Source organism: Streptomyces sp. NPDC004284, from assembly GCF_042874035.1.
In the GTDB taxonomy this organism is placed as follows: Bacteria; Actinomycetota; Actinomycetes; order Streptomycetales; family Streptomycetaceae; genus Streptomyces.
On the sequence record NZ_JBIAMJ010000003.1, the window covers coordinates 1 to 115,101 of the forward strand.

At 72.3% G+C, this 115,101-nt stretch carries 94 protein-coding genes, 1 tRNA gene, 1 rRNA gene, 1 other RNA gene and 3 pseudogenes (1 of these 100 only partly in view); 65 read left to right on the forward strand and 35 right to left on the reverse strand.

What is annotated here, in order from left to right; genetic code table 11:
* The first annotated feature begins 141 nt into the window (after positions 1-141).
* Positions 142-258 (forward strand): 5S ribosomal RNA (rrf, locus tag ACFYUS_RS09645).
* A gap of 92 nt (positions 259-350) precedes the next feature.
* Here rrf and ACFYUS_RS09650 read toward each other — a convergent pair.
* From ACFYUS_RS09650 to ACFYUS_RS09670, 5 genes are read right to left on the reverse strand one after another with little or no spacing between them, the layout of a single operon-like run.
* Complete coding sequence (locus ACFYUS_RS09650) at positions 351-1,661, reverse strand: DUF58 domain-containing protein (RefSeq protein WP_388847801.1); 1,311 nt, start codon at positions 1,659-1,661, stop codon at positions 351-353.
* A 12-nt stretch (positions 1,662-1,673) separates the two neighbouring features.
* Positions 1,674-2,657 carry an AAA family ATPase gene (locus tag ACFYUS_RS09655; protein WP_388847803.1) on the reverse strand — a complete coding sequence of 328 codons (984 nt, stop codon included), beginning with the start codon at positions 2,655-2,657 and terminating at the stop codon, positions 1,674-1,676.
* Complete coding sequence (locus ACFYUS_RS09660; protein ID WP_388847805.1) at positions 2,654-3,868, reverse strand: DUF4350 domain-containing protein; 1,215 nt, start codon at positions 3,866-3,868, stop codon at positions 2,654-2,656. Before ACFYUS_RS09660 ends, ACFYUS_RS09655 begins: the two co-directional genes overlap by 4 nt.
* The gene (locus ACFYUS_RS09665) at positions 3,865-4,557 is read right to left on the reverse strand and encodes a DUF4129 domain-containing protein (RefSeq protein ID WP_388847807.1); all 693 of its coding nucleotides are present in this window, start codon (positions 4,555-4,557) and stop codon (positions 3,865-3,867) included. Before ACFYUS_RS09665 ends, ACFYUS_RS09660 begins: the two co-directional genes overlap by 4 nt.
* A 4-nt stretch (positions 4,558-4,561) precedes the next feature.
* Positions 4,562-5,776, reverse strand: coding sequence for a glycerophosphoryl diester phosphodiesterase membrane domain-containing protein (locus tag ACFYUS_RS09670; protein WP_388847809.1), 1,215 nt, complete (start codon positions 5,774-5,776; stop codon positions 4,562-4,564).
* Positions 5,777-6,107: 331 nt separating this feature from the next.
* Here ACFYUS_RS09670 and mtrA point away from each other — a divergent pair, with 331 nt between their 5' ends.
* The 6 genes from mtrA to ACFYUS_RS09700 all read left to right on the forward strand — a co-directional run bounded on the left by mtrA (position 6,108) and on the right by ACFYUS_RS09700 (position 13,533).
* Positions 6,108-6,785, forward strand: coding sequence for a two-component system response regulator MtrA (gene mtrA, locus ACFYUS_RS09675; RefSeq protein WP_388847811.1), 678 nt, complete (start codon positions 6,108-6,110; stop codon positions 6,783-6,785).
* 1 nt (position 6,786) lies between these two features.
* On the forward strand, positions 6,787-8,766 hold the full coding sequence (gene mtrB, locus ACFYUS_RS09680) for an MtrAB system histidine kinase MtrB (protein ID WP_388847814.1): 1,980 nt from the start codon (positions 6,787-6,789) through the stop codon (positions 8,764-8,766).
* Positions 8,756-10,627: an LpqB family beta-propeller domain-containing protein gene (locus ACFYUS_RS09685; protein ID WP_388847816.1), complete on the forward strand. Its 1,872-nt coding sequence runs from the start codon at positions 8,756-8,758 to the stop codon at positions 10,625-10,627. Before mtrB ends, ACFYUS_RS09685 begins: the two co-directional genes overlap by 11 nt.
* 160 nt (positions 10,628-10,787) lie before the next feature.
* Positions 10,788-11,591 (forward strand): ComF family protein, encoded by an 804-nt coding sequence (locus tag ACFYUS_RS09690; protein ID WP_388847818.1) that lies wholly within the window; start codon positions 10,788-10,790, stop codon positions 11,589-11,591.
* 292 nt (positions 11,592-11,883) lie between these two features.
* Complete coding sequence (gene hpf / locus ACFYUS_RS09695; protein ID WP_388847820.1) at positions 11,884-12,564, forward strand: ribosome hibernation-promoting factor, HPF/YfiA family; 681 nt, start codon at positions 11,884-11,886, stop codon at positions 12,562-12,564.
* Between the two features lie 210 nt (positions 12,565-12,774).
* Positions 12,775-13,533, forward strand: coding sequence for a response regulator (locus tag ACFYUS_RS09700; protein WP_388847822.1), 759 nt, complete (start codon positions 12,775-12,777; stop codon positions 13,531-13,533).
* 126 nt (positions 13,534-13,659) lie between these two features.
* On the opposite strand, the gene ACFYUS_RS09705 is transcribed toward ACFYUS_RS09700, so the two are convergent.
* Together ACFYUS_RS09705 and ACFYUS_RS09710 are read right to left on the reverse strand one after the other, a co-directional pair.
* Positions 13,660-14,841, reverse strand: a complete 1,182-nt coding sequence (locus tag ACFYUS_RS09705; protein WP_388847824.1) for a winged helix-turn-helix domain-containing protein — start codon at positions 14,839-14,841, stop codon at positions 13,660-13,662.
* Positions 14,842-14,879: 38 nt separating this feature from the next.
* Positions 14,880-15,452 (reverse strand): GNAT family N-acetyltransferase, encoded by a 573-nt coding sequence (locus ACFYUS_RS09710; protein ID WP_388847826.1) that lies wholly within the window; start codon positions 15,450-15,452, stop codon positions 14,880-14,882.
* Positions 15,453-15,691: 239 nt separating this feature from the next.
* Here ACFYUS_RS09710 and secA point away from each other — a divergent pair, with 239 nt between their 5' ends.
* Positions 15,692-18,502: a preprotein translocase subunit SecA gene (gene secA / locus ACFYUS_RS09715; RefSeq protein WP_388847828.1), complete on the forward strand. Its 2,811-nt coding sequence runs from the start codon at positions 15,692-15,694 to the stop codon at positions 18,500-18,502.
* Between the two features lie 61 nt (positions 18,503-18,563).
* Here secA and ACFYUS_RS09720 read toward each other — a convergent pair whose 3' ends face one another.
* Entirely contained in the window at positions 18,564-19,076 is a 513-nt protein-coding gene (locus ACFYUS_RS09720) for an Rv3235 family protein (protein WP_388847830.1), read from the reverse strand.
* A gap of 276 nt (positions 19,077-19,352) precedes the next feature.
* On the opposite strand from ACFYUS_RS09720, the gene ACFYUS_RS09725 reads away from it, so the two are divergent.
* Entirely contained in the window at positions 19,353-19,859 is a 507-nt protein-coding gene (locus tag ACFYUS_RS09725) for a DUF6912 family protein (protein WP_388847832.1), read from the forward strand.
* Positions 19,860-19,880: 21 nt separating this feature from the next.
* Positions 19,881-20,537, forward strand: coding sequence for an HAD family hydrolase (locus tag ACFYUS_RS09730; RefSeq protein ID WP_388847834.1), 657 nt, complete (start codon positions 19,881-19,883; stop codon positions 20,535-20,537).
* Between the two features lie 88 nt (positions 20,538-20,625).
* Here the strand turns inward: ACFYUS_RS09730 and ACFYUS_RS09735 are convergent, their stop codons facing one another.
* Positions 20,626-21,180: a DJ-1/PfpI family protein gene (locus ACFYUS_RS09735; RefSeq protein ID WP_388847836.1), complete on the reverse strand. Its 555-nt coding sequence runs from the start codon at positions 21,178-21,180 to the stop codon at positions 20,626-20,628.
* A 430-nt stretch (positions 21,181-21,610) separates the two neighbouring features.
* Here ACFYUS_RS09735 and ACFYUS_RS09740 point away from each other — a divergent pair, with 430 nt between their 5' ends.
* On the forward strand, positions 21,611-26,578 hold the full coding sequence (locus ACFYUS_RS09740; RefSeq protein WP_388847838.1) for an NAD-glutamate dehydrogenase: 4,968 nt from the start codon (positions 21,611-21,613) through the stop codon (positions 26,576-26,578).
* A 57-nt stretch (positions 26,579-26,635) separates the two neighbouring features.
* On the opposite strand, the gene ACFYUS_RS09745 is transcribed toward ACFYUS_RS09740, so the two are convergent.
* Genes ACFYUS_RS09745 through ACFYUS_RS09755 form a run of 3 tightly spaced genes read right to left on the reverse strand, consistent with a single transcriptional unit; the run spans position 26,636 to position 29,716 of the window.
* Positions 26,636-27,985, reverse strand: coding sequence for a glycosyltransferase family 87 protein (locus ACFYUS_RS09745; RefSeq protein ID WP_388847840.1), 1,350 nt, complete (start codon positions 27,983-27,985; stop codon positions 26,636-26,638).
* 11 nt (positions 27,986-27,996) lie between these two features.
* Positions 27,997-28,806, reverse strand: a complete 810-nt coding sequence (locus ACFYUS_RS09750) for an ABC transporter ATP-binding protein (RefSeq protein WP_388847842.1) — start codon at positions 28,804-28,806, stop codon at positions 27,997-27,999.
* Entirely contained in the window at positions 28,799-29,716 is a 918-nt protein-coding gene (locus ACFYUS_RS09755) for an ABC transporter permease (RefSeq protein WP_388847844.1), read from the reverse strand. Before ACFYUS_RS09755 ends, ACFYUS_RS09750 begins: the two co-directional genes overlap by 8 nt.
* Positions 29,717-29,875: 159 nt before the next feature.
* On the opposite strand from ACFYUS_RS09755, the gene ACFYUS_RS09760 reads away from it, so the two are divergent.
* Complete coding sequence (locus tag ACFYUS_RS09760) at positions 29,876-30,475, forward strand: TetR/AcrR family transcriptional regulator (protein ID WP_388847846.1); 600 nt, start codon at positions 29,876-29,878, stop codon at positions 30,473-30,475.
* Positions 30,476-30,481: 6 nt separating this feature from the next.
* Here the strand turns inward: ACFYUS_RS09760 and ACFYUS_RS09765 are convergent, their stop codons facing one another.
* The 4 genes from ACFYUS_RS09765 to ACFYUS_RS09780 all read right to left on the reverse strand — a co-directional run bounded on the left by ACFYUS_RS09765 (position 30,482) and on the right by ACFYUS_RS09780 (position 38,166).
* The gene (locus tag ACFYUS_RS09765) at positions 30,482-31,333 is read right to left on the reverse strand and encodes a carbohydrate ABC transporter permease (RefSeq protein WP_388847848.1); all 852 of its coding nucleotides are present in this window, start codon (positions 31,331-31,333) and stop codon (positions 30,482-30,484) included.
* The gene (locus ACFYUS_RS09770; protein ID WP_388847850.1) at positions 31,330-32,694 is read right to left on the reverse strand and encodes a carbohydrate ABC transporter permease; all 1,365 of its coding nucleotides are present in this window, start codon (positions 32,692-32,694) and stop codon (positions 31,330-31,332) included. The genes ACFYUS_RS09765 and ACFYUS_RS09770 overlap by 4 nt, the downstream gene beginning before the upstream one ends.
* 7 nt (positions 32,695-32,701) lie before the next feature.
* The gene (locus ACFYUS_RS09775) at positions 32,702-34,039 is read right to left on the reverse strand and encodes an ABC transporter substrate-binding protein (protein WP_388847852.1); all 1,338 of its coding nucleotides are present in this window, start codon (positions 34,037-34,039) and stop codon (positions 32,702-32,704) included.
* A gap of 131 nt (positions 34,040-34,170) precedes the next feature.
* The gene (locus ACFYUS_RS09780) at positions 34,171-38,166 is read right to left on the reverse strand and encodes an FHA domain-containing protein (RefSeq protein WP_388847854.1); all 3,996 of its coding nucleotides are present in this window, start codon (positions 38,164-38,166) and stop codon (positions 34,171-34,173) included.
* Between the two features lie 496 nt (positions 38,167-38,662).
* Here ACFYUS_RS09780 and ACFYUS_RS09785 point away from each other — a divergent pair, with 496 nt between their 5' ends.
* The 3 genes from ACFYUS_RS09785 (at position 38,663) to prfB (ending at position 43,068) form a co-directional block, all read left to right on the forward strand.
* A complete protein-coding gene (locus ACFYUS_RS09785; RefSeq protein ID WP_388847856.1) occupies positions 38,663-40,408 on the forward strand; it encodes a serine/threonine-protein kinase in 1,746 nt (581 codons plus the stop codon).
* Between the two features lie 107 nt (positions 40,409-40,515).
* The gene (locus ACFYUS_RS09790; RefSeq protein WP_388847858.1) at positions 40,516-41,754 is read left to right on the forward strand and encodes a serine/threonine-protein kinase; all 1,239 of its coding nucleotides are present in this window, start codon (positions 40,516-40,518) and stop codon (positions 41,752-41,754) included.
* Between the two features lie 210 nt (positions 41,755-41,964).
* Complete coding sequence (gene prfB / locus ACFYUS_RS09795; protein WP_388847861.1) at positions 41,965-43,068, forward strand: peptide chain release factor 2; 1,104 nt, start codon at positions 41,965-41,967, stop codon at positions 43,066-43,068.
* A gap of 233 nt (positions 43,069-43,301) precedes the next feature.
* Here prfB and ACFYUS_RS09800 read toward each other — a convergent pair whose 3' ends face one another.
* Entirely contained in the window at positions 43,302-44,132 is an 831-nt protein-coding gene (locus ACFYUS_RS09800) for a hypothetical protein (protein WP_388847864.1), read from the reverse strand.
* A 121-nt stretch (positions 44,133-44,253) separates the two neighbouring features.
* Between ACFYUS_RS09800 and ACFYUS_RS09805 the strand changes: the two genes are divergently transcribed.
* A complete protein-coding gene (locus tag ACFYUS_RS09805; RefSeq protein ID WP_123452838.1) occupies positions 44,254-44,451 on the forward strand; it encodes an LPXTG cell wall anchor domain-containing protein in 198 nt (65 codons plus the stop codon).
* A gap of 89 nt (positions 44,452-44,540) precedes the next feature.
* Here ACFYUS_RS09805 and ACFYUS_RS09810 read toward each other — a convergent pair whose 3' ends face one another.
* Positions 44,541-44,723, reverse strand: a complete 183-nt coding sequence (locus tag ACFYUS_RS09810; protein WP_388847867.1) for a hypothetical protein — start codon at positions 44,721-44,723, stop codon at positions 44,541-44,543.
* Between the two features lie 235 nt (positions 44,724-44,958).
* On the opposite strand from ACFYUS_RS09810, the gene ftsE reads away from it, so the two are divergent.
* From ftsE to ACFYUS_RS09840, 6 genes are all read left to right on the forward strand, one after another.
* On the forward strand, positions 44,959-45,648 hold the full coding sequence (gene ftsE / locus ACFYUS_RS09815; RefSeq protein ID WP_030692056.1) for a cell division ATP-binding protein FtsE: 690 nt from the start codon (positions 44,959-44,961) through the stop codon (positions 45,646-45,648).
* Between the two features lie 21 nt (positions 45,649-45,669).
* Complete coding sequence (ftsX, locus tag ACFYUS_RS09820; RefSeq protein ID WP_388847870.1) at positions 45,670-46,587, forward strand: permease-like cell division protein FtsX; 918 nt, start codon at positions 45,670-45,672, stop codon at positions 46,585-46,587.
* A 78-nt stretch (positions 46,588-46,665) separates the two neighbouring features.
* Positions 46,666-47,841 carry a S41 family peptidase gene (locus tag ACFYUS_RS09825; RefSeq protein WP_388847873.1) on the forward strand — a complete coding sequence of 392 codons (1,176 nt, stop codon included), beginning with the start codon at positions 46,666-46,668 and terminating at the stop codon, positions 47,839-47,841.
* Between the two features lie 18 nt (positions 47,842-47,859).
* Positions 47,860-48,399 carry an SsrA-binding protein SmpB gene (gene smpB, locus ACFYUS_RS09830; RefSeq protein WP_388847876.1) on the forward strand — a complete coding sequence of 180 codons (540 nt, stop codon included), beginning with the start codon at positions 47,860-47,862 and terminating at the stop codon, positions 48,397-48,399.
* Positions 48,400-48,489: 90 nt separating this feature from the next.
* Positions 48,490-48,883, forward strand: a transfer-messenger RNA (tmRNA) gene (gene ssrA / locus ACFYUS_RS09835).
* A gap of 150 nt (positions 48,884-49,033) precedes the next feature.
* Complete coding sequence (locus tag ACFYUS_RS09840) at positions 49,034-50,116, forward strand: hypothetical protein (RefSeq protein ID WP_388847879.1); 1,083 nt, start codon at positions 49,034-49,036, stop codon at positions 50,114-50,116.
* On the opposite strand, the gene ACFYUS_RS09845 is transcribed toward ACFYUS_RS09840, so the two are convergent.
* Positions 50,113-51,381, reverse strand: a complete 1,269-nt coding sequence (locus tag ACFYUS_RS09845; RefSeq protein ID WP_388847882.1) for an MFS transporter — start codon at positions 51,379-51,381, stop codon at positions 50,113-50,115. The genes ACFYUS_RS09840 and ACFYUS_RS09845 overlap by 4 nt on opposite strands.
* Positions 51,382-51,464: 83 nt before the next feature.
* Here ACFYUS_RS09845 and ACFYUS_RS09850 point away from each other — a divergent pair, with 83 nt between their 5' ends.
* The 6 genes from ACFYUS_RS09850 to ACFYUS_RS09875 all read left to right on the forward strand — a co-directional run bounded on the left by ACFYUS_RS09850 (position 51,465) and on the right by ACFYUS_RS09875 (position 60,054).
* Positions 51,465-52,415 (forward strand): LysR family transcriptional regulator, encoded by a 951-nt coding sequence (locus tag ACFYUS_RS09850; RefSeq protein ID WP_388847885.1) that lies wholly within the window; start codon positions 51,465-51,467, stop codon positions 52,413-52,415.
* 180 nt (positions 52,416-52,595) lie between these two features.
* Positions 52,596-53,951: a nitrate/nitrite transporter gene (locus ACFYUS_RS09855; RefSeq protein ID WP_388847888.1), complete on the forward strand. Its 1,356-nt coding sequence runs from the start codon at positions 52,596-52,598 to the stop codon at positions 53,949-53,951.
* Positions 53,952-54,047: 96 nt separating this feature from the next.
* Positions 54,048-55,196 (forward strand): uroporphyrinogen-III synthase, encoded by a 1,149-nt coding sequence (locus tag ACFYUS_RS09860; RefSeq protein WP_388847891.1) that lies wholly within the window; start codon positions 54,048-54,050, stop codon positions 55,194-55,196.
* Positions 55,197-55,292: 96 nt separating this feature from the next.
* The gene (locus tag ACFYUS_RS09865; protein WP_388847894.1) at positions 55,293-57,620 is read left to right on the forward strand and encodes a HelD family protein; all 2,328 of its coding nucleotides are present in this window, start codon (positions 55,293-55,295) and stop codon (positions 57,618-57,620) included.
* Positions 57,621-58,029: 409 nt separating this feature from the next.
* On the forward strand, positions 58,030-59,460 hold the full coding sequence (locus tag ACFYUS_RS09870; RefSeq protein WP_388847897.1) for an NAD-dependent malic enzyme: 1,431 nt from the start codon (positions 58,030-58,032) through the stop codon (positions 59,458-59,460).
* A 312-nt stretch (positions 59,461-59,772) separates the two neighbouring features.
* Positions 59,773-60,054, forward strand: a complete 282-nt coding sequence (locus tag ACFYUS_RS09875) for an HU family DNA-binding protein (RefSeq protein ID WP_015033921.1) — start codon at positions 59,773-59,775, stop codon at positions 60,052-60,054.
* A 302-nt stretch (positions 60,055-60,356) separates the two neighbouring features.
* On the opposite strand, the gene murA is transcribed toward ACFYUS_RS09875, so the two are convergent.
* The gene (murA, locus tag ACFYUS_RS09880) at positions 60,357-61,697 is read right to left on the reverse strand and encodes a UDP-N-acetylglucosamine 1-carboxyvinyltransferase (RefSeq protein WP_388847900.1); all 1,341 of its coding nucleotides are present in this window, start codon (positions 61,695-61,697) and stop codon (positions 60,357-60,359) included.
* Between the two features lie 278 nt (positions 61,698-61,975).
* Here murA and ACFYUS_RS09885 point away from each other — a divergent pair, with 278 nt between their 5' ends.
* The 15 genes and pseudogenes from ACFYUS_RS09885 to ACFYUS_RS09955 all read left to right on the forward strand — a co-directional run bounded on the left by ACFYUS_RS09885 (position 61,976) and on the right by ACFYUS_RS09955 (position 77,329).
* Complete coding sequence (locus ACFYUS_RS09885) at positions 61,976-62,536, forward strand: YqgE/AlgH family protein (RefSeq protein ID WP_369144515.1); 561 nt, start codon at positions 61,976-61,978, stop codon at positions 62,534-62,536.
* A gap of 30 nt (positions 62,537-62,566) precedes the next feature.
* A complete protein-coding gene (locus tag ACFYUS_RS09890) occupies positions 62,567-62,854 on the forward strand; it encodes a DUF3039 domain-containing protein (RefSeq protein ID WP_015033918.1) in 288 nt (95 codons plus the stop codon).
* A 233-nt stretch (positions 62,855-63,087) separates the two neighbouring features.
* Positions 63,088-63,384, forward strand: a complete 297-nt coding sequence (locus ACFYUS_RS09895) for a hypothetical protein (RefSeq protein ID WP_388849198.1) — start codon at positions 63,088-63,090, stop codon at positions 63,382-63,384.
* A 2-nt stretch (positions 63,385-63,386) separates the two neighbouring features.
* Positions 63,387-63,506, forward strand: a pseudogene (locus ACFYUS_RS09900) (RNA-guided endonuclease TnpB family protein); the annotation flags it as partial.
* Between the two features lie 336 nt (positions 63,507-63,842).
* A pseudogene (locus ACFYUS_RS09905) lies at positions 63,843-64,573 on the forward strand (carbohydrate ABC transporter permease).
* Positions 64,574-64,577: 4 nt separating this feature from the next.
* Entirely contained in the window at positions 64,578-66,212 is a 1,635-nt protein-coding gene (locus tag ACFYUS_RS09910; protein WP_388847904.1) for a beta-N-acetylhexosaminidase, read from the forward strand.
* Between the two features lie 225 nt (positions 66,213-66,437).
* The gene (locus ACFYUS_RS09915; protein ID WP_388847907.1) at positions 66,438-67,313 is read left to right on the forward strand and encodes an FAD binding domain-containing protein; all 876 of its coding nucleotides are present in this window, start codon (positions 66,438-66,440) and stop codon (positions 67,311-67,313) included.
* Positions 67,310-68,719 carry a (2Fe-2S)-binding protein gene (locus ACFYUS_RS09920; RefSeq protein WP_388847910.1) on the forward strand — a complete coding sequence of 470 codons (1,410 nt, stop codon included), beginning with the start codon at positions 67,310-67,312 and terminating at the stop codon, positions 68,717-68,719. Before ACFYUS_RS09915 ends, ACFYUS_RS09920 begins: the two co-directional genes overlap by 4 nt.
* Positions 68,716-71,037: a xanthine dehydrogenase family protein molybdopterin-binding subunit gene (locus tag ACFYUS_RS09925; protein ID WP_388847913.1), complete on the forward strand. Its 2,322-nt coding sequence runs from the start codon at positions 68,716-68,718 to the stop codon at positions 71,035-71,037. Before ACFYUS_RS09920 ends, ACFYUS_RS09925 begins: the two co-directional genes overlap by 4 nt.
* A 120-nt stretch (positions 71,038-71,157) precedes the next feature.
* On the forward strand, positions 71,158-71,637 hold the full coding sequence (locus ACFYUS_RS09930) for a hypothetical protein (protein ID WP_388847916.1): 480 nt from the start codon (positions 71,158-71,160) through the stop codon (positions 71,635-71,637).
* 44 nt (positions 71,638-71,681) lie between these two features.
* Positions 71,682-73,217: a WXG100 family type VII secretion target gene (locus ACFYUS_RS09935; protein ID WP_388847918.1), complete on the forward strand. Its 1,536-nt coding sequence runs from the start codon at positions 71,682-71,684 to the stop codon at positions 73,215-73,217.
* Positions 73,218-73,294: 77 nt separating this feature from the next.
* Positions 73,295-74,461: a type VII secretion-associated serine protease mycosin gene (mycP, locus tag ACFYUS_RS09940; RefSeq protein WP_388849130.1), complete on the forward strand. Its 1,167-nt coding sequence runs from the start codon at positions 73,295-73,297 to the stop codon at positions 74,459-74,461.
* A 107-nt stretch (positions 74,462-74,568) separates the two neighbouring features.
* Entirely contained in the window at positions 74,569-76,335 is a 1,767-nt protein-coding gene (locus tag ACFYUS_RS09945; protein ID WP_388849133.1) for a S8 family serine peptidase, read from the forward strand.
* Positions 76,336-76,340: 5 nt separating this feature from the next.
* Positions 76,341-77,000, forward strand: coding sequence for a hypothetical protein (locus ACFYUS_RS09950; RefSeq protein ID WP_388847921.1), 660 nt, complete (start codon positions 76,341-76,343; stop codon positions 76,998-77,000).
* A gap of 11 nt (positions 77,001-77,011) precedes the next feature.
* Positions 77,012-77,329, forward strand: a complete 318-nt coding sequence (locus tag ACFYUS_RS09955) for a hypothetical protein (RefSeq protein WP_388847924.1) — start codon at positions 77,012-77,014, stop codon at positions 77,327-77,329.
* A gap of 258 nt (positions 77,330-77,587) precedes the next feature.
* On the opposite strand, the gene ACFYUS_RS09960 is transcribed toward ACFYUS_RS09955, so the two are convergent.
* From ACFYUS_RS09960 to ACFYUS_RS09970, 3 genes are read right to left on the reverse strand one after another with little or no spacing between them, the layout of a single operon-like run.
* A complete protein-coding gene (locus ACFYUS_RS09960; protein WP_388847927.1) occupies positions 77,588-79,681 on the reverse strand; it encodes a protein kinase in 2,094 nt (697 codons plus the stop codon).
* A gap of 55 nt (positions 79,682-79,736) precedes the next feature.
* Complete coding sequence (locus ACFYUS_RS09965) at positions 79,737-81,932, reverse strand: protein kinase (RefSeq protein WP_388847930.1); 2,196 nt, start codon at positions 81,930-81,932, stop codon at positions 79,737-79,739.
* A gap of 4 nt (positions 81,933-81,936) precedes the next feature.
* Positions 81,937-82,887: a serine/threonine protein kinase gene (locus ACFYUS_RS09970; protein ID WP_388847933.1), complete on the reverse strand. Its 951-nt coding sequence runs from the start codon at positions 82,885-82,887 to the stop codon at positions 81,937-81,939.
* 278 nt (positions 82,888-83,165) lie between these two features.
* Here ACFYUS_RS09970 and ACFYUS_RS09975 point away from each other — a divergent pair, with 278 nt between their 5' ends.
* From ACFYUS_RS09975 to ACFYUS_RS09990, 4 genes are all read left to right on the forward strand, one after another.
* Entirely contained in the window at positions 83,166-83,591 is a 426-nt protein-coding gene (locus tag ACFYUS_RS09975) for a hypothetical protein (protein ID WP_388847936.1), read from the forward strand.
* Between the two features lie 14 nt (positions 83,592-83,605).
* On the forward strand, positions 83,606-85,939 hold the full coding sequence (locus tag ACFYUS_RS09980; RefSeq protein ID WP_388847939.1) for a hypothetical protein: 2,334 nt from the start codon (positions 83,606-83,608) through the stop codon (positions 85,937-85,939).
* A 235-nt stretch (positions 85,940-86,174) separates the two neighbouring features.
* On the forward strand, positions 86,175-86,654 hold the full coding sequence (locus ACFYUS_RS09985; RefSeq protein WP_388847942.1) for a hypothetical protein: 480 nt from the start codon (positions 86,175-86,177) through the stop codon (positions 86,652-86,654).
* 137 nt (positions 86,655-86,791) lie between these two features.
* Complete coding sequence (locus ACFYUS_RS09990; protein ID WP_388847945.1) at positions 86,792-87,316, forward strand: hypothetical protein; 525 nt, start codon at positions 86,792-86,794, stop codon at positions 87,314-87,316.
* 24 nt (positions 87,317-87,340) lie between these two features.
* On the opposite strand, the gene ACFYUS_RS09995 is transcribed toward ACFYUS_RS09990, so the two are convergent.
* Both ACFYUS_RS09995 and ACFYUS_RS10000 read right to left on the reverse strand, forming a co-directional pair.
* Positions 87,341-87,727, reverse strand: a complete 387-nt coding sequence (locus ACFYUS_RS09995; protein WP_388847948.1) for a hypothetical protein — start codon at positions 87,725-87,727, stop codon at positions 87,341-87,343.
* Positions 87,728-87,784: 57 nt separating this feature from the next.
* Positions 87,785-87,859 (reverse strand) — tRNA-Cys (locus tag ACFYUS_RS10000).
* A 180-nt stretch (positions 87,860-88,039) separates the two neighbouring features.
* Here ACFYUS_RS10000 and ACFYUS_RS10005 point away from each other — a divergent pair.
* The 5 genes from ACFYUS_RS10005 (at position 88,040) to ACFYUS_RS10025 (ending at position 93,342) form a co-directional block, all read left to right on the forward strand.
* On the forward strand, positions 88,040-89,509 hold the full coding sequence (locus ACFYUS_RS10005) for an MFS transporter (RefSeq protein ID WP_388847951.1): 1,470 nt from the start codon (positions 88,040-88,042) through the stop codon (positions 89,507-89,509).
* A 289-nt stretch (positions 89,510-89,798) separates the two neighbouring features.
* On the forward strand, positions 89,799-89,987 hold the full coding sequence (locus ACFYUS_RS10010; RefSeq protein WP_388847954.1) for a hypothetical protein: 189 nt from the start codon (positions 89,799-89,801) through the stop codon (positions 89,985-89,987).
* Positions 89,984-90,370, forward strand: coding sequence for a type II toxin-antitoxin system death-on-curing family toxin (locus ACFYUS_RS10015; protein ID WP_388847957.1), 387 nt, complete (start codon positions 89,984-89,986; stop codon positions 90,368-90,370). The genes ACFYUS_RS10010 and ACFYUS_RS10015 overlap by 4 nt, the downstream gene beginning before the upstream one ends.
* A gap of 121 nt (positions 90,371-90,491) precedes the next feature.
* Entirely contained in the window at positions 90,492-92,288 is a 1,797-nt protein-coding gene (locus ACFYUS_RS10020) for a DEAD/DEAH box helicase (protein WP_388849137.1), read from the forward strand.
* Positions 92,289-92,700: 412 nt separating this feature from the next.
* Complete coding sequence (locus tag ACFYUS_RS10025; protein WP_053648453.1) at positions 92,701-93,342, forward strand: IclR family transcriptional regulator; 642 nt, start codon at positions 92,701-92,703, stop codon at positions 93,340-93,342.
* A 75-nt stretch (positions 93,343-93,417) separates the two neighbouring features.
* On the opposite strand, the gene ACFYUS_RS10030 is transcribed toward ACFYUS_RS10025, so the two are convergent.
* Positions 93,418-94,386 (reverse strand): ArsR/SmtB family transcription factor, encoded by a 969-nt coding sequence (locus ACFYUS_RS10030; RefSeq protein ID WP_388847960.1) that lies wholly within the window; start codon positions 94,384-94,386, stop codon positions 93,418-93,420.
* Between the two features lie 79 nt (positions 94,387-94,465).
* Between ACFYUS_RS10030 and ACFYUS_RS10035 the strand changes: the two genes are divergently transcribed.
* Positions 94,466-95,593 carry an alpha/beta hydrolase family protein gene (locus ACFYUS_RS10035; protein WP_388847963.1) on the forward strand — a complete coding sequence of 376 codons (1,128 nt, stop codon included), beginning with the start codon at positions 94,466-94,468 and terminating at the stop codon, positions 95,591-95,593.
* Positions 95,594-95,602: 9 nt separating this feature from the next.
* Complete coding sequence (locus ACFYUS_RS10040) at positions 95,603-96,397, forward strand: S16 family serine protease (RefSeq protein ID WP_388847966.1); 795 nt, start codon at positions 95,603-95,605, stop codon at positions 96,395-96,397.
* Here ACFYUS_RS10040 and ACFYUS_RS10045 read toward each other — a convergent pair.
* The 4 genes from ACFYUS_RS10045 to ACFYUS_RS10060 form a co-directional block, all read right to left on the reverse strand.
* Entirely contained in the window at positions 96,330-97,634 is a 1,305-nt protein-coding gene (locus ACFYUS_RS10045) for an MFS transporter (protein ID WP_388847969.1), read from the reverse strand. The two genes, ACFYUS_RS10040 and ACFYUS_RS10045, sit on opposite strands and share 68 nt — an antisense overlap.
* A gap of 56 nt (positions 97,635-97,690) precedes the next feature.
* On the reverse strand, positions 97,691-97,879 hold the full coding sequence (locus tag ACFYUS_RS10050; RefSeq protein ID WP_388847972.1) for a hypothetical protein: 189 nt from the start codon (positions 97,877-97,879) through the stop codon (positions 97,691-97,693).
* A 42-nt stretch (positions 97,880-97,921) separates the two neighbouring features.
* Entirely contained in the window at positions 97,922-98,548 is a 627-nt protein-coding gene (locus ACFYUS_RS10055; protein ID WP_388847975.1) for an ArsR/SmtB family transcription factor, read from the reverse strand.
* A gap of 119 nt (positions 98,549-98,667) precedes the next feature.
* Entirely contained in the window at positions 98,668-99,135 is a 468-nt protein-coding gene (locus ACFYUS_RS10060) for an Lrp/AsnC family transcriptional regulator (RefSeq protein WP_366036653.1), read from the reverse strand.
* A 121-nt stretch (positions 99,136-99,256) separates the two neighbouring features.
* Here ACFYUS_RS10060 and hppD point away from each other — a divergent pair, with 121 nt between their 5' ends.
* Positions 99,257-100,402, forward strand: coding sequence for a 4-hydroxyphenylpyruvate dioxygenase (gene hppD / locus ACFYUS_RS10065; protein ID WP_388847978.1), 1,146 nt, complete (start codon positions 99,257-99,259; stop codon positions 100,400-100,402).
* An 86-nt stretch (positions 100,403-100,488) separates the two neighbouring features.
* Here hppD and ACFYUS_RS10070 read toward each other — a convergent pair whose 3' ends face one another.
* Complete coding sequence (locus ACFYUS_RS10070; RefSeq protein ID WP_388847981.1) at positions 100,489-101,913, reverse strand: tetratricopeptide repeat protein; 1,425 nt, start codon at positions 101,911-101,913, stop codon at positions 100,489-100,491.
* 98 nt (positions 101,914-102,011) lie between these two features.
* Between ACFYUS_RS10070 and ACFYUS_RS10075 the strand changes: the two genes are divergently transcribed.
* Positions 102,012-103,394: an FAD-binding oxidoreductase gene (locus ACFYUS_RS10075; RefSeq protein WP_388847984.1), complete on the forward strand. Its 1,383-nt coding sequence runs from the start codon at positions 102,012-102,014 to the stop codon at positions 103,392-103,394.
* Between the two features lie 23 nt (positions 103,395-103,417).
* On the opposite strand, the gene ACFYUS_RS10080 is transcribed toward ACFYUS_RS10075, so the two are convergent.
* Complete coding sequence (locus ACFYUS_RS10080; protein ID WP_388847987.1) at positions 103,418-103,909, reverse strand: SsgA family sporulation/cell division regulator; 492 nt, start codon at positions 103,907-103,909, stop codon at positions 103,418-103,420.
* Positions 103,910-104,219: 310 nt separating this feature from the next.
* Here ACFYUS_RS10080 and ACFYUS_RS10085 point away from each other — a divergent pair.
* The 3 genes and pseudogenes from ACFYUS_RS10085 to ACFYUS_RS10095 form a co-directional block, all read left to right on the forward strand.
* Positions 104,220-104,339: pseudogene (locus ACFYUS_RS10085) on the forward strand (DUF2510 domain-containing protein); the annotation flags it as partial.
* Positions 104,340-104,513: 174 nt separating this feature from the next.
* On the forward strand, positions 104,514-105,677 hold the full coding sequence (locus ACFYUS_RS10090) for an RDD family protein (RefSeq protein ID WP_388849140.1): 1,164 nt from the start codon (positions 104,514-104,516) through the stop codon (positions 105,675-105,677).
* A gap of 76 nt (positions 105,678-105,753) precedes the next feature.
* Entirely contained in the window at positions 105,754-106,509 is a 756-nt protein-coding gene (locus ACFYUS_RS10095) for an RDD family protein (protein ID WP_388847990.1), read from the forward strand.
* Between the two features lie 26 nt (positions 106,510-106,535).
* On the opposite strand, the gene ACFYUS_RS10100 is transcribed toward ACFYUS_RS10095, so the two are convergent.
* The gene (locus tag ACFYUS_RS10100) at positions 106,536-106,796 is read right to left on the reverse strand and encodes a hypothetical protein (RefSeq protein ID WP_388847993.1); all 261 of its coding nucleotides are present in this window, start codon (positions 106,794-106,796) and stop codon (positions 106,536-106,538) included.
* A 325-nt stretch (positions 106,797-107,121) separates the two neighbouring features.
* On the opposite strand from ACFYUS_RS10100, the gene ACFYUS_RS10105 reads away from it, so the two are divergent.
* Together ACFYUS_RS10105 and ACFYUS_RS10110 are read left to right on the forward strand one after the other, a co-directional pair.
* On the forward strand, positions 107,122-109,533 hold the full coding sequence (locus ACFYUS_RS10105; protein ID WP_388847996.1) for an immune inhibitor A domain-containing protein: 2,412 nt from the start codon (positions 107,122-107,124) through the stop codon (positions 109,531-109,533).
* Positions 109,534-109,655: 122 nt separating this feature from the next.
* The gene (locus ACFYUS_RS10110) at positions 109,656-109,967 is read left to right on the forward strand and encodes a hypothetical protein (protein WP_388847999.1); all 312 of its coding nucleotides are present in this window, start codon (positions 109,656-109,658) and stop codon (positions 109,965-109,967) included.
* A 3-nt stretch (positions 109,968-109,970) separates the two neighbouring features.
* Here ACFYUS_RS10110 and ACFYUS_RS10115 read toward each other — a convergent pair whose 3' ends face one another.
* A complete protein-coding gene (locus tag ACFYUS_RS10115) occupies positions 109,971-110,570 on the reverse strand; it encodes a nicotinamidase (RefSeq protein WP_388848002.1) in 600 nt (199 codons plus the stop codon).
* An 87-nt stretch (positions 110,571-110,657) separates the two neighbouring features.
* On the reverse strand, positions 110,658-111,986 hold the full coding sequence (locus ACFYUS_RS10120) for a nicotinate phosphoribosyltransferase (protein WP_388848005.1): 1,329 nt from the start codon (positions 111,984-111,986) through the stop codon (positions 110,658-110,660).
* A 101-nt stretch (positions 111,987-112,087) separates the two neighbouring features.
* On the opposite strand from ACFYUS_RS10120, the gene clpS reads away from it, so the two are divergent.
* The 4 genes from clpS to ACFYUS_RS10140 all read left to right on the forward strand — a co-directional run.
* Positions 112,088-112,393, forward strand: a complete 306-nt coding sequence (gene clpS / locus ACFYUS_RS10125) for an ATP-dependent Clp protease adapter ClpS (protein ID WP_041129438.1) — start codon at positions 112,088-112,090, stop codon at positions 112,391-112,393.
* Positions 112,393-112,977, forward strand: a complete 585-nt coding sequence (locus ACFYUS_RS10130) for a DUF2017 domain-containing protein (RefSeq protein WP_388848008.1) — start codon at positions 112,393-112,395, stop codon at positions 112,975-112,977. Before clpS ends, ACFYUS_RS10130 begins: the two co-directional genes overlap by 1 nt.
* Before the next feature lie 310 nt (positions 112,978-113,287).
* On the forward strand, positions 113,288-114,724 hold the full coding sequence (locus ACFYUS_RS10135; protein ID WP_388848011.1) for an amino acid permease: 1,437 nt from the start codon (positions 113,288-113,290) through the stop codon (positions 114,722-114,724).
* Between the two features lie 76 nt (positions 114,725-114,800).
* Positions 114,801-115,101: the 5' portion of a Mov34/MPN/PAD-1 family protein gene (locus ACFYUS_RS10140; RefSeq protein WP_388848014.1), read on the forward strand. It continues 128 nt past the right edge of the window; the window shows 301 of its 429 coding nt (coding positions 1-301); the start codon lies at positions 114,801-114,803; its stop codon lies off the right edge, out of view.

The following is a 115,101-nucleotide window of genomic DNA, read 5'->3' on the forward strand; positions in this document are numbered from 1 at the left end:
AAGCCCCGTAAGGGGTGGAGCTGACCGGTACTAATAGGCCGAGGGCTTGTCCTCAGTTGCTCGCGTCCACTGTGTTAGTTCTGAAGCAACGAACACGCCCCCCCTTGTCGGGTGGTGCGGCGGTTCGTAACTTCATAGAGTTTCGGTGGTCATAGCGTTAGGGAAACGCCCGGTTACATTCCGAACCCGGAAGCTAAGCCTTTCAGCGCCGATGGTACTGCAGGGGGGACCCTGTGGGAGAGTAGGACGCCGCCGAACAATCATTGTGGGAAAGCCCCGCACCTTCTGGTGCGGGGCTTTTCTGCGTTTACGGTACGGATCCCCTTTCGTTCGGAGGGGTCCGCCGGTGCTCAGAGGCGGCCGGCTGCTTTCAGGGCGAGGTAGGCGTCCGCCAGGGCGGGGGCGAGGGTGTCGGGGGTGGCGTCGACGACCGTGACGCCGTGGCGCTGGAGCTGGTCCGCGGTGCGGGCGCGCTGGGACTGGGTCTGGGTGGCGGCGGCTGCCTCGTAGACGCCCTCGATCGTGCCGCGGGCCGTGGCCATGCGGGCGACGTGGGGATCGGCCACGGAGGCCACCAGGACCGTGTGGCGCTGGGCGAGCTGCGGGAGGACCGGGAGGAGGCCCTCCTCGATCGGGGCGGCGTCGAGGCCGGTCAGGAGGACGATCAGCGAGCGGCGGGGAGCGCGGGCGAGAGCGGTCGCGGCCAGGCCGCGGGCGTCGGTCTCCACCAGCTCGGGTTCCAGTGGGGCGAGGGCGTTGACCACGGCCGGCAGGACGTCGCCGGCGGAACGGCCCTGGACCTGTGCGCGGAGGCGGCGGTCGTAGGCCAGGAGGTCCACGCGGTCGCCGGCGCGGGAGGCGAGCGCGGTGAGGAGGAGAGCCGCGTCCATGGAGGCGTCCAGGCGGGGCACGTCGCCGACGCGGCCGGCCGAGGTGCGGCCGGTGTCGAGGACGATCAGGATGTGGCGGTCGCGCTCGGGGCGCCAGGTGCGGACCGCGACGGTGCTCTGGCGGGCCGTGGCCCGCCAGTCGATCGAGCGGGTGTCGTCGCCGGGTACGTACTCGCGGAGGCTGTCGAACTCCGTGCCCTCGCCGCGGGTGAGCACGCTGGTGCGGCCGTCGAGCTCGCGGAGCCGGGCCAGGCGCGACGGCAGGTGCTTGCGGCTGGTGAAGGGCGGCAGGACACGGACGGTCCAGGGGACCTCGTGGTGGCCCTGGCGGGCCGCGAGGCCGAGGGGACCGAACGAGCGGACCGTGATCCGCGCGGCGCTGCGGTCGCCGCGTCGGGTCGGACGCAGGCGCGTGGTCAGGCGGCGGCGCTCGCCGGCGGGGACGGTCAGCCGGTGGCGCGAGGAGTCCTGCTCGGTGCCGGGGAGCCAGCTGCTGGGCGGCCAGGCGTCGCGGAGCTGGGCGCGCAGACGGCGGCGGGACGGGTTCGTGACGGTGAGCTGGACCTCCGCCGCGTCACCGAGTCGAACGGATGTATCACCACTTCGGGTGAATTGGAGCGTTCGTACTGGTGCCGCCATGGCGTAGTCGCACAGAATTGCGAGGGAGAGGGGCGCGTTCACCGCCAGCATCCCCGCCCAGCTGGGGGCGAGGATGCCGACGGGGAGCGATCCGAGGGCGGCGAGCAGCGCGGTTCGTCCGGTGAGGGCCATGGGGCGCCGTTCTCAGCGGGGTACGGGGACGTGGGCGAGGATCGAGTTGATGACGGAGTCGGGGGTGACCCCCTCCATCTCGGCCTCGGGCCGCAGGTGGATGCGATGACGCAGGGTGGGGAGCGCGAGGGCCTTCACATCGTCCGGGGTGACGTAGTCCCGGCCGGTGAGCCAGGCCCAGGCGCGGGCGGTGGAGAGCAGGGCGGTGGCGCCTCGGGGGGAGACCCCGAGCGTGAGCGAGGGGGATTCACGCGTGGCACGACAGATATCGACGACATAGCCGGCGATCTCGGCGGAGACCGAGACCTTGGCGACGGCGGCCCGGGCCGCTTCGAGCTCGGCGGGGCCCGCGACGGGGCGGACGCCGGCGGCCTTCAGGTCGCGGGGGTCGAAGCCCTCGGCGTGACGGGTGAGGACATGGATCTCGTCGGCGCGTGAGGGCAGAGGGACCGTCAGCTTGAGGAGGAACCGGTCCAGTTGGGCTTCGGGGAGCGGGTAGGTGCCCTCGTACTCGACGGGGTTCTGGGTCGCGGCGACAAGGAACGGCTCCGGGAGGAGACGCGGGACTCCGTCGACCGTGACCTGGCGCTCTTCCATCGCCTCCAGGAGGGAGGACTGGGTCTTCGGGGGCGTGCGGTTGATCTCGTCGGCGAGCAGCAGGTTGGTGAAGACCGGGCCGGGCTGGAAGGAGAACTCGGAGGTCCGGGTGTCGTAGACCAGGGAGCCGGTGACGTCGCTCGGCATCAGGTCGGGGGTGAACTGGACGCGCTTGGTGTCGAGTTCGAGGGCGGCGGCCAGTGAGCGGACCAGGAGGGTCTTGGCGACTCCGGGGACGCCTTCGAGGAGGACGTGGCCCCGGCAGAGCAGGGCGACGACGAGACCGGTGACGGCGGGGTCCTGGCCGACCACGGCCTTCGCGATCTCGGTGCGCAGGGCCTCCAGGGAGGCGCGGGCGCTGTCCGATTCCGTGATGGTCTCGGGGGTCGGGGCGCTCATGAGGTGCGTACCTCTCTTTCGAGGGCGTCGAGTTGGTCCGCCAGGCGGATGAGGGTGGCGTCGTCGGCGGGAGCCGGGCCGAAGAGGAGGTCTCTGGGGTCCGCGGTGGTCTCGGGGAGACGTGCGGAGAGCGCGGGGAGGAGGCGGTCGGGGGAGTGGGCTTCCTGGACGGGGACGCCGAGCAGCGGGGCGATCCGGGTGCGGGTCGCGGTGCGCAGGACGGAGGCGGCGCGGTCGCGGGCGTTCGCCTTGCGGTACAGGCGGGCGCGGCCCTCGGTGGCCTCGGAGGCGCGGAGGGCGACGGGGAGGCGCTCGGTGATCAGGGGGCCGAGGCGGCGGCCGCGCCAGAGGGCGGCGAGCACGGCTGCGAGGGCGAGTTGGAGGGTGCCCCACAGCCAGCCGGAGGGGATGAGGGCGAGGAAGTTGCCCGTGGTGTCGTCGGCGGGGGTGTCGGCGGTGCCCGAGGTGTCGGAGAGGGAGGGGAGGTACCAGACGAGATGGGGCTGGGAGCCGAGGAGTTGCAGGGCCAGCGAGGCGTTGCCCCGTTGGTCGAGGCGGGAGTTGTAGAGGATGTCCGGCGAGCCGAGGAGGACGGTGTCCGTCGTGCCGGTTCCCGCGCCGGTGCCGGGGAGGAGGAGCAGGGTCGGGAGGCCGTCGGCGCGGTAGCAGGCTTCGGCGGTGGTGCCGGGGGAGGTCTCGTAGCGTTCGCCGCCGAGGTCGGCGCTGCCGGCTCGGGTGGCGGCCTCCAGGGTGCAGGAGGGGGCACGTTCCCTCACGGGGATGCTCGGGGCGCTGGTGACTCCCGGGGCCAGGGTGGAGAGGGAGGCGTGGCCGGCGCCGATGAGGACCGTGCGGCCGGTGGAGTTCTCCATGGCCGTGCGGAGTGTGGCCTGCTGGGTGTCCGTCAGCAGGTCGGGGGTGGTGACCAGGAGGGTGGTTCCGGTGTCCGTGGCCGTGGTGGCCTCGGCGAGGGTGGTGGCGAGGGTGACGGTGACGCCGCGGGCCTTGAGGAGTTCGGCGACGGCGCGGCTGCCGTGCGGGTCGGCGGAGCGCGGGTCGAGGGCGCCGTGGGCGTCGGTGGACCGGACCGTCGCGAGGACGAGGCCGCCGATCAGGACCAGGGCGAGGACGAGGGCCGCGCCGCGGGTGCGGGTCCACACCTGGCGGGCGGTGGGGGCGGTCGAGGTGGTGCCGGTGGCCGGGCGGCTCATGCGGGCGTCCCCGTGGAGGCGGTGTCGAGGGTGGGGCGGGTCCGCTCCAGAGCGGTGTCCAGGTCCTCTACGCGGCGGTACGCCGGTTCGTCGGCGGTGCGGCCGCCGTATGTGACGTCGTCGAAGGTGCGGGCCGCGAGGCGCAGGGCGTCCGCGTGGGAGGGGAGGGAGCGGCCGGCTTCGGCGGCGGCCTCGTCGGCGGTGCGGCCGGGGCGGGGTTCGAGGAGGGTGCGCTCTTCGAGGGAGCGGACGATGGCCCGCATCCGTTCCTGGACGGCCTCGTTCCAGCGGCCGGCGGAGGCGTGGCGGGCGGCGGCCGTGCGGTGGTCGCGGGCGGTGCGGGGGCCGTCCGCGAAGAGGGAGTCGCCGGTGGTGCCGGGCGACCGGTGCGGGGTGCCGAGGCGCCACCAGAGGGCGGCGGCGAGAGCGGCCACGACCAGGGCGATGACGACGAGGCCGAGGACGCCGCCCGGGGTGGCCCCCGACGCGGTGCCGAAGAGGTCGCCGAGCCACTCCCAGAAGCGGTCGAGGCCGCGCTGGAGGAGGTTCGGGTCGTTCTCGTGGTACCTCGGATCGGACAGCTCCCGCTCCGCCGCCTCGCGGGCGGGGACGCGGGAGATGTCCACCGGTACGTCGCCGTCGGCGCGCAGTCGTGCGAGTGCCGCGACCGTTCCCCCCGTGACCGTCACCGCATCAGCCGCCGACGGCGTCGGTGCCCGGGGTGGGGCCGTAGCCGGGGAGGCCCGCGGCCCGGGCCAGTTCGAGGTCCAGGGCTTCGCGGCGGATGCGCTGGTCCACGTAGAGGAGGACGATCACGCCGGCCGAGATCGGGTAGGTGATCGCGCTGGTGATCACTCCGCCGATGCCCGTGACGATCAGGAACGGCCAGCCGAAGGTGGTGGACGTGCCGGCGAGCAGGCCGGAGAAGCCGTCGCTGTCGACCACGAAGCCGATGATCATGAACGGGATCTCGATGATCATGGCGAAGAGGGAGAGCAGCAGCTGGGTCAGGACGGTGATGCCGAAGATCCGCCACCACGAGCCCCGCACCAGCTTCGCCGAGCGCTTCAGCGACTGGACGACGCCCTGGCGCTCCAGCATCAGGGCGGGGGACGAGAGGCTGAAGCGGATCAGCAGCCAGACGACCGCCACGAGGGCGCCGAGACTACCGATCAGGGTGAGGGCCACGCCCGCGCCGCCGCCGATCAGGAGCCCGGGGAGCAGACCGACGGTCACGACGGCGACGGCCCCCGCCGTGATCAGCAGGGTGAGGCCGAGCAGCTTGAGCAGGCGCGGGCGGGCCTCCTGCCAGGCGGAGCCCAGCGAGACCGGGCGGCCGAGGACCGCGCGGCTGATGACGACGGTCAGCAGGGCGGCGCTCACGAGCGAGGCCATGATCGTCACGAGGAGGGCCGGGCCCAGGCCGATGAAGGAGGACTGGAGCGAGTCGAGGGTCTGTTCCAGCTGCTCGGCGGGAGTGGCGTCCGGGTGGATCTCCGGGGTCGTCGGCACGAGGTACCGCTGGGCCAGGATGTTGCCGATCTGGGAGATCACCGCGACCGTGACCGAGATGGCGAGGACCGTGCGCCAGTAGGCGCGGAGGGTCTTCACCGCGCCGTCGAGGATCTCGCCCATGCCCATCGGGCGCAGCGGGATGACTCCGGGCTGGGCGGCCGGAGGCCTGCCCCAGCTGACGTTCGGCGGCGGGGGTCCCCAGTTCTGGCCGGGGCCGGGGGGCGGCGTCCGGTCGGTGGGCGGGGACCACTGGCCGGCGGGCGGCTGGTCCTTGGACCACTGGGCGGCGGAGCCGTTCGCGTCGGCCGGGGCCGGGGACGCGGGGACCCCCGAGCCGTCCTGGCCGTCGGAGGGGGCGGATCCGGGCGAGGTCCAGCCCGGAGTGTCGTTCACGGTCGTCCACCTCGGATGAATGGTCGCGGTGCCGGATCGGCGAACCGGCTCGGTCACGGCGGCCGACACCTGACACGGCGGCGGGCCGGGTGCCATCGTGCCACGCGGGGCCCGCCCGTGGGCCTGAGCCCGGATCTCCTTCGTACCTTTGTCCGGACCTTCAATGTGCGAGCGGCAGGCGGCACACTGTGCGGATGCCCGAGCAGGTCGCGCGAAACCGTGCGCCGCCGGGCCGAGCGGGCCGTTCTCCTCGGGAGCGCGGCCCGGGCAGGGGGAGGGGCTGTGGGACAGGTCACGGCAGGTAACGATTGGCTAATGGGATGATGTCGATATGAAGGGACGCGTTCTTGTCGTCGACGACGACACCGCACTGGCCGAGATGCTCGGCATCGTGCTGCGGGGTGAAGGGTTCGAGCCGTCGTTCGTCGCGGACGGAGACAAGGCGCTGGCCGCCTTCAGAGAGGCCAAGCCCGACCTGGTGCTGCTGGACCTGATGCTGCCCGGGAGGGACGGCATCGAGGTGTGCCGGCTCATCCGGGCCGAGTCCGGTGTGCCCATCGTCATGCTCACGGCCAAGAGCGACACCGTCGACGTGGTCGTGGGTCTGGAGTCCGGCGCCGACGACTACATCGTGAAGCCGTTCAAGCCGAAGGAGCTCGTCGCCCGTATCCGGGCGCGGCTGCGGAGGACCGAGGAGCCGGCTCCCGAGCAGCTCACGATCGGCGACCTGGTCATCGACGTGGCCGGGCACTCCGTGAAGCGCGAGGGCCAGTCCATCGCGCTGACCCCGCTGGAGTTCGACCTGCTCGTCGCGCTGGCGCGCAAGCCGTGGCAGGTCTTCACCCGCGAGGTCCTGCTCGAGCAGGTCTGGGGCTACCGGCACGCGGCCGACACCCGGCTGGTGAACGTGCACGTCCAGCGACTGCGCTCGAAGGTCGAGAAGGACCCCGAGCGCCCGGAGATCGTGGTGACCGTCCGCGGTGTCGGTTACAAGGCGGGACCGAGCTGACATGAGTGGAGGCGGTGCTGCTCCGAAGCCCGGGGATCCGGGAGTCCGTACGGGGCGGACTGCCGGACCGGGGCGGGGGGGCTCGCGATTCGGCCGTCTGCTCCGCAGCAGAGCGGTCCTGCGGCTCTTCGCGCGCTGGGTCCGCCGGCCGCTGCTGCCCACCGTGCGGCTGTGGCGGCGGAACATCCAGCTGAGGATCGTCGCGGGCACCCTGCTCATGTCCCTCGGAGTGGTGCTGCTGCTCGGCATCGTCGTCATCGGGCAGGTCCGCAACGGCCTGCTCGAGGCCAAGGAGAAGGCCGCCCAGAGCCAGGCCGCCGGGGGGTTCTCCGCCGCCCAGGACCGGGCGGCGACCACCCCCTCGGCGCCCGGACAGCAGGACGGCGGACGCACCGGCGCCTCCGTGAACTGGCGCTCCACGCTGGTCGAGCAGCTCGCCAGCGGCGGCCAGAGCGCCTTCAACGTGGTCGCGCTCTCCCTCGACACCGGGGACACCGCGAGCCGCGGCGCCCGCGCCTCCGGCGAGGTCGACCCGACCACGAGCATCCCCGCGGACCTGCGGCACTGGGTCGCCCAGGGGACGGGCACCCTCCAGAAGTTCACGCGCATCCACTACACCAGCGGCAAGGCGTCCGAGCCGGGCCTGGTGATCGGCAAGCGGCTGAACGACGCCGACGGCGACCAGTACGAGCTGTACTACCTCTTCCCGCTGACCCAGGAGGAGGACTCCCTCACCCTGGTCAAGGGCACCCTGGCGACCGCCGGGCTCTTCGTCGTCGTCCTGCTCGGCGCCATCGCCTGGCTCATGGTGCGCCAGGTCGTCACGCCCGTGCGGATGGCCGCCGGGATCGCCGAGCGGCTCTCCGCGGGCCGCCTCCAGGAACGGATGAAGGTCACCGGCGAGGACGACATCGCCCGGCTCGGCGAGGCCTTCAACAAGATGGCCTCCAACCTCCAGCTGAAGATCCAGCAGCTGGAGGAGCTGTCGCGGCTGCAGCGGCGGTTCGTCTCCGACGTCTCGCACGAGCTGCGCACCCCGCTGACCACGGTCCGGATGGCCGCCGACGTCATCCACGAGGCCCGCGTCGACTTCGACCCGATCACCGCCCGCTCCGCCGAGCTCCTCGGCGACCAGCTCGACCGTTTCGAGTCGCTGCTCTCCGACCTCCTGGAGATCAGCCGCTTCGACGCGGGCGCGGCCGCCCTGGAGGCCGAGCCGATAGACCTGCGCCAGGTCGTGCGCCGGGTCATCGGCGGCGCCGAACCCCTCGCCGAGCGCAAGGGCACCCGGATCGTGGTCGTCGGCGACCAGCAGCCCGTGGTGGCCGAGGCGGACGCCCGCCGGGTCGAGCGGGTGCTGCGCAACCTCGTCGTCAACGCCGTCGAGCACGGCGAGGGCCGGGACGTCGTCGTGAAGCTCGCCGCCGCAGGCGGGGCCGTCGCCGTCGCCGTCCGCGACTACGGCGTCGGACTCAAGCCGGGCGAGGCCACCCGGGTCTTCAACCGCTTCTGGCGCGCCGACCCGGCACGCGCGCGTACGACCGGCGGTACCGGCCTCGGCCTGTCCATCGCCGTCGAGGACGCGCGGCTGCACGGCGGCTGGCTCCAGGCCTGGGGCGAGCCCGGCGGCGGTTCGCAGTTCCGGCTCACCCTGCCGCGCACCGCGGACGAGCCGCTGCGGGGCTCCCCGATCCCGCTGGAGCCCGAGGACTCCCGCCGCAACCGCGAGCAGGCCGCCGCCGGGCGCGCCCAGGAGAACGCCCGCCTCGCGGCGGTGCCGGCGCAGCCCGCCGGGGACCGGCCGGCGCTCCCCGTACCGCCGAGGCTGCCCGCGCCCCCGCGGGCGACCGTCGACCCGACGGCGCTGCCCGGCAGCGGCGCCCGGGTCGTGGCGCGAGCGGCGACGGACGGCGACGGCGGGGCGGGCACGGCCGGTGCGAACGGGAACCTGGAGCGGGAGGACGGAACACGTGGGCGCTGACTCCCGAGCGGAGCACGCGGGGCGGGGACGGAGCACACGCGCGGTGGTCCTCGCCGCGTGCGGCGGGATCCTGATCACCGGATGCGCGACGATGCCCGACAGCGGGGACGTGTCGGCGGTGAAGGGAGCGGGCACCGGCGACTCGCAGGTGCGGGTCTACGCCGTCGCCCCCCGCGAGAACGCGGACCCGGACGAGATCGTCGACGGCTTCCTCGAAGCCATGACCAGTGACGACCCCGGCTTCGCCACCGCCCGCAAGTACCTCACGAAGAAGGCCGCGCAGAACTGGAAGCCGGAGCAGAGCATCACCGTGCTCTCCACCGCCCCCAACCGCGAGCAGGCCGACCGCAACGCCGACCCCGACAACCAGGGGCGCGCCTTCCCGCTCTCCGGCCGGAAGATCGCGACCGTGGACGCCCGCCACGCCTACCAGCCGAACAGCCCCGCCGACTACCTGCAGTCGATCCACGTCGTGCAGCAGCCGGCGGCGAACGGCAAGGGCAAGGAGTGGCGCATCGACAGCCTTCCGCCCGGGCTGATCCTCGGTGAGGCCGACTTCCTCCGCAACTACCGGTCGGTCAACAAGTACTACTTCGCCTCCGGGGAGGACTGGGTCGTCGCGGATCCCGTCTACATCCGGCAGCGGCAGGACCCCGTCACCCGGATGGATCCGGTGACGCAGACGGTCAGGGCGCTGCTCGAAGGCCCGACGAACTGGCTGAAGCCCGCCGTCGACTCGCAGTTCCCCTCCGGTACGGAGCTGAAGAGCGGCGTCACCACCCTGGCCACGGACGACCAGTCCACGCTGCGGGTGCCGCTCAACGGCAAGGCGGACCGGGCCAGTGGTGAGGCGTGCCGGCGGATGGCGGCGCAGTTGCTGTTCACGCTGCGCGACCTGACCTCCGTCAACGTCGAGCAGGTCGAGCTCCTCGGGTCGAGGGAGCAGTCGCTGTGCCGACTGGGCCGGGGGCAGGCGGCCGAGTTCGCGGCGGTGCGGGACACCGACCGCGAGGAGCACCCGTACTTCGTCGACGAGCACGGCAAGCTGATGACGCTCCTGGTCGGCGGCAAGGAGGCCAGTGAGCCGCTGGAGGTGCCCGGGCCGTTCGGCAAGGGCACGGTGCCGCTCCGCTCGGTCGCCGTCGACCGGGGCGAGACCCGGGCCGCCGGGGTCGGGCAGGCCGGCCGCGAGCTGCTCGTCTCCTCCATCACCACCGAACAGGACGCGCCGCCGCCGGTCCTGACCAGCAAGGCCGCCCGGCCCGACGACCGGCTGTCCGCGCCCAGCTGGGACGGCAGGGACGACCTGTGGGTCGCCGACCGCGACCCCGCCGCACCCCAGCTGTGGATGATCCCGGACGGCACCGGTCACCCCGTCAAGGTCCATACGCCACCAGGGCTGGGGGACGACAGCCGCATCGAGTCCCTCCGGGTCTCCGCCGACGGGGTGAGGATCGCCCTGGTGGTCACGCGGGGCGAGCACACCACCCTGCAGATCGGCCGGATCCAGCGGCAGACGACGGACGGGGAACCGGTCGTCTCCGTCCTGGACCTCCAGTCCGCCGCTGCCCGGATGGAGTCGGTCACGGCCGTCTCCTGGGCGGGGCCGAGCCGGCTCGTCGTGGTCGGCAAGGAGGCCGGCGGCGTCCAGCAGATCCGCTACCTCCAGACCGACGGCTCGACCTCGACGACCTCGGTGCTCCCCGGTCTGAACGGGGTCACCTCGGTGGCCGCGCCGCACACGGACAAGTCGCCTGTGGTGGCCCACTCCGGCGACGACGGCATCGTCCGGCTGGCACCACCCGGGACGAACTGGCAGCCGATGGCCAAGAAGGGCTTCTCGCCGGTCTACCCCGGCTAGGGCCGGTCGATCCCCGGCCAGGCCCGTCCGGTGGATCGGGGCCGGACGGGCGCCGGGGCGCCATCGGGCCTCGGCGCGCCGGCGTACCTGACGTACTTCGGGGGCCGGCGGGTTTTCCACAGGGGTGGCCGGGAGGCGTCCGGGGGCGCACAGTGGAGCCATGCGGGGGTGGTGGCGCGAGATCGCCGGGCTGGTGCTGCCGGTCGCCTGCGGGGGCTGCGGCAGACCGCGGACGGAGTTGTGCCCGGCCTGCGCGGACGCGCTCGCCGGGACGGGACCGCGCAGGGTGCGGCCCGCGCCCGAGCCCGCCGGGCTGCCCGCCGTCCATGCCGTCGCGCCCTATGCCGACGCCGTACGGGAACTGCTCCTCGCCCACAAGGAACGCGGGGCGCTCACGCTCGCCGGGCCCCTGGGCGGTGCCCTCGCCGGGGCCGTGGCGGCCGCTGCCGGGCCCTGGGCGGGGCCCGCGGACGGACCGCTGCTCCTCGTACCGGTGCCGTCCTCGCGGCGGTCCGTACGGGCGCGTGGCCATGATCCGACGCGGCGGATCGCGCTGGCCGCGGCGGCCCGGCTGCGGCGCGCGGGAAGGCCGGCGCGGGTCGTGCCCGTGCTGCGGCAGCGGCGGTACGTGGCCGACCAGGCGGGCCTCGGGGCGCGTGGACGCCTCGCGAACCTGGCCGGGGCGCTGGAGGTCGTGCCGGGCGGTGCGCGGCTGCTGACGGCGGGACGGGTGGTTCTCGTGGACGACCTGATGACCACGGGCGCCTCGCTCGCGGAGGCGGCGCGCGCCCTCGGAGCCGTACACCTTCCGTTCATTCCTGGAATACCGCACGGCTTACCGGCCGGTTCGACGCAGCACGAAATCGAACAGCTGGCGGCGGCTGTGATCGCATCCTCTCCCGCCTCGTTCGAAATAAACCGGAACTCGCTGGAAACTTCGATCGTTGCAGGTGGTGAGAGGTGAAAGCACCCGTACGGAGGTATGTCGCGGTAGCGGGTGCCGACACCCGTCCGAAGGGGCTATGTTCGGTTGTGAGGAATGGCGAATGCCATCGCCTCGCCGAATACATGGTTGCGCCTACAGGACAGGAGTTCAGGGCGAATTAACCTCTTGTCGATGGGGTGGAGATCTTGTCGACTGGGGAGGAGGAGGGCGAGTCGCCAAGTCCGAGCTCCGGTGACCACCGGAGCTGGTGCAAAGGGAGATGCCCTGCGGCCAAGGAGCCGATCAGGGCGATCCGGGAACGGAGTTCTGCGTGGACATCGTCGTCAAGGGCCGCAAGACCGAGGTGCCCGAGCGGTTCCGCAAGCACGTGGCCGAGAAGCTGAACCTGGAGAAGATCCAGAAGCTCGACGGCAAGGTGATCAGCCTCGACGTCGAGGTGTCCAAGGAGACCAACCCGCGGCAGGCCGACCGGTCCGACCGCGTGGAGATCACCGTCCATTCCCGAGGCCCGGTGATCCGGGCGGAAGCTGCGGCCGGCGACCCGTACGCAGCGCTCGACCTCGCCCACGGCAAGCTCGAGGCGCGACTGCGCAAGCAGCACGACAAGCGGTACACCCGCCGTGGCAACGGCCGGCTGTCCGCGGCGGAGGTGGGGGACGTGGTGCCCGGCGCCGCCCAGCTCAACGGAGATGGCCAACTGGCCGCCGACGAGACCGACAAGGTGCCCACCACGATGATGGGTTCCATCGAGGTCCAGGGCGAAGGCCCCCTCGTGGTCCGCGAGAAGAACCACCGGGCCGCACCCATGACGCTCGATCAGGCGCTCTACGAGATGGAGCTGGTCGGGCACGACTTCTACCTCTTCGTCGACTACGAAACCAAGCAGCCGAGCGTCGTCTACCGGCGACACGCCTACGACTACGGCGTCATCCACCTGGAGAGCGACCCGCTCGCCGAGGGCGGCGGCGCCGGCGGTGCGCTCGGCGGCTGACCGCCGCCCCCGTACCGCCTCCGAACTGAGGTGTCCCTCTCGGTGCCCCTGGAGCGCACTGCGCGCCCCCAGGGGCACCCCCGTGCGTCCGCGGATCACCCCGTCACCGCCCGGGCATGAAATCATGGCGTGCACGCCAACCGGTGCTGAGTGAGTACGGGTTGGAGGACCGGAAACGAATTCAGGCCACGGCCTTCAGGGGGAGGAACGATGGCGGACAGCTTCGGGCCGGTGCTCAGCGGGCGCGAGCACGGTGCCGCGGTCCCGGAGGGATCGGAATCGGAATCGGACGGCGGCGCATTCCGCAAGGAGCCGATCCGGGTCCTCGTCGTGGACGACCACGCCCTCTTCCGCCGCGGACTGGAGATCGTCCTCGCCCAGGAGGAGGACATCCAGGTCGTCGGCGAGGCCGGTGACGGCGCGGAGGCCGTCGACAAGGCCGCCGACCTGCTGCCCGACATCGTCCTGATGGACGTACGGATGCCCCGGCGCGGCGGCATCGAGGCGTGCACCTCCATCAAGGAGGTGGCCCCCAGCGCGAAGATCATCATGCTGACGATCAGCGACGAGGAGGCCGACCTCTACGAAGCGATCAAGGCGGGGGCCACCGGCTACCTCCTCAAGGAGATCTCCACCGACGAGGTCGCCACCGCGATCCGCGCCGTCGCGGACGGGCAGTCGCAGATCAGCCCGTCGATGGCGTCGAAGCTGCTCACCGAGTTCAAGTCGATGATCCAGCGCACCGACGAGCGCCGGCTCGTGCCCGCGCCCCGGCTGACCGACCGCGAGCTGGAGGTCCTCAAGCTCGTCGCGACCGGGATGAACAACCGGGACATCGCCAAGGAGCTGTTCATCTCCGAGAACACGGTGAAGAACCACGTCCGGAACATCCTGGAGAAGCTGCAGCTGCACTCCCGGATGGAAGCCGTGGTGTACGCGATGCGGGAGAAGATCCTCGAAATCCGCTGACGCCCCTGCCGGGGGTCCGGGGGTCGTCCCCCGGGGGATGCAGTGCGATGCGGGAGAAGATCCTCGAAATACGGTGAGCCGGTGAGCCGGTGAGTCGCTGAGCCGGTGGGCCGACGGGCCGGGGCGTCAGCGGCGGTCGTGGCTGTGGGTCAGTGCCGCCGTGAGCGGTCCGCGCAGTTCCTCCGGGTCCACGCGCTCCAGGCGCACGTCCGTGCAGCCCACCCAGGTCGCCGCCTCGACGAGGGCCCGCGCGATCGGTTCCACCGCCTTCGGGCCGTCGAGCGACACCTGCTTGGCCACCAGCGTCGCGCCCTCCCGCGCCGGGTCCACCCGGCCCACCAGGCGGCCTCCGGAGAGGACCGGCATCGCGAAGTAGCCGTGGACCCGCTTCTGCTTCGGCACGTACGCCTCCAGGCGGTGCGTGAAGCCGAAGATCCGCTCCGTGCGCGCCCGCTCCCAGACCAGCGAGTCGAAGGGCGAGAGCAGCGTCGTGCGGTGCCGGCCGCGCGGCTCCGTCGCCAGCGCCGCCGGGTCCGCCCAGGCCGGCTTCCCCCAGCCCGCCACCGTCACCGGCACCAGGCCCGCGGCCTCCACCACCGCGTCGAACTGCTCGCCCTTGATCCGGTGGTAGTCGGCGATGTCCGCGCGCGTGCCCACGCCGAGCGCCTCGCCGGCCTGGCGCACCAGGCGCCGCACGCACTCGGTGTCGTCCAGGTCGTCATGGAGCAGCGCCTGCGGGATCGCCCGCTCGGCCAGGTCGTACACCCGCTTCCAGCCGCGCCGCTCCGTCACGACGACCTCGCCGTACATCAGGGCCCGCTCGACGGCGACCTTGCTGTCCGACCAGTCCCACCACTCGCCCTTGTTCTTCGCGCCGCCCAGCTCCGTCGCCGTCAGCGGGCCCTGGTCCCGCAGCTGGTCGATCACCTTGTCGTACGCCCCGGCCGACAGCTCGTGGCCCCAGTGCGGGCGGTCGCGGTAGGCGCGCCGGCGGAAGGCGAAGTGCGGCCACTCCTCGACGGGCAGGACGCAGGCGGCGTGCGACCAGTACTCGAAGGCGTGGGCCCCGGTCCAGTACGCCTCCTCCACCGCCGGGCGGCCCACGGCCCCCAGGCGCGCGTACGGAATGAGCTCGTGCGAGCGGGCCAGGACGGAGATGGTGTCCAGCTGGACCTGGCCGAGCGACCGGAGGACCCCGCGCACCCCGGCCCTGCGGTCCGGCGCGCCCAGGAACCCCTGGGCACGCAGGGCGATCCTGCGGGCTTCGTCGGCGGACAGTTCGGCGGCGGGGCGCGGCGCAGTCGTCATGGACCGCACCCTAGGCCCCGGCACTGACAGGGCACTCCTCAGTGGGGTGCCGGGAGGTACGGCAGGGGGCTCGGCAGGCCGAAGTCGGAGGGGAGCAGGGCGCCGACCCAGGCGTCCCGGAGCGTGCCCTTGTTCGCGAGCCCGGCGCGCTGGACGCCCTCGACGACGAAGCCGGCCCGCTCGGCCACCGTGCGCGAGCCGGCGTTGCCGACCTCGGCGCGCCAGATCAGGCGGGTGCAGCCGAGCCCGGTGAAGGCCCAGTGGGCGAGCGCCCGGACGATCTCCGTCATGTAGCCGGAGCCGCGATGCTCCTTCGCCATCCAGTAGCCGATCTCCCAGACGCCCGGGCCGCGGCTCATCAGACTGGCGGCGGCGAGCAGCGGGCCGCCCTCCACGGGTTCGGCGGCGAAGGTGTACTCGGTGTCCTCCCGCCAGCCGTCCGGGACCAGCCGGTGCACGAAGAACTCGGCATCCTCACGCCGGTAGGGGTCCGGGACGGTCGTCCAGCGGCGGATGTCGGGGTCCTGGCAGACGGCGTGCACCCTGTCGAGGTCCTCGGGGACGAAGCTCCGCAGCCGCAGGCGGTCGGTGGTGAGGATGATGGGATCCATGCCGGGATTGTGCTGACCACGCGCACCGGAAGCGAACACTTTTCGGATGGGGCGGCACCTTCCGCCCACCTCGTGCGTTCTCCATACGGGCGGACGTACGGCTCCGGTACTGCGGGCCTCCCTGCGCAAGGGCTGTCTCGCTTACGATGGCCGTTGCGGTGGGGACCACCTGCCGTGCCCGCGCTCGCGTCCATCACAAGACCCAGTGCCAGGCCCGACCGGCAAGGAGACCAGCCTCAGTGTCCGTCTTCAACAAGCTCATGCGTGCAGGCGAAGGCAAGATCCTGCGCAAACTGCACCGCATCGCGGACCAGGTCAACTCCATCGAAGAGGACTTCGTCAACCTCTCCGACGCCGACCTGCGGGCGCTCACCGAGGAGTACAAGCAGCGGTACGCCGACGGCGAGAGCCTCGACGACCTGATGCCGGAGGCCTTCGCGACCGTCCGCGAGGCCGCCAAGCGTGTCCTCGGCCAGCGCCACTACGACGTCCAGCTGATGGGCGGCGCCGCCCTGCACCTCGGCCACGTCGCGGAGATGAAGACCGGTGAGGGCAAGACCCTCGTCGGCACCCTCCCGGCGTACCTCAACGCGCTCTCCGGCAAGGGCGTGCACCTGATCACGGTCAACGACTACCTGGCCGAGCGCGACTCCGAGATGATGGGCCGCGTCCACAAGTTCCTCGGCCTGACCGTCGGCTGCATCCTGGCCAACATGACGCCGGCCCAGCGCCGTGAGCAGTACGCCTGCGACATCACGTACGGCACGAACAACGAGTTCGGCTTCGACTACCTCCGCGACAACATGGCGTGGTCCCAGGACGAGCTCGTCCAGCGCGGCCACAACTACGCCTGTGTCGACGAGGTCGACTCCATCCTCGTCGACGAGGCCCGTACGCCGCTGATCATCTCCGGCCCGGCCGACCAGGCGACGAAGTGGTACGGCGACTTCGCCAAGCTCGTCACCCGGCTGAGCAAGGGCGAGCCCGGCAACCCGCTCAAGGGCATCGAGGAGACCGGCGACTACGAGGTCGACGAGAAGAAGCGCACCGTCGCCATCCACGAGGCGGGCGTCGCCAAGGTCGAGGACTGGCTGGGCATCGACAACCTCTACGAGTCGGTGAACACCCCGCTCGTCGGCTACCTGAACAACGCCATCAAGGCGAAGGAACTGTTCAAGAAGGACAAGGACTACGTCGTCATGGACGGCGAAGTCATGATCGTCGACGAGCACACCGGCCGTATCCTCGCCGGCCGCCGCTACAACGAGGGCATGCACCAGGCGATCGAGGCGAAGGAGGGGGTGCCGATCAAGGACGAGAACCAGACCCTCGCCACGATCACCCTCCAGAACTTCTTCCGCCTCTACGACAAGCTCTCCGGCATGACCGGTACGGCCATGACCGAGGCCGCCGAGTTCCACCAGATCTACAAGCTCGGCGTCGTCCCGATCCCGACGAACCGGCCGATGCAGCGCAAGGACCAGTCCGACCTGATCTACCGGACCGAGGTCGCCAAGTTCGCCGCCGTCGTCGACGACATCGCGGAGAAGCACGAGAAGGGCCAGCCGGTCCTCGTCGGCACGACCTCCGTCGAGAAGTCCGAGTACCTCTCGCAGCAGCTCGCCAAGCGCGGCATCCCGCACGAGGTCCTCAACGCCAAGCACCACGAGCGCGAGGCCACGATCGTCGCCCAGGCCGGCCGCCGCGGCGCCGTCACCGTCGCCACGAACATGGCCGGCCGCGGTACGGACATCAAGCTCGGCGGCAACCCGGACGACCTCGCCGAGGCCGAGCTGCGCCAGGCGGGCCTGGACCCGGTCGAGCACGTCGAGGAGTGGGCCGCGGCCCTGCCCGGCGCCCTGGAGCGCGCCGAGAAGGCCGTGAAGGCGGAGTTCGAGGAGGTCAAGGACCTCGGCGGTCTGTACGTCCTCGGCACCGAGCGCCACGAGTCGCGCCGCATCGACAACCAGCTGCGCGGTCGTTCCGGCCGTCAGGGCGACCCGGGCGAGTCCCGCTTCTACCTCTCGCTCGGCGACGACCTGATGCGTCTGTTCAAGGCGCAGATGGTCGAGCGCGTGATGGCCATGGCCAACGTGCCGGACGACGTGCCGATCGAGAACAAGATGGTCACCCGTGCCATCGCCTCCGCCCAGTCGCAGGTCGAGACCCAGAACTTCGAGACCCGTAAGAACGTCCTGAAGTACGACGAGGTCCTCAACCGGCAGCGCGAGGTCATCTACGGCGAGCGCCGCCGCGTCCTGGAGGGCGAGGACCTGCACGAGCAGGTGCAGCACTTCATGGACGACACGATCGACGACTACATCCGCCAGGAGACCGCCGAGGGCTTCGCGGAGGAGTGGGACCTCGACCGCCTGTGGAACGCGTTCAAGCAGCTCTACCCGGTGAAGGTCACCGTGGAGGAGCTGGAGGACGCGGCCGGTGACCGGGCGGGCATCACCGCCGAGTTCATCGCCGAGTCCATCAAGGACGACATCCACGAGCAGTACGAGACGCGCGAGAAGCAGCTCGGCGCGGACATCATGCGCGAGCTGGAGCGGCGCGTGGTCCTCTCCGTGCTCGACCGCAAGTGGCGCGAGCACCTCTACGAGATGGACTACCTCCAGGAGGGCATCGGCCTGCGCGCCATGGCGCAGAAGGACCCGCTGGTCGAGTACCAGCGCGAGGGCTTCGACATGTTCACCGCCATGATGGAGGGCATCAAGGAGGAGTCCGTCGGCTACCTGTTCAACCTGGAGGTCCAGGTCGAGCAGCAGGTCGAGGAGGTCCCGGTGCAGGCGAGCGCGCCGTCGCTCGACAAGGAGGACGCCGTTCCGGCGGCCGCCGGGCGGCCGGAGATCCGCGCCAAGGGGCTCGACGCCCCGCAGCGTCCGGACCGGCTGCACTTCTCCGCGCCGACCGTGGACGGGGACGGCGGTGTCGTCGAGGGCGACTTCGGCTCCGACGACCTCGACTCCGGCGACGGGCTGACCCGCGCGGAGCGGCGCAAGGCGCAGAAGAACGCGGGCGGCGGGCGTCGCCGCAAGAAGTGACGTCCTGAGCTTCTGAGGACGTGAAGGGGCCGGTCGCCCGGGAGGGCGGCCGGCCCCTTCGTCATGGGTGGCGGGCGGCCGAGCCGAGGCCGTCCAGCTCCACGGCGGCGCAGCGCCAGCGCTGGTCCTCGCCGCGCTCCAGACGGAACGCCATGGCCCGCACGCGGGCGCCCGTCGCGATGGTCGCGAAGGCCTCGACGGCTGATTGCGGGGTGTGCACCTGGATCGCGCAGCCGCGCAGGACCGGGCGGGGGCCGAAGGAACGCAGGGGCGTCTCCGGGGCGAGCCGGACGAGCTGCTCGTACGCCTCGCCGACGGTGTGGCCGAGCATCCAGTGGACGGGCCGCTCCCCGCTGAGCACGGCGAGCAGGCGCTCGGCGAAGACGGTGTGCGGGGGAAGCGTGCGGGTGCGGCCGTCCTGGGCCGGCGTACGGGGGCGGGTGCCGGCGGGGCCGTGGGGCCGGGCTCCGGCGGAGCCCCGCGGGCGCGTGCCGGCGGGGCCTCCCGGGGCCGTGCGGGGGCGGGGACGGGGTCGGGGGAGCGGGGAGGGCGTGGTGGTGAGCGTGGCGTTCATGGCGGACCCCTGTCGTTGCGTAACCGGGTGGTACCAGTCGGTAACTTTCCTTGGGGGATCTTGTACGGGGGGACTCGGAGGCCCCGCAAGGAGCTCGCCGCGGCGGGAGGTTCCCGAAAACGGATCACCTATCAGGGTGACGCGGACGGAAATCGGTTCTCCGGCGGCTCGACGGGCGGCCTTCCGCGGTGGACGGACGGCGAGTCCGGCCCGCCACCCCGAAGGGGGACTCCGCACGTATCCTGAGGGCCTCTCCGTCTACGAAAGCGGCCTGCCATGCGCGTCTACGTCCCCCTGACCCTCCCCGGTCTCGCACAGGCGCACAAGGCGGGCGAGCTGGGCCCCGGCCCGCTGACCGCCTACGCCGTCACCCCCGCGCTGCGCGAGTGGTACGTCTCCGACGACATCGAGGAACTGGAGTACGCGGCGCTCAACCGGGCCGCGTCCGCCTCCCTGCGGCTCCTCGCCGGCGACCCCGAGGCGCCCCGGCGCCGGATCGTCGTCGCCGTCGACGTGGCCGACAAGGACGCGACCGTCGACCCCGACGGCGGGCTCACCGTCGCCTCCATCGGCGAGGTCCGCATCGCCGGAGCCGTACCGCTGGCCAAGGCCGCGGCCGTGCACGCCGACGCGGACGACGCCGAGACGGACGTCGCGGCGGCGGCGGACGCGCTCGGCGCGGCGGACCAGGGCGACGACGACGCCCAGTTCGTGGTGGACGGGGCCGAGGACCACGAGCTGCTGTGGTTCGGCGTGCAGGAGATCTCCTCCCTGCTCGGCTGAGCCGGCGGGTACCGTCTTTCCATGGGGAAGCACGGAAAACACCTGGTCTGGGACTGGAACGGCACACTGCTCGACGACATCGGCGCGGTGATCGGCGCGACGAACGCGGCCTTCACCGAGCTCGGGCTCGCAACGATCACGCTCGAGCAGTACCGCGAGCTGTACACGGTGCCGGTGCCGAAGTTCTACGAGCGGCTCATGGGGCGGCTGCCCACGGACGAGGAGTGGACCGTCATGGACGGGGCCTTCCACCGGCACTACTGGGAGCGGGCCGAGTCGTGCGTGCTCACCGCCGGGGCGGCGGAGCTGCTCGCCGCGCGGCAGGAGTCCGGGTTCACGCAGTCGCTGCTGTCGCTCGCGTCGCACGCCGACCTGATACCGCTCGTGCGGCGGTACGGGATCGCCGAGCGGTTCGTCCGCATGGACGGGCGCGCGGACGCGTCGACGGACGGGAAGTCCGGGCACATGGTGCGGCACCTGGCCGCGCTCGCCGTCTCGGCCGAGCGGGTCGTCGTCATCGGCGACGCCGCCGATGACGCGATCGCGGCGGCGCACGTGGGCGCGCGGGCGGTGCTGTACACCGGCGGGTCGCACAGCCGGGCGTCGCTGGAGCGGGTGGGGGTGCCCGTGGTGGACTCCCTGGAAGAGGCCGTGGCCGTCGCGGAGGAGCTGGCCTAGGGCGCGCCCGCGGGCGGCGTCCGGCAGGTGGTGGGCAGGCGGGGTGGCAACGGACCACCGGAGCGCCTGCCCGTCACCGCGTCGGGAGCTAGCCCTTCGCGCGCAGGACGTTCAGGAACTCGCGCATCCAGGTGGGGTGGTCCGGCCAGGCGCGGGAGGAGACGAGGAGGCCGTCGACGACGGCGGCGCTGTCCTGGAAGGTCGCGCCGGCGGACTGCATGTCGAGCTCCAGGGCCGGATAGGCCGTGACGCGGCGGCCTTCGAGGCTGCCGATCGCCGCCGTCAGGAGCGGGCCGTGGCAGATCTGGGCCACCGGCTTGTCGGCGTCGAAGAAGGCCTTGAGGATCTTGCGGAGCTCAGGGTCGTTGCGCAGGTACTCCGGCGCGCGGCCGCCGGGGATCACCACCGCCAGGTACGCCCCCGGGTCGACCTCGGAGAAGGCGAGGTCGGCGGGCCAGGTGTAGCCCGGCTTCTCCGTGTACGTGTCGTAGCCCGGCTCGAAGTCGTGGACGACGAAGCGGAGCGTCTTGCGGGTCGGGGCCGCGATGTCGACCTCGTAGCCCTCCTCCAGGAGCCGCTGATAGGGGTACATCACCTCCAGCGACTCCGCCGCGTCCCCGGTCACGATCAGGATCTTCGCCATGACTCTCCCAGATCACAGATGGTCGGTCTGCCGTGCTGTGACCATGCTTGCGCACCGGCCCCCTCCGGCGGGGTGGTTTGCCAGGACGACACGTGTCGCTGTCCATATCGTCAAACTTCCCTCGCTCTTTTGTACGCATACGGCTCATGACGGTTCGGGGGTCGGGGGCGATAGGCTTTTGCCGTGATCAGCGCGATACGCCAGGGGGGCAGGGAAGCCCCCGGCTGCCGCCCGGCACGCGACAGCGGCCGGGCCGACCGTGCGTTCGCCGATCGTCTCCGTCCGGGTGTGCCGCCTTCCGTGGCCGATAACGACCCGGGCATCTCCCATCCGGGCATAACGTCGACTTCGACCGGAATCACCGCGTCGTGGCGTTGTGCCCTTTCTTCCACCGACGTCACGCAACGGCGCGCGACAGGAGTCAGAGGACATGCAGACCAAGCTGGACGAAGCAAAGGCCGAGCTGCTCGAGAGGGCCGCCCGGGTAGCTGAGCACAGCCCGGTCGGGGGGCGACTTCCGACGGGCCCGGAGGGTGCGGGGGAGCGCCCGGACCGGGACACCGTGCTCGCCTACCTCCAGCGCTACTACCTGCACACCGCGCCCGAGGACCTCGCCGACCGCGACCCGGTCGACGTCTTCGGCGCCGCGCTCTCTCACTACCGGCTCGCGGAGAACCGCCCGCAGGGCACCGCGAACGTGCGCGTCCACACCCCGACGGTGGAGGAGAACGGCTGGACCAGCAGCCACTCCGTCGTCGAGGTCGTCACCGACGACATGCCCTTCCTCGTCGACTCGGTCACCAACGAGCTGTCCCGTCAGGGCCGCGGCATCCACGTCGTGATCCACCCGCAGGTCCTCGTCCGCCGCGACGTCGCCGGAAAGCTCATCGAGGTCCTGTCGACGCAGGTCCAGGGCGAGCTGCCGCACGACGTGCTCAACGAGTCCTGGATCCACGTCGAGATCGACCGCGAGACCGACAAGGCCGACCTCAAGCAGATCACCGCCGACCTGCTGCGCGTCCTGTCCGACGTCCGCGAGACGGTCGAGGACTGGGACAAGATGCGCGATGCCGCCCTGCGCATCGCCGAGGGCCTCCCGGCCGAGCCCACCGCCTCCGACCTGCGTCCGACCGAGGTGGAGGAGGCCCGCGAGCTGCTGCGCTGGCTCGCCGACGACCACTTCACCTTCCTCGGCTACCGCGAGTACGAGCTCGTCAACGGCGACGCCCTGACCGCCGTGCCCGGCACCGGCCTCGGCATCCTGCGCTCCGACCCGCAGCACGGCGCCGACGACGAGGGCCACCACGCCCACCCCGTCTCGCCCTCCTTCAGCCGGCTGCCCGCCGACGCCCGCGCCAAGGCGCGCGAGCACAAGCTGCTGATCCTGACGAAGGCCAACAGCCGGGCGACCGTGCACCGCCCCTCGTACCTCGACTACGTCGGCGTGAAGAAGTTCGACGCCGAGGGCAACGTCATCGGCGAGCGCCGCTTCCTCGGCCTCTTCTCGTCCGCCGCCTACACCGAGTCCGTCCGCCGGGTCCCCGTCATCAAGCGCAAGGTCCAGGAGGTCCTGGACGGCGCCGGCTTCACGCCGAACAGCCACGACGGCCGCGACCTGCTCCAGATCCTGGAGACCTACCCGCGCGACGAGCTCTTCCAGACCCCGGTCGACCAGCTGCAGTCCATCGTCACCAGCGTCCTGTACCTCCAGGAGCGGCGCCGGCTGCGGCTCTACCTGCGCCAGGACGAGTACGGCCGCTACTACTCGGCCCTCGTCTACCTGCCGCGCGACCGCTACACGACCCGCGTCCGGCTGCGGCTCATCGACATCCTGAAGGAGGAGCTCGACGGCACCAGCGTCGACTTCACCGCCTGGAACACCGAGTCGATCCTCTCCCGGCTGCACTTCGTCGTCCGCGTCAAGCCCGGCACCGAGCTGGCGAAGCTCACCGACGCCGACGTCGACCGCATCGAGAACCGGCTCGTCGAGGCCACCCGCTCCTGGGCCGACGGCTTCGGCGAGGCGCTCAACGCCGAGCTGGGCGAGGAGCGCGCCGCCGAGCTGCTCCGCCGCTACGGCAACGCCTTCCCCGAGGGCTACAAGGCCGACCACTCGCCGCGCGCCGCCGTCGCCGACCTGTGCCACCTGGAGGCCCTCGCCGACAGCGGCAAGGACTTCGCGCTCTCCCTGTACGAGCCCGTCGCCTCCGGCGTCGGCGAGCGCCGCTTCAAGATCTACAAGACGGGCGACCCGATCTCCCTCTCGGCCGTCCTGCCGGTCCTCAACCGGCTCGGCGTCGAGGTGACCGACGAGCGTCCGTACGAGCTGCGCTGCGCCGACCGCACCCACGTCTGGATCTACGACTTCGGCCTGCGGATGCCGGCCGCCACCGGGAACGGCGGCGACTACATCGGCGACGACGCCCGCGAGCGCTTCCAGGAGGCCTTCGCCGCCACCTGGACCGGCCAGGCCGAGAACGACAACTTCAACTCGCTCGTCCTCTCCGCCGGGCTCAACTGGCGCGAGGCGATGGTGCTGCGCGCCTACGCCAAGTACCTGCGCCAGGCCGGGGCGACGTTCAGCCAGGACTACATGGAGGACACCCTCCGCGACAACGTCCACACCACCCGGCTGCTCGTCAACCTCTTCGAGGCCCGCATGGCCCCGGAGCGGCAGCGCGCCGGCACCGAGCTGATCGACGCGCTCCTGGAGGAGCTGGACGCCGCCCTCGACCAGGTCGCGAGCCTGGACGAGGACCGGATCCTGCGGTCCTTCCTCACCGTCATCAAGGCCACGCTGCGGACCAACTTCTTCCAGAAGTCGGCGGACGGCGAGCCGCACTCCTACGTGTCGATGAAGTTCGACCCGCAGGCCATCCCGGACCTGCCGGCCCCGCGCCCGGCCTTCGAGATCTGGGTGTACTCCCCGCGCGTCGAGGGCGTCCACCTGCGCTTCGGCAAGGTCGCCCGAGGCGGTCTGCGCTGGTCCGACCGCCGTGAGGACTTCCGTACGGAGATCCTCGGCCTGGTCAAGGCGCAGATGGTGAAGAACACCGTCATCGTGCCGGTCGGCGCCAAGGGCGGCTTCGTCGCCAAGCAGCTCCCGGACCCGTCCGTGGACCGCGACGCCTGGCTGGCCGAGGGCATCGCCTCGTACAAGACCTTCATCTCGGCGCTCCTCGACATCACCGACAACCTGGTCGCGGGCGAGGTCGTGCCGCCGGTCGACGTGGTCCGCCACGACGAGGACGACACGTACCTCGTGGTCGCCGCCGACAAGGGCACCGCGACCTTCTCCGACATCGCCAACGGCGTCGCGGAGTCGTACGGCTTCTGGCTCGGCGACGCCTTCGCCTCCGGCGGCTCCGCCGGCTACGACCACAAGGGCATGGGCATCACCGCCCGCGGCGCCTGGGAGTCCGTCAAGCGGCACTTCCGCGAGCTGGGCCACGACACCCAGACCGAGGACTTCACCGTCGTCGGCGTCGGCGACATGTCCGGCGACGTCTTCGGCAACGGCATGCTGCTCTCCGAGCACATCCGTCTGGTCGCCGCCTTCGACCACCGCCACATCTTCATCGACCCGACCCCGGACGCGGCCGTCTCCTACGCCGAGCGCCGCCGCCTCTTCGACCTGCCCCGCTCCTCCTGGGCCGACTACGACGGCTCGCTGCTGTCCGCGGGCGGTGGCATCCACCCCCGCAGCGCCAAGTCGATCCCGGTCAACGCGCAGATGCGGGCCGCCCTCGGCATCGAGGACGGCGTCACCAAGCTGACCCCGGCCGAGCTGATGAAGGCGATCCTCCAGTCGCCCGTCGACCTGCTGTGGAACGGCGGCATCGGCACGTACGTGAAGTCCTCGGCCGAGTCCAACGCCGACGTCGGCGACAAGGCCAACGACGCCATCCGCGTCGACGGCCAGGACGTCCGCGCCCAGGTCATCGGCGAGGGCGGCAACCTCGGCGCGACCCAGCTGGGCCGCATCGAGTTCGCCCGCAGCGGCGGCCCCGAGGGCCAGGGCGGCAAGGTCAACACCGACGCCATCGACAACAGCGCCGGCGTCGACACCTCCGACCACGAGGTCAACATCAAGATCCTGCTCAACGGGCTCGTCGCCGAGGGCGACATGACCGTCAAGCAGCGCAACAAGATCCTCGCCGAGATGACGGACGAGGTCGGCGCGCTCGTCCTGCGCAACAACTACGCGCAGAACACCGCCCTGGCCAACGCCGTCGCCCAGTCGCCGTCCCTGCTCCACGCCCACCAGCGGTTCATGCGCCGCCTGGGCCGCGACGGGGCCCTCGACCGCTCCCTGGAGTTCCTGCCCAACGACCGGCAGATCCGCGAGCTCCTCAACGGCGGCAAGGGCCTGAGCCAGCCCGAGCTCGCCGTCCTCCTCGCGTACACCAAGATCACGGTGGCCGACGAGCTGATCGGTACGGACCTGCCGGACGACCCGTACCTGCGCGGGCTGCTCCACGCGTACTTCCCGACGCTGCTGCGCGAGAAGTTCACCGAGGCCGTCGACAACCACGCCCTGCGCCGCGAGATCATCACGACGGTCCTGGTCAACGACACCGTCAACACCGGTGGCTCGACCTTCCTGCACCGCCTCCGCGAGGAGACCGGCGCGTCCATCGAGGAGATCGTCCGCGCGCAGACCGCCGCCCGGATGGTCTTCCGCCTGGGCCAGGTCTGGGACGCCGTCGAGGCCCTCGACAACCAGGTCCCGGCCGACGTCCAGACCCAGATGCGGCTGCACTCCCGCCGGCTCGTCGAGCGCGGCACCCGCTGGATGCTCAACAACCGGCCGCAGCCGCTCCAGCTCACCGAGACGATCGAGTTCTTCGCCGACCGCGTCGAGGAGGTCTGGGCGCAGCTGCCGCAGCTGCTGCGCGGCTCGGACCTGGAGTGGTACCAGTCGATCCTGGACGAGCTGACCGGGGTCGGCGTGCCGGAGGAGCTCGCGCTCCGCGTCGCCGGCTTCTCCTCCGCCTTCCCGACGCTCGACATCGTCGCGATCGCGGACCGGATGGGCAAGGAGCCGCTCGCGGTCGCCGAGGTCTACTACGACCTGGCCGACCGGCTGCGGATCACGGACCTGATGGACCGGATCATCGAGCTGCCGCGCAGCGACCGGTGGCAGTCGATGGCCCGCGCCTCGATCCGCGAGGACCTCTTCGCGGCGCACGCGGCGCTGACCGCCGACGTCCTGACGGTCGGCAACGGCACGACGAGCCCCGAGGAGCGGTTCAAGGCCTGGGAGGAGAAGAACGCGGCGATCCTGGGCCGTGCGCGGACGACCCTGGAGGAGATCCAGGGCTCGGACACCTTCGACCTGGCGAACCTGTCGGTGGCCATGCGGACGATGCGGACGCTGCTCCGTTCGCACAGCTGAGCACGGCTGACCAGTGAGTGAGGAAGGGCCCCGCCGGAAAACCGGCGGGGCCCTTCCTCACTCCTTCACGGGGGTCACCGTCGAGGTCCACAGGCGGCGGGCGGCGAGCAGGGCCGCCGTGAGCAGCAGGGCGTTGCGGAGGGCCATGACGGTCAGGCCGGCGGGGGTGCCTTCGAGGACCTCGTCGTAGAGGACGGGGTAGGCGAGGGAGCTGAGGGCGGCCGCCGGGAGGAGCAGCAGGGCGACCGGGCGCATCACGGTCCGGCGGGAGGTCAGGCAGACGGCGGCGAGGCCGAGCAGCCAGATCATGTACTGGGGGCTGATCACCCGGCTGGTGACGGTGAAGAGCAGGACGGCGGCGAGGGCCGCGTCGAGCGGGGTGGCGGGGGTCCAGCGGCGGGCCCGCAGGCGCCACAGGAGCAGCCAGCCGAAGGCGATGACGGTGAGCAGCAGGGCGAGGTGCCCGAGGCTGGAGACGTACGGGCCGACGTACTCGAAGGCGCCGTAGCGGAACTCGACCCGGCCGGGCCAGATGCCGCCGGCGCCGGCCAGCGCCAGGGCGGTGCCCCACAGGGACTCGATCTGGATGCCGCGGCTGCCCTGCTGGCGCAGGAAGCCCAGCGCGTCGGAGAAGAACAGCGCGAGGGTGGCGAGGAGGGCGAGCGCGGTGACGGCGGCGGCGGTCCAGGCGTCCCGGGTGGTACGGCCCCGGGGCGTGCCGATCAGGGCGAGCGCCGGCCACACCTTGACCATCGCGCCGATCCCGGCGAGCGCCCCGCCGAGCTGGTGGGCGCGGGGGGAGCGGGCGCCCAGGGCGAGCAGGGCGAGCACGGCGAGGGCGGTGGTCTGGACGTCGTACCGGGCGAGCGGCAGGTGGAGGAGGAGGGGGAGGCCGCAGACCCAGACCAGGGCGCCGTGGGTGAGCTGGGCGCTGTCGGCGCGGGCGAGGGCGGCGGTGACGACGGCGTCGGCGAGGAGGGTGAGGGCGACGAAGGCCTGGAAGTAGGTGAGCCAGGGGAGGACGCCCGGCGACATGATCACGAGCCCCGCGCCGGGCGGGTACTGCCAGGTGACGTCGTCGGGCGGGAAGGTGCCTTCGGCGAACCTGCCGTACCAGTACTGGTAGAGGCCCACCTCGCGGCCCACGCCGCCGATGCCGAGGTCGTCGCGGGAGAGCAGCAGGAGCATGCCGGCCCGGGTGAGGAGCCAGACGAGGGCGAGGGCGAGGTAGGGGCCGCGGCCGACGGTGACGAAGGTGGCGGAGGTGAAGCTGTCCGAGTCGAAGGGGGACTTGGTGAGGGTGGGGGGTTCGCTCGCGGAGCGGGGCGGGGTGGGGGGTGCGCTCGTGGGCTCGGGCGGGGGCTGCGGGGGAGAGGGGTGATCGAGGTGGGGGTGATCGTTCGTCATCCCACCGCACTTTAGACCGCGATGTCCAGATTGTTCGGTTTCTTCGCGTCCGGCTTGGCCGTGAACTCCTCGTACGCCGCCACGACCTCCTTCGCCGGGCCGTCCATCCGCAGCGTGCCCGCCTCCAGCCACAGCGCCCGCTCGCAGGTCTCCGTGATCGTGGAGTTCGAGTGGCTGACCAGGAAGACCGTCCCCGCCTCCGCCCGCAGCTCGTCGATCCGCCGCTGGCTGCGGCGGCGGAAACGCGCGTCGCCGGTCGCCAGGGCCTCGTCGATGAGCAGCACGTCGTGGCTCTTGGCGGCGGCGATGGCGAAGCGCAGCCGGGCGCCCATGCCGGAGGAGTACGTCCGCATGGGGAGGGAGATCGCGTCGTCCTTCTCGTTGATGCCGGAGAAGTCGACGATCCCGTCGTACCGCTCCCCGACCTCCGTGCGGCTCATGCCCATCGCGAGGCCGCCCAGGATCACGTTCCGCTCGCCGGTCAGATCGTTCATCAGGGCCGCGTTGACGCCGAGGAGGGAGGGCTGGCCGTGGGTGTAGATCCGGCCCCGGTTGACGGGCAGGAGGCCCGCGACGGCCTTCAGGAGGGTGGATTTCCCAGATCCGTTCGAACCGATCAGGCCAATCGCCTCGCCCCGGTACGCGACGAAGCTGACGCCCCGCACGGCGTGGACCCGGCGGCCGCCCGGAGCCGTGCGGCGGCGCGTCATCCGGTTCAGCGCGGCGATGGCGCCGCCCCGGCCGCCGGGGTGCCCGCCGTTGACGGTGTACGTGATGTGGACGTCGTCGGCGATGACGGTGGGGGTTCGCTGCTCAGCCACGGCCGTACGTCTCCTCTGCCTTCCAGAACCAGATGAAACCGCCCGCGAAGGCCAGCACGGCCCAGCCGGCGGCCAGCGCCCACACGTGCGGCGGCAGCTGCGCCGCCGTGAAGCTGTCGATCAGGGCGAAGCGCATGAGGTCGATGTAGACCGCCGCCGGGTTGCACTGGAGGGCCAGCACCACGCCGTGCGGGAAGCGCCCGCTGTGCGCCAGGTTCTGGATCGAGAACATGGCGCCCGAGGCGTACATCCAGGTGCGGAGCACGAACGGCATCAGCTGGCTGACGTCCGGGGTGCGGGCCGAGATCCGGGCCAGGAAGAGCGCCAGGCCCGTGCTGAACAGCGCCTGGAGGAACAGCGCCGGGACGGCGAGCAGCCAGCTCCAGCCGGGGAACTCGCCGAAGCAGGCCAGCATCACGACGAGCGCGGCGAGCGAGAACAGCAGCTGCTGGAGCTGCTGGATCGCGAGCGAGATCGGCAGGCTCGCGCGGGGGAAGTGCAGGGCGCGGACGAGGCCCAGGTTGCCGCTGATCGCCCGGGTGCCGGCCATGGCCGTGTTGGAGGTGAAGGTCCACACGAAGATGCCGGTCATCAGGAAGGGGATGTAGTCCGGCACGCCGTTCTTCGCGTTCATGATGACGCCGAAGATCAGGTAGTACACGGCCGCGTTGAGGAGCGGGGTCATCACCTGCCAGACCTGGCCGAGCTTGGCCTGGCTGAACTGGGCGGTCAGCCGGGCGGTCGCGAAGGCGGCGATGAAGTCGCGGCGGGACCAGAGCTGCCGCACGTAGGAGGGGAGCGAGGGGCGGGCCCCGCTGACGCTCAGGCCGTGCCGGCGGGCGAGCGCGGCGAGGTCCTCCTGCTCCGCGGGGGCGGCCGGCTGCGCGGGTGGGGCGAGGGTCGTGGTCACGGGCGGGCGCTTTCGACGAGGGGTGCGGGGGCGCGGGTGTCGTCGGCGATGGGACGGGTCCGTATCGTCGCTACGAGGAGGTTAGGGCGCTCGCACGACGGAACGCAACCGTATCGTCGTAACGCCTTCGGGGTATCGCGGTTCGTTAGGATGCCGTTCATGACCGCCCCGACCCCCCGCCGCGCCCCCGCCGGCGCCGCCGTACTCCGCGAGGACGTGACCGAGGCCATCCGCGCCGCCGTCTTCGAGGAGCTCGCGGCCGTCGGCTACGCCCGGATGTCCATCGAGGGCATCGCGCGCCGCGCGGGAGTCGGCAAGACAGCGGTCTACCGGCGCTGGAAGTCCAAGCTCTCCCTCGTCCTCGACCTGGTCGGCGCCTTCGCCGCCCAGGGCCTGCCGGCACCCGCCAGCGGCTCCCTCTACGGAGACCTGCGCGTCCTCCTCGAAGTGGCCTCGCACGCCCTGCGCCACCCGGTCGCCTCCCAGGTCATCCCCGACCTGCTCGTCGAGGCCGCCCGGCACCCCGAGATCGCCGAGACCGTCAAGGCCGTGCTGCTCGACGGGCAGCAGGGCGTCATGACCCAGGTCGTCCGCGAGGCCGTCGCACGCGGCGAACTCCCCGAGGGAACCGACCCGGGCAAGGCCCTGGACATCGCCGTCGGCCCGCTCTACTGGCGCCTCGTCGTCGTCCGCACACCCCTGCCCAAGGGGTACCTGGACGAGCTCGCGCGCGCGGCGGTCGCGGGGCTCAAGGCGTGACCCCCGCTACTTCACCGCGCCCGCCATCACCCCGGACGTGAACTGCCGCTGGAACGCGAAGAACACCACCAGCGGCACCACCATCGACACGAACGCCCCCGGCGCGAGCACGTCCACGTTGTTCCCGAACTGGCGCACCTGCTGCTGGAGCGCCACCGTGATCGGCGGCGACTGCGAGTCCGCGAAGATCAGCGCGACCAGCATGTCGTTCCACACCCACAGGAACTGGAAGATCCCGAGCGAGGCGATCGCCGGACCGCCCAGCGGCAGCACCACCCGGGTGAAGAGGCGGATCTCGCCCGCCCCGTCGAGCCGCGCCGCCTCCAGGAGCTCGCGCGGGATCTCCGCGAAGAAGTTCCGCAGCAGGAAGATCGCGAACGGCAGGCCGAACGCCGTGTGGAACAGGACCACCCCGAGCGTCGTCTCGAAGAGCCCCACCGCGCCGAACAGCTTCGACACCGGGACCAGCGCCACCTGCACCGGGACCACGAGGAGCGCGACCACGCCCAGGAACCACCAGTCCCGGCCCGGGAACTCCAGCCACGCGAAGGCGTAACCGGCGAGCGAGCCGATGACGAGGACGAGCAGGGTGGCCGGGACCGTGATCAGGACGGTGGAGAGGAGGGAGCCGGTGATCGTGTGGTTCGCGAGGAGATGCGCGTAGTTCTCGGTGGTCAGCCGGGCCGGGGCCGTGAACACCTCCCACCAGCCGCTCGCCGCGATGTCGGACGGCGAGCGGAGCGAGGAGAGCAGCAGCCCGACCGTCGGCAGCAGCCAGAACAGGGCGGCGAGGAGGAGGAAGACCCGGACGGCGCCCCCGGCCGTACGGGCGGCGACGCGGGAGGCGAGGCTCTTCACCGGCGGGACTCCCTTCGGATGCGGCGGATGTTGACCACCATCACCGGCAGCACGAGGAGGAGCAGGACGACCGCGATGGCCGAGCCGACCCCGAGATCCGCGTCGGTGCCGAAGGACGAGCGGTACAGCTGGAGCGCGAGCACGTTCGCGTCGTCCTGCGCGGAGCCCGGCGCGATGACGAAGACCAGGTCGAAGACCTTGAGCACGTTGATCATCAGCGTGACGAGGACGACCACGAGGACCGGCGCCAGGAGCGGCACCGTGATCCGCCGGAACACCTGCCACTCGTTCGCCCCGTCCATCCGCGCCGCTTCGAGGAGCTCACGCGGTACGGCCGCGAGCCCGGCGCCGATCAGGACCATCGCGAACCCGGCCCACATCCACACGTACGCCCCGATCACGGCCGGGGTGACGAGCGAGGGGCCCAGCCACTCCACGCCGTCGTACTGCTCCCGGAAGTTGCTCGCGGGGAGCCGGAGCACGGCCCCCTCGGCGCGGTCGGCGGGCAGGGTGAAGCCGCCGTCGGCCGCCGCCGTGGCCGTGGCGACCACCTTCCCGTCCCGTACGGCCTCGATCCGCAGCCCCTTCAGGCCCAGCTCCCCCGGGTCGACCGCGTTCGGCTTCCCGCCGCCGCCCCGGGTGAAGTCCAGCCAGGCCGTACCGGTGATCTCCGCGCCGGCGGCGGGCGGCACGCGCGCGGGGCGGGCGTCCTTCGGCATCCGCGCCGGAGCCACCCCGACCAGCGGGAGCCGCACGGGCACGCCCGCGTGGACCGGCTCCTTCGTCACGTACGCGCCGCCGCCCGCCTCCTTCAACGGGTGCACGGGCAGCGGCCGGGCCCGCGGGAAGCCGGAGGCCTCGGCGAAGGTGTCGTGGACCCCGACCCAGACGGCGTTGGCGACCCCGCGGTCCGGGTCCTGCTCGTACACGAGCCGGAAGATGATCCCGGCGGCGAGCATCGAGATCGCCATCGGCATGAAGACGACCAGCTTGAACGCCGTACCCCAGCGCACGCGCTCGGTGAGCACCGCGAAGACCAGACCGAGCGCGGTGGCGACCGCCGGGGCCACCACCAGCCAGACCAGGTTGTTGCGCACGGCGGTGCGGAGCGAGTCGTCGGTGACCAGCGCGAGGTAGTTGTCGAGGCCGACGAAGGACGAGTCCGCGCGGTCGAAGAACGAGCGCCGGACGGAGTACCCGATCGGGTAGACGACGAGCGCGCCGAGGAGGACCAGGGCGGGCAGCAGGAACCCCGCCGCCACGGCCCTGCTCCTCGACCCGGTCCTGGCGGCCCTGGACCCGGCCCTTGTGGTCCTGGCCCCGGCTCTGACGGTCCTGGCCCCGGCCCTTGTGGTCGGCATGCCGGCCTCAGCCCTTGTACGCCTTCGCCGCGTCCGCCTCCAGGCGCGCCTGCGTCCCCGCGACGTCCTTCGGGTTCTTCAGGAAGTCCTGGAGCGCCTTCCACTCGCCCTTGCCCGGCGTCCCGCCGAAGGACTGCGGCATCTGGTCCGACATGTCGAAGCGGAAGTCGTCACCGGCGCCGATGAGCGCCTTGGCGATCTCGCGCTGGACGTCGTTCGGATACGCCGCCGGGTCCAGGTTCTTGTTCGGGGAGAGGAACCCGCCCTCGGCCGCCCAGATCCTCGCCGCGTCCGGGGAGGCGAGGAAGGCGAGCAGCGCCTGCGCGCCCTTGGTGTCCTTCAGGGCCACGGCCGCGTCGCCGGCCGTCACCACGGGGGAGGTGCCGCCGTCGCCGACCTTCGGGAACGGGAAGACCTTCGCGTCCTTCCCGATCTCCGCCTTGGTCTGGGCGATGTTGACCGCCGCGAAGTCGCCCTCGAAGACCATCGCCCCCTTGGGCTGGTCCCCGCCCGTGAACGTCTGCGTGACCGAGGCCGGGTACTCCGTCTGCAGCGCGCCGTCCGGCCCGCCCGCGATCAGCGCCGGCTTCCCGAAGAGTTCGGCGAGGGTCTTCAGCGCGGTGGCGACGGACGGGTCCGTCCACTTGATCGCGTGCTTCGCCAGCTGGTCGTACTTGGCCGGGCCCGCCTGCGAGAGGTAGACGTTCTCGAACCAGTCGGTCAGGGTCCAGCCGTCCGCGCCGCCGACCGACACCGGGGTCACACCGGAGGCCGAGATCGTCTCGGCGGTGGCGAGGAAGTCCTTCCAGGTCTTCGGCTCGGACGCGCCCGCGTTCTCGAAGACGGCGGAGTTGTACCAGACCAGGGACTTGTTGGCCGCCTTGAAGTACACCCCGTACTGCGTGCCGTCCACCGCGCCGAGCTCCTGCCAGCCGCGCGAGTAGTTGGCGGCCAGCGCCGCCTTGGCCTCCTCGCCGACCGGCTTCAGCCACTTCTGGGCGGCGGCCTGCTGGATCGCGCCCACCTGCGGGAGCATCGCCACGTCGGGCGGCGAACCGCCGGCGATCTTCGTGCCCAGGAAGTTCACGATCGGGTCCTGCGCGGGCACGAAGGTGACGGTCGCGCCGGTCCGCTTCTCGAACTCCTTCAGGACCTTCGTGAAGTTCTCCTGCTCGGGGCCCGTCCACACGGCGGCGACCTCGATCTTCTCGCCCTTGAGGGAGAGTTCGGGCGCGGGCTTCGGCTGTGGGTCCGGTGCGCCCTCACCGCCGCAGCCCGCGAGGGTGAGGGCGGTGAGCGCCACCAAGGTCACCGCGGCCTTGCGTGGACGAAGAGTTGTACGCATCGCTGCCCCGTCTCTCCCGTGCGCGTCGCTGTCCGTCCGACAGGTCTACGCCGGGCCGCGGGGCCCCGCAATACCGCCTCCCCCGTCCTCCGTGGTCAACCGGTCGATCGTGATGGCCTTGTGACGTACCGTCAGCCTCGCGCGGCCGGGGTGAGCGGCGGCACGGGCGTCGCCTCGACCGAGCGCGCCGCCCGGTCCAGCGCGCTCGCCAGGAGCGCCAGGTCCGTCGGACCGTTCCCCAGCTCGCGCACCGGGCGACGGGTCGGCGGATCACCCATCCGCTCCCACTCCAGCGGGACGACCGTCGGACGCAGCGTCGCCGTCCGGGGGATCCGCCCCGTGACCCGGCCCGCCTGGAACGGGGTCACCCGGCCGTCCGGATGCCCGAGCCGCCCCCGCCCCGCCGCCGGCACGTCCGGTCCCGCCGCCACCGGCGGCGCGTCCAGCACGATCCGCAGCCGCGCCCCGTGCGCCAGCTCCGTGTCCGCCGTACGGTCCGGCCGCGCCGAGGTCGCCACGAGGTGCACCCCGAGCCGCTCGCCGTGCCGCGCGACCGCCTCCAGCGCCCGCACGACCGACCCGGCGGCCGGCCGTCCCGGCGCGCCGAGCGCCGGTGCCACCAACGCGTCGAAGTCGTCCACGAGCACGACGAGCCGCGGCAACTGCCCACCCGCCCGCGCCGCCCCCTGCTCCCCGGAGACGGGCCGCGGAATCCGCCCGGCGGCGGCGTCCTCGGAGGCGGGGTGGGGGATGCGGGCGCCGGTCCGCCCGGTGACGTCCTCCGCGCCCGGGTACGGCACGCGGGCGCTGGTACGGCTGCTGACGTCGTCGTCGCCCGTGCGGAGGGTCCTGCTGCTCGGGCGCTCGTCGAGGGCCCCGCCGTCCCGCCGCGGCAGCCGCCCACTGGGCGTATCGGCCAGAAACGCGTCCCCACCGGAGCGCGCCCGCGCCCCGTCCCCGGAGCGGTGGACACGGCCGCTCGCATGGTCCGCGAGATCGCCGGAACGGGGGACCCGCCCACTGGGACGGTCGGCGACGTCACCGGCGCCCGGGTGGGGGACGCGGCTGCTGGTCCGACCGGTGACGTCGTCCGCGCCCGGGTACGGCACGCGGCCGCTGGTGCGGCTGTTGAGGTCGTCGGCGCTGGGGTACGGGACCCGGCCGCTGGACCGGCCGGTCACGTCGTCCGCGCCCGGGTACGGCACCCGGCCGCTGGTCCGGCCCGTCACGTCCTCGGCGCCGGGGTACGGCACGCGCCCGCTCGAACGGCCGGTCACGTCGTCCCCGCGCGGGACGCGGCCGCTGGGGCGGTCCGTGAGGTCGCCGTCGTTCGTGCGGAGGGTGCGGCTGCTCGGGCGGCCGCCGAGGTCTCCCGTGCCGGGGTGGGGGGCACGGCCGCTGGTGCGGCTGTTGAGGTCGTCGGCGCTGGGGTACGGGACCCGGCCGCTGGACCGGCCGGTCACGTCGTCCGCGCCCGGGTGGGGGACGCGGCCGCTGGTCCGGCCCGTCACGTCGTCGGCGCCGGGGTACGGCACGCGTCCGCTGGACCGGCCGGTGACGTCGTCCGCGCCCGCGTACGGCACGCGGCCGCTGCGGGTGCTCGGGAGGGAGCCGATCGTGCCGTCGCCCGTGCGGAGGGTGCGGCCGCTGGGGCGGTCGGGGAGGTCGGTGGTGTCGGGGAGGCGGACGGTGGCGCGGGCGGTCTGGGGGAGGGATTCCGCGGGGCTCGGGGTGCGCTGGCCGATCAGGCGGTCGGTGGTGCGGACCGCTCCCTGGCGGTCGGCGAAGTGGGCGTCGCCCAGGAGTTCGGCGCGGCGCTTGAGCTCGGCGCCCAGGGCCTGGGCGAACGCGCGCATCCGCACCGGGTCGGAGGCGACGAGGTGTTCGGTGACGTGCGGCAGTTCCGTACAGGCGGCGAGGCCTTCGCCGCGCTCGCCGCCCGCGCCCTCGACGAGGAGCAGGCCGAGGCGGTCGGGGCGGCCGCCCGCCGCGAGGGAGGCGGCGATGGAGCGGAGGAGCTCCGTGCGGCCGCTGCCGGCGGGGCCCTCGATCAGGAGGTGGGGGCCCTCCGCCGTGAGGTCCACGGACAGGGGGCCGCGCGGACCCGCGCCGAGGACGGCGGTGCCGTCGCCGGCGGAGGCCCAGCGGGCCATCAGGGAGGCGGGGGTGGCCCGGGCGAGCCCGAGCTCGTCGAGCAGGCGGGCCGACGGGGGCAGCGCGGCGGTCCGGGCGCCCGGCGCCGCCGCCGCCTCCGGGCGGAGCGGGGCGAGGGCCCGGCCGAACCGCTCGGCCCAGGCGACGGAGACCGCGTCGACGACGCCGACGGTGCCGTGGCCCGCGAGCCGCCCGCCGGAGGTCCGGAGCAGCCGCAGCGCCGTCGCCACGTCGCCGCTGAGGAGCGCGGCGGCCCCGCACTCGCGGAAGGCGAGGGAGGCGGCGCACGCGGCCTCGTACGTGGCGGCCACCGGCGAGTCCGGGGTGGCGGAGGGCGCCTCGGCGAGGCAGAGGAGGTGGATGCCGGCCGCCGCGCCGACGCCCGCGAGGCGCGCGACCGTCTCGCGCAGGGTGGCCGTCCCGGGGTCGCCGTCGACGATCACGACCGTCGTCGGCCCGTCGTGGCGGGCCGCGGCGTCGGCGACGGACGCGCGGTCGGCGCTGGGCCAGCCGGGACCGAGGGGGCCGTCGTCGAGCCGCCGGGTCAGCTCGGCCATGCGCGCCTGGGCCTGCTCGCGGTCGTACGCCAGGAGCAGCCGGCAGTCCTGGCCGTGGGCCGGGCGGACGTGCGGGAGCCAGCCGAGCCAGCCCCAGGCGCGCCGCCGCTCCTCCAGGGGCCGGTTCCGGTCGGCGCTGACGAGCACGATCTCCAGGTCGGAGGGGGAGTGCAGGGCGGCGAGCTGGGCCACGACCGAGCGCGTGAGCCCGGCGAGCCGGTCGCCGGGGCCCGCCAGGCCGAGGGAGCCGACCTCGCGCAGGCCGACGGTGACCGGCACGCCGGACAGCTCGGCGCGGTCCGTCGTGCCGAGCCGGACGACCAGCGCCTCGGGGTGGCTCTGGGGCCGCTCCCAGAGCCGGGTCCCGGGGCCGAGGGCGGTGAGCAGGACGGTGGCCGGGTCGGGCCAGGTGTCGGCCACCGGTACGGGGCCGGGGGCGCCGTCCCGCGCGCCGGGGGCGGGCCGGTGGCCGGCGTGCGTGACCGGGGAGGCGTGGACCTCGGCGGTGGGGAGCTCCTCGCGGCCGCCCGCGAGACGCCGGGCCCAGGCGCCGAGCCCGCGCCTGCCGCCGCGCGCGGGCGCGGCCGGAGCCGCGGGCGCCTCGCCCCGGGGGCCGTCGTGCGGCTCGCCGCCGTCGTGGCCGAGGTGGTCGTCGTAGCCGTCGTGGGGGTCCCCCGCGTGCGCGTGGGCCTCGCCGTACGCGATTCCGCGCGCCCCGCCGTGGGTGGCGTCGTCCGCCGGTCCCGGCCGGTCGGGCAGGTCCGTGGCGTGCGCGACCCGCAGGTGGCCCTCGCCGTCCGGAGCCGTCGTCACCGCGTCCGTACCACCGCCGCCGGGGCCCGTGAGGCGGAGGGCGGACTCGCCGAGGCGCAGCAGCGCGCCCGGGCGGAGCGGGACCGGGCGGTCGCCGACGGGCAGGCCGTCGAGCGTCGTCCCGTTCGTGGAGCCGCGGTCGGCGACCGTGACGCGGCCGTCCGCGCCGACGGTCACCGTGCAGTGGGAGCGGGAGACGTCGGGGTCGTCGAGCGGCACGTCGGCGTCGACGGAACGGCCGATTCTGATCGCTCCGCCGTGCAGCAGGTGCACCCCGCCCGCGTCCGGGCCCGCCACCACGTGCAGCCGGGCGGAGGCCGTCTCGTCGGCCCGGTCGTCCGGGCCCGGGACCTGGAGGGAGAGGACCGCGCCGTCGACCAGCGGGGGCTCGCCGAGCACGCAGCGCCGGCCGTCGAGCCGCTCCGCGCCCGCGTAGAGCACGGTCGTGCCCGAGGAGGAGGTGTCGGGGCCGGTGACGGCGGCGGCGAGGTTCGAGGCCACGGCGGCGAGCGCCGTCCCGGCGGGGGCCGTGACGAGCACGTCGCAGGCGCGCCCGGTGCCGTGGCCGGCGTACGGCGCGAGGACGGTCAGCCGGATCTGCATCGCCGTCAGCGGTCCCTTCTGCGAGAGCCGGCCCGGCAGGGGGGAACCGCCCTGTGTCTCCCCCCACCCGGCACGGACGCGTCGCCCGGTACAGGTCGGCACGGCGCGGGGGCTCCCGACCCCGTCGACGCGACGTGCTGGAGGCATCCTCGCACCTGCCGCCGACAACACGCCCGCGGGTCGGCCATAAATGATCTTGAATGGTCGGCCGTGGACGAGAAATGGCCTGGTTGGGCATGTCTTCGGAGCATGCGTGGCAACCGTCGGACTCCGTGGAGCGTCTTCTTCCGGACAAGTTCCGGGCGGGTTCCGTTCGCTCCGGGCCCCCGACGCGGCTCGAACACGGCATCGGAATCGGCCTGTGGACGACCGGCCTGTGACCCGTACGGCGGCACTAAAGTGGGTCGGACACCCGGACGGGTCACAACAGAGGACAGGGACCCCGGGGACACCTCGGGAACCACCCCAGGACCACGATCAGCAGGGAGCGCGTGACGTGCGGCCTATCGGCAGCAAGTACCTGCTCGAGGAGCCGCTCGGCCGCGGCGCCACGGGCACCGTCTGGCGAGCCCGCCAGCGGGAGACGGCGGGCGCCGAGGCGTCCGTGCCCGGCGAGCCCGGCGAGACCGTGGCGATCAAGGTCCTCAAGGAGGAGCTGGCCAACGACGCGGACATCGTCATGCGCTTCCTGCGCGAGCGGTCCGTCCTCCTCCGGCTGACCCACCCCAACATCGTGCGCACCCGCGACCTGGTCGTCGAGGGCGATGTCCTCGCCCTCGTCATGGACCTCGTCGAGGGCCCCGACCTGCACCGGTACATCCGGGAGAGCGGCCCGCTCACCCCGGTCGCCGCCGCCCTCCTCACCGCCCAGATCGCCGACGCGCTCGCCGCCAGCCACGCCGACGGCGTCGTCCACCGCGACCTCAAGCCGGCCAACGTCCTGCTCGCCGAGCACGGCGGCCAGATGCACCCGATGCTGACCGACTTCGGCATCGCGCGCCTCGCGGACTCCCCGGGCCTGACCCGCACCCACGAATTCGTCGGCACGCCCGCGTACGTGGCGCCCGAGTCCGCCGAGGGCCGCCCGCAGACCTCCGCCGTCGACATCTACGGCGCGGGCATCCTCCTCTACGAGCTGGTCACCGGCCGGCCCCCGTTCGCCGGCGGCACCGCCCTGGAGGTCCTCCACCGGCACCTCAGCGAGGAGCCGCGCCGCCCCTCGACCGTGCCCGGACCGCTGTGGACGGTCATAGAGCGCTGCCTCAGCAAGAACCCGGACCAGCGGCCGAGCGCCGTGAACCTCGCGCGCGGCCTGCGCGCGGTCGCCGCCGGCATCGGCGTGCACGCCACGCCCGGCCAGATCGAGGCGGCGGAGGGCGTCGGCGCGCTCCTCGCCCCGGACCCGGCGCCCGCGCCGGTCCCGGCGACCCCGGAGGCGCAGGCCCCGGGCGCCGCCGACCCGACCCAGGTGCTGCCCACCGGCGGTGCCGGTGCCGGTGCCGGGATGCCCCCGCAGTACGACCCCGCCGCCGCGACCAGCGTCATGCCGACCAGCGGCCCGGCCGGCGCCGCCGACCCGACGGCCGTCATGCCCCCCGTGCCGCCGGGCCCTCCCGCGGAGGACCCGCACCCCTGGCAGACCCAGCTGCGGCAGGTCCGCGACCGCAACGAGCAGACCCAGGTGCAGTACCTGGACCCGAGCGACGACCCCCTGCGCCGCCGACCGCAGCGCCAGCCGCAGCAGCCCCAGCAGCCCGGCCCGTACGGTCAGCAGCAGCACGGCCAGCAGCCGCCCCCGCCGTACCAGCAGCCGCGCCCGGCCCCGCAGCGCCCGCCGCAGCCCCAGCCGTACCAGCCGCAGCACCAGCCGCAGCAGTACGCGCCCCCGCCGCCGCCCCCGCAGCAGTACGCCGCCCCGCCCCAGCAGCAGTACCAGCCGCCGCAGCCGCCGCCCCAGGCCCCGGCCCCGGCGCCGCGCGAGCCGCGCCCGCCGCGCCAGCGCAGCGCCAACCCGGTGCACATCCCCGGCCTCGGCTGCCTCAAGGGCTGCCTGATCATGATCGTCCTGTTCGTGATCGGCGGCTGGCTCGTCTGGGAGCTCACCCCGCTCCAGGACTGGGTCGCCCAGGGCAAGGGCTACTGGCAGGCCATCGGCGACGGCATCTCGGCCGTCAGCGACTGGATCTCCTCGATCGGCGATTCCACCGGTTCCGGGGGTACTACCGGCGGTACGGGACAGTAACCCTGCCGATTTGTCGACTTCCGAGGGGTGATTTCCCCTCGGAGGTCGAGACCGGCGGCCGTGGACGCGTAGCTTTGTCGAGAACCGCAGCCGCTGAGGGAGCAGTCTTGGCACGGAACATCGGCAGCCGCTACACCGCCCACCAGATCCTCGGGCGGGGCAGCGCCGGAACGGTGTGGCTCGGCGAGGGACCCGAAGGGCCCGTCGCCGTCAAACTGCTGCGCGAGGACCTGGCGTCCGACCAGGAGCTCGTCGGCCGCTTCGTCCAGGAGCGCACCGCCCTGCTCGGCCTCGACCACCCCCGGGTGGTCAAGGTCCGCGACCTCGTCGTCGACGGCACCGACCTCGCCCTCGTCATGGACCTCGTCCGCGGCACCGACCTGCGCACCCGGCTCGACCGGGAGCGGCGCCTCGCGCCCGAGGCCGCCGTCGCCATCGTCAGGGACGTCGCCGAGGCCCTCGCCGTCGCCCACAAGGCCGGCGTCGTCCACCGGGACGTCAAGCCGGAGAACATCCTGCTCGACATGGAGGGCCCGCTCGGCCCCGGCGGCGCCCACCCCGCCCTCCTCACCGACTTCGGCATCGCCAAGCTGATCGACACCCCCGGCCGCACCAAGGCCACCCGGATCATCGGCACCCCCGACTACCTCGCCCCCGAGATCGTCGAGGGCCTCCCGCCGCGCGCCGCCGTCGACATCTACGCCCTCGCGACCGTCCTGTACGAGCTGCTCGCCGGCTTCACCCCGTTCGGCGGCGGCCACCCCGGCGCCGTCCTGCGCCGCCACGTCACCGAGACCGTCGTCCCGCTGCCCGGCATCCCCGAGGAGCTGTGGCAGCTGATCGTCCAGTGCCTCGCCAAGGCCCCCGCCTCCCGGCTGCGCGCCTCCGAGCTCGCCGCCCGCCTCGGCGACGTCCTGCCGCTGCTCAAGGGCATCCCGCCGCTGGACGTCGACGAGCCCGGCGCGGAGCCGGCCCCGGAGCCGTACGAGGAGGACGCGTACGCCACCGGCACGGGCGCGGGCGAGCCCGCCCCGCGCCGCGCCGCCGTCCCGCTCGTCCCCGGCGCCTCCGCCGACTCCCACCGCGACACCCACACCTCCATGCGGGTCCCGGCCCCCGACGAGCTCTCCGGCGGCCCCCTCGGCACCGCCCGCGCCCCCCGCCCCGCCGGGGCCCGCCGCCCCGGCTCGGCCCGCCACAAGGCCGGCACGGTCCGCAAGAGACGGATCACCCTCGCCGTCGCGGCGGCCCTCCTCGTGGGCGGGCTCGGCGTCGGCGGCTACCTGGCGGCCTCCGGCGACGGGGACGCCCCGCCGCAGGACTCCAAGCAGTCCTCCCGGCCCTAGGGGGTGCCTTGTCGATCAGGCCGGGCTCGCGGCGTCTGGCGCCGCGCCTCGCCGCGTTGTCGTCAGTCGCCGACGCTCCGCGTCGACTCCCTCCTCCGCCTTGCGATGCACGACACCGGACGCCGCTCCCTGATCCGGCCTGATCGACAAGGTACCCCCTAGCCTCAGCCAAAGGTTCGGCTCCAGGCCCGGAGCCGTTACGCTGGACGCGTGGCAGTCGTCGATGTATCCGAAGAGCTGAAGTCCCTCTCCTCGACCATGGGGTCGATCGAGGCCGTCCTGGACCTCGAGAAGCTGAGGGCCGACATCGCCGTGCTCGAAGAGCAGGCCGCGGCCCCGTCCCTGTGGGACGACCCGGAGGCGGCGCAGAAGATCACGAGCAAGCTTTCGCACCTCCAGGCCGAGGTCCGCAAGGCCGAGACCCTGCGCGGCCGGATCGACGACCTCGCGGTGCTCTTCGAGCTCGCCGAGGAGATGGACGACCCGGACACCCTCGCCGAGGCCGAGACGGAGCTGACCTCCGTCCGCAAGGCCCTCGACGAGATGGAGGTCCGCACCCTCCTGTCCGGCGAGTACGACGAGCGCGAGGCCCTGGTCAACATCCGGGCCGAGGCCGGCGGCGTCGACGCCTCCGACTTCGCCGAGCGGCTCCAGCGCATGTACCTGCGCTGGGCGGAGCGCCACGGCTACCCGACGGAGATCTACGAGACCTCGTACGCGGAAGAGGCGGGCATCAAGTCCACCACCTTCGTCGTGAAGGCCCCGTACGCCTACGGCACGCTCTCCGTCGAGCAGGGCACCCACCGGCTCGTCCGCATCTCGCCCTTCGACAACCAGGGCCGCCGCCAGACCTCCTTCGCCGGCGTCGAGATCCTCCCTGTCGTCGAGTCCTCGGACCACGTCGAGATCGAGGAGTCGGACCTCCGCGTCGACGTGTACCGCGCCTCGGGCCCCGGCGGCCAGGGCGTCAACACGACCGACTCGGCCGTGCGCATCACGCACCTCCCGACCGGCATCGTCGTCTCCTGCCAGAACGAGCGCTCCCAGATCCAGAACAAGGCGAGCGCCATGAACGTCCTCCAGGCCAAGCTCCTGGAGCGCCAGCGCCAGGAGGAGCGCGCCAAGATGGACGCCCTCAAGGACAGCGGCAGCTCCTGGGGCAACCAGATGCGTTCCTACGTGCTCCACCCGTACCAGATGGTCAAGGACCTCCGTACGGAGTTCGAGGTCGGCAACCCGCAGTCCGTCCTGGACGGCGAGATCGACGGCTTCCTGGAGGCGGGCATCCGCTGGCGCAAGCAGCAGGAGAAGTAACCTCCTCGGTCGTACGAGTCCGGGCCCCGCACCTTTGGTGCGGGGCCCGGTGCCGTTCCGTGACCTCCCGTGGATTCGCTGCCGCAAGCGGAAGCGAGGCCGTCGGGGCGCTTTGTCGACAAGGGAACTGCCGTCGCCGGGCCCGGAGTTCCGGGTTTACGTCACAGTTGCATCGTCGCATGTCGGTCAGCTGGTGATCTTTCGGGCATCGCACGCGCAACGACCTTGACGCCTCATCGGAAACTCGGAAGGGTGGCGTACTGGCATGCGCTTTTCTGGGACGCGTGTGAACGGGGGCCGGTCCAGTGATTCCGTCGCCCCTGCTGCGCGGGGCCCGAGCGCTGCCCCATGACGAGATGAGCTACTGGGGGTAGCAGCCAGATGACCAACAAGACGCGAGTCCGCCTGGTGCGGGTCGCGGCCAGTGCCGTGATCATCGCCGGTGCGTCCCTGACGGCGGCCGGTGCCGCGCAGGCCGTCGGCGGATTCGGAACCAGCCAGACCCAGGACGCGGGCCTCGGCATCCAGGACGCCCTGGAAGGCGAGGAGGACACCGGCGACTCGAGCCTCGGCCAGATCAGCGGCGCCGCCACGACGACCACGTCGACGGGCGACGCGTCCTCGTCGGCGGCCGATTCGTCCGCCACGTCGACGGACTCGTCCGCCACGTCGACGGACTCCTCGTCCTCGGCGACGGACTCGTCCGCGACGTCGACCGACTCGTCGTCCTCGGCGACGGACTCGTCCGCCACGTCGACGGACTCCTCGTCCTCGGCGACGGACTCGTCCTCTTCGTCGACCGACTCGTCCTCGTCGAGCGACTCGTCCTCTTCGTCGACCGACTCGTCGTCCTCGGCGACGGACTCGTCCGCGACGTCGACGGACTCGTCCTCGTCGAGCGACTCCTCGTCCTCGAACTCGTCGAGCAACTCGTCGTCGAACTCGTCGAGCAACTCGTCGTCGAACTCGTCGAGTAACTCCTCGTCGAACTCGTCCTCGTCGTCGAGTGACTCCTCGTCCTCGAACTCGAGCAACTCGTCCTCGACGTCGCAGACCTCGGGCAACAACTCGTCCTCGACGTCCTCCTCGTCGAACGGTCAGCAGACCTCGTCGGGCACCACGGGCGGCCCGTCCACCGACGGTGGCGCCGGCACCTGCACCGTCGACCTCGACGGCGCCGAGTGCGTGGACACCCCGAACAACGCCGACCCGAACCAGGGCGGCTCGCAGCCCGTCCAGCAGGGTGAGGCGAAGGAGGAGCTCGCCGAGACCGGTGCGGCCGAGACCTCGTTCCTGATCATCGGTGCCGCGACGATGATCGCCGGCGGCATCGGCTTCCGGATGCTGCCGCGTCTCGTGGGCGGCGGTCGCGCCGCCGTCTGAGGCGCGTGACGCATGACGAAGGGCCGGGGAGCGGTCTCCCCGGCCCTTTCGTGTGGTTCCGGCTCGTGTGGGCTGCGTACGCCCTCCGGTCAGGCCGCCTGGATCGCGGCGAGCAGCGCTATCGCGGCCAGCAGCGCGATCGCGAGCGTCAGCAGCATCGTGGGGGACAGCCCCTGGGGGGACAGTCGCTCCCGGTTGGCGCGGCAGACGGGGCAGCGGCCCTCGGCGACCGGGGCCGCGCAGTTGGCGCACACCAGTCGGTCGTAGGTCATGCGCTCTCCTCCTCCCGCACTGGGGTACACACCAGGACAACGTCCGGAGGGATCCGGACGTTCCCCCTACCACTGTGCCAGCTTCCGGGCGTTTCGGCGCGCCCCGCCGGATCGGCGGCCTTCCTCCTCCGGGGGCGAAAAGGATAAACGTCGCAAGTCAGGACCGCGACTGCGCGGGCCATCCCCGGTCGCGTAAGGTCACGCACACCTACTCCCGGCCGACCGTGGTGCATCCGTGATCCGATTCGACAACGTCTCCAAGTCCTATCCGAAGCAGAGCCGCCCCGCGCTCCGGGACGTCTCCCTGGAGATCGAGAAGGGGGAGTTCGTCTTCCTCGTCGGCTCCTCCGGCTCCGGAAAGTCGACTTTCCTGCGACTGCTCCTGCGTGAGGAGCGCGCCAGCCAGGGCCAGGTGCACGTCCTCGGCAAGGACCTGGCCCGGCTCTCCAACTGGAAGGTGCCGCAGATGCGGCGCCAGCTGGGCACGGTCTTCCAGGACTTCCGCCTGCTGCCCAACAAGACCGTCGCCGAGAACGTGGCCTTCGCGCAGGAGGTCATCGGCAAGCCGCGCGGCGAGATCCGCAAGGCCGTGCCGCAGGTGCTCGACCTGGTCGGGCTCGGCGGCAAGGAGGACCGGATGCCGGGCGAGCTCTCCGGTGGTGAGCAGCAGCGCGTCGCCATCGCCCGCGCGTTCGTCAACCGGCCGATGCTGCTGATCGCCGACGAGCCCACCGGCAACCTCGACCCGCAGACCTCCGTCGGCATCATGAAGCTGCTCGACCGGATCAACAGGACAGGGACCACCGTCGTCATGGCGACCCACGACCAGAACATCGTCGACCAGATGCGCAAGCGCGTCATCGAGCTCGAAAAGGGCCGCCTCGTCCGCGACCAGGCGCGCGGCGTCTACGGCTACCAGCACTGACGGCGGGGGATCCAGAACACCATGCGCGCTCAGTTCGTGCTCTCGGAGATCGGCGTCGGTCTCCGTCGCAACCTGACGATGACCTTCGCCGTCATCGTCTCCGTGGCCCTCTCGCTCGCCCTCTTCGGCGGTGCGCTGCTCATGCGCGAGCAGGTCAGCACGATGAAGGACTACTGGTACGACAAGGTCAACGTCTCCATCTTCCTCTGCAACAAGGCGGACGCGGCCTCGGCGGGCAAGTGCTCCAAGGGCGCCGTCACCGGCCAGCAGAAGGAGCAGATCGAGGCCGATCTGAAGAAGATGGACATCGTCGAGTCCGTCCAGCACGAGACGGCCGACCAGGCGTTCAAGCACTACAAGGAGCAGTACGGCGACACCGCCATCGCCTCCGTGGTGACGCCGGACCAGATGCAGGAGTCGTTCCGGGTCAAGCTCAAGGACCCGGAGAAGTACAAGGTCGTCGCCACGGCCTTCGCCGGCCGTGACGGCGTCGAGTCGGTCCAGGACCAGCGGAACATCCTGCAGAACCTCTTCGACCTGATGAACGGCATGAACATCGCCGCGCTCGGCGTCATGGGCCTGATGCTGATCATCGCGCTGATGCTGATCGTCAACACCGTCCGCGTCTCTGCCTTCAGCCGCCGCCGCGAGACCGGCATCATGCGGCTCGTCGGCGCGTCCAGTTTCTACATCCAGATGCCGTTCATCATGGAGGCCGCCTTCGCCGGTCTCCTCGGCGGCGGCGTCGCCTGCGTGCTGCTGCTCGTCGGCCGGTACTTCCTGATCGACCACGGCATCGCGCTCGCCGACAAGATGCAGCTGGTCAACTTCATCGGCTGGGACGCCGTCCTCGCCAAGCTGCCGCTGGTGATCGCCATCGGGCTCCTCATGCCCGCCGTGGCCGCTTTCATCGCGCTGCGCAAGTACCTGAAGGTTTGACAAGACACCTCTGATGGCGGATGGCGTCGTTCGGGCAAAGCCCGTGCGGCGCCTTTCGCTTGTCCTAGAGTGGGCGCCATGCCGGCCGGGCCCGCACCCTTCTGTATCCGGCCCCGCGGAGTGCTCCGTGGGGCCGTTCTGACGTTGGTCTTCACGGGGGTGCTCGCCACCGCGGCGGCCACCGGGGCGCTGCCGCGGCAGGAGTCGGCGGGGGCGGAGCGGCGGGCTCCGGTGCGTGCGCCGGGCGGGGCGACGGTGGACGGTGCGGCGCTGAGCCGGGCGGCCGCGGCGGCCATGGCGGACGGGAAGTCGGGGAAGCAGGCGGCGGAGGAGTTCGTCAGCCGCAGCGGGGACCGCTGGGGGGCGGTGTACGACAAGAAGGAGTACGCCGAGTTCGAGCAGGCCCTCGACGGTGCCTATACCGGGGTCGGTCTCTCCGCGGGGCGGTCCGGGGAGGGCGGGGTGCGGGTGACGCGGGTGCGGCCCGGGGGGCCCGCCGAGCGGGCCGGGCTGAGGGCCGGTGACCGGCTGGTGTCCGTCGACGGGCGGTCGGTCGAGGGGCTCTCCGTCTCCGAGGTGGTCTCGCTGCTGAGGGGCGACGGCGTGCCCGGCTCGGCCGTGGAGCTGCGCGTCGGGCGCGGCCGGGCCGTCTGGACGCAGAGGCTGCGCAGGGCCCGGCTGGCGACGGACCCGGTGACCGTGCGCCGCCTCGACGACGGGGCCGTGCTGATCAGGGTCGCCGCCTTCACGAAGGGCGCGGGCACGCGCGTGCGTGACGCGGTACGGGCCGCGCCGGCCGGCGCCGGGGTCCTCCTGGACCTGCGCGGCAACTCCGGCGGCCTGGTCGAGGAGGCCGCCGTCGCCGCCTCCGCCTTCCTCGACGGCGGGCTGGTCGCCACGTACGACGTGGACGGCGAGCAGCGGGCCGTGTACGCGGAGGGCGGCGGCGACACCGGCAGGCCGCTGGTGGCGCTGATCGACGGGGGCACGATGAGCGCGGCCGAGCTGCTCACGGGCGCCCTCCAGGACCGGGGCCGGGCGGTCACCGTCGGTTCGCGGACCTTCGGCAAGGGGTCGGTGCAGATGCCGAGCGCCCTGCCCGACGGTTCCGTCGCCGAGCTGACCGTCGGCCACTACCGCACCCCCGCGGGGCACGCCGTCGACGGCCGCGGCATCATGCCGGACCTGGCGGCGGGGGACGGGGCCGAGGAGCGGGCGAGAACGGTATTGAGTGGCCTCGGAGGGGGCTCGTAGTGCGAAAATGGCCGCACTATGGCAAAGGGACTCGTGAACGTGCAGGGCAAGCCTGCGAAGAAGGCATCGGACAAGGCGCCTGAGCGCAAGCTCATCGCGCAGAACAAGAAGGCGCGGCACGACTACCACATCATCGACACCTACGAGTGCGGTGTGGTGCTCATGGGCACCGAGGTGAAGTCGCTGCGCATGGGCCGGGCCTCGCTGGTCGACGGCTTCGTCCAGATCGACGGCCACGAGGCGTGGCTGCACAACATCCACGTGCCCGAGTACATGCAGGGCAGCTGGACCAACCACCACGCGAAGCGGAAGCGGAAGCTGCTGCTGCACCGGGCCGAGATCGACAAGCTGGAGTCGAAGTCGCAGGAGACGGGTCACACGATCGTGCCCCTCTCGCTGTACTTCCTGAACGGCCGGGTGAAGTGCGAGATCGCGCTCGCCAAGGGCAAGAAGGAGTACGACAAGCGGCAGACCCTGCGGGAGAAGCAGGACACGCGCGAGACGAACCGGGCGATCGCGGCGGCCAAGCGGCGGCAGCGGGCGGCCCAGGTCGCGTAGCGGCGGTTAATGTGCTGGCGACGGCCCCCGTCGGTCACGTACGATGGGAACCAGCACCCCGAGAGGGTGCGTCCTTTGAAAAAACAACATGGGGATGATCGGTTTCGACAGCGGATGTCGAAGCAGTGGGAAGCGTGTCGAGGAAGCGGCAATGATCTCGTAAACCATATGTCGCAACCAATAATCGCCAACACCAAGAGCGATAACTCCCGCTTCGCCCTCGCTGCCTAATTTTAGGTAACGACAAGAAGCCTCTGTGAGGAGCGTCAGCCCGGGGGTGGTCCCGACCCGGATCCTGGCGTCATTTAGGGATCTAAACCTCCAGCCCCGGTCACGGGGGTTGGGGGGAAATCAAACAGTGGCTGAGCCCGTTCCGGACTTGTCTGGGTGATCCGGAGGGCTGAGAAACTCGTACCAGACTGCACACGGAGAAGCCCTGATTCCGCACCGTTGGACGCGGGTTCGATTCCCGCCATCTCCACTCATCCCATGTGGGCGAAGGCCCGGTGGTCGCGCGAGCGACTGCCGGGCCTTCGTCATGCCTGCCGTGCCGTCGGCCCCCTTGTGGGCTTGGTCTGGACCTGACACTCTGCGGGTCGCCGCCCCCCACGCCACGGCATCCCCGGAGGTACGTATGCGTCACAGACCCCTCGCGGTCCTGCTCATGCTCCTCGCCCTCCTCGTCCCCGCCACCCTGCCCGCCGGAGCCGCCGCGCCCGCGCCCGTGCAGGTCTACGGCGCCTGGCACTGCGGGGACGACTACTGCACCTGGTCCACCGTCCGCGACGTCGCCGAGTTCGACGCCAAGAACCACTGGCTGGTCGACCGCGGCGACGGACGGCCCTCCGTCAACCTGGTCGTCCTCAGCTTCGTCGACCCGCTCGAGCTGCTGCACCGCACCACCGACGCCACCACGGCGAACGGCGTCCCCGTCGGCATGAGCCGCGAGATCGTCCAGTACTTCACCTCGCGCGGGATCCGCGTGATGCTGTCGATCGGCGGGATCACGTACACCGACGCCTGGGACGCGGCCCTCGCCGAGAACGCCACGCAGCTGGGGCTGAACGCGGCCGCCGTCGCCGCCGACCTCGGGGTCGGCATCGAGATCGACTACGAGCAGAACACCGGCCCGAACCTCACCGGGCTCCAGGCCTTCATCGACGCCTACCGGTCCGTCCACCCCTACGACGCCTCCGGCACGCGGCCGGCCGCGCGGCTCACCATCGACACCGCCGCCGGTGACCGCTGGCTCATCGACCTCAACCGCAAGGCCACGGCCGACTGGCTGCGCACCGACACCCCCGTGCTCGACTACGCCAACGCGATGGTGCCCGCCCGGCCCGCCTCGGCGAGCTCGCACATCGCGAACTGGCAGGAGCACCTCGACGGCAAGTCCCAGTTCTCCCCGCCGGTCGCCCCGCTCGCCCCCGCCAAGCTCACCGCCGGGCTGTACCTGGCGTACGGGCGCAGCCCGCTGCCCGAGTGCGTCGACTTCGCGAACTCGCTCCAGAAGGCGACCGGGGACTGGGTGCGCGGCGCGGCGCCCCACGGGGCCGGGACCACCCCGGGGCTCCTCGGCTACATGTTCTGGGCCGCCGAGAAGCCGTCCACGCGCGGCCTCGGCACCCAGGAGCCCGACGGCTGCGAGGGCGGCGCCGGGGCCGGCGCGACCGCGTACGGGGTGCAGGTGCCGATGGCGCCGCTGCGGCAGGGCTAGGACCCGACCGGTGTGCGGCGGCCCACCCCGGTCGCCGTGCACAGGGCGAAGGCCGTCGCCGCCGCCGTCACCGGGATCAGGAACCCGAAGGAGGCGAAGGGGGCGTGGTCGGCGGCCCAGCCGCCCGTCGCCGAGCCGGTCGCGATGCCCGCCAGGAGGGCGGTCACGGCGAGGCTCATGCCCTCGTTGAGCTGGGCGGGCGGGGTGAGGCGCTGGACCAGGCCCATGCCCGTCACCATCGTCGGCGCCGTCGCCATGCCCGCCACCAGGAGGCCGGCGGCCAGGGCGGGCAGGAAGCCCGTCGAGGCCGCCAGCAGGGGCATCGCCATCAGGACGGTCATCGCGGCCAGGCAGGTGCGCAGGCGGGCGGCGCGGCGGGCGCGGCCGTAGAGCAGGCCCGCCGCGCAGGAGCCCGCCGCCTGGAGGGCGAGGACCGGCCCCGCGACGGGCCCGTCCACGTACGCCAGGGTCACCACCTCCATCGAGCCGAAGACGGCCCCCGTGGCGAGGAAGACCGCGAGGAGCGGCGCCATGCCGGGGGCCCGCAGCGGGGAGCCCGAGGCGGTGCGGGGGGCGACCGGCGGTTCGGTGGAGCGCTGGGCGGCGAAGAGCAGGACACCGCCGAGGAAGAGCGCCCCGGCGGCGAGCGTGCCCGCCTCGGGGAAGAGCGCCGAGCAGAGGACGGCGGCCAGCACCGGGCCGAGCACGTAGCAGAGTTCGTCGGCGGCCTGCTCGAAGGCGTTCGCGGTGTGCAGCGCGTCCGGGTCGTCCCGGAGGAGGTGCGCCCAGCGGGCCCGGGACATCCCGCCCGTGTTCGGGGTGGTGGCGGTGAGGGCGGCGGTGAGGAAGAGCGCCCAGACCGGGGCCTTCGCGTGGACGCAGAGCACCAGGACCAGACTGCCGAGGACCGCGTAGGCGGTGGCCGGGACCGCGACCCCGGCCTGCCCGTACCGGTCGACGAGCCGGGCGATCAGCGGGCCGGTGACGGAGCCGACGGCGAGACCGGTGGCGGTGACCGCGCCGGCCAGGGCGTACGAGCCGTACGCCGCCGAGATCATGATCACGGCGCTCACGCCGAACATCCCCATGGGCAGTCGGGCGATCAGGTTCCCGGCGGTGAAGGCGCGGGTGCCGGGGAGGGCGAAGAGGCGGAGGTAGGGGTTGGCGGGGAGGGCGCGGGGGCCCCGGTCGTGGTGACGGGGGGCTCGGTAGCGGGGGGCGAGGGCCGGGCCCGCCGGGGTGAGGGTGAGGTCCGGTTGCGGCATGGACCAAGGGTCGGTCGGCACGATCCCGCCGGTCCAACACCTACGCGGTGGTGATTCACGCGTCTGTGTTGTTGACTGCGACGATGTCCGTCGACCCGCGTCTGCTGCGCGCCTTCACCGCCGTCGCCGAAGAGCTGCACTTCACCCGTGCCGCCGCCCGCCTCTACCTCGCCCAGCAGGCCCTCAGCCGAGACATCCGGCGCCTGGAGCGCGAGTTGGGCGCCGAGCTCTTCGTGCGGACCACCCGGCAGGTCGCCCTCACCCCCGACGGCGAACGCCTCCTCCCGTACGCCCGCCGGGTGCTGGCCGCCCACGACGAGCTGGACGAGGCCTTCCGCGCCGTGCCCCGGCCGCTCCTCGTCGACCTCAACAGCCCCGACCTCGTCCACGAGCGCGTCCTCCGCCGGGCCCGCGAACTCGCCCCGGAACAGGAGCTGATGGCCCGCTACGAGAGCGGACTCACCGGCGCCGTACGGGAGATCCTCGCCGGTCGGATCGACACCTCCTTCGGCCGGTACGGAGGACTCGACGCCCGGCTCAGGGCCCGGCTCGACTCCCAGTTCGTCCGGTACGAGCCGATGGCCGTCGTCCTCCCCGAGGACCACCCGCTCGCCGCCCTGCCCGAGGTGCCGCTCGCCCGGCTCGCCGGCGAGCGGATCTACGCCGGGGCCGGGAACGACCGCACACCCGAGTGGACCGACCTCGCCGCCCGCCTCTTCGCCGGCCGGGGCATCGAGATCGCGCCGCCCGCGCCGCTCGCGGTCGGCCGCCAGGAGTTCCGCCGGCTCATGGCCAAGCACCGCCACCCGGTCCTCGCCGTCGTCGGCTTCCCGCCCATGCCGGACTGCGTCACCCGGCCGCTCGTCGACCCCGTCCCCCTCTCGCCGGTGAGCCTGGTGTGGCGCAAGGGACTCCGCCACCCCGGCCTGGACGCCCTGCGCCGGGCGGCGACGGAGCTGGGCGCCCGGGAAGGCTGGCTGGAACGCCCGCCCGGCTCCTGGCTCCCCGAGGAGGAGCCCGGCCTGCCCGCGTAGGCGGCCCGCACAGGGGGAGCCCGGCCTGCCCGCATAGGCCCGCACGCCCAGGGGCGCTCACAGGGCCCGCGCGCTCCGGGTGAGAGCAAGGTTCCGTCACCGTCACCTCACGGCACCGGCCTGAAACGCGCCCTTCCTAGCGTCGGTCGCATCAGGGATCCGACTCCGTGGAGGTGCGAGATGGGTGGCCGCTGGATCGAACGCTGGGAACCGGAGGACGAGACCTTCTGGCGCGAGAGGGGGGAACGGATCGCCCGGCGGAACCTCGCCTTCTCCGTGCTCTCCGAGCACATCGGCTTCTCCGTCTGGAGCCTGTGGTCCGTCATGGTCCTCTTCATGGGCCCCCAGTACGGGGTCGACCCCGCCGGCAAGTTCTTCCTGATCGCCACCGCCACCCTCACCGGCGCGCTGATCCGCGTCCCGTACACCTTCGCCGTCGCCCGCTTCGGCGGCCGCAACTGGACGGTCCTCAGCGCCCTGCTGCTCCTGGCGCCCACCGGCCTCGCCTTCGCGGTGATGGAGCCCGGCACCTCGTACACCACCTTCGTCCTCGTCGCCGCGCTCACCGGCGTCGGCGGCGGCAACTTCGCCTCCTCCATGACCAACATCAACGCCTTCTTCCCGCTCCGGAAGAAGGGCTGGGCGCTCGGCCTCAACGCGGGCGGCGGCAACATCGGCGTCCCCGTCGTCCAGCTCGTCGGCCTCCTCGTCATCGGCACCGCCGGCGCGACGCACCCGAGGATCGTGCTCGGCGTCTACCTGCCCCTGATCGTCGTCGCCGCCGTCTGCGCCGCGCTCTTCATGGACAACCTCGCCCCCGTGAAGAACGACACCGGGGCCGCGAAGGAGGCCGTACGGGCCCGGCACACCTGGATCATGGCCTTCCTGTACATCGGCACCTTCGGCTCCTTCATCGGCTACAGCTTCGCCTTCGGCCTCGTCCTCCAGACCCAGTTCGGCCGCACCCCGCTCCAGGCCGCCTCGCTCACCTTCATCGGCCCGCTCCTCGGCTCCCTCGTCCGGCCCGTCGGCGGCACCCTCGCCGACCGGCACGGCGGCGCCCGCATCACCCTGTGGACCTTCGCCGCGATGGCCGCCGCGACCGGCGTGGTCGTCTACGCCTCCGCCATCGCGTCCCTCGCCGTCTTCCTCGTCGGCTTCATCGGCCTCTTCGTCCTGACGGGGCTCGGCAACGGCTCCACGTACAAGATGATCCCGGCGATCTTCCTCGCCCAGGGACACCGCGAGGGCCTCGCGGGCGAGGCCGCCGAAGCCTACGGACGGCGGCTCTCCGGGGCCTCCATGGGCCTCATCGGCGCCGTCGGCGCGCTCGGCGGCCTCGGCATCAACCTCGCCTTCCGCCAGTCCTTCCAGACCGCCGGCACCGGCACCGCCGCCTTCGTCGCCTTCCTCGCCTTCTACGCGGCCTGCATGGCCGTCACCTGGGCGGTATACCTTCGGCGCCCGGCCGCCGTCCCCGAGACCGCGGCGGCGGTCACCGAGCGGGAGCCCCGGCCCGCCGCCGCGCGGGTGTGACCCCCCGTGCCCTCCCCGAGGCCCGGCGCGGACCGTAACGACCAGGAAATACGGACGAACCCGGACCGTCACGCGTCCCCGTCAGGCTCGGGCCCCATGGACGAGCCCCTGGACGAGCAAGAACACGGCCCCCTCGCCGGCTTCACCGTCGGCGTCACCGCGGCACGGCGCGCCGACGAGCTGAACGCGCTGCTGCGCCGGCGCGGCGGGGCCGTCGTCCACGGCCCCGCCCTGCGGATCGTGCCCCTCGCCGACGACACCGAACTCCTCGCCGCCACCAAGGAACTCATCGGCCACGCCCCGGACGTCGTCGTCGCCACCACGGCGATCGGCTTCCGGGGCTGGATCGAGGCCGCGGAGGGATGGGGGTACGGGGAGGAGCTCCTCGACGTGCTGCGCCGCGTCGAGCTCCTCGCCCGGGGCCCGAAGGTCAAGGGAGCCGTACGGGCCGCCGGGCTCACCGAATCCTGGTCGCCCTCCTCGGAGTCCATGGCCGAGGTCCTCGACCGGCTCCTCGCGGAGGGCGTGGCGGGGCGCCGCATCGCGCTCCAGCTGCACGGGGAGCCCCTGCCCGGCTTCGTGGAGGCCCTGACGGCGGGCGGCGCGGAGGTCGTCGGCGTCCCCGTCTACCGCTGGATGCCGCCCGAGGACCTCGGGCCCCTCGACCGGCTCCTCGACGCGGTCCTCGCGCGCGGGCTCGACGCGGTGACCTTCACCAGCGCGCCGGCCGCGGCCTCCCTCCTCTCCCGGGCGGGGGAGCGGGGCGTACGGGACGGACTCGTCGCCGCGCTCCGGCACGACGTGCTCGCGGTGTGCGTGGGGCCCGTGACGGCGCTGCCGCTCCAGGCGGAGGGCATCGACACGTACCAGCCGGAGCGCTTCCGGCTCGGCCCGCTCGTCCAGCTCCTCTGCAAGGAACTGCCCGCCCGCTCGCGGGTCCTGCCCGTCGCCGGCCACCGCGTCGAGGTCCGCGGCCACGCCGTCCTCGTCGACGGCTCCCTCCGGCCCGTCCCGCCCGCGGGGATGGCCCTCCTCGGCCTCCTCGCCCGCCGCCCCGGCTGGGTCGTCTCCCGCGCCGACCTCCTCCGCGCCCTCCCCGGCGCGGGCCGCGACGAACACGCCGTCGAAACCGCGATGGCCCGCCTCCGCACCTCCCTCGGCACCCCGAAGCTGATCCAGACGGTGGTGAAGCGGGGCTACCGGCTGGCGGTGGATCCACGGGCGGAGCAGAAGTACGACGACTGAGCCCGCCGCCCCTCGTACGGGCCCCGCGCCTGACACGGTGCCCCCTCGTGGCGTACGCTCGACGGCTGCCCAGTGCACGTGAGAAGGGGGCCTTAGGTGGCCGCGCAGGAAGCCGTGGACACGGTCAGAGACCGTGAGATCGGTGTCGAGCAGGAACATCTGGACCAGGTCTACCGCCGGCTGGAGGAGAAGATCCACGAGGCGGAGTTCCTGATGAACGACGCCGCCCAGCGGGGCCAGGTCGGCACGCCCGGCGCCCTCGCCGAGCGGGACGCCCAGGTCTTCCGGGCCGGCATCCACCTCAACCGGCTCAACAACGAGTTCGAGGACTTCCTCTTCGGCCGGATCGACCTGCTGTACGGCAAGGACGGGAAGAAGGGCCCCGACGGGGCCTACACGTCCGTCGAGCCCGCCGAGGACGCCGTACGTCCCGACAACACCGCCGACATCGGCGAGACCCTGCACATCGGGCGGATCGGCGTGCTCGACTCCGACTACGCCCCGCTCGTCATCGACTGGCGCGCGCCCGCCGCCGCGCCCTTCTACCGGTCCACCCCCGTCGACCCGGGCCGCGTCGTGCGCCGCCGTGTCATCCGCTCCAAGGGCCGCAAGGTCCTCGGCGTGGAGGACGACCTCATGCGCCCCGAGCTGCGCGCCACCCTCGACGGGCGCGAGCTGCCCGTGATCGGCGACGGCGCCCTGATGGCCGCCCTCGGACAGGCCCGCAGCCACACCATGCGGGACATCGTCTCCAGCATCCAGGCCGAGCAGGACCTGGTCATCCGGGCGCCCGCCGCCTCCGTGACCTACGTCGAGGGCGGGCCGGGGACCGGCAAGACCGCCGTCGCGCTGCACCGGGCCGCCTACCTGCTCTACCAGGACCGGCGGCGCTACGCGGGCGGCATCCTGATCGTCTCCCCGACCCCGCTCCTCGTCTCGTACACCGAGGGCGTCCTGCCCTCCCTCGGCGAGGAGGGCCAGGTCGCGATCCGCGCCGTCGGCTCGCTCGTCGACGGCGCCGAGGCCACCGCCTACGACGAGCCGGCCGTCGCCCGCGTCAAGGGCTCCTCCCGCATGGTCCACGTGCTGCGGAAGGCCGCCCGGGGCGCCCTGGAGACCCCCGCCCCCAAGGCCCGGCCCGAGCTGGGGGAGGAGGAGCCCGTCTCCACCGGGACCCCCACCCGGCTCCGTGTCGTCGCCTTCGGGCGGCGCCTCGAGCTGGAGGCCGACGAGCTGCGCCGCATCCGGCACAACGTCCTCGGCGGCACCGCCCCCGTCAACCTGCTCCGGCCCCGTGCCCGCCGGCTCCTCCTCGACGCGCTGTACGCCAAGTCCGGCGCCGCCGGCCGGCACAGCGACCCCGAGCTCGCCGCCGAGCTGCGGTCCTCCTTCGACGAGGACGTCTCGACCGAGGACTCCTTCCTGTCCTTCCTCGACGCCTGGTGGCCCGAACTCACCCCCCGTCAGGTCCTCGACGCCATGGCCGACGAGCGGCGGCTCGGCCGCTGGGCCCGCCGGATCCTCAACCCGGGCGAGGTGCGGCGGCTCGCGCGCTCGCTGCGCCGCCGGGAGCTGTCCGTCCACGACGTGGCCCTCCTCGACGAGCTGAACACCCTGCTCGGCGCCCCGGCCCGGCCCAAGCGGAAGCGGGAGTACGACCCGCTGGACCAGCTCACGGGCCTGGAGGAGCTCATGCCCGTACGGGAGGAGAGCCAGCGGGAGCGGGCCGAGCGGCTCGCGGCGGAGCGCACCGAGTACGCGCACGTGATCGTCGACGAGGCCCAGGACCTGACGCCCATGCAGTGGCGGATGGTCGGGCGGCGCGGCCGGCACGCCACCTGGACGGTCGTCGGCGACCCGGCGCAGTCCTCCTGGTCGGACCCGGACGAGGCCGCCGAGGCCCGCGACGAGGCCCTCGGCACCCGGCCGCGGCGCCGCTTCGAGCTCACCGTGAACTACCGGAACCCGGCGGAGATCGCCGAGCTGGCCGCCAAGGTCCTGGCCCTCGCCATGCCGGGCAAGGAGTCGCCGCGCGCGGTCCGCTCGACGGGCGTCGAGCCCCGCTTCGTCCCCGTGGCGGAGAAGGCGGAGCTGGCCGAAACCGTACGTTTGGAAGCGGAACGGCTGCTCCACGAGGTGGACGGAACCGTCGGTGTCGTCGTCGCCATGAACCGGCGGGAGGAGGCCGCGGGCTGGCTCGCCGGGCTCGGCGACCGGGTGGTGGCCCTCGGGTCCCTGGAGGCGAAGGGCCTTGAGTACGACGCCACCGTCGTCGTGTCCCCGGCCGAGATCGCGGACGAGTCCCCGGCCGGCCTGCGGGTGCTCTACGTGGCCCTGACCCGGTCCACGCAGGCCCTCACGGTGCTCGCGGGCGACCGGGACATGCCGGACGAGGCGGGGGTCCCGGACCTGCTGCGGGACTGAGCCGGGCGGGTCCGCGGGGCCGGTCCGGCCCCGCACGGGCGCCGATTTCAGGTCAACCTGTGGCGCTGGAATCACCAGGCAGGGTGGTTTGTTAGCCTTGTCGTGGCACCGGCTCGATCCAAGCCCCCGGGCCCAACCTTCGTCCCTCAGAGGGACCACTTGCCGCGAGGCGAGCATGGCGGGTCGGTGCCACTTAGACGTACATACGAAGAAGAGGCCCTTGTCACCTCCGGTGACAAGGGCCTCTTCTGTTTCTCCAGCGCTTCTCGTATGGTGGAAACTACTTTCCGAAAACGAAATGACCGCATTACCTGCTACCGGCGGGTAGGTGCGACGATCGGAGGGCGCCGCCGGGCGACCAGCCGGGCCGGCGTAGCAGCGAAGCTAGGGAAAGCAGAGGAACTCGGCCATGGCAACGGCGCCCAGCGTCTCGTACTCGATGACGGTCCGGCTGGAGGTTCCCGCGAGCGGAACCGCGGTCTCCCAGCTCACCACGGCGGTGGAGTCCCACGGCGGATCCGTCACCGGCCTCGACGTGACCGCCTCCGGCCACGAGAAGCTCCGCATCGACGTCACCATCGCCGCGACCTCCACGGCGCACGCCGACGAGATCGTCCAGCAGCTGAAGACCATCGAGGGCGTCGTCCTCGGCAAGGTCTCCGACCGCACGTTCCTGATGCACCTCGGCGGCAAGATCGAGATGGCGTCGAAGCACCCCATCCGCAACCGTGACGACCTCTCCATGATCTACACCCCGGGCGTCGCCCGCGTGTGCATGGCGATCGCCGAGAACCCCGAGGACGCCCGCCGCCTCACCATCAAGCGCAACACCGTCGCGGTCGTCACCGACGGCTCCGCCGTCCTCGGCCTCGGCAACATCGGCCCGATGGCCGCGATGCCGGTCATGGAGGGCAAGGCGGCCCTGTTCAAGCGCTTCGCCGACATCGACGCCTGGCCGCTCTGCCTGGACACCCAGGACACCGACGAGATCGTCGCGATCGTCAAGGCGATCGCCCCCGGCTTCGCGGGCATCAACCTGGAGGACATCTCCGCGCCCCGCTGCTTCGAGATCGAGGCCCGGCTGCGCGAGGCCCTCGACATCCCCGTCTTCCACGACGACCAGCACGGCACCGCCATCGTCGTCCTCGCCGCCCTCACCAACGCGCTGCGCGTGGTCGGCAAGGGCATCGGCGACGTACGGGTCGTCATGTCCGGTGCCGGCGCGGCCGGTACGGCCATCCTCAAGCTGCTGATCGCGGCGGGTGTGAAGCACGCCGTCGTCGCCGACATCCACGGCGTCGTGCACGCGGGCCGCGAGGACCTGGTGGACGCCGCGCCCGGCACGCCGCTGCGCTGGATCGCCGACAACACCAACCCCGAGGGCGTCACCGGCACCCTCAAGCAGGCCGTCGTGGGCGCGGACGTGTTCATCGGCGTCTCGGCCCCGAACCTGCTCGGCGCGGAGGACGTCGCCGCCATGGCGGAGGGCGCCATCGTGTTCGCGCTCGCGAACCCCGACCCGGAGGTCGACCCGGCCGCCGCCCGGCAGACCGCCGCCGTCGTCGCCACCGGCCGCTCGGACTTCCCGAACCAGATCAACAACGTGCTGGTCTTCCCGGGCGTCTTCCGCGGTCTGCTCGACGCCCAGTCCCGTACCGTCAACACGGAGATGATGCTGGCGGCGGCCTCCGCCCTCGCCGACGTGGTCACCGAGGACGAGCTCAACCCGAACTACATCATCCCCTCGGTCTTCAACGACAAGGTCGCGGGCGCGGTCGCAGGAGCCGTCCGGAACGCGGCGAAGGCCGCGGGTGCCGGGACGGCGCCGAGCGGTCGCTGACGGCGCGTCGCGATTCGCGGAGCCGTAAACCCGCCTTTAGGGTGGCTTTTCGGCTCCGTGCTGTTTCCACGGCGTCGACAGAACGTCACCACCACGGGGTTCGGGCGCTTTTCGTGTGACCCGCGGGGGTGCCGGATTGGCGTTCCCGCCGCTGGTGGGGGCAGGATGCGTGTTTGGGCGCGAGGGTCTGTCATGTGACCCGGGTCCGGGGACTGTCCGAGGGCCCTGGCAGCATCGGCTTCGCTGTACCCAATCGCGCGGCTTCCGCCGCGTGGCACGCCTCACAGGCAAGAAAGACACGGGAGTAACAACATGAACCGCAGTGAGCTGGTGGCCGCCCTGGCCGACCGCGCCGAGGTGACCCGCAAGGACGCCGACGCCGTGCTGGCCGCTCTCGCCGAGACCGTCGGTGAGGTCGTCGCCAAGGGCGACGAGAAGGTCACCATCCCCGGCTTCCTGACCTTCGAGCGCACCCACCGTGCCGCTCGCACCGCTCGTAACCCGCAGACCGGCGACCCGATCGACATCCCGGCCGGCTACAGCGTGAAGGTCTCCGCGGGCTCGAAGCTCAAGGAAGCCGCCAAGGGCAAGTAAGGCTGCCTAGAGGCGCAGAAAGGGCGGCCACCCTGTCAGGGGGTGGCCGCCCTTTCGTATGCGCCTCACGGGGCCTTGTACGGCGTCCGCGCGGACCGTACGGCGTCCGCGCGGGCCCCGTACACACGCGCGTACGGGCCCGTACGGACGCTTACGCGCACGTACGGGCCCGTGTGACGCTCCTACACCAGCGCGCTGCCCGGGAGCTCGACCTTCGCGCCCAGCTCGACGAGCTTCTCCATGCTGTGCCTGCCCGGGGGGCGACCCCCGGACCCCCGGCGAGGGGGCGCGGGGGTGCCGGGTCAGACCAGCGCGCTGCCCGGGAGCTCGACCTTCGCGCCCAGCTCGACGAGCTTCTCCATGAAGTTCTCGTAGCCGCGGTTGATCAGGTCGATGCCGTGGACGCGGCTCGTGCCCTGGGCCGCGAGCGCGGCGATCAGGTACGAGAAGCCGCCGCGGAGGTCGGGGATGACCAGGTCGGCGCCCTGGAGCTTGGTCGGGCCGGAGACGACCGCCGAGTGCAGGAAGTTCCGCTGGCCGAAGCGGCAGTCGGAGCCGCCCAGGCACTCGCGGTAGAGCTGGATGTGCGCGCCCATCTGGTTCAGCGCGGAGGTGAAGCCGAGCCGGGACTCGTAGACCGTCTCGTGGACGATGGAGAGGCCGGAGGCCTGCGTCAGGGCCACGACCAGCGGCTGCTGCCAGTCCGTCTGGAAGCCGGGGTGCACGTCGGTCTCCAGGTGGATCGCGTTCAGCGAGCCGCCCGGGTGCCAGAAGCGGATGCCCTCGTCGTCGATCTCGAAGGCGCCGCCGACCTTCCGGTACGTGTTGAGGAAGGTCATCATCGAGCGCTGCTGGGCGCCGCGCACGTAGATGTTGCCGCCGGTGGCCAGCGCCGCCGAGGCCCAGGAGGCCGCCTCCAGGCGGTCCGGGATCGCCCGGTGGGTGTAGCCGTCGAGGCGGTCGACACCGGTGATCCGGATGGTCCGGTCGGTGTCCATGGAGATGATCGCGCCCATCTTCTGCAGGACGCAGATCAGGTCCTCGATCTCGGGCTCCACGGCCGCGTTCGACAGCTCGGTGACGCCCTCCGCGAGGACGGCCGTGAGCAGCACCTGCTCGGTCGAGCCGACCGAGGGGTACGGGAGGCGGATCTTGCAACCGCGAAGACGCTGCGGGGCCTCCAGGTACTGGCCGTCCGCCCGCTTCTCGATGGTCGCGCCGAACTGGCGGAGCACGTCGAAGTGGAAGTCGATGGGCCGGCCGCCGATGTCGCAGCCGCCCAGGCCCGGGATGAAGGCGTGGCCGAGGCGGTGCAGCAGCGGGCCGCAGAAGAGGATCGGGATGCGCGACGAGCCGGCGTGGGCATCGATGTCGGCCACGTTCGCGGACTCGACGTGCGTCGGGTCGAGGACGAGCTCGCCGGGCTCCTCGCCCGGGCGGACCGTCACTCCGTGCAGCTGGAGCAGCCCGCGGACGACGCGGACGTCACGGATGTCTGGCACGTTGCGCAGGCGGCTGGGGCCGCTGCCGAGCAGGGCGGCGACCATCGCCTTGGGCACGAGGTTCTTCGCGCCGCGAACGCGGATCTCGCCCTCCAGCGGGGTGCCGCCGTGGACAAGCAGGACATCGTCTGTGCCGGTCATGAATCTCGCGTTCCGAAAGTGGGTCCGACGGGTGGCCAGAGAAAAGGGTAAGGGTCCATGAGACCCCGATCGGGTGCCTCGGGGGGCCTGTCAGATGTAATGAATTCGGCACAACACCCTCTGCTTCCGTGATCTTGCGGAGCGTCACCGTCCACTTGTGTCCGCGACGCGCTCCGGCGCCGCGGGTCCGGCCCTCCTGAGCTGCGGCGGTCACCGGCTTGCCCGAATCCCGCCCGACGACCCCCCGTGAAGGCCGAAGATGCGGGATCATGTGTCGCATGACCGAGGTGTCCTCGCTCACAGGACGGCTGCTCGTGGCCACCCCCGCGCTGGCGGACCCGAATTTCGACCGCGCGGTGGTCCTGCTGCTCGACCACGACGACGAGGGCTCGCTCGGCGTGGTCCTCAACCGGCCCACGCCCGTGACCGTCGGCGACATCCTCGCCCCCTGGGCGGCCCTCGCCGGCGAACCGGGCGTCGTCTTCCAGGGCGGCCCCGTCTCGCTCGACGCGGCCCTCGGCGTCGCCGTGATCCCCGGCGACGAGGGCCCCCTCGGCTGGCGGCGGGTGTACGGGGCGATCGGCCTGGTCGACCTGGAGACCCCGCCCGAGCTGCTCGGACCCGCGCTCGGCTCGCTCCGGATCTTCGCGGGGTACGCGGGCTGGGGGCCCGGCCAGCTGGAGTCCGAGCTCGGCGACGGCGCCTGGTACGTGGTCGAGTCGGAGCCCGGCGACGTCTCCTCGCCGCGCCCCGAGACGCTCTGGCGGCAGGTGCTGAGACGGCAGCGCGGCGAACTCGCGATGATCGCGACGTACCCCGACGACCCGTCCCTCAACTGAGGGCCACGGCTTTCAGTACCCTTGGCGGTTATGAGCACTCTCGAGCCCGAGCGCGGGGCAGGTACGGGAACCCTCGTCGAGCCGACGCCGCAGGTGTCCCACGGTGACGGCGACCACGAGCGCTACGCCCACTACGTCCAGAAGGACAAGATCATGGCGAGCGCCCTCGACGGCACGCCCGTCGTGGCGCTGTGCGGAAAGGTCTGGGTACCGGGGCGCGACCCCAAGAAGTACCCGGTCTGTCCGATGTGCAAGGAGATCTACGACTCCATGGGCGCGGGCGGCGGCGACAAGGACAAGGGCGGCAAGGACAAGTAGTCCTGCTGTCCTGACGTCGGGGCAGTCCCTTCGCGGCCCCCGCCGCGCGTACTCCGGTACGTGCGGCGGGGGCCGTTTCGCGTTGCACGGGCTGCTTTCGCGGGTCACGGATCGGCCGATGTGGTCGAGACCTCTTGTCGGCCCGCTCGGGACGCGCCTAACCTCACGCGTGTTGTGCAGCACGAAACGTTCATTGCGCATGCTGCAACGCGCGCATGCGGAGGGGGCCCGTCATGAAGTCCGTCATGAGGCTGCCCGCCCGACTCGCCACCCCGGCCGCCGCCGACGAGAAGAGCGGGACCTCGCGCGTCCGGCTCTTCCAGGAGGTGGGCGACCGGCCCGAGGAGCAGGTCGTCCGGCAGGCCGTCGCCGCCGGCAAGGTCGACGGCGCCCCGCTCTTCGTCGGGGCCTACGGCTACGGCATGGTCCCGCCGTCCGGGCCGGGTGCGGTGAACTCGCCGTGGCAAAGGGCGCGTCGTGCACATCCACCACATCCGCCATCGGCGGCGAGGCATGGGCCCGCACGGTGACCATGCTGGAGTACAAGGCCGCCGACCGCGGTGGCATCGTGGTCAAGGTCCCCGCCCCCAACCCCTCAAGGTGCTGCTCCGCCTGTGGCCGCATCACCTCCGGCAACCGGGAGACCCGGGCCGGCTTCGTGTGCGGGAACCCCGGCCGCGGGTCCGAGGCCAACGCGGACACCGACGCGGGACGCGACATCGATCGCGCCGCCGGGCGGGCGGTGTCAGGACGTGGAGACCTCGGGGGCGCCCGGTCTGCGAAGCGTCAACCGCCCGTCATGACAAGGGACCCCGCCCACTCCCGACGGCGGAGGACGTCAACAGAAGGCCCACGCCTCGTCCCGGTACGGCCTGGGGCCGGCGATCGGCGTCGTCACGCCGCTGATCCTGCCGGCCGTGACGCTGGTCCACCTGCGCCTGCCGCGACGCCAGGGAGAGGAACCGTGACCGCCCCCCGCGCATTCCGCATGCGTCGCCCCGCGCGCCTCGCCGCCGAGGCCGTCACCCTCCTCGTCGCGGCCGCCGTCGCCTTCCCGCTGTGCTGGATGGTCCTCTCGGCCCTCGAACCGGCCGGCGAGATCCAGTCCACGAACCCCGGGCCGTGGACGCTCTCCCCGTCCCTCGACGCCTTCCGGCGCGTCTTCGAACAGCAGGAGTTCGGCCGGTACTTCGTCAACTCGCTGATCGTCGCGGGCCCGGTCGTCCTCGCCTCGGCCCTCATCGCCTTCCTCGCGGCGATGGCCGTCACCCGGTTCCGCTTCCGGTTCGGGACGACGCTGCTCGTCATGTTCCTGATCGCCCAGATGGTGCCGGTCGAGGCGCTCACCGTCCCGCTGTTCCTCCTCGTGCGCGACCTCGGCTCGCTGGTCCTGCCGCACCTCGCCCTCTCGCCGCCGTTCGCGATCCGGATGCCGCGCGGCTTCGCCAAGGCCGTCCCCGAGGCCCCGGAGGAACAGGCCCGCGTCGACGGCGCGAGCCGCGCCCGCTCCCTCCGGCGGATCCTCTTCCCGCCGGTCCTCCCCGGCCTCGTCGCGGCCAGCGCCTTCTCGTCCCTCCCGACCTGGAAGGACTTCCTCTTCGTGAAGTCCTTCCTCATCAGCGGCACCTCGCAGTCGACCCTCCCGAGGCACCGCTCGTCTTCCTCGTACTCGTACAGCGCCGCCTGGTCCCCGGACCGGGCGGGGCGGTGAAGGACTGATCCGATGACCCCTCCCGATTCCACGGACCTGATCCCCGTACCCCTCTCCGTCGAGCGGGGGAGCGGCGGGCGCTTCCCGCTCGACGAGCGGACGACGATCGACGCCGGCCCCGGCACCGAGTCCACCGCCCGCTGGCTGCGGGCCGCGCTCGGCTCCGCCACCGGACTGCCGTTCGCCGACGGCGCCGGGCCGCGCGCGATCCGGCTGCGGATCGGCGAGGAGGCGGCGCGCGGCCCGGAGGGCTACCGGTTGGAGGTCGACGACACCGCCGTCCTCATCGAGGGCGGCGGCCCCGCCGGGGTGTTCTGGGGCGCCCAGACCCTCCGCCAGCTCCTCGGCCCCGACGCGTACCGCAAGGCGCCCGTACGGAGCGACGGGCGCTGGGAGCTCCCGTGCACGACGATCGAGGACGCCCCCCGCTTCGGCTGGCGCGGCCTCCTCCTCGACGTCTCCCGGCACTTCACGCCCAAGGACGACGTCCTGCGCCTGCTCGACCTCCTCGCCGCCCACAAGCTCAACGTCTTCCACTTCCACCTCACCGACGACCAGGGCTGGCGCATCGAGATCGAGCGCCACCCGAAGCTCACCGGGATCGGCGCCTGGCGGGCCCGCACCAAGTGGGGGCACCGGGCCTCGCCGCTCTGGACCGAGACCCCGCACGGCGGCTTCTACACCCAGGACGACATCCGCGAGATCGTCGCGTACGCCGCCGAGCGGCACATCACCGTCGTCCCCGAGATCGACCTCCCCGGCCACGCGCAGGCCGCCATCGCCGCCCACCCCGAGCTCGGCAACACCGACGTCGTCGACACCGCCGCCCTCACCGTCTGGGACACCTGGGGCGTCAACCCCCACGTCCTCGCCCCGACCGAGGCCGTCCTGCGCTTCTACGAAGGCGTCTTCGAGGAGGTCCTCGACCTCTTCCCGTCCACCTTCGTCCACGTCGGCGGCGACGAGTGCCCCAAGGACCAGTGGAAGGCCTCCCCGGCCGCCCAGGCCCGCATCGAGGAGCTGGGCGTCGGCGACGAGGACGGACTCCAGTCCTGGTTCATCCGCCACTTCGACCGCTGGCTCGCCGCCCGCGGCCGCCGCCTCATCGGCTGGGACGAGATCCTGGAGGGCGGCCTCGCCGACGGGGCGGCCGTGTCGTCCTGGCGGGGGTACGCGGGCGGGATCGCCGCCGCCGAGGCCGGCCACGACGTCGTCATGTGCCCCGAACAGCACGTGTACCTCGACCACCGCCAGGCACCCGGCGAGGACGAGCCGATGCCCATCGGATACGTCCGCACCCTGGAGGACGTCTACCGCTTCGAGCCCGTCCCGCCGGGCCTCTCGCCGGAAGCCGCCGCCCACATCCTGGGAACCCAGGCGAACGTCTGGACCGAGGTGATGGAGAACCGCTCCCGCGTCGACTACCAGGTCTTCCCGCGCCTCGCCGCCTTCGCCGAGGTCGCCTGGTCCGCGCTGCCCGCGCCCGAGGAGCGCGATCACGCCGGCTTCGAGCGCCGCATGCACACCCACTACCGGCGCCTGGACGCCCTCGGCGTCGACTACCGGCCGCCCACCGGACCCCGCCCCTGGCAGCAGCGGCCCGGGGTCCTCGGGAGGCCCCTGGAGGGCACGCCCCCGAACGTGTGAGGGACCCGACGTCACCCGGTCACCCAAGAGTGGTGAAACGGAAGTTACCGTCACAGCAAGGGCGTCCCGGACGGAACAGTCCTTCGCGGACCCTCGCGCCGGACTCCTCGGAAGATGTGCCAGAGTTGCCACGTCCGGCCTGTGAGCACGTACGGTACGCCCACACGCAGGCGCGACGGCCGGGCACAGTCGGGGACCACCGGGACACCGGGAAGGGGCAGCGGGTTGACCACGCACGCACCACAGACGGCGCAGTCCGTGACGCTGCCCGCCTCGCTCGACGAGGCCGTCGCGGCGCTCACCGCCATGCCGGCCGCCGTGCCCGTCGCCGGCGGCACCGACCTCATGGCCGCCGTCAACAAAGGCCAGCTCCGCCCCGCCGGACTCGTCGGCCTGAGCCGCATCAACGAGATCCGCGGCTGGCAGTACCAGGACGGCCACGCCCTCCTCGGTGCCGGCCTCACGCACGCGCGCATGGGCCGCCCCGACTTCGCCGCCCTCATCCCGGCCCTCGCCGCCGCCAGCCGCGCGGCCGGGCCGCCCCAGATCCGCAACGCGGGCACCCTCGGCGGCAACATCGTCACCGCCGCGCCCACCGGCGACTCGCTGCCCGTCCTCGCCGCCCTGGAGGCCGACCTCGTCGTCCTCGGCCCGCTCGGCAGCCGCGAGATCCCCGTCTCCCACCTCCTCGCCGGCCGCGACCTGCTCGCCCCCGGCGAGCTCGTCGGCTTCGTCCGCGTCCCGCTGCTCCACGCCCCCCAGGTCTTCCTCAAGGCCACCGGGCGCACCGGCCCGGCCCGCGCCACCGCCTCCGTCGCCGTCGTCCTCGACCCGGCCCGGCGCGGCGTGCGCTGCGCGGTCGGCGCCGTCGCGCCCATGCCGCTGCGCCCGCTGGAGGCGGAGCGCTGGATCGCCTCGCTGGTGGACTGGGACAACGACCGGGGGCTCGCCCCGGAGGCGCTCGCGGCCTTCGGCGAGTACGTCGCCGCCGCCTGCATCCCGGACCCGCCGGGCGACGAACAGCTGCCGCCTGCCGTACTGCACCTGAGGCGCACGGTCGCCACACTCGCCCGACGGGCACTGGGGAGGGCACTCGCGTGAGCGACGAGCACAAGGATCAGCAGACGGGCGGCTGGGAGCCGCTCCCGCAGAGCGAGGGCTACGACGGCGACGCGACCGCCTTCGTCCAGCTGCCGCCCGACTTCATGCTGGACGGCATCCCCCTGGAGGCGCCCGGTCACGGCTACGTACCGCCGATGATCACCCCGCTCCAGCCGCTCGCCCCGCCCGTGGCGACCGACCCGGCGGCGACGGGCACCTGGTCGGTGCACGTCCCGACGGAGGCGCAGCAGACGCAGTACTTCGAGGGGTACGAGGGGGGCGAGCACTTCCAGCCGCCGGCGTACGTCGAGAACGCGGTCGAGCACATCGAGCACATCGAGACCTCGGTCGAGCACGCCGAGCAGCACGTCGAGCACGTCGAGCACGTCGAGCACGTCGAGCACCTCGACTACGCCGAACCGGACCCGCAGGCGACGGCCGAGTGGCGCTTCGAGGAGGCCCTGGCGCCCGCTCCCGCCGATCCGGGGGCCACGGGCCAGTGGCAGATCCCGGACGTGGCCGCCCCCGTGGACCCGGCGGCCGCCGAGCCCGTCGCGCCCGCTTCGTACGCGGAGGCCCCGGCGACGCTGCCGGGCGGCGCGCCGGCGCCGTGGGCGCTGCCGGAGGAGCCCGTGGGGCCGGTGGCGGAGGCCGTGGAGGCCGTGGAGGAGGCGCCGGAGGCCGCGGCGGAGCCCGTACAGGAGCCTGTGCAGGAGGTCGCTCCGGAGGCCGCGCCGGCCGATGAGGCCGCACAGCCCTCCGCACCGGACGCACCGGACGTGCCGGCCGAGGAGCCCCCCGCGCCCGCCCCGCTGTTGGTCGAGGCGTCCACGGACAGCGACGAGCACCCCCACACCTCGTACACCCTGCGGGTCAACGGGACCGACCGGCCCGTGACCGGCTCCTGGATCGGGGAGTCGCTGCTCTACGTGCTGCGCGAGCGCCTCGGCCTCGCCGGGGCCAAGGACGGCTGCTCGCAGGGCGAGTGCGGCGCGTGCAACGTGCAGGTCGACGGCCGGCTCGTCGCCTCCTGCCTGGTGCCCGCGGCGACCGCCGCCGGGAGCGAGGTGCGGACGGTCGAGGGCCTCGCGGTCGACGGCGAACCCTCGGACGTGCAGCGGGCGATGGCCAAGTGCGGCACCGTCCAGTGCGGCTTCTGCATCCCCGGCATGTGCATGACCGTGCACGACCTCCTGGAGGGCAACCACGCCCCCACGGAGCTGGAGACCCGCCAGGCCCTCGCCGGCAACCTCTGCCGCTGCTCCGGCTACCGGGGCGTGCTCGACGCCGTACGGGACGTCGTCGCCGAGCGCGAGGCCGCCGCCACGGCCGCCGCGCCCGAGGCCGGCGACGAGATCCGTGTTCCGCACCAGATTCCCCACCCGCACGACGGAGGCATGGCGTGAGCAGCGACGCGACCACGGCCGTTCCCACGGCTCTGGACGCCACCGGGAACATCGGCCAGGAGCCGGCCGCGCACGGCCTCGGCACCTCGCTCCCGCAGGCCGAGGCGCGGGCGAAGACCGAGGGCACGTTCCCGTACGCCTCCGACCTGTGGGCCGAGGGCCTGCTCTGGGCCGCGATCCTGCGCTCGCCGCACCCGCACGCCCGGATCGTGTCGATCGACACGAGCGCGGCGGTCGCCATGCCGGGCGTACGGGCCGTGGTGACGGCCGCCGACGTGCCGGGCGCGGCGACGTACGGGCGCCGGGTCGCCGACCGGCCCGTCTTCGCCTCCGACCTGGTCCGACACCACGGCGAGGCCCTCGCGGCCGTCGCCGCCGACCACCCGGACACGGCCCGGCTCGCCGCGGCGGCGATCGGCGTCGAGTACGAGCTGCTCGAGCCGGTGACGGACCCGGAGAAGGCGTTCGCGGCCGAGGCCCTGCACCCCGACGGGAACCTGATCCGGCACATCCCGCTGCGCTTCGGGGACCCGGAGGCGACGGGCGAGGTCGTCGTCGAGGGCCTGTACCGGATCGGCCGCCAGGACCCGGCGCCGATCGGCGCCGAGGCGGGTCTCGCCGTGCCGCGCCCCGACGGGGGCGTCGAGCTCTACACGGCCTCCACCGACCCGCACACCGACCGCGACCTGGCCGCGGCCTGCTTCGGCCTGCCGCCCGAGCAGGTCAAGCTGGTCGTGACGGGCGTCCCGGGCGCCACCGGCGACCGCGAGGACCCGGGCTTCCAGATCCCCCTGGGCCTGCTCGCCCTCCGCACCGGCTGCCCGGTCAAGCTCACCGCCACCCGCGAGGAGTCCTTCCTCGGCCACGCCCACCGGCACCCCACCCTGCTGCGCTACCGCCACCACGCGGACGCGGAGGGGCGGTTGGTGAAGGTGGAGGCGCAGATCCTCCTCGACGCGGGCGCGTACGCGGACTCGTCGAGCGAGTCCCTGGCCGCGGCCGTCGCGTTCGCCTGCGGCCCGTACGTGGTCCCGCACGCCTTCGTGGAAGGCTGGGCCGTCCGCACCAACAACCCCCCCTCCGGTCACGTCCGGGGCGAGGGCGCGATGCAGGTGTGCGCGGCGTACGAGGCGCAGATGGACAAGCTGGCCGCGAAGCTGGGCGTGGACCCGGCCGAGCTGCGCATGCGGAACGTCATGGCGACCGGCGACATCCTGCCCACGGGCCAGACGGTCACCTGCCCGGCCCCGGTGGCCGAACTCCTCGCGGCCGTACGGGACTTCCCCCTCCCCTCCCTGCCCAAGGACACCCCGGAGGACGACTGGCTCCTCCCCGGCGGCCCCGAGGGCGCGGGCGAACCCGGCGCGGTGCGGCGGGGCGTGGGCTACGCGCTCGGCATGGTGCACATGCTGGGCGCGGAGGGCACGGACGAGGTCTCGACGGCGACCGTCCGCGTGATGGACGGCGTGGCCACGGTCATCTGCTCGGCCGTGGACACCGGTTCGGGCTTCTCCACCCTCGCCCGCCAGATCGTCCAGGAGACCCTCGGCATCGACGAGGTCCACGTGGCCCCCGTCGACACCGACCAGCCCCCGGCGGGCCCCGCCGCCCACGGCCGCCACACCTGGGTCTCGGGCGGCGCGGTGGAGCGCGCGGCGAAGATGGTCCGCACCCAACTCCTCCAGCCGCTGGCCCACAAGTTCGGCATGTCGACCGAGCTCCTCCAGATCACGGACGGCAAGATCACCTCGTACGACGGCGTCCTCTCCACCACCGTCACCGAGGCCATGGACGGCAAGGAACTCTGGGCCACCGCCCAGTGCCGCCCCCACCCGACGGAGCCCCTGGACGATTCGGGCCAAGGCGACGCGTTCGTGGGTCTGGCGTTCTGCGCGATCCGCGCCGTCGTGGACGTCGACATCGAACTCGGCGCCGTCCGCGTCGTGGAGATGGCCGTCGCCCAGGACGTCGGCCGCATCCTCAACCCCGCCCAACTCGCCGCCCGCATCGAAGCCGGCGTCACCCAGGGCATCGGCGCCGCCCTCACCGAGAACCTCCGCACCACCCGCGGCCTCGTCCGCCACCCCGACTTCACCGGCTACGCACTCCCGACATCACTGGACGCCCCGGACATTCGCATCGTGAAACTCGTCGAAGAACGCGACGTCGTCGCCCCCTTCGGCGCCAAGGCCGCGAGCGCCATCCCCGTCGTCACCTCACCCGCCGCAGTGGCCTCAGCCGTACGCGCGGCGACGGGCCGCCCGGTCAACCGCCTCCCGATCCGCCCTCAAGCGGCCGTCGCCGTGCCCAATTCGTAATCATGTGATGTCGGTTGCTTGTGCAACCGAGAGGTGCGGACTGTCGTCGTTCCTGACTACAGTGGACTTCTTGACTTGTGCCGTGCGCGGCACGGTGGTTCACGGGGGAGGGACACGGGCATGCGAGCTGAGTTGGACGGGGCCAGCTACGGGATGCACGGCATGAGCGCGGCGGCCGTGCGCTACAACACCGAGTCGATGACGCAGTTCAAGAAGCGGATCGACGGCCTGATCGACACGCTCACCGCCTCCGAGGCCGGCAAGGGCAAGGTGGAGTCGGACCCCGTGACGCGCAATCAGTTCGGTGGGGGCGGCGCGGCCTGGGCCGAGGCGGGCGGCGTGCACGACTCGTACAACTCCGTCATCAAGCAGCTGAAGGACCTCTCCAGCCTGCTGCAGGACTGCCTGGAGGGTCTCGGCATCGCGGTCGTCGCGTCCAAGGACGGCTTCGAGCAGATGGACGAGGACACCAAGCGGAAGATGATCAACATTCATCAACGCACCGAGGACGCCAAGACGAAGGCGGACAGGGACGCGGGCCGCACCGCTCCGGAGACCGGGACCGGCCAGACGGCCGGGGGCGACGACTCCCTCCAGTAGGCGGGCGCGGACGGAATGTCGGGGACACGGGGAAGAGGCGAAGGATGAGGCTCGAAGAGGGCGGCGGCGGCCGGAGCGGCGGAACGAACTTCCACGCGAAGGCGATGAGTCACCAGAAGATGCTGGACTGGCTGGACGAAGCCGAGACGTACCCGGTCAGCAACGCGGCGGATCGCCTGAAGGCGGCAGCCAAGGAGCTGGAGAGCATCGCCGACCAGCTGAAGGACCGGACGGGTCGGGTCGACTGGAAGGGCCAGGCAGAGCAGGCGTTCACGGAGTGGGCCGCGGATGTGGTGAGCTCGACGTACGCACTCAGTACGTACAGCACCAAGGCCGCCACGGAGATGGAAACCACCTCCCAGGCCATCGCCAGCGCGAAGAGCGCCATTCCCCGCTACACCTCCCACGAGGCGGCCAAGGCCAGCCTGGAAGCCGCGATCAAGTACCACAACGATCCCGACTCGGCGACCATCGCGCGCGACGCCAAGAAGTCGGTGACGGCCAGCCAGGACCTCAAGGCCATCGAGGCCCAGGAGGAGGCGAACAGGCTGGCCGCGGCGGACGAGATGAAGAAGCTCTCCGACACGTACTACTGGTCGGGCCAGAACATGACGGCTCTGGTGCCGCCGACGTTTCCGCCGCCGCCGGGTGACTTCGTGCCGGCGGACAGTGGCGTCCGCAGAGGGGAGAAGTCCTCGTACAGCGTCCCCTCGTCCCAGGGCGAGAGGTACTCCGCGGACACGGGGACGAGCACGGGGACGCACACCACGCGCTCGCAGCCGGACACCCGGACCACGCCTGACACGCAGATCGTGCTGCCGACCCAGGACACGACCGGGCCGACGCATGTCAGCCGTCCCGAGGTCCGGCCCGACGTGCCCGTGGACCTCGGCATCGACAGCGTGGACACCCTGCCGCACCCGACCACGACCGGCCCGACGACCCAGACCCCGGGCGGCCCGCCGCCGATCACCAAGCCGGACGTCGGTACGCCCCCGTTCGTGACGACCGGCATGCCTCCCGTGCCTCCGCTGTCCGTGAAGGGCGGTCCGGGCCCCCTCGGCCCCACCTCGCCCCTCACCGGCGGCACCGGCACCCCCCGCGGCCCGCAGACCGGCGGCCTCCGCACCACGCCCGGCATGCCCCGCGAAGGCATCAGCGGTGGCCGTCAGGTCCCCAGCACCACGGGCCGGCCGCAGACCGGCATCCCGCGCAGCACCGTCATCGGCAACGAGACCACCGGACAGAACCGGACCGGCATGGGCCGCGGCATGGGGGGCGGCATGGGCGGCGCCCACGGCACGGGCGGCCCCATGGGCGGCGCGGCCGGCCGGAACGGCATCACCGGCGGCCGGCGTCTCGCCGGGGAGACCGGCGGCGTCGTCGGCGGCAGGGCGCAGCGCGCCGGTGCCGCGGGCGGCGGGAAGCCCTTCACGGCCGGCGGCTCGGGCCTCGTACGCGGAAACGCCGCGAAGCCCGGAGAGCGCGAGGAGCAGAACGGAGAGCGTCCCGACTACCTCGTCGAGGACGAGGAGACCTGGCAGCAGGGCCGCCGCGTGGCGCCGCCCGTCATCGACTGATCAGCGCGAGGAAGCAGATGCGTACCAGCAGTATTCGTCGGAGCCGTGCCCGAGTCACCGCCTCGGCCGCCTTGGGGATGCTGCTGGTGGGCATCGCTTCCGTCCCCGCCCACGCGGAGGGCGTCAAGCAATGGCAGTTGGATGCCTTCGGCGCCAAGGAGATCTGGCAGCTCAGCACGGGCAAGGGCGTCACCGTCGCCGTCATCGACACCGGAGTGGATAAGCAGGTCCCGGACCTTCAGGGGCAGGTGCTCAAGGGCAAGGACTTTGCACCGGACGAAGCCGGTGACGAATACACCGACTACACCGGACACGGCACGGGCATGGCCGCCCTCATCGCGGGGACGGGCCGGTCCAATGGCGGTGAGGGCGCGTTCGGGCTTGCTCCCGGGGCCAAGATCCTTCCCGTTCGCGTGCCAGGAGGGAAGGGAGGCGAGAAGAGCCAGGCGGCGGCCAACCGAGAGTTCAACACGGTCGTGCCCGAGGCCATCCGTTTCGCCGTCGACTCCGGAGCCAAGGTCCTCAATGTCTCGCAGGGCTCTCCGGAGGGCTCTCCGCAGCTCACGGATGCTGTGAAGTACGCGCTGGACAAGGGCGCCCTGGTGTTCGCCTCCGTCGGCAACACCGGAAACAAAGCGAACCGGCTGGAGTACCCGGGGGCGACTCCCGGTGTCGTCGGCGTCGGAGCCATCGACCGCAAGCTGACCCGCATCCCGATGTCCCAGTACGGCCCCCAGGTCGACATCGTGGCCCCCGGCAAGGACACGGTCGCCGCCTGCGACACCGGAATCTGCACCTCCTCCGGTACCAGTGACTCCACCGCCCTCGCCTCCGCCGCCGCCGCACTCATCTGGTCGAAGCACCCCGACTGGACCAACAACCAGGTCCTGAAGGTCATGCTCAACACCATCGCCGCGCCCACCGAGGGCCCCAAGCGCAACGACTACATCGGCTTCGGCGCCATCCGGCCGCTGCGGGCGCTGAAGACGCCCGGTGACCCCGGTCCGGCCGACGTCCGGCCCATCGACGACCTTGCCGAGACCGTGGCCTCGTCGCCCACCGGGCAGCCGTCCGCCGACCCGGCGCCGGCGGAGTCCTCCGCCGCTCCCGCGCCCGCCCCGTCGGCCGTCGCCGCTGCCGACGACGGCGGCGACACCGGTCTCTGGATCGGCCTCGGGATCGGTGCGGCCGTGCTGGTCGGTGCCGCGATCGCCGTACCCGTACTCCGGTCGCGGCGGGGCTGAGGCCGCCCCCTTCAGGAGACCAGGCAGCGGACCGGCACGAGGAAGCGATGCGTACCAGCGGTATTCGCCGGAGCCGTGCCCGAGGGGCCGCCTCGGCCGACTCGGGGATGCTGCTGGTGGGTGTCGCTTCCGTCCCCGCCCCTGCGGAGAGCGTCCGGTCCCGGCAGTGGCATCTGGACGCCTACGGCGCCGAGGAGATCTGGCAGTTCAGCACGGGGGAGGACGTCACCGTCGCGGTGACCGACTCCGGTGTGGAGAAGAGCAACCCGGATCTCCGCGGCCAGGTGCTCGAAGGCAAGGACTTCGCGTCGACGGAGGAGTCGGGCGACGAGTTCACCGACTACGACGGTCACGGTACGGGGATGGCCGACCTGATCGCCGGCACCGGAGCGAGGGACGGCGGGAACGGGGCCTTCGGTCTGGCGCCGGGCGCCAAGATCCTGCCGGTGCGCGTTCCTGGGCTCAAGGGGGGCGACATCGACATGGTGGAGGGCGCCACGAGGTTCAACCGCGTCGTCCCTCCTGCGATCAGGTACGCGGCCGATTCCGGTGCCAAGGTCATCGACCTGTCCCTGGGCAACCAGCAAGGCCCGCAGGCACTCACGGACGCGGTGAAGTACGCGCTGGACGAGGGGTCTCTCGTCTTCGCCGCCGTCGGGAACAGCGGCGACAAGGGCAATCCGGTCGAGTACCCGGGTGCGACTCCCGGTGTGGTCGGTGTCGGTGCCGGTGACAACAAGGCGAGGCACGTCCCGTTCTCCGAGCACGGCGACCAGGTCGGCATCGTCGCCCCTGGTGAGGACTTGGCGCATGCCTGCGGTGGCGGCACGGGCATGTGCAAGTCCTGGGGTACGGGTGACTCCACCGCCCTCGCCTCCGCCGCCGCGCTCCTCTGGTCGAAGCCCCCCGACCGGACCAACAACCAGGTCTTGAGGGTCATGCGGAACGCGGTCGCCCGGACCAAGGAGAACGCGGAGGTCATGCAGAAGGTCGTCGAGCGGTACGGCGACGACCCGAAGTACATGCACGAGCAGCCGGGCATCGACGACAGCCTCGGCAAGATGGGCGCCGCGTACGTCGACGAGCTGAACCGCTCCCTGGAGACGGACAGCGACACCACGATGGAGGAGAAGAAGAACTCGCCCTTCGGCTTCAACGATGCCCACGGCAAGTCCCGTTTCGGTTCCGGGTTCGACACCGGGCTGCTCTGGAACCGCGGCGACGCCGTCAACTTCATGGGCATCGTGTCGCAGAGCGAGACCGGACACTCCACCCTCTCGGCGGCCGAGTCGCTGTACACGACGAGCGTCCTCGACCAGGTGGGCCCCAAGCCCGGCTCGACCTTCGACGAGCGCGACCTCACCGACGCGCGGACGACGCTGCGCATCGGCTCGGAGGCGCAGGGCATCATGGACCAGTCCCGCATGGCGCAGATCGACATGGACTACGAGAAGGACTCCGAGGAGCACAAGAAGGCGGTCGGCCGGACGACCGAATGGGTCAAGTTCGGTGTCGGCGCGGCGGCGGCGGGCGGCGTCGCGGTCCTGACCGGCGGCGCCGGCGGCGTACTGGTACCGCTGGCCGCCGAGACGGTGGGCGGCGCGGTGACGACGGTCATCGGCATGGAGGCCGACGACATGGCGGAGAAGTACGAGAAGGACGAGCTGCTGAAGAAGAAGTCGGACGCCCTGTCGGAAGAGGCGCTGGCCATGGGCAAGGAGAACTCGCTCCGTCCCGGCATCGCCTACGCCAACGCCCCCGGCTGGAGCGAGAAGGACCGGAACTACCTCGACGAGACCCTGGTCGACTACGTCAGGGACGCGCGCCTGCACGCCCGTGACAACTCGCTCCCCGACCCGTACGAGAAGAAGTGACGCACATGCGCTCTGCCCCGGCACGAACGGCCGCGGCCCTCGCCGTGGCCGCCCTCCTCACGAGCTGCTCCGGCGGCGGGACCTCCACGGAGGAACCGAAGGGCCGGACGGCCGCTGAGGCCTGCGGCGGCTTCGCGAAGGACGCGGCGGCCACGTCGGCGCTCAAGGGCGTCCTGGGCGGAGACCGTTTCGAGGACAACCTGTCGAAGCCGGAGAAGGCCCTCGACAGGCTGCGCGAAGACGCCGTCGCGCCGTGGGCCGACTCGTACCAGCCGCAGCCGGTGACGTACTGCGGCCTTCAGTCCGCCGAGGAGGTGTCGAGGAACCTCAAGATCGAGGTGAACGCGGCGGGGAAGGGACCGTACGGACCGGGCCCGAAGCTCGCCAAGAGAGTGACTTCGTACACCTCGGGACTCGCGGCCTTCACCTCCTCCGGCGTCGGCCACGTCTACTTCACCTGCCGCCTCGAGGCACCCGCCCACGAGATCGTCGTCGAGACGACCGTCTGGGGCCCGGCGGGCGTCCCGGACACGGACCTGGAGCAGCGTACCCGCCTGATCACCCTCGCCAACGCGGCGGCCCGTCAGGTCTCGGCGAAGCTGGGCTGCCAAGGGGAGGACGGGCTGGCGACCGGGAGACCTGCGCCCGCCGCGACGGCCTCCTGAAAGAGTCGTCCATGCGTACCACTGTCCACAGGATCGTGCTTCCGGTCGCCGCCCTCGTGATGGCGGCGACCGGCTGCACGAAGGGAACCGGCGACGACACCTCTGGCAAGGGCGTCCGGCTGACGAGCGACCGGTCCGAGCCGGACAGGGTCGTCAGCGAGCTGCGGAAGGCCGCGCGGACGCCGCAGAGCGGCAAGAAGTGGATGTGGGGCATCCCGTTCTGCACGCTGGAGGCGGCTCAGGACGGGAAGAACGTCCTGAGCATCACCCTCCGGGAGGCCCTCGCCGTCCCCGGGAGCGACGCCTCGAAGGACCTCGTGACGGGCTAGGCCACCGGGCGCCTCGCGACCTCGTCCGACTTCTACGCCGCGCTCTGTTTCACGTGCCGCCTCGATGCTCCGGCGCACGAGATCGTTCTCGACGCCGAGCTGGAGCGCGCGGACGAGAACGAGGCCGACCACCCGGGCATCAGAGACGAACAGATCACCCTGGCCAACGCCGCGGCCGCGCATGTGGCCGACGAACTGGGGTGTGCGGGGACGGGGCTGGGGTCGGGGGTGCCGGCGAAGGCACGGCCCTGAGGCGGCCTACACCCCGAACACCGGCATCGCCCCGATCCGGCCGCCCCGGGCGACGAAGACGCGGTTGCCGGCGCTTGCCAGCTGGTAGGCGCCCTGGCGCTTCATCTCGATGAAGAAGAGGTGATCATGGGTGACCTTGTGGACGACCTGGACATAGCTGTTGTCCGGGGAATGGAGCCAGACCGTCGCACCCTCCACAGCCGGCGGGTTGACGGTGCCGGGGCCCACGCCGTCCAAGACCTCGTACCAGTCCGGGACGGGGAAGCGGACGTCACGCATGGTGGTGTACCGGTAGGCGTGGTAGCTGTTGATCGCGAAGACGAGGTCGCCGTTGGCGGTGGGCGTGCCCCAGTCGCCCGTTCTGTGGGCGTTCTCCTCCCACAGGAAGTCACCGCGGTCGAGGCGGCGGGCCGTCAGCTTCCCGCCGCCGAAGTAGGCGATGTTGTTGTCGCCGAGTGCCGGGGCCTGGCCGTCTGTGCCCTGACCCTTGATCTCCCAGTCGGTCTCGCCCGTCTCCGTGTACAGGGCGGCGCAGTGGCCGTCCCTGCCGTGGATCACCAGCCGCTTCCTGCCCACGGCCGCCTTCGCGGGGCCGTTGTGGGAGCGCGGGGAGGTCATCGGGCGCGCCCACGTCGTGGCCAGGGTCCAGGCGTCGACGGCGCGCAGTTCGTTGTCCTTCGTCACCAGGTACACGTGCGTGTCGTCCGCGGCGAGGACGTCGTCGACGCCGGACTGCGTCTGCCAGACGGGGGCGCCGGTCGAGGCGACGAAGGCGTTCAGGACGCCGTTCTTGTCGACACCGACGACGAGCCGGTCGGCGACGGACGCGAAACCGGCGTCCGCGTCGATGTCCCTGGCCCGCCACCGCTCCTTGCCGTTCGTGACGGATAGGGCGAGCAGACCGCCCGTCTTCGCCTGCACGATCACCACATCTCGTACGGGCAAGGGAAGTCCGCCCTCGGCTGCCATCACATCGAGCGGCCCCCACAGGCCCTTCGGGCCTTTGCCCGGAGGCACGTCGATGGCCGAGACGAACGCGGCCTCAGGGGTCGCCGCGGCGGGTGGCACGTCGGCCGTCGGCGACTTCGGCTCGCCGCGGTTCAGCCACCAGACGCCCGCCCCGCCGCCCGCGCCCAGGACGGCCACGCCCACGGCGGCGGTAAGGAAGCGGCGCCGGGACGGCCCGGAGGAGGGTACGGCGGTGTCCTCGGGTGCCGCCAGGCGCTTCGTCGCCGTCTCGCGCCGCTTGATGTCCTCGGCGAGCGGGCCCTTGCGCCAGGCACGGTCCGCGCCCTTCGGCGGGCCGAAGGCCTCCGCGACCTGCGGGGGCTGCGGGCGGTACGCCGGGTCCTTCGCCAGGCACGGCCCGATCAGTTCCTGGAGCTCCGGCGGCACCAGGCTCAGGTCCGGGGTGCCGTGCACGACCTCGTACTGGACCGCCGCCACGTGCGTGCCGTCGAAGGCGCGTCGGCCGCTCGCCGCGTACGCGAGGACCGCGCCGAGCGAGAAGACGTCCGAGGCCGGGCCGACGCGCTGTCCGAGGACCTGCTCCGGGGCCCCGTACCCCGGTGTGACCGGGATCTGCCCTGTCGTCGTGAGCGTGAGGCCGTGCTCGGGGCGCGCGATGCCGAAGTCGATGATCCGGGGGCCGGTGGAGGTGAGCACGATGTTCGCGGGCTTGAGGTCGCGGTGGACCAGACCCGCCGCATGGATGTCGTGCAGGGTGCGCGCGAGCTGGGCGGCGAGGGCGCGGACGGTCGGCGCGTCCATCGGGCCGTACGTACGGACGGCCTCGTCGAGCGTCGGGCCGGCGAGGAACTCGGCCGCGATCCACGGCCGCCCGCCCTCGGTCTGCGCGCCGAGGACCCGCGCCACGCCCTTGGAGGTGACGGCCCGTGCCATGTCGGCCTCGCGGACGAACCGCTGCGCGAGGTGCTGGTCGTGGGCGAGTTCGGGGCGCAGGACCTTGACGGCGGCGGTCGCACCGGAGCCGTCCCGGCCGACGTACACCTTGCCCATGCCGCCCTCGCCGAGGACGCCGAGGAGCCGGTACGGGCCGAGCCGGAGCGGATCGCCGGCGGCGAGGGGCTGAGTGGTCACGAGGCTGCTTTCCGGTTCGGGAGGGTCTGAGGGCCGGGGCAATGGCGAGAGGTGATCAGGCGAAGGGGATGGCCACGACGGACGTCTTCCCCGCGCCGATGATTCGGGTCCGCTCCTTGTCGATGACGAAACGCCGGGCGTCTGTCGGGAACACCCAGGCCGAGCGGTTGGTGATCAGATCGATCGCACTCAGCCCGCCCCGTACGGGCGCGTACACGTACTTCTCGCCGACCACGGGGGCGGCGAAGAAGTCGGGTGTCAGAGAGCGGCCGGAGGGCGACTCCGTCCAGCGCCTGACGCCGAAGTCGGCTGTGACGGCCAGAAGGCCCGGGGTGTCCCTGTTCTCGTGGGCGTAGACGATTCCGTCCGAGACGGCCGGTACGCCGTAGGAGGTGGTAGCGGAGCCGGAGCCGTACTCCCAGGCGACTCCGCCGTCGGTGAGACGCAGTGCCCGGAGGCGGTCCCCGCCGAAGTACGCGTGCCGCTCGTCGACCACGAGCTGACCGGGGATGAAGTTCGCGGAGTCCTTCAGGGGCAGGCGGCGCTGCCACAGTTGGCGTCCGGTCCGCACCTCGCGCGCCTGGACGAGGAAGGAACCCAGATCACCGCTGTTCTTGCCCAGGATCAGCCTGCCGCCGGCCACCTGGGAGAGCCAGGGGCGGACGCCGTCCCATTCGTACGGCTCCCGCCATGCTTCCTTGCCGGTACGCAGGTTGACCGCGATCAGGTGCCAGCCCGTCTCGTTCGCGTCCGGGTCGCTCTCCTTCTTGCCCCGTCGCGAGGCTGCGAAGAGCATGCCGCCGGAGGCGGTGAGGAGTTCGGTACCCGAGTTCGACCCGTCGAAGCCCTTGACGACGATCTGCGGGGCCGTCTCCTTGCCGGTGCGGGGGTCGAGCGTGCGGATCTGCAGTGCGCCCGGCCCCTGGTAGGTGCCGTCGGAGGCGTAGAAGGACGTGCCGTCGGTGGTGATCTGCCAGGGATCCATGACCATGTCGTCGGACCAGAGTCCGCGGCCGTCCTTCTGGTTCAGTGCCCGGAAGGAGACGGTCTCCGCCAAGCCGACGACATCGCCGGCGATCAGTTGCGTGGTCGCCTCCTCGCGGTCGAGGGACGAGCCCTTCCACAGCGCCACCGGCGACCCGTCGGCAGCCGTCGAGGCGGGGATGGCGGTGGGGGCCGTGGGGGCCGGGGTGCCGCCGTCGGCCTCCGGAGTGTTCCGCGACCCCAGCCACGCCCACACCCCGCCGCCCGCTCCCGCGAGCCCGATCAGCGCTCCGCCGCCCACGGAGAGCAGGCGGCGGCGCGAGAGCGGCGTGCTCGGAACGGTCCCGGCCACGGCGGCGCCCGCCGGCGCCGGCAGGCGGTGGGGCGCGTGGAGCCAGACGTCGGTCGCGCGGCGGGCGATGTCGGCGAGGAGCAGGGGCGGCAGGTGGTCGGCGAAGTCGCCGTGGCCGTCGTGGAGGTGGTCCGTGAGGACAGCGGTCGTGGGGCGGGCCGAGGGGTCCTTGGAGAGGCAGGCGGTCAGGAGGGGGAGGAGGGGTTCCGGGACGCCGGTGAGGTCGGGGTCGGCGTAGCGGACGCGGTAGAGGAGGTCGGCGGGGGAGCCCGTGCCGAAGGGGCCGTGGCCGGTGGCGGCGAAGACGAGGACGCCGGCCAGGGCGAACACGTCGCCCGCCGGGGTGTGTTCCTCGCCGCTCGCCTGCTCCGGCGACATGAAGGCGGGGGTGCCGGCCGCCGCTCCCGTGCGGGTGAGGTGGTCGTCGCCGGCGGCGCGGGCGATGCCGAAGTCGATGATCTTCGGGCCGTACGCGGTGACGAGGACGTTCGAGGGCTTCAGGTCGCGGTGGACGACGTCCGAGGAGTGCAGTTGGGCGAGGGCCCCGGCGAGCGCGGCGCCGAGGGCGCGGACGGTCGGTTCGGGGAGCGGGCCGCCGAGTGCGACGGCGTCGTCGAGCGGCGGGCCGAGGACGTACTCGGTGGCCAGCCACGGCGTCTCGGCGAGCGGGTCGGCGTCGACGACGGCCGCGCCGTGCCGCGCGCCGATGATCCGTGCCGCGTCCGTCTCCAGGCGGAAACGGCTGCGGAAGGCCGGGTCGGTCGCCAGACGGGCGTGCACCGTCTTCAGGGCGACCGTCCGGCCGCCGGGCGTGCGGGCCAGGTAGACCGTGCCCATGCCGCCGGAGCCGAGGCGGGCGAGGAGGCGGTACGAGGCGACGGTGGCCGGGTCGTCGTGGGCCAGGGGCGACAGCATGGGGTCAGGTCCCGGAAGAGGGGTCGGGGGCGGGGTCGGTGCCCGTGTCGGTGGGGAGTTCGGCCGCGAGGAGCGCGGAGGACTGGCGGGCCAGTGCCGCCACCACCCGGCCCGGCAGCCAGCCGGGGGTGAGCAGGGTGCCGGCCGAGTTCAGGACCGTCTGGTGCGGGGTGGGCGGTGCCAGGGCCGTCAGCACGGCGGCGGCGGTCGGGCGGTCCGCCGGGTCGCGGGCCAGGCAGGAGGAGACCACCGGCCGCAGGGCGGGCGGAAGTTCGTCACGTTCGGGCACGGTGTGGCCGCTCGCGGCGTACGCGAGGACCGCGCCGAGCGCGAAGACGTCACCCGGCGGGCGCGGGCGGCCGCCGGACGCCTGCTCGGGGGCGAGCGCGCCCGGGTCGAGCCCCGGCCGCCCGGCCCGCGGCTCCCCGTCGGCGCCGGCCGCCCGTACCGCGCCGAAGCAGCTCAGCCGGGGCCCGTCGGCGGTGAGCAGGACCGCGGCGGGGGAGACCCCGGCATGCGTGAGGCCCTGCGCGTGCGCGGCGGCGAGCGCCTCGGCGAGCGCGGCGCCGACGGCCCGTACGGTCACCTCGGGCAGCGGCCCGCCATGGACGGCGAGCGCGACGGGGAGGGGGAGGGCGGGGAGGTAGGGGGTCGCGTACCAGGGCGTTTCGCCGGGGGCGGCCAGCTCCGTCACCGGGGCGATCCAGGGGCCCAGGAGCCGTCGGGCCGCGTCGGCCTCGGCGGCGAAGCGGTCCGGATCGGCGCCGGGGAGCGGGGCGCTCACCAGCACCGTGCGCTCGCCGTCCCGGGTGCGGGCCACGAAGCGACGGCAGGGGACGACGGCAGGAGCGGACGGGCCGGCGGGACCTGACGGGGCGGGCGGGTCAAGGCGGGTGATGAGCCGGTACGGGCCGATCCGGCGCGCGGAATCCTCCCGCGTGCGCGACTGCTCCACGTGTACGGCCCCCCGTCGTCTCCGGCACCCCGTGGCGGCGGGGCGGGACGAGCCTACCGAGACGGCGGTGAGGGGACCGTGCCGGGCCGGAACGTCCCGGCTGTCCGAGTTGCGAAGGCGAAGCACCCGTGGGTACGCCGTGACGATCACGAACATGCGGCAGTTCCCGGCGGGGAGTGCTGGAACGGGCGCCCGGAGGCTAGGGTGGCGGGGCTTCCTCGGGCGCGGAACTTGCTGGGGCGAAGCGGGAAGGGTTCACGGGAGCAGCGGGGGAGAGCATGTCGTTCGAAGACGAGTGGGCGTCCGTACGGTCCGCGTCGACGGCCAACGTGAGCATGAGGCTCAACCAGGTCGCCCCCGAGCCCGGTGGCGGCGGAGGCAATGCCGACCTCAGCGTCGACCAGGACAAGCTCGGCGCCATCGGCAGCGCCGCGTACGCGCTGCACGGCCGGCTCGCCAAGGACGGCAACCACGCCCGTACGAGCACGACCGAGGCGGCCACGCAGCTCAAGGGTCATGACTTCCTGACCGGTTCGGCCATGGCGGCCGTGCAGGAGACCTGGGACTCGCAGCTGAAGACGCTGCTCGACGCCTGCGCGAACATCTCCAACCACCTCGACTACAGCGCCGCCTCGCACGCGAAGGAGGAGCAGGACATCGCGACGTCCCTCGCCACCTCCCAGATCGACCAGTACTTCAAGTAGGCCGGGGGAAAGCCGTGTTGACCTATCAGAACGTCATGCAGGCGCCGCTCGACAGGATGAGGACGGCGGCGGACGAGTGGGCCGCCCTGAAGGGCAAGCTCGACGTGCTCGCCCAGGACGCGCAGTCGACGATGGCCGCGAAGGCCAGGGACGACTACTGGCGCGGGGTGAACGCCGAGGTCACCAAGCCCTTCGTGGACAAGACGGCGAAGGAGTTCGGCGACGCGGCGAAGGCGGCGGACGGCATCGCCAAGGTCCTGGCGGACGGTCACCAGGCCTTCAAGAAGGCGCAGGACGACCTCAAGCGGATCGCCGAGACCGAGGCCCCCACGAAGGGCTTCCACGTCGGCGCGGACGGCACCGTCACCGCCAAGGAGCCGCTCTCCCAGATCAAGGACCCCGGCGCCCGCCACGACCCCGACTTCCAGGAACTGGTCCGCAAGGAGCACGCCGACATCCGGGCGATGGAGGAGCGCATCAAGGCGATCCTGGAGGTCTGCACCGAGGCCGACGTCGCCTGCTCCAACGCGCTGCGGGCCGACAATACGGCCGACAAGCACGACTTCAGCGGCCCGAAGTACACCAGCCTCGACGCCGAGGAGGCGCAGCGCGCCGTCGACCTCGCCAAGAAGGGCCGGGACATCTCGCACGAGGAGCTGATGCGCCTCAACGAGCTCCTCAAGGACAACAGCGGCTCCAAGGAGTTCTCCCGCGCCTTCTACGACGGCATGGGCCCCAAGGGCGCCCTGGAGTTCTTCGGCCAGCTCTCCACCGACACCTACGACTACTCGAAGGTCGACAAGCAGCGCCTGTCCGACGTCCAGGAGCTCCAGAAGAACCTGGGCCTCAACCTGGCGACCGCCACCCAGGGCGGCGACGCCTGGACCGAGAAGTGGTCCGCCGACATGCGCAAGCTCGGCACGGAACGCATCCCGCTGATCAAGTACGACAACAACCCCGCCTACGGCTACCAGTTGCTCGGCGGCATCATGCGCTACGGCGACTACGACAAGAAGTTCCTCGTCCCCATCGCGGAGCACGTCGCCCAGCTCCACGCGAAGGACCCCTACCTCTTCGCCAACAGCAAGCCGATGCTGGCCGGCGGGCTGCAGAACCAGTACAACCCGTCCGGCGTCAACGGCTCCGGGTTCGACCCGATGATCTCGATGCTGGAGGCGCTGGGGCACAGCCCGGAGGCGTCGAAGGACTTCTTCTCGAAGGATCCGACGTCGTACAACCAGGACGGCAGCGTCGGCGGGACGGTCGACCTGGACCCGAAGAAGGACGGGGAGCAGGCCAACTACCTCGACTTCTTCGCGAACAAGGACTACACCTTCTTCGCCGACGTCGAGGGCCACAACCCGGACGACCTCACCAGGACCATGGGGTACATGCCGGACGCCCTCGGCCACGCCCTGGAGTCGGCGACGCTCGGCCATGCCTGGGACGACCCGACGCCGGAACTGAAGCGCGACGAGACCACTGCCGGGATCATGAAGGACGTCGTCGACAAGTACGGTGGCGACGCCGAGCTGCTCAAGAAGTGGCAGTCCACGATGTCGGACAGTCTCGGAAACATGGGCGCCGGTTACATCGACGACCTCAACTGGGCCGTGGACAAGAACAGGGCGGACAGCGTCTTCATGCCGACGAAGGACATGATGGCCCACCCCGAGTTCGGACGGGAACCGGCGGCCGCTTTCCTGAGCACCCTCGGCCAGCACCCGGACGCCTACGCCACGGTCTCCACGGCCGATCGCCTCTACACCACGAGTGTGCTCGAGGCGCAGGTCGGCCCGGACGGCAAGATCGACGAGGGACGGGCGCGGGACGCCGTGTACGCGGGTGCTGCCGTTCAGGGCACACTCGACGAGTCCCGTGGCGCGCAGGTCGAGGCCGAAGGCATGAAGAAGCACGAGGAGTACGAGAAGGCGCAGGCGGCCAAGGCCGGCTGGGTGGAGTTCGGTGCCACCGCGGGCATCGCCGCGGGCATCGCCTTCCTGCCCGCGACCGCCGCGGTCGGAGCGGCCGCCGTCCTCGTACCGCTCGCGGTCGACACCGGCTCGGGAGCGATGGAGCAGCTGGCCGGGCAGGTCATCGGGGACTGGTCGGACAAGTCGGTCGAGGACCACAAGGACAAGACCGAGGACGATATCCACGAGAACAAGAAGGCCATCTACACGGCCGGCCGGTACAGCGCCGAGTCTCCGATGGAGCGGTTCCTGTTCGAGCACCGCGACCAGGTGAGCAGCAACTTCCGCCAGGACATGGTCGAGTCCGTGGGCAACGGCTACGGGCTGGGCAACGACTACGCGAAGCAGATCGGCAACGCCCCCCAAACCGACTGAACCTCCAGCACCGACTCCACGAGGAATCCCGATGAGAAGAGCGTCCGCATCCGTATCGACCGCGCTTACCTTGGGGCTGGCCATCACCGCTTGTGGAAACGGCGGGGACCAGCCGCAGGCCAGCGCCGTGGGGCAGTGTCAGGAAGCGCTCTCGCCGACGGCGTCCCGTGCGCTCGATTCGATACTCGGAACCGATGAGTTCAGCGCGGACGGGGCCGCCGGGTTGGATGCGGCGGTGAACAAGTTGATCGAGGATCGGAAGTTCGAGGGTCCGGGCAGGGCGCTGGGGTACACCAAGGCGTGCTCAGCCGAGAGCCGGACCGCCCCGAGGTCCAGGATCAAGATCTACTTCGATGTGTACGAGGGAGCCAGTCTCTTCGACGACGGCACCAAATGGTCGAAGAGCGGACGGCACCTCTACGCCATGGGCCGGGAGTCGAGCACGGACAACAAGACGGCGTATCTCTTCGTGGGGTGTTCCAGCTCGCGACTCAAGGGGTCGGAGGCGCAGCCGGCCCCCCTTCAGGGCCGGCTCGAGTTCGACAAGCCCGCGAAGGGCGCCTACCCCGCCAACACCCCCGCCACCCGCGAGGCCTACCTCACCGTCCTCCACTCCGTCACCCTCGCGGTCGTGAAGAAGCTCGGCTGCGAGAACGACGCGGGGCTTCCCGAGAAGCCCGTCTTCACGGAGAAGAAGTGGCGCGGGGAGCAGTAGCGGAAGAAGCGGCGCGGGGAGCGGTAGCGGCCGCGGCCGGCGTTCTGCTGCTCGCGGTCACGGCCTGTTCGGGCGGAGGGAAGGCCGGGGGCGGAGCGGGGGTCGTCTCCCCGGCCGCTCTGAAGAATTGCGGGAAGGTGTTCGGGGAGCGGAACGTCGAGGCGCTCCGGGCCGACCTCGGGGAGGGTTTCCAGCCGCATGACCGCTCGCTCACCGAGATGAGGGAGCGGATGCTCGCGGAGGCGCAGGGCTGGGATCCCGATACGGACGAGCTTGCGCGGACGACCTTCCGTCCCTGCCAGATCAAGGGCCGGGCCGACGGGAAGGAAGCCTGGGTCAACGCCACGGTCGGCTGGTCGAGGTACGACGTGACCTTCGTGACCGAGGGGAAGTACGCGCGCGAATTCCGCGAGGTGGCGAAGGGGATCTATCTCGACCGCCGTGAGGGGGCCGACGGCCATCCCCTCATCATGCCGTGCACGGTCCCCGGCACCCGGGCGGGACAGGGCGAGAAGCCGCCGCTCCAGGTCTCCGTGGCCGATGCGGACCGCACGACTCGGCCCGTATCGACGGAGCAGCTGCTGAAGGCGCTCGCGGAGAGCACCCGGGAGCTGCTCGGGTGCGCCGAGAAGGTCACCGTCCCGGAGAAGCTGCTGCCCTGAGGGCGCGGGGAGCGGCGTGACCCGTCAGTCCCCGGCCGTCCCGGCGGCCGGGGCCAGCTGGGACAGGAGCAGGGTCGTCGCGCGGGTGATCAGGGCCGCGAGGAGGATCGTCGCGAGGCCGTCGACGCGGAGGTCGCCGACCTTCGGGCCGAGCCAGGAGAGCAGCCACCAGATCAGGGCGTCCTGGACGAAGCCGGCGAGGCCGAAGACCAGGAGGGCGGGGGCCGGGACGCGGCCCGAGGGGCCGATGAAGACCACCTGCGTGAGGACCGTCATGACGACGGCCGCCGTGAGGACGGAGAGGACCGCGTCGATGGTCTCCGTGCCGCGCACGGCGATCCCGGGCAGCAGGCCGCAGGCGAGGCCCACGCCGATGAGGACGCCCAGTCTGCGTCCGCCTTGAGCGTTCATGGGCGGACTGTCGCACACCGTGCGGCGCGCTGTGAAGATCCCGTGAGGGAGATCGCTTGGAGACCGTGATCGGAATCGAACCGACGTAACTCGCTTTGCAGGCGAGCCCCTCAACCACTCGGGCACACGGTCGTGTTGTGCACGAGTAAGACCGTAGGGCGGGGGCCGGGAGGGGCTCAAGGGTTTCCGGGGGCGTGCCATGCGACTGCCATGCCGCCGCAACATTCCGTTCGCGGTCGTACGTCCGAAGGCCGAGGGCCATCGGGACTCCTGACAGGAGCCAATCCCGGGATCGCCTCTTACTCTGGGGGGATGAGTGCCCTCGAACCCCGCGACGCCGACGTCGCCGACATATCCGGACCCCCTGCCGCTCCAGGCGACGCCAAGGGGTCCGTCCTCGACGCGCGGCACCGGGCGCTCAGCATCGGCATGGTCTCCGTCGTCCTGCTCATCGCCTTCGAGGCGACCGCCGTCGGCACCGCCATGCCCGTCGCCGCCCGTGAGCTCGACGGCATCCCCCTCTACGCCTTCGCCTTCTCCGCGTACTTCACCACCAGCCTCTTCGGCATGGTCCTGGCCGGCCAGTGGTGCGACCGGCGCGGCCCCCTCGCGTCCCTCACCGCCGGCATCAGCGCGTTCGCCGCCGGACTGGTCCTCTCCGGGACCGCCGGCACCATGTGGCAGTTCATCCTCGGCCGGGCCGTGCAGGGGCTCGGCGGCGGCCTCGTCATCGTCGCCCTGTACGTGGTCATCGGCCGCGCCTACTCCGAACACCTCAGGCCCGCGATCATGGCCGCCTTCGCCGCCTCCTGGGTCGTCCCCTCCGTCGTCGGACCCCTCGCCTCCGGAACCGTCACCGAGCACCTCGGCTGGCGCTGGGTCTTCCTCGCCATCCCCGCCCTCGTCGTCTTCCCGCTGGCCCTCGCCCTCCCCGCGATACGCCGCACCGCCTCCGGCCCCGCCGACCCAGCCGCGCCCGTCGCCCCCTGGGACCGGCGCGGCATCCTGCTGGCCCTCGCCATCTCGACGGGCGCGGCGCTCCTCCAGTACGCGGGCCAGGAACTGAGCCTCCTGTCCCTGCTCCCCGCCGCGGCCGGTCTCGCGCTCCTCGTGCCCGCCGTCCGCGGACTGCTGCCGCGCGGCACCTACCGGGCCGCCCGCGGGCTGCCCTCCGTCATCCTGCTCCGCGGCGTCGCCGCCGGGTCCTTCATCGCCGCCGAGTCCTTCGTCCCCCTCATGCTGGTCTCCCAGCGCGGCCTGAGCCCCACCCTGGCCGGCTTCTCCCTCGCCGCCGGCGGCCTCACCTGGGCGCTCGGCTCCTGGATCCAGTCCCGGCCGTGGACGGAGCCGTACCGCGAGCGGCTCGTCGTCCTCGGCATGATCCTCGTCGCGCTCGCGATCGCCGCCGCGCCCAGCGTGCTCATCCCCTCGGTGCCGGTGTGGGTGGTCGCGGTGGCCTGGGGCTTCGGCTGCCTCGGCATGGGCGTCGTGATCGCCTCGACGAGCGTGATCCTGATGAAGCTCTCCGCCCCCGAGGAGGTCGGCGCGAACTCCGCCGCCCTCCAGATCTCCGACGGCCTCTCCAACGTCCTGCTCCTCGCCGCCGGCGGCGCCGCCTTCGCCGCCCTCGGCGGCGGCGCGGTGGGCCACGCGATGGACGCCGGCACCACCACCGGCTCCCACCCGGCCGCCTTCGCCGCCGTCTTCCTGCCGATGGCGGGAGTGGCGGCGGCGGGAGCCTGGGTGGCGACACGGCTGCACGGGGCGCCCGCGGAGGCGTGAGGGCGCCCGGGGCCAGGGCTGAGGCCGCGCAGGGGCGTGAGGCTGGCCTGGGCCGGTGTGGCGTGTACGTGGCTGAGGCCGCGCAGGGACGTGAGGCCGGCCTGGGCCGGTGTGGCGTGTGCGTGGCTGAGGCCGCAGGGGCGTGAGGCCGGCCTGGGACGGCGTGGCGTGTACGTGGCCTGGGCCGGTGTGGCGTGTACGCGGCCAGGGACGGCGCGGTGCGTACGCGGTCAGGGGCGGCGCCCGTAAAACCGTCGCCGTCCGTGTCGCCGCCCCCTACCCTTCCGGCATGCGTGAGATGACCGTTCCGGTCGGTGACGGGTTCGCCGACCTCGCCGATGCCCTGGGGGTCACCCCGGAGGAGCTCGCCGCCGAGGCCTGTGAGCGGGTGGTGACCGCGCGGGCCGAGCTCGTACGCCGAGAGGCCCTGCGTCTTGCCGGGCGGCACGACTCCCTGCTGAGGAGGCTCGGCGAATGAGCGACGGAAACCGTTTTCTGACCGTCGCGGAGGTGGCCGAGGTCGCCCGGGTCGCGTTCACCGGTGACGGGGTGCCCGAGCTGCGGGCGCCGGGGTTGCTGGCGTCCGCCGTGCATCGGCCGAGGGCGCGGATGATGGGGCGGAACGCGTACGAGGACGTGTACGAGCAGGCGGCGGCGCTGCTGCACGCGGTGGCGACGAACCACCCCTTCGTCGATGGGAACAAGCGGGCGGCGTGGCTGTCCGCGGCCACTTTCCTCGCCGTCAACGGAGTCGATCTCGCCGAGGTCGACCTCGATCGGGCATACGACCTGGTCATCGCCGTCGCGGGCGGCGAAGTGGCTGACATTCCGGACATCGCGCGCCGGATTCGGGAGCTGTGAGGACCGTCTCAAGCGCACCCGCCACGCCTTCGCGCGGGGCGGGTCGAGACGCCCGCACCGGTAAGGTGGCCCGGTTGTCATATCTGGACTGTCATTCCGTTGACGAGCGTCGAACCCGGAGATCGTGACTACTACCGCCACCTCCTCCCATCACCTTTCTCCCGCCTACCCGGGCCGGGCCCCGTGGGGTACCGCCGGCAAGCTGCGCGCCTGGCAGCAGGGCGCGATGGAGAAGTACATCCAGGAGCAGCCCCGTGACTTCCTCGCGGTCGCCACGCCCGGCGCCGGCAAGACCACCTTCGCGCTGACCCTCGCCTCATGGCTGCTGCACCACCACGTCGTGCAGCAGGTCACCGTCGTCGCCCCCACCGAGCACCTCAAGAAGCAGTGGGCGGCCGCGGCGGCGCGGATAGGTATCAAGCTGGACCCGGACTACAGCGCCGGACCGCTGAGCAAGGAGTACGACGGGGTCGCCATCACGTACGCCGGCGTCGGCGTGCGGCCCATGCTCCACCGCAACCGTTCCGAACAGCGCAAGACCCTCGTCATCCTCGACGAGATCCACCACGCCGGAGACTCCAAGTCCTGGGGCGAGGCCTGTCTGGAGGCCTTCGAGCCCGCCACCCGGCGCCTCGCCCTCACCGGCACGCCCTTCCGCTCCGACACCAACCCGATCCCCTTCGTCACGTACGAGGAGGGGAACGACGGGATCCGGCGGTCCTCCGCCGACTACACCTACGGCTACGGCAACGCCCTCGGCGACGGCGTCGTCCGCCCGGTCATCTTCCTCTCCTACAGCGGCAACATGCGCTGGCGCACCAAGGCCGGCGACGAGATCGCCGCCCGCCTCGGCGAGCCGATGACCAAGGACGCCATTTCGCAGGCCTGGCGCACCGCGCTCGACGCCAAGGGCGACTGGATGCCGAACGTCCTGCGCGCCGCCGACCAGCGCCTCACCGAGGTCCGCAAGTCCATCCCGGACGCCGGCGGCCTCGTCATCGCCTCCGACCAGGACTCGGCCCGCTCGTACGCCAAGCTGATCCGCGAGATCACCGGCACCAAGGCCACCGTCGTCCTCTCCGACGACACCGGCGCCTCGAACCGCATCGACGAGTTCAGCGAGAACGACGACCGCTGGATGGTCGCCGTCCGCATGGTGTCCGAGGGCGTCGACGTCCCCCGCCTCGCCGTCGGCGTGTACGCCACGACCATCTCGACCCCGCTGTTCTTCGCCCAGGCCGTCGGCCGCTTCGTGCGATCCCGCAGGCGCGGCGAGACCGCGTCCGTGTTCCTTCCGACGATCCCCAGCCTCCTCGGTTTCGCCAACGAGATGGAGGTCGAGCGCGACCACGTCCTCGACAGGCCGAAGAAGGCCGGCGAGGACGAGGACCCGTACGCCGAGTCCGAGAAGGAGATGGCCGAGGCCGAGCGCCAGCAGGACGAGGACACCGGCGAGCAGGACATGCTGCCCTTCGAGGCGCTGGAGTCCGACGCCGTCTTCGACCGCGTCCTCTACAACGCCGCCGAGTTCGGCATGCAGGCCCACCCCGGCAGCGAGGAGGAGCAGGACTACCTCGGCATCCCCGGCCTCCTCGAACCCGACCAGGTCCAGCTGCTCCTCCAGAAGCGCCAGGCCCGGCAGATCGCGCACAGCCGCAAGAAGCCGGACAGCGACGCGGACCTCTTGGAGCTTCCGGCGGACCGGCGCCCCGTCGTTTCCCACAAGGAGCTCCTCGAACTGAGGAAACAGCTCAACACGATGGTCGGCGCGTACGTCCACCAGAGCGGCAAGCCCCACGGCGTCGTCCACACCGAGCTGCGCCGGGTCTGCGGCGGTCCGCCGAGCGCCGAGGCGACGGCCGGGCAGATCCGCGAACGGATCAAGAAGGTCCAGGAATGGGCCACGCGGATGCGCTGACCGCCGCGTGGAGGTGATCGAGGCCCGTACGCCGGTGCGCGTACGGGCCTCGGGCGTCCCGCGAGGAGCGGGAGCGCGCCCGGGGACCGGCCCCCACGGTCGGTCCCCGGGCGCCTCCACGCTACGGGCACGACATAGCCGATCTTGTCCGCCAAAGTCCCACGTCCGACCGACGAAGGTCCCGAACCGTCTTGATCCGCCCGCCTGCGCCCGGATTCTGGACGAGGTCTTCCGCTGAGCGGAGCGCGCCGCTACTGTCCCGGCTCACAAGCAATCGCCCCGTGGCAGCGCCGCCGCGGAGCGCAGCCGGTGTACCCCTTCCTGCCGGCGGCCTCTGACGTGCGTCGCCGCGGGACCGGCGCCGCAACTCCGTGAGAGATCCGCCGCCACTCACCTCGAAGGAGAGGGCGTCGTGACCGCGGAGACCTCCCAGACGCTCGACCGGGGACTCAGAGTCCTCAAACTGCTCGCCGACACCGACCACGGCCTGACGGTCACCGAGTTGTCCAACAAACTCGGTGTCAACCGGACCGTGGTCTACCGGCTGCTCGCCACGCTGGAGCAGCACGCCCTGGTCCGCCGCGACCTCGGCGGGCGCGCCCGCGTCGGCCTCGGCGTGCTGCGGCTCGGCCGGCAGGTCCACCCCCTCGTGCGGGAGGCCGCGCTGCCCGCGCTGCGCTCGCTCGCCGAGGACATAGGGGCGACCGCCCACCTCACCCTCGTCGACGGGGCCGAGGCGCTCGCCGTCGCGGTCGTCGAACCGACCTGGACCGACTACCACGTCGCCTACCGGGCCGGCTTCCGCCACCCCCTCGACCGGGGCGCCGCCGGTCGCGCCATCCTCGCCGCCCGCCAGGGCGGCCTGACCGAACCCGGCTACACCCTCACCCACGGCGAACTCGAAGCCGGCGCCAGCGGCGCCGCCGCCCCCCTCGTCGGCGTCACCGGCGTCGAAGGCAGCGTCGGTGTCGTCATGCTCGCGGACGCCGTCCCCGAGCGGGTGGGCCCCCGGGTCGTCGACGCGGCCCGGGAGGTCGCCGACGCGCTGCGCTAGAGCGCGCGGCGACGGTGAGCCCGCTCCGGTGCGGGCTCCGTCCCCCTCAGGGCCTCCGTCCCCGGCCCGCGGCGGCTAACGGGCCCCGTGGGGCTGGGGCTCGCGGTTCAGCAGGTCTCCCAGGGCGGTGACCGCGTGGTGGACCGAGCGGCCCGTGCGGGTCGTGGTGAGGAGCCCCGCCGCGCGGAGGGCCTGGGCGTGGGCGGAGGCCGTGGCGTTGCTGACGTTGAGGCGGCGGGCCAGTTCGGTGGTGGTGCGGGGGCGGGTGAGGGAGCGGAGGAGTTCGGCGCGGGTGCGGCCGAGGACGCCGGCGAGGGGGTCGTCGCCGGGGGCGGACGCCGGGTCGAGCGGAAGCCCGCCGCCCGCCGGGTAGGCGAGGACCACCGGCCGGCCCGGGAGGTCCTGGACGAGGGGGCCGCCGCGCCAGTGGAAGGTCGGCAGGAGGACGAGACCCCGTCCGGACAGGTGGACGTCGCGGGGAGGGGGCCCCGGCCACTCCCAGGCCCCGTCGTGGAGCCGCGCGCCCAGGGCCGTGAGCGCCGCGCCGAGACCGCGCTCCGCGACCGTCAGCGCGTGCCGGGTGAACTCCGCGCGGTGCAGGTCCTGGACCAGGGGCCACACGGGCGCGAGGACCGTCTCGTACGCCGCCCGCTGCGCCCCCTCCAGGACCCGCCACGCGCCCGCGTCCCCGCCGTGCAGGCCCTTGATCCAGGGCGGCACCGCGTCCCGCCCCGCGTACACCCGCTCCAGCTCGGACCGTACGAACTCCGGCCGGGCCGACCGGATCAGCGTGAGGCCCTCCTCCCGCGTGTCGCCGAGGACGTCGAGGAAGTGCGGGGCCGACCCGCCCGGGATCAGGTCCGCGAGCGGCTCGGCCGCGCCCGGCAGGGCGCGCAGCAGCCTGCCCCGCCAGCGGCCGAAGAGCAGCTCCTCGTGCGGGGCGCCCAGCATCATCAGGGCCGCGTGGAGCTCGGGGACGGGGGACGGCCGGGGCGCGAACCGCACCCGGGTGAAGTCCTCCGCCGTGAAGTGGACGCGCAGCAATCGTTCCCCCCGGACGCCAGCCTTTAGGGCAGGGCCTGAACCTTCGCGGCCGGGCCCCGCCCGACCAAGGATGCCGTGCATGAGCAACCACCCCGCACCCGGTCGTCGTACCGTCGCCAAGGGCGCCCTCCTCGGCGCCGCCGCCCTCCTCCTCGGACCCGGCACCGGAGCCGCCGGCGCGGCGGACGGGCCGGCCGCGCTCCGGCTGCCCGTGCCGACCGGCCCCCACCCCGTCGGGCTCCGGACCTTCGTCCTGACGGACGCCTCCCGCAAGGACCCCTGGGAGCCCGCCGTCGTACGCGAGGTGAAGATCAGCGTCCTGTACCCGGCCCGTGCCGTCGGCGGCTTCCCGTGCGCCCCGCAGCTCACCCCCGACGAGGCGGACTACTTCTCCTTCCTCGCCTCCCGCGTCCACCCCGGACTGCCCGAGACCGGCGTCGACTGGGGCGCGGTCCTCACCCACGGGCACGTGGACGCGCCCCCGCTCCCGGGGCGCCGCCCCGTGCTGCTGTACACGCCGGGCGGCGGCGACTCCCGCACCCTCGGTACGGCCCTCGCCGAGGACTTCGCGAGCCACGGCCGGATCGTGGTCCTCGTCGACCACCCCGGCGACGCCAGCCAGGTGGAGCTGCCGGGCGGGGTGCGGACGACCGTGCTCCGGGGGGACCCGGACCCGGCGACCTTCCGCACCATGATCGACACCCGGGTCGCGGACCTCCGCCTCGTCCTCGACCGGCTTCCCGGCCTCTCGCTCGCCCCCGCCATGGACCTGCGCCGGATCGGCGTGTACGGGCACTCGGCGGGCGGCACCGCCGCCGTCCACGCGCTGGCGGGCGACGACCGGATCGCCGCCGGCGTCAACCTGGAGGGGTATCTGGACCTCGACCCGAAGCTCGTGGCGGGACTCGACAAGCCGCTGCTCATGTTCCGCACGGACGGCTTCGAGTTCGCCGCCCGCCTCGAACGCTCCTGGGCGGGGGTCCCGGCCCGCCGCGTCCTGCTGACCGACGCCAACCACTGGATCTTCAGCGACTACGCGGACCTCGTCCCGCAGCTCCAGGCCGCCGGCCTCGTCACCGCCGGGGCCAGGGCCGCGCTCGTGGGGGCGGGGAACCCGGCGGTGGCGACGGCTCGCGTGCGGTACGGGGTGCGGGCCTTCTTCGACCGGAGGCTGCCGGTGGCCGGGCACCGGCGCGCGCCCCAGTAGATTGGGGGCGTGTTCTCCAGCCTCTCCCGCCCCCGTGCCCTCGCGCTCTGCGCGCTGCCCGTCGCCGCGCTCTTCGCCGTCGTCGGGCTCGCGCCGCTGCCGTACGCGATCGCGCAGCCCGGCACGACCGCCGACGTGCTCGGCAAGGACCAGGGCAAGGAGATCATCGCCATCACCGGCGCCCCGGTCCGGCCGACCACGGGCCAGCTGCGGATGACGACGATCCTCGCCACCGGGCCGTCCACGGACGTGGACCTCGCGGACGTGACCGACGCCTGGTTCCGCACCGACCGGGCCGTCCTGCCGCACGACTCCGTCTACCCCCCGGGGAAGACCGACGCCGAGATCGAGAAGCACAACCTCGGGCAGATGAAGGAGTCGCAGGACGCGGCCACCCTCGCCGCCCTCGGGTACCTGAAGAAGGACCCGAAGCAGGTGAAGGTGACCCTGCACCTCGCCGACGTCGGCGGGCCCAGCGCCGGGCTGCTCTTCTCCCTCGGCATCGTCGACAAGCTCGACGGCGACGGTCACGGTGGCGACCTCACCGGCGGCCGGACCGTCGCCGGTACGGGCACGATCGACCCGGACGGCACCGTCGGCGCGGTCGGCGGGGTGTCCCTCAAGACGCAGGCCGCCGCCCGGGACGGGGCCACCGTCTTCCTCGTGCCGAAGGCCGAGTGCGCGGACGCCAAGGCCGAGCAGCCGAAGGGCCTGCGCCTCGTGCCCGTCACCGCGCTCAGCGACGCGGTGGCGTCCCTGAAGGCCCTGGAGCAGGGGCAGGAGTCGAAGGTTCCGAGCTGCTGAGCCCCTCCTCGGGGCGCGGCGCGTCCATCGCCCGCCAGGCGGGGAAGACGAACGGCGAGAGCGTCGCGAGGAAGTAGACCGCGCCGAAGGAGAGCAGGGCGGTGGTGAGCCCGGCCCGCTCCACCAGATAGCCGGCCGCGAGGCCGCCGAGCGGGGTGGTCAGGAGCACGCTCGCGGTGCTGGCGCTGCCGACCCGGCTGCGCAGCTCCTCGGGGACGATCTCGTAGAAGACCGTGGTGAGGATCGGGTTGAGCACCCCGGCGCCGAGTCCGCCCAGCGCCATCGTGACGAGCAGCGGCAGGGTGCTGTCGGTGAACGCGGCGGTCACGTGCGAGGGGGTGCCGACGAGCAGGAAGCCGACGGCGAAGACCGGGCGGCGCGGGAAGCGGTGGCCGAAGGCCCCGTAGAGCAGGGCGCCGAGCAGGGCGCAGCCGCCGAAGACGGCGACGAGCAGGCCGAGCGCGGCCGAACCGCCGAGGTTCTCGCGGGCGTGCACGGGCAGCAGGACGCCGTTCCAGCTCTGCCCCAGGCCGTTGGTGATCATCACCATGACACTGACGCCGAGGAGGAGCCGGGTGCGCAGCAGGAAGCCGTAGCCCTCCCGCAGGTCCGCGCGGTACGTGGCGAGGGAGAGCGGCGGCGCGTCGCGCAGCGGCTCCGCGGACGGCATTCCGCGCAGGCCCACGAGGACGAGCAGCGCGGAGACGGCGAAGGTGGCGGCGTCGACGTACAGGACGGTGTCGGCGCCGATCAGCGCCACGAGGACGCCGGCGACGGCGGCGCCCGTCATGCGGGCACCGCGCGAGACGGCGTCGTACAGGCTCGCGGCGCGCGAGAGGGGCGTCCCGGCGCGCCGGGCCAGGTCGGGGACGAGGACGTGCCGGGCGGTCTCGCCGGGCGCGTGGAACAGGCCGGTGACGGCCATCAGCGCGCACAGCATCCAGAAGCGGAGCAGTCCGGCCCCGTTGAGCAGGGGGATCGCGGCGAGCGCGAGCCCGCAGACGAGGTCGGAGGCGATGGAGACCCGGCGGCGGCCGATCCGGTCGATGACGGGGCCGCCCGCGAGGGCGGAGAGGACGACGGGCGCGGCGGCGCAGAAGGCGACGAGGCCGGCCTTGCCGGGGCTTCCGGTGGTCTCCAGCGCGAACCACGGGACGGCGATGAAGGTGAGTGCGTTGCCGCTGATGGAGATGGTGTTGGCGGCCAGGACGGCGGCCAAGGGTGTGCGTGAGCGCACGGTGACTTCCCCCGGTTGGTTTTCTGCTGCGTGCCTTCTGTCCGTCTTCCCGTCCGTCAGGCGGCGGTGGTGGCGGTGCGGGGCGGGGTGACGGCCAACTTGAGGCCGAACTCGACGAGCTTCCAGCCTAGTTGGACCCGCATCGGGGTCGTGGTGCCGGCGGGGCGCGGCCGGGCGGCGGCGGCCTCGTCCTGGAGCTCCGCGGCGGTCAGCGTGTGCAGCTGGAGGTGGATGTCGGCGTGCATGGCGTGGTTCCTTCCGTCGGTTCGGAGGCTCGGTGCGCGTGCTCAGTTCTCGTGCTGCGGGAACGCGTGCAGGTGCATCCGTACGCGCTCGGCGCCCGGCGCGTCGGGGTCGGCGGTGTCGCCGTACTCGTTGATCAGCGCGTGGATCCTCTGGTTGAGCTCGCGCAGCCGCTCGGGCGGGAGGGCCAGCGTGAAGTCGCTGAAGTCCGCGGCGCCGTACCAGTCCTCGCCCCAGGCGTGGCGGGTGGCGACCCAGGTCGACAGCTCCTGGGTGTGGATGCTGGTGATCTCGTGCATGAGGACGTCGAGGGCGCCCTGGACCTCGGGGTCGGGGTTCTTGTGGAGCGTCTCGTCGAAGGACGTCCCCCGGTGGGCCGCCTTCCACCAGCGCTCCCGGCCCTTGCCGCGCGTCGGGTCGTCCACGATGAAGCCGTGGGCGGCGAGCTGGCGCAGGTGGTAGCTGGTGGCGCCGCTGGACTCGCCGAGCCGGTCGGCGAGCTGGGAGGCGGTGGCGGGGCCGTAGCGGCGCAGGGCGCGCAGGAGCTGGATCCGCAGGGGGTGGGCGATGGCGCGGAGGGAGCGCGGGTCGAGCGTGCGGGTCAGGAGCTCGTCGGGCTGTGTGTCGGCCTGCTCGGCGGGCTGCTGCGACGGGTCTTCGGGCTCGGGCATGGCTCCACCCTAGAGTTGCAAAGAAGTACTTGCAAGGGTTTCTTTGCAAGTACTTCTTTGCAGAACTCTCTTTGCGCGGGGCCCGGTTGCCTGAGGCCGGCTTGCCTGGGGCCCGGCCGCTACTCCTGCGCCGCCTGCTCCACGAGGGGGATGATCCGCAGCGGCACCGGGTTCTCCATCACGATCGCCGTGGACGCCCGCACGATCCCCTCGAAGGCCACCACCTTGTCGATCACCCGCTGGAGGTCCGCGTTCGAGCGGGCGACCAGGCGGCAGAGCATGTCGCCGTGCCCCGTCGTCGTGTGCAGCTCCAGCACCTCCGGCACCGTCGCCAGGTGCTCCCGCACGTCCGCGCCCTGCCCCTGCTTGATCTCGAGCGTCGCGAAGGCCGTCACCGGATAGCCCAGCGCCGCCGGGTCCACCTGCGGCCCGAACCCGCGGATCACCCCGCTCGCCTGGAGCCGGTCGAGCCGCGCCTGCACCGTGCCGCGCGCCACTCCCAGGCGCCGCGAGGCCTCCAGGACCCCGATGCGCGGCTCGCGCGCGAGGAGCGCGATCAGCCGGCCGTCCAAATGATCGATCGCCACAGCGGTCTCCCCATGGTCAGGATGTACAAGTCGCACGGCCATACTCGTCGGTCGCTGTGCAGATTGACCAGCTGATCAGCAAACTCTTGCGCACCTTGCCGAACGGCGGGACATTGCTGCCATGACTGAGACCATCGATCACACCCCTTCCACCGCGCGCAAGGCCGATCCCTTCCCGGTCAAGGGAATGGACGCGGTCGTCTTCGCCGTCGGCAACGCCAAGCAGGCCGCGCACTACTACTCCACGGCCTTCGGCATGAAGCTGGTCGCCTACTCCGGACCGGAGAACGGCAGCCGCGAGACCGCCAGTTACGTCCTCACCAACGGCGCCGCCCGTTTCGTGTTCACCTCCGTCATCAAGGCCTCGACCGACTGGGGCCGCTTCCTCGCCGAGCACGTCGCCGAGCACGGTGACGGCGTCGTCGACCTGGCGATCGAGGTGCCGGACGCCCGCGCCGCGTACGCCTACGCCGTCGAGCACGGCGCCACCGGCATCACCGAGCCGTACGAGCTGAAGGACGAGAACGGCACCGTCGTCCTCGCCGCCATCGCCACGTACGGCAAGACCCGCCACACCCTCGTCGAGCGCTCCGGCTACGACGGCCCCTACCTGCCGGGCTTCGTCTCCGCCAACCCGATCGTCGAGCCGCCGGCCAAGCGCACCTTCCAGGCCATCGACCACTGCGTCGGCAACGTCGAGCTCGGCAAGATGAACGACTGGGTCGGCTTCTACAACAAGGTCATGGGCTTCACGAACATGAAGGAGTTCGTGGGCGACGACATCGCGACCGAGTACTCGGCGCTCATGTCGAAGGTCGTCGCGGACGGCACCCTCAAGGTGAAGTTCCCGATCAACGAGCCGGCGATCGCGAAGAAGAAGTCGCAGATCGACGAGTACCTGGAGTTCTACGGCGGCGCCGGCGTCCAGCACATCGCCCTCGCCACCAACGACATCGTCGCCTCCGTGCGCGCGATGCGGGCCGCCGGTGTCCAGTTCCTCGACACCCCCGACTCGTACTACGACACCCTCGGCGAGTGGGCCGGCGAGACCCGCGTCCCCGTCGAGATCCTCCGCGAGCTCAAGATCCTCGTCGACCGCGACGAGGACGGCTACCTCCTCCAGATCTTCACCAAGCCGGTCCAGGACCGCCCGACCGTCTTCTTCGAGATGATCGAGCGCCACGGCTCCATGGGCTTCGGCAAGGGCAACTTCAAGGCCCTCTTCGAAGCGATCGAGCGCGAGCAGGAGAAGCGCGGCAACCTGTAGCCGCCGCCGGTGAGGGGTCTCGGGGCCCGGCCCCGAGACCCCTCACCCATGTCCGGCCCCGGCCCATACGGGGGGTGGGCCGGGGACTACGCCCGCGGTGACCTCGGCGCCCCGGACACCTCGGACGCCCTGGCCGCCTTCGGGGCCTCCGCCCGAAGCTCCGCCGGCGGCTCCTCCGACGGTTCCCCCAGCGCCGCCAGCGCCTCCGACGCCCTCCGCGCGTGCAGCGGCGAGAACTCGGGGTTGATCCGCAGCGCCTCCTCCAGGTGGCGGCGGGCCGGCCCCGGCTGGTCCAAGGCCCGCTCGATCTCGCCCCGGTGGTACATGAAGGGCGCGCTCCGGAGGCCCTCCTCCGTGGCGCGCTTCGCATACCCCAGGGCCTCCTTCGAGGCGCCCGAGCGGTGCAGGGCCCAGCCGAGGGCGTCGGCCACCTGCACGGAGCGGTGGCCCCGGGCCCACTCCGCGCGCATGCGGACGGCCGCCGCGGCAGGGTCGCCGTGGTCCGCGTCGAGCAGGCCCAGCGGAACCTCCGCGCCCGGCCGCCCACCCGTCCGCAGCCGCCCGTACAGGGCCTGCGCCTCCGCGTCCCGGCCCAGCGACTCGTACAGCTCGCCCGCCTCCAGGAAGTACTCCGGCAGCGGCAGTCGCGCCAGGGCGGCCCGCCAGGCGCTCACCGCCTCCTCCGCCCGGCCCAGACCCGCCAGCGCCCGCGCGCGGCCCGCGAGGGAGGGCCCGTGGTCCCGCACGAGCCGCAGCGCCGCCCCGTACCGCCCGAGGGCCTCCTCCGGCTCGCCCCGCTCCCACGCCAGGTCGCCGAGACGCGCGAGGGCCGCCGCCTTGTCCGTGTCGGTCTCCGCGAGGGCCGCCGCGTCGAGGGCGGCCGCGTCGGCGTCCTCCCGCCAGCCCCGGTCGCGGTACGTCTGCGCGGCCCTCGCCCGCACCACCGCGCCCGCGTGGAGCCCCTCCAGGCTCTCCATGGACTTCTGGGCCGCCTCGTAGTCCCCGAGGCCGTTGTACGCGTCCATCAGGACCGGATACACGGGCCACCGGCGCGGGTCGGCCTTCCGCACCCGCTCGCCCCACTCCTCGGCCGTCCTCCAGTCGCCCCGCGCCCCCGCGAGCGCCCCGAGGCCGAGCTCCGCCTCCAGGTTGCCGCGCTCGGCGGGCCGTTCGGCGAGCGAGCGGCGCAGCGCCCGCTCGGCCCGCGGATAGTCCCGTACGTCTCCGAGCCGACTGCCCCGCTCCGTGTACGCCGCCCCCAGCTCCGCCCAGGACGCCTCGTCGTCCGGATGCTCCCGCAGCCACGCCTCCCGGTCGGCGATCAGCGCGCCCAGATCCGGCAGCGCCGCCTCCGCGCCCGCCCGCGCCGCCCTCACCGCCCGCTCCGCCGGGCTCGGCGGCCGCGCCGGCCCCTGCCCCACCCACTCCGGGACGTACACCAGCGCCGCCGCCGCGAGCACCGCGCCCACCCCGGCCGCCAGGACGGTCCTCGACACGTTCTCGGTCTTCATGGCGCTCACTGTGCGCCCGCGTCCGTCCCTGCGAAGAGCGCGCGAAGCGCCCGCTCCGGCGGGTTCACACCGATGGCCCCGGGTGCCACGCTGGACGCATGGACGATCTTCAGCGGAACGACCTCGTGGCGCGGCTGCGCGCCGGGCTCCCCGACGACACGGTCCTCGCGGACCCGGACGTCACCGCCTCCTACGCGCGCGACATGGCGAGTTTCTGCGCGGCCGGCACACCCGCGGTCGTCGTGCTCCCGAGGACGGTCGAGCAGGTGCAGCACGTCATGCGCACCGCGACCGAACTCCGGGTCCCCGTCGTCCCGCAGGGCGCCCGCACGGGCCTGTCGGGCGGGGCCAACGCCTCCGACGGGTGCATCGTGCTCTCGCTGGTCAAGATGGACCGCATCCTGGAGATCAACCCGGTCGACCGGATCGCCGTGGTGGAGCCGGGGGTCGTCAACGCGGTGCTGTCCCGGGCCGTCGGCGAGCACGGGCTGTACTACCCGCCGGACCCCTCCAGTTGGGAGTCCTGCACCATCGGCGGGAACATCGGGACCGCCTCCGGCGGGCTGTGCTGCGTCAAGTACGGGGTCACCGCCGAGTACGTGCTCGGGCTGGACGTCGTCCTCGCCGACGGGCGGCTGCTGCGGACCGGCCGGCGGACGGCGAAGGGTGTCGCCGGGTACGACCTGACGCGGCTCTTCGTGGGCTCCGAGGGGAGTCTCGGCATCGTCGTCGGGGCCGTGCTGGCGCTGAAGCCGCAGCCGCCGGCGCAGCTCGTGCTCGCCGCCGAGTTCCCCTCCGCAGCCGCCGCCTGCGAGGCCGTCTGCGCGATCATGGAGCGCGGTCACACGCCTTCGCTGCTCGAACTCATGGACCGCACCACCGTCCAGGCGGTCAACAAGCTGGCGAAGATGGGGCTTCCGGACACCACCGAGGCGCTGCTCCTGTGCGCCTTCGACACCCCGGACCCGGTCGCCGACCTCGCCGCCGTCGGGGAGCTGTGCACGGCGGCGGGCGCCACCGAGGTCGTCCCGGCCGCGGACACCGTCGAGTCCGAACTCCTCCTCCAGGCGCGCCGGCTCTCCCTCACCGCCCTGGAGACGATCAAGTCCGCGACGATGATCGACGACGTGTGCGTGCCGCGGACGCGGCTCGCCGAGATGCTCGACGGCACGGCGGCGATCGCGGAGAAGTACCACCTGACCATCGGCGTCTGCGCGCACGCCGGCGACGGCAACACCCATCCCGTCGTCTGCTTCGACCACACCGACGAGGACGAGTCGCGGCGGGCGCGGGAGTCCTTCGACGAGATCATGGCGCTCGGGCTCGCCCTCGGCGGCACGATCACCGGCGAGCACGGCGTGGGCGTCCTCAAGAAGGAGTGGCTGGCGCGGGAGCTGGGACCGGTCGGTCTCGAACTCCAGCGCGGGATCAAGGCGACCTTCGATCCGCTGGGGCTGCTCAATCCCGGCAAGCTCTTCTGAATCCCCGCCCAGGGGCACGGGGGTCACAGCTCGCCGTCCTGGGACTCGTCCGACGGCCACGGGTCGCGCAGCCACAGGTCGTCGGCGAGCACGGTGGTCGCCAGCAGCTCCGCGAGGCCGTCGTCGATGCCGAGCCGCTCGGACTCGGTGCCCGGCGGCACCGCGCGCAGGGTCCGCTCCAGCCAGGCGGACACCTGCGCGGACGGCGCTTCGAGCAGCGCGTCGCCGTCGGGGGAGGAGAGCGCCATCAGGATGACGCTGCGGCCGTCGACCTTCGTGGGCCAGATGCGGACGTCCCCGTGGCCGCAGGCCCGGAAGACGCCCTCGACGAGCAGTTCGCGCGCGAACGTCCAGTTGACCGGGTGCTCCGTGCCGATGTGGAAGGTGATGTGGACGGCGTACGGGTCGTCGGTGCGGTACGCGAGCCGGGCGGGGACGGGGACGGAGCGCTCGGGGGAGAGCACCAGCTTCAGCTCCAGCTCGCGCTCGACGGTGGTGTTGTCGGTGTTCTGCATGGCCGTGCTCCTTCTCGCGGACGGGCCCCGGACGGGCCTTCACCTGGAGAGAGCGGGGCGGACGCGGTTCATTACGCGACTTCGGGAAGTTTTTTCGGGAAGTTTTTCCGGGCGGTCCTCCGGGCAGGATCCATCGGCCCGAACATCACGGGGAGTGACCGATTCCGGTGTGCGTCCCCCGAAGGCGGGCTTTCTCGCGGGCTCCTTCTCCCCTCGGGGACGTTCTTCGTTACTGTCCTCCTTGGGTGCGGCACGCCCGGGGGTGCGGCCGTGCGGATCAAAGGCGTTGTGACTGAACGGAGTCGGGGCAGTGGCTACTCCTCCTGGAGGCGGCGGAGAGGTACCGCAGGCGGGGTACTACCCGGACCCGTCCATTCCCGGATACATCCGGTACTGGAACGGGGGCGCCTGGGTGCCCGGCACCAGCCGCCCCGCCCCCTCGGAGGGCGAGGTCCCACCCCACCCGCCCGCCTCCGCCCTTCCGGCCGGCCCGATCCTGGCCTCCGGCCCGGCCCCGACACCGACACCGGTTCAGGCCCCGACACCCGTTCAGGCCCCGGCTCCGGCTTCGTTCCCGGCCTCGGCCCCGACGTCCCCGCAGTCCGTGGAGCCGACGCAGTCCGCCGCGCCCGTGCAGGCCCCCGCGCCCGTGCAGGCCCCCGCGCCCGTGCAGGCCGCGCCGCACGTTCCCGCCCAGGCGCAGGCCCCCGCGCCCGCCCCCGTACCCGCGGTGGAGGAGACCGGGCCCGTCTTCCTCGACGAGGAGCCGCTCCCGGCGGAGCCCGCCTCGGCCTGGCAGGCGGACTCCGCCCGGCAGACCGGCTTCGGCGGCGGCCTCGACCAGAAGGTCTCGTGGGGCGCGCCCCGGACCCCCGACCCGCGCACCCCGGCCGAGTGGCCGGTGGCGGGCGCGAGCGAGCCCGAGGAGGAGCGGGCCGCCCCGTCGCCCGTCGCGGACCCCCGGGCGCCCGGGGGAGCGGCCCGCCTCGGAGGCATGCCCGTCACCCCGATCCCGACCCCCGCCCCGGCGATCCCGACGCCCTCTCCGGCCCCGACCCCCTCCCCGGCGCCGCAGCCGCAGCCCCGACCGGCCCCCGCCGCAGCGGCGCCCGCGCCCGCCCCCGCGCCCGTCCAGACCCCCGCGCCCGCCCCCGCCCCCGTGCCGGCGACGCCGGCCACGCCCTCCTGGGCGCAGCAGCCCCAGGAGCAACAGCAACAACAGCCCGTCGTTCCCTGGAAGCCGCCCGTCGAGGACGTGTTCCAGGCGGCGGCCCGCGCGCAGGCCGCCGCGCGCCCCGCCGGACTCGGCAGGCGCCTGATCGCCCGGCTGATCGACAGCGTCGTCCTGGGGGCGCTGGTCGGCGCGGCCGCCGTGCCCTTCGTGACCGCCGCGATCGACCACATCGAGGGCAAGATCGAGGCGGCGAGGCAGTCCGGCACCACCGTCCAGGTGTGGCTGCTCGACTCGACGACCTCCGTCCAGTTCGGCATCGTGCTCGCCTCGCTGTTCGTCATCGGCATCCTGTACGAGGCGCTGCCCACCGCCAAGTGGGGCCGCACGCTGGGCAAGAAGCTGTGCGGGATCGAGGTGCGGGACATCGAGGCGCACCAGCCGCCGTCGTTCGGGAAGGCGCTCCGCCGCTGGCTCGTCTACAGCTTCCTGGGGCTCCTCGCCATCGGCGTCGTCAACGTCCTGTGGTGCCTCTTCGACCGCCCCTGGCGGCAGTGCTGGCACGACAAGGCGGCCCGCACCTTCGTGGCGCGCTGAGCCCGGCCCCCGCCCCCGTCCCCCGAACGGCCGGTGATTCCTTGCGGGGGCGTCCCGCCCGGGATGCACTGCCCCCATGAGCACCGACCAGCCGCCGCCCGACCAGCCGCCCGAGGACGACCCGTTCGGCAAGAGGCCCCCGGAGCCGCCGCCGGGAGGGCCGCCGCCGTCGGGGCCGCCGCCGGGAGGGCCGCCGCCGTCGGGACCACCGCCGTCGGGACCACCGCCCGGAGGGTCACCGCCGGGAGGGCCGCCCCCGGGGAACCCGTACGGCTCCCCGTACGACAACCTGCCCCCGCCCCCGCCTCCGTACGGCAGTGGCTACGGCGGTTACGGCGGGGCCGATCCGCTCTCCGGGATGCCGCCGCTCGCCGAGACCGGGCGGCGCGTCCTCGCCCGGCTCGTCGACTGGGCGATCGTCGCGGTGCCGCTCGCGTTCATCGGCATCCCGTTCCACATCTACAGCCGGGCGACCCAGGACGGCAACGGCTTCGGGGACACGGTCAACAGCCTCAACGGCGGCAGCCAGCTGGTCTTCCAGCTCATCACGATCGTCGCCTACATCGCGTACGACACGGTCCTGACGGCCAAGGACGGCCAGACGCTCGGCAAGAGGCTGATGAAGCTGCGGGTCGCGATGCTCAACGACGGCTCGACGCCCCCGATGAGCCAGTCGCTGCTGCGCGCCGTCGTGCTCTGGCTGCCCGCGCTGATCTGCTGCGCCTGCCTGTGGCCGCTGCTGCTCCTCGTCCTGATCATGGTCGACAAGCCGTACAAGCAGGGTCTGCACGACAAGGCGGCGAAGACGGTGGTCGTCACCGTCCCCCGGTGAGGAGTCCCGGCGTCACGGACGAAGCGTCACGAACCGATCCGGGTCTCGGTCCCCGCGCCCACGCGCTCGGCGGCCGGCACCCGGATCTCCTCGTGCGCGGGGGTCTTGACGGGCCGCCCGCGCACCGGCATCGTCACCGCAACCAGGACTCCGAGCAGCAGCCCCGCGGTACAGACCGTCGCGATGCCGAGGACGGTCGTCGTACCGGAGAGCAGGAGCAGGGCGACGGTCGCGAGTACGACGGTGGCCGAACCATAGGTGAGCTGTGTGGTGTTCGGACGCGGCATGACAGATCCGTCCCTCGGGTTCCCGACCGACTCTATGACGTCGATGCCCGGATGGCGGCAGCGGTAAGCGTGACCTAACCCACGGTGCCGGGGCACAAGGGGCGCACGGAGTCATGAAAGCCGCCAACCGCCCCGCATGTGCGCCCGCCAGGTGTCCGATAATCGGAACCGCGTACCCGCATAGTGCAGTTGGTATGTTCAAGTCAAGATCTGTCTTTTCTCGGCGCGCTCCGGTCAAATGTCGTCACTTGTGACGCGCGACCCCGCCGGACGGACACCCCACCTTCGGTCCGAGGGCGAGGGACGCCGGGGAGGACAACGTCAAGTGACCAACAGACGACGGGCCATCAGAGCGTCCGCAGTCGTCGTGGCGCTCGCGGCCACCGCCGCCACCGCCTCGACCTTCACCACCGCCTGGGCCGACAACGGCGGCAACGTGGCGCCGGCCGGCATCCAGACCGTCGACAAGACGACGGTCGACCACGACCTCGAGGGCCCGTACAGCGACAAGCAGGACGCGCAGCGCCAGGCTGCCCTGCAGCAGGTGCTGAGCGGCGACGCCAAGGTCGAGAACCGCGGAGGCTCTCAGGTCGTCAAGCTCGGCGCCAAGAAGTACGTCGAGCTCGGCCGCGAGAAGAACGACAAGATCTTCACGATCCTCGTCGAGTTCGGCGACCAGGTGGACAACACCACCCTCGTCGACCGCGAGGACGACGACACGACCGAGCTCAAGCCGAAGTACGGCGGCGAGCCCGGCCCGCTGCACAACCAGATAGCCCAGCCCGACCGTGCGAACGACAACTCCACGGCCTGGCAGGCCGACTACAACCAGCAGCACTTCCAGGACCTGTACTTCGGCACCGGCAAGGACGTCACCACCGGCCGGCCGAAGCAGTCCCTGAAGACCTACTACGAGCGCACCTCGTCCGGCCGTTACTCGGTCGACGGCGAGGTCTCCGACTGGGTCAAGGTCCCGTACAACGAGGCCCGCTACGGCTCGAACTACTGCGGCGAGACCAACTGCACCAACGTCTGGGACACCGTCCGCGACGGCCTCAACGCCTGGGTCGCCGACCAGAAGGCCAAGGGCAAGACCGACGCCCAGATCAAGGCCGACCTGGCCCAGTACGACCAGTGGGACCGGTACGACTACGACGGCGACGGCAACTTCAACGAGCCCGACGGCTACATCGACCACTTCCAGATCGTCCACGCGGGCGAGGACGAGTCGGCCGGTGGCGGCGTCCAGGGCAAGAACGCCCTGTGGGCCCACCGCTGGTACGCCTACGGCACCGACGCCGGCAAGACCGGCCCGGCGAACAACAAGTCCGGCGGCACCCCGATCGGTGACACCGGCATGTGGGTCGGCGACTACACGATGCAGCCCGAGAACGGCGGCCTCGGCGTCTTCGCCCACGAGTACGGCCACGACCTCGGTCTGCCGGACCACTACGACACCTCGGGCGGCGAGAACTCCACCGGGTTCTGGACCCTCATGTCCTCCGGTTCCTGGCTCGGCCAGGGCAAGGACGCCATCGGCGACCTGCCCGGCGACATGAACGCCTGGGACAAGCTCCAGCTCGGCTGGCTGAACTACGCCAAGGTCAGCGACTGGCAGCGTGCCACCAAGACCACCCACAAGCTGGGCGTCTCGGAGTACAACACCAAGAACCCGCAGGCGCTCGTCGTCGAGCTGCCGAAGAAGTCCGTGACCACCGACGTCGTGGCCCCCGCCGAGGGTGCCACGCAGTGGTGGAGCAACATGGGCGACGACCTGAAGAACACCCTCACTCGCTCCGTCGACCTGACGGGCAAGTCCTCGGCCTCCCTGGACCTCCAGGGCTGGTGGGACATCGAGAAGGGCTACGACTTCCTCTACGCCGAGGTCTCGACCGACGGCGGCGCCAACTGGACCGCCCTCGACGGCACCGCCGACGGTGTGGCGCTCCCGCGTGACGCCTCCGGCGCCCCGGCGCTGACGGCCGCCTCCGGCACGCACCAGAAGCTCTCCTACGACCTGGGCGCCTACGCGGGCAAGAAGTTCGACCTCCGCTTCCGCTACCAGACGGACGGCGGTGCCGGCGGCAAGGGCTTCACGGCCGACGCCATCACGCTGACCGCCGACGGTGCCCCGGTCTTCACGGACGGCGCCGAGAACGGCGACAACGGCTGGGTCGCGAAGGGCTTCTCGCGGATCGCGAAGGGCTTCTCGAAGGAGTACGAGCAGTACTACATCGCGGAGAACCGCCAGTACGTCTCGTACGACCAGACCCTCAAGGTCGGCCCGTACAACTTCGGTTTCACGGGTGACAAGGCCGGCTGGGTCGAGCACTACCCGTACCAGAACGGTCTGCTCATCTGGAAGTGGGACCTGTCCCAGAAGGACAACAACACCTCCAAGCACCCGGGTGTCGGCCGGATCCTCCCGATCGACGCGCACCCGAGCCCGCTGAAGTGGTCGGACGGCACCCTGATGCGCAACCGCGTCCAGGCGTACGACTCCCCGTTCAGCATCTCCCGCACGGACGGCTTCCAGCTGCACAAGCTCGGCGTCGCCACCTGGGTCCCGTCCCAGGCCGGCAACCCGACCTTCGACGACCGCAAGGGCGTCTACTGGTTCGCCGAGACCCCGCGCGCCGGTGTCCAGGTAACTGACACCAACACCAAGATCGAGGTCGTCAAGGAGCCGAAGGACGGCCAGACGATCACGGTTCAGGTCGGTCCCTCGACCAAGTAATCCGTAAAGCCGCAGGTCAAAACATGATCGGCCGTCGCCCTCTAGCGGGCGGCGGCCGATCGTGTTTAGGTGCGTTCTGACCAGTTCTTATTGACATCCGATCCACGGGGGAGTGGTTCCGCATGCCCAGCGGAGGGTTCTGCAAGTTGCCGGGAGGCAGTGTGGTCGTCGCCATAGGGCTCCCCAGCCCGGCCGGCGACGGCGCCACCGTGCGCTTCCTGGTCCACGCCGCCAACCGCGCCCGCGCCCTGACCCGGCTGCGGAACCTGGGGCTGCGGGCGGTCTACCTCCGGGGCAACAGCGAACCGCCCACCCCGGACGAGATCACCGCCGTCCTGCACCACCCGGACGGCCTGCTGTGGAGATCCACCCCCGGCGCCGCCCAGGAGCTCTGGCACCCGGCCCGCTCCCTCCCGAAGGAGCCGGCCGCCTAGGCGCTACGCCACGACCGGCCTGCCCGTGAGCTCCACGCCCGCCGCCCGGAGGTCCTCCAGGGCCCGGTCCGTGGTCGCCTCGGCGACCCCGGCCGTCAGGTCGAGCAGGACACGGGTCCGGAAGCCCTCCCGGGCCGCGTCCAGGGCCGTGGCCCGGACGCAGTGGTCGGTGGCGATGCCGACCACGTCGACCTCGTCGACCTCCCGCGAGCGCAGCCACTCCGCGAGCGTCCGGCCGTTCTCGTCGCGCCCCTCGAAGCCGCTGTACGCCGCGGAGTACGCGCCCTTGTCGAAGACGGCGTCGATCGCCCCGCTGGCGACGGCGGGCGCGAAGTTCGGGTGGAAGCCGACGCCCTCCGTCCCGGCCACGCAGTGCGCCGGCCAGGAGGACACGTAGTCCGGCTCCTCGCCGGCCGGGGCGAAGTGCGCGCCCGGGTCGACGTGGTGGTCGCGGGTGGCGACGACGTGCCGGTAGGACGTGCCCGCCGTCTGGCCGACCAGGTCGGTGATGGCGGCGGCGACGTCCGCGCCGCCGGTCACCGCGAGGCTGCCGCCCTCGCAGAAGTCGTTCTGAACGTCCACAACGATCAATGCGCGGCGCATGGCGGGTGTCCTTAAGGCGTCGGGGAGGGGTGGGTTCGAGCCTAGAGACTTCCCCCTCCCGCCGGGAGGGGGAAGCGTCGGGCAGTGCTACGCGTACTCCGTCGGCAGCACCGGCTCGCCGCGCGACAGCTGGATCGCCGACATCGGCAGCCCCGCGCGGGCCGCGATGTGCCGCGACCTGGCGGCCTCCAGCGGCTCCCGGGCCACCACGTCGCCGCCCTTGACCAGCTCGACGAGCAGCTGGTGACCGGCGAGCTCCTGCGGGACGGGACCGGTGCCCACGACCTCCGCCTCGGCGACCCCGGCCGCGTCGGGCCGGCGGGCCGCCCACTTGCGGCCGCCGACCGAGGCCTTGCCGCCCAGCGACTTCTTCGCCACCGGCACCAGCGGCGCCTTCGGATCGGCCGAGGCGGCGCGGGCGACCAGCTTGTAGACCATGGAGCAGGTCGGGTGGCCGCTGCCGGTGACCAGCTGCGTTCCCACCCCGTACGCGTCGACCGGGGCCGCCGCGAGCGAGGCGATGGCGTACTCGTCGAGGTCCGAGGTGACCACGATCTTCGTGTCCCGGGCGCCCAGCTCGTCGAGCTGCGCCCGCACCCGGTGCGCGACGAGCAGCAGGTCGCCCGAGTCGATCCGTACGGCCCCGAGCTCGGGCCCGGCGACCTCGACGGCGGTGCGGACGGCCTCGGCCACGTCGTAGGTGTCGACGAGCAGGGTCGTGCCGCGCCCCAGGGTCTCCACCTGGGCCCGGAAGGCGTCCTTCTCGCTGTCGTGGAGCAGGGTGAAGGCGTGGGCGGAGGTGCCGACGGTCGGGATGCCGTAGCGGAAGCCGGCCGCGAGGTCCGAGGTGGCCTCGAAGCCGCCGACGTAGGCGGCGCGGGAGGCGGCGACGGCCGCCAGCTCGTGGGTGCGGCGGGCGCCCATCTCGATCAGGCGCCGCCCGCCGGCCGCGGCCGACATGCGGGAGGCGGCGGCCGCGATGGCCGAGTCGTGGTTGAGGATCGAGAGGATCACGGTCTCCAGGAGCACGCACTCCGCGAAGGAGCCCTCGACGCGCAGCACGGGGGAGCCGGGGAAGTACACCTCGCCCTCGGGGTAGCCCCAGATGTCGCCGGAGAAGCGGTAGCGGGCCAGCCACTCCAGGGTCGGCTCGTCGACGATGCCGCGCTCCCGGAGGAAGCCGAGGACGGCGGGGTCGAAGCGGAAGTTCTCGACGGCGTCCAGGACCCGGCCGACGCCCGCGAGGACGCCGTAGCGCCGCCCCTCGGGCAGTCGCCGGGTGAAGACCTCGAAGACGGAGCGCCGGTCGGCGGTGCCGGCCCTCAGGGCCGCCTGGAGCATGGTCAGCTCGTACTGATCGGTGAAGAGCGCGGTCGACGGCACGTCCACCGGCAGCCCAAGGTCCGCAGCGTTCATGTCGGCGATGCTAGCGCAGAAATCGTCAGAGTGACGAATAGTGCGGCGGAGTGGGTGCCCCGTTTGTGCGAGGGAGGGTCCGGGGTGACAACATGGGGTGAGTGAGCGTCGCGCCTATTGAGATCGAACGTACGGAATCGGCCGAGGAGGTCTCCGCGGTCGTCGAACCCGACGTGCCCTGGGTGACCCTCGTGCACAACGATCCGGTCAACCTGATGAGCTATGTCGAGTACGTCTTCCAGTCGTACTTCGGATACTCCAAGGACAAGGCGCACAAGCTGATGCTCGACGTGCACAACAAGGGCCGCGCGGTGGTCTCCAGCGGCACCCGCGAGGAGATGGAACGGGACGTGCAGGCGATGCACGGCTACGGCCTGTGGGCGACCCTCTCCCAGGACCGCTTCTGATGGCCGGGCAGTTCGAGCCGCTCCCCGGCGGCGGCGCGGCCGTCGCGCTCGACGACGTCGAGATCTCCATCCTCCGCTCCCTCGCCGTCCAGCTCATGGAGCTGATCGGCCCCGGCGACGAGCCCGCCCCGGACGCGGACCCGCTGGCCGCGCTCTTCGCCGAGGGGCCGAGCGAGCCGCCGTCCGACCCCGCCCTGCGACGCCTGTTCCCCGACGCGTACGGGGACGACAGCGAGGAACTGCGGGCGGCCGCCTCCGACTTCCGCCGCTACACCGAGAACGACCTGCGGGCCCGCAAGCGCGAGGACGCCCTCGCGGTCGTGCGTGCCCTGGACGCGCTCTCCGCCGAGGCGGCGGGTGAGGGCGGCGCGGTCCTGAAGCTCACCCCGGACGAGTCCCGGGCCTGGCTCGGCGCGCTCAACGACCTCCGGCTGACCATCGGGACCCGTCTGGAGATCACGGACGACGAGCAGGGCGAGCAGCTGTACCGGCTGCCGGACTCCGACCCGCGCAAGCCGATGGTGATGGCGTACCTCTGGCTGGGGGCGCTCCAGGAGACCCTCGTCGCGACGCTCATGGCCTGATCGGCGGCCTGTTCGCTCAGCGGACGCTCAAATCCGGATAACGAATGCGTTATCAGAGTGTCCGCCCGGTCGTCTTGTGTACCTTTTTTCCGCATTTATTTGTGGTGCGCGTCACACGCAACTCCGTCGATCACCCCCCACCCCGTGATAAATCTTCACGACCACTCGGGCAACGCCACCCCTGTTCCCGAGGGCGCTTGGGCCGGCTGACCGCCGGTAGCACTCCATCCACATCCGGGGGGATCAGGAACTGATCCGCAGCAGACGCACTCGCAGTCGCGCGGATCGGCATGGAGAAAGGCGCACCACCATGACCTCAGTGCAGGTCGATCAGCAGCACGACGGCAATGAGGCCGCGGACTCCGCCCCGGGCGAGGGTTACCACCGGGCACTCGGCGCCCGGCAGATCCAGATGATCGCGATCGGCGGTGCCATCGGCACCGGACTCTTCCTCGGCGCGGGCAAGGGCATCTCCATCGCGGGACCCAGTCTGATCCTCGCGTACGCCATCGCGGGCCTCGTCATCTTCTTCATCATGCGGGCGCTCGGCGAGCTCCTCATGTACCGCCCGGTGTCGGGCTCCTTCTCGGAGTACGCCCGCGAGTTCATCGGCCCCTTCGCGGGCTTCGCGACCGGATGGACGTACTGGCTCTTCTGGGTCGTCACCGGCATCACCGAGGTCACCGCCGCGGCGACCTACATGACGTACTGGTGGGACATCCCGCAGTGGCTCTCCGCCCTCGTCTTCACCGTGATCCTCTACGCCGCCAACCTGATCTCCGTGAAGCTCTTCGGTGAGCTGGAGTTCTGGTTCTCCATGGTCAAGGTCACCGCGATCGTCGGCATGATCCTGATCTGCGCCGGCATCCTCACCCTCGGCTTCTCCGACGCCGGCGACACCGCCTCCGTCACCCACCTGTGGGACCTCGGCGGCTTCTTCGCCGGCGAGGACGGCATCTTCTCGACCCTGATGACCCTCCAGATGGTCATGTTCGCCTTCCTCGCGGTCGAGCTCGTCGGCGTGACGGCGGGCGAGTCGAAGGACCCGAAGACGGTCCTGCCGAAGGCCATCAACACCGTGCCGTGGCGCATCGCCGTCTTCTACGTCGGCGCGCTGATCATGATCCTGTCGGTCGTCCCGTGGACCGCCTTCCACCCGGGCGTCTCCCCGTTCGTCGAGGCCTTCGAGCGGATGGGCCTCGGCATCGGCGCCGCCATCGTCAACTTCGTCGTCCTCACGGCCGCCCTGTCCTCCTGCAACTCGGGCATGTACTCCACCGGCCGCATGCTGCGCGACCTCGCGCTCAACGGCCAGGGCCCGAAGGTCTTCACCAGGCTGACGAAGTCCGGCACCCCGCTGGTCGGCACCACGGTCTCCGCCGCCCTCATGATGGTCGGCGTCTGGATCAACTACCAGTGGCCCGGCGACGCGTTCAACTACGTCGTCTCCTTCGCCACCATCTCCGGCATGTGGGCCTGGATCGTCATCCTCATCTGCCAGATCCGCTACCGCCGCAAGGCCGACCGCGGCGAGCTGCCCCAGTCCTCCTTCAAGGCCCCCGGCGGCATCTGGTTCAGCGTCTTCTCGCTCGCCTTCATCGGCATGGTCATCGTGACCATGGGCATGGACAAGGACAACCGCGTCGCACTGTACGGCGCGCCGGTCTGGGGCCTGGTCCTCGCCGTCTCCTACCTGGTCCTCAAGGCCCGCAACCCGGAGGGCGCGGCCTTCGCCAAGCGCTCCTGACCTGCAAGGTCTCACCATGCGGGCCGTTCCGTACCGAACCTCGGTACGGAACGGCCCGTCTGCTTATCCTGTCGGCATGCTGACCATCACCCGGGCCCTGTACGACCAGATCGTGGCGCACTCCCGCGCGGACCACCCCGACGAGGCCTGCGGCGTGGTCGCCGGCCCGGTCGGCAGCGGCCGCCCCGAGCGGTTCATCCCCATGCTCAACGCCGCCCGCTCGCCCACCTTCTACGAGTTCGACTCCGCGGACCTGCTCAAGCTCTACCGCGACATGGACGACCGGGACGAAGAGCCCGTCATCGTCTACCACTCGCACACCGCGACCGAGGCCCACCCCTCCCGCACGGACATCTCGTACGCCAACGAGCCCCAGG

Excerpts from the sequence above, each read along its gene's own strand:
- ACFYUS_RS10100 (WP_388847993.1), bottom strand. The coding sequence starts at position 106,796 with ATGCCGCGTCCGAACACCACACAGCTCACCTATGGTTCGGCCACCGTC.
- ACFYUS_RS10010 (WP_388847954.1), top strand. The coding sequence starts at position 89,799 with ATGCGTGAGATGACCGTTCCGGTCGGTGACGGGTTCGCCGACCTCGCC.
- ACFYUS_RS09660 (WP_388847805.1), bottom strand. The coding sequence starts at position 3,868 with ATGAGCCGCCCGGCCACCGGCACCACCTCGACCGCCCCCACCGCCCGC.
- ACFYUS_RS09690 (WP_388847818.1), top strand. The coding sequence starts at position 10,788 with ATGCGGGGGTGGTGGCGCGAGATCGCCGGGCTGGTGCTGCCGGTCGCC.
- ACFYUS_RS09995 (WP_388847948.1), bottom strand. The coding sequence starts at position 87,727 with ATGAACGCTCAAGGCGGACGCAGACTGGGCGTCCTCATCGGCGTGGGC.
- ACFYUS_RS10055 (WP_388847975.1), bottom strand. The coding sequence starts at position 98,548 with ATGCCCGAGCCCGAAGACCCGTCGCAGCAGCCCGCCGAGCAGGCCGAC.
- ACFYUS_RS09725 (WP_388847832.1), top strand. The coding sequence starts at position 19,353 with ATGCGCGTCTACGTCCCCCTGACCCTCCCCGGTCTCGCACAGGCGCAC.
- ACFYUS_RS09840 (WP_388847879.1), top strand. The coding sequence starts at position 49,034 with ATGCGTCACAGACCCCTCGCGGTCCTGCTCATGCTCCTCGCCCTCCTC.
- ACFYUS_RS10080 (WP_388847987.1), bottom strand. The coding sequence starts at position 103,909 with ATGCAGAACACCGACAACACCACCGTCGAGCGCGAGCTGGAGCTGAAG.
- ACFYUS_RS09860 (WP_388847891.1), top strand. The coding sequence starts at position 54,048 with ATGGACGAGCCCCTGGACGAGCAAGAACACGGCCCCCTCGCCGGCTTC.
- ACFYUS_RS09740 (WP_388847838.1), top strand. The coding sequence starts at position 21,611 with ATGCAGACCAAGCTGGACGAAGCAAAGGCCGAGCTGCTCGAGAGGGCC.
- hppD (WP_388847978.1), top strand. The coding sequence starts at position 99,257 with ATGACTGAGACCATCGATCACACCCCTTCCACCGCGCGCAAGGCCGAT.
- ACFYUS_RS10005 (WP_388847951.1), top strand. The coding sequence starts at position 88,040 with ATGAGTGCCCTCGAACCCCGCGACGCCGACGTCGCCGACATATCCGGA.
- ACFYUS_RS10110 (WP_388847999.1), top strand. The coding sequence starts at position 109,656 with ATGCCCAGCGGAGGGTTCTGCAAGTTGCCGGGAGGCAGTGTGGTCGTC.
- ACFYUS_RS09730 (WP_388847834.1), top strand. The coding sequence starts at position 19,881 with ATGGGGAAGCACGGAAAACACCTGGTCTGGGACTGGAACGGCACACTG.
- ACFYUS_RS09890 (WP_015033918.1), top strand. The coding sequence starts at position 62,567 with ATGAGCACTCTCGAGCCCGAGCGCGGGGCAGGTACGGGAACCCTCGTC.
- ACFYUS_RS09745 (WP_388847840.1), bottom strand. The coding sequence starts at position 27,985 with ATGACGAACGATCACCCCCACCTCGATCACCCCTCTCCCCCGCAGCCC.
- murA (WP_388847900.1), bottom strand. The coding sequence starts at position 61,697 with ATGACCGGCACAGACGATGTCCTGCTTGTCCACGGCGGCACCCCGCTG.
- ACFYUS_RS09720 (WP_388847830.1), bottom strand. The coding sequence starts at position 19,076 with ATGAACGCCACGCTCACCACCACGCCCTCCCCGCTCCCCCGACCCCGT.
- ACFYUS_RS09875 (WP_015033921.1), top strand. The coding sequence starts at position 59,773 with ATGAACCGCAGTGAGCTGGTGGCCGCCCTGGCCGACCGCGCCGAGGTG.
- smpB (WP_388847876.1), top strand. The coding sequence starts at position 47,860 with ATGGCAAAGGGACTCGTGAACGTGCAGGGCAAGCCTGCGAAGAAGGCA.
- ACFYUS_RS09945 (WP_388849133.1), top strand. The coding sequence starts at position 74,569 with ATGCTGCTGGTGGGTGTCGCTTCCGTCCCCGCCCCTGCGGAGAGCGTC.
- ACFYUS_RS10095 (WP_388847990.1), top strand. The coding sequence starts at position 105,754 with ATGAGCACCGACCAGCCGCCGCCCGACCAGCCGCCCGAGGACGACCCG.
- ACFYUS_RS09930 (WP_388847916.1), top strand. The coding sequence starts at position 71,158 with ATGCGAGCTGAGTTGGACGGGGCCAGCTACGGGATGCACGGCATGAGC.
- mtrB (WP_388847814.1), top strand. The coding sequence starts at position 6,787 with ATGAGTGGAGGCGGTGCTGCTCCGAAGCCCGGGGATCCGGGAGTCCGT.
- ACFYUS_RS10050 (WP_388847972.1), bottom strand. The coding sequence starts at position 97,879 with ATGCACGCCGACATCCACCTCCAGCTGCACACGCTGACCGCCGCGGAG.
- ACFYUS_RS09870 (WP_388847897.1), top strand. The coding sequence starts at position 58,030 with ATGGCAACGGCGCCCAGCGTCTCGTACTCGATGACGGTCCGGCTGGAG.
- ACFYUS_RS09950 (WP_388847921.1), top strand. The coding sequence starts at position 76,341 with ATGCGCTCTGCCCCGGCACGAACGGCCGCGGCCCTCGCCGTGGCCGCC.
- ACFYUS_RS09770 (WP_388847850.1), bottom strand. The coding sequence starts at position 32,694 with ATGCCGACCACAAGGGCCGGGGCCAGGACCGTCAGAGCCGGGGCCAGG.
- ACFYUS_RS10015 (WP_388847957.1), top strand. The coding sequence starts at position 89,984 with ATGAGCGACGGAAACCGTTTTCTGACCGTCGCGGAGGTGGCCGAGGTC.
- ACFYUS_RS10120 (WP_388848005.1), bottom strand. The coding sequence starts at position 111,986 with ATGAACGCTGCGGACCTTGGGCTGCCGGTGGACGTGCCGTCGACCGCG.
- ACFYUS_RS09705 (WP_388847824.1), bottom strand. The coding sequence starts at position 14,841 with ATGACGACTGCGCCGCGCCCCGCCGCCGAACTGTCCGCCGACGAAGCC.
- ftsX (WP_388847870.1), top strand. The coding sequence starts at position 45,670 with ATGCGCGCTCAGTTCGTGCTCTCGGAGATCGGCGTCGGTCTCCGTCGC.
- ACFYUS_RS09955 (WP_388847924.1), top strand. The coding sequence starts at position 77,012 with ATGCGTACCACTGTCCACAGGATCGTGCTTCCGGTCGCCGCCCTCGTG.
- ACFYUS_RS09810 (WP_388847867.1), bottom strand. The coding sequence starts at position 44,723 with ATGACCTACGACCGACTGGTGTGCGCCAACTGCGCGGCCCCGGTCGCC.
- ACFYUS_RS10075 (WP_388847984.1), top strand. The coding sequence starts at position 102,012 with ATGGACGATCTTCAGCGGAACGACCTCGTGGCGCGGCTGCGCGCCGGG.
- mtrA (WP_388847811.1), top strand. The coding sequence starts at position 6,108 with ATGAAGGGACGCGTTCTTGTCGTCGACGACGACACCGCACTGGCCGAG.
- mycP (WP_388849130.1), top strand. The coding sequence starts at position 73,295 with ATGCTGCTGGTGGGCATCGCTTCCGTCCCCGCCCACGCGGAGGGCGTC.
- ACFYUS_RS09780 (WP_388847854.1), bottom strand. The coding sequence starts at position 38,166 with ATGCAGATCCGGCTGACCGTCCTCGCGCCGTACGCCGGCCACGGCACC.
- ACFYUS_RS09775 (WP_388847852.1), bottom strand. The coding sequence starts at position 34,039 with ATGCGTACAACTCTTCGTCCACGCAAGGCCGCGGTGACCTTGGTGGCG.
- ACFYUS_RS10035 (WP_388847963.1), top strand. The coding sequence starts at position 94,466 with ATGAGCAACCACCCCGCACCCGGTCGTCGTACCGTCGCCAAGGGCGCC.
- ACFYUS_RS09760 (WP_388847846.1), top strand. The coding sequence starts at position 29,876 with ATGACCGCCCCGACCCCCCGCCGCGCCCCCGCCGGCGCCGCCGTACTC.
- ACFYUS_RS10130 (WP_388848008.1), top strand. The coding sequence starts at position 112,393 with ATGGCCGGGCAGTTCGAGCCGCTCCCCGGCGGCGGCGCGGCCGTCGCG.
- ACFYUS_RS09825 (WP_388847873.1), top strand. The coding sequence starts at position 46,666 with ATGCCGGCCGGGCCCGCACCCTTCTGTATCCGGCCCCGCGGAGTGCTC.
- ACFYUS_RS09975 (WP_388847936.1), top strand. The coding sequence starts at position 83,166 with ATGTCGTTCGAAGACGAGTGGGCGTCCGTACGGTCCGCGTCGACGGCC.
- ACFYUS_RS09965 (WP_388847930.1), bottom strand. The coding sequence starts at position 81,932 with ATGCTGTCGCCCCTGGCCCACGACGACCCGGCCACCGTCGCCTCGTAC.
- ACFYUS_RS10135 (WP_388848011.1), top strand. The coding sequence starts at position 113,288 with ATGACCTCAGTGCAGGTCGATCAGCAGCACGACGGCAATGAGGCCGCG.
- ACFYUS_RS09655 (WP_388847803.1), bottom strand. The coding sequence starts at position 2,657 with ATGAGCGCCCCGACCCCCGAGACCATCACGGAATCGGACAGCGCCCGC.
- ACFYUS_RS09735 (WP_388847836.1), bottom strand. The coding sequence starts at position 21,180 with ATGGCGAAGATCCTGATCGTGACCGGGGACGCGGCGGAGTCGCTGGAG.
- ACFYUS_RS09855 (WP_388847888.1), top strand. The coding sequence starts at position 52,596 with ATGGGTGGCCGCTGGATCGAACGCTGGGAACCGGAGGACGAGACCTTC.
- ACFYUS_RS09850 (WP_388847885.1), top strand. The coding sequence starts at position 51,465 with ATGTCCGTCGACCCGCGTCTGCTGCGCGCCTTCACCGCCGTCGCCGAA.
- ACFYUS_RS09650 (WP_388847801.1), bottom strand. The coding sequence starts at position 1,661 with ATGGCCCTCACCGGACGAACCGCGCTGCTCGCCGCCCTCGGATCGCTC.
- ACFYUS_RS09845 (WP_388847882.1), bottom strand. The coding sequence starts at position 51,381 with ATGCCGCAACCGGACCTCACCCTCACCCCGGCGGGCCCGGCCCTCGCC.
- ACFYUS_RS09910 (WP_388847904.1), top strand. The coding sequence starts at position 64,578 with ATGACCCCTCCCGATTCCACGGACCTGATCCCCGTACCCCTCTCCGTC.
- ACFYUS_RS09895 (WP_388849198.1), top strand. The coding sequence starts at position 63,088 with ATGAAGTCCGTCATGAGGCTGCCCGCCCGACTCGCCACCCCGGCCGCC.
- ACFYUS_RS09885 (WP_369144515.1), top strand. The coding sequence starts at position 61,976 with ATGACCGAGGTGTCCTCGCTCACAGGACGGCTGCTCGTGGCCACCCCC.
- ACFYUS_RS10115 (WP_388848002.1), bottom strand. The coding sequence starts at position 110,570 with ATGCGCCGCGCATTGATCGTTGTGGACGTTCAGAACGACTTCTGCGAG.
- ACFYUS_RS09700 (WP_388847822.1), top strand. The coding sequence starts at position 12,775 with ATGGCGGACAGCTTCGGGCCGGTGCTCAGCGGGCGCGAGCACGGTGCC.
- ACFYUS_RS09710 (WP_388847826.1), bottom strand. The coding sequence starts at position 15,452 with ATGGATCCCATCATCCTCACCACCGACCGCCTGCGGCTGCGGAGCTTC.
- ACFYUS_RS09935 (WP_388847918.1), top strand. The coding sequence starts at position 71,682 with ATGAGGCTCGAAGAGGGCGGCGGCGGCCGGAGCGGCGGAACGAACTTC.
- ACFYUS_RS10070 (WP_388847981.1), bottom strand. The coding sequence starts at position 101,913 with ATGAAGACCGAGAACGTGTCGAGGACCGTCCTGGCGGCCGGGGTGGGC.